Raw genomic sequence first — 113,336 nt, 5'->3', positions numbered from 1 at the left:
AGAAATTCCGTCAGGCGACGGCCGAGATCCGGCTCGAAGAAGCGTCGATCCGACGCCACCAGCATCGAGGTGAAGATCCGGAACGGGTTGATCGCCAGCTCGGCCGGATCGATCGGCCGGAAAGCTGTCGACACCACCGGAATCGAACTCGACGCAGTATCACGCAGATCGTAGAAACCCACCGGGTACATACCCATGGCACCGAATATCAGTGCCACCTGCGACATCTCACGTGCATTGCCGACGCGAATCGCGCCGTGCCGCTCCGCGGTGACGCGATCGATGGAGCCGAACCGTTCGGCATCGGCACCGCTGGTGCGCATCGTCTCGGCATTGATCGACGCGGTGACATCCAACAGCGTCGTGTACGCGGGAACCTCCCGCCCGTACAAAGTCGACAGACGAAGGGCGAACTGCGCTCGCAATTGCGTCGGTGTCACGTTCACCACCTCATACTGCGCCTTTCGGTGCCGGCACGGAACCCGTTCGGCTGTCTGCTGCCTTCTCGCGACTGTGCGCATCTACCGCACAATGTGTGCGCGATCACACAAGACCGGCACGTTCGGTCGGGCGCAGTCTGGACCAGACATGCGAGAGGTGCCTGCACACGGCACCGTGAAGGAGCGAAAACACATGACCGCAGTACAGGAATCGGCCGCACCGTCGCTGCCGACCGGCACCGCCACCGAGCTCTACATCGCGGGGCAGTGGCACGGTGCATCCGACGGAGGAACCTTCACCGACCTGAACCCGACCACCGAGCAACCCCTGGCGGAGATTGCTGCAGCCACCGCGTCGGATGTCGATGCGGCGGTGCGTGCGGCCCGTGCCCAGCTCGGTGGCGAGTGGGGCGCAACGCCCGGAGCGGTCCGGGGCCAGCTGCTCAATCGGGTGGCAGATCTGATCGAGCGGGACGGTGACCTTCTCGCTCGACTCGAAGCCCTCGACATCGGTAAGCCGGTAGGTCAGCCCGCGATGCTCGACATCCCCAATGCCGCAGCCACTTTCCGACACTTCGCGGGCTGGGCCGACAAGATCACCGGCAGTTCCATCCCTACCGCGGGCTACTTCGGGCAGCCGACGCACTCCTACACCGTTCGCGAACCCGTCGGCGTCATCGGCATGATCGTTCCCTGGAACACTCCGCTGATGATTGCGGCGTGGAAGCTTGCTCCCGCTCTGGCCGCGGGGAACACCGTCGTCGTCAAGCCGCCGGAGGACGCGCCATTGTCCATCCTGCATCTGGCTCGACTGATCGACGAGGCAGGCGTACCTGCCGGAGTGGTCAATGTTGTTCCAGGACTTGGCGAAGTGACGGGCGATGCATTGGTCGGCCATCCGGACGTCGACAAGATCAGCTTCACCGGCAGCCCTCGGGTCGGCAGAATCATCGCCAAGAAGGCAGCCGACACATTCAAGCGGACGACGCTCGAGCTCGGCGGCAAGTCCCCGCAGATCATCCTCGAGGATGCGGACCTGGAGGCGGCGATCAACGGAACCGCGATGGGACTGTTCTTCAATCAGGGCCAGGTGTGTGCCGCGGGGACGCGAGTGCTGGTGCACCGCTCGCTGTACTCGCAGGTGGTCGACGGATTGGCCGCAGCGGCGTCTGCTCAGGTCCTGGGAGATCCGTTCGATCCGTCGACGACCATGGGTGCCCTCGTCAACGCGAAGCAGCGAGACAGCGTGTTGGGGTACATCGAGGCCGGACGCGACGGTGGGGCCCGAGTCGCAGCCGGTGGCGGACGTCCCGACGGCGCCGGCTATTTCGTCCAGCCGACGATCTTCGCCGATGCCGACAACGGCATGAAGATCGCCCAGGAGGAGATTTTCGGACCGGTCGGAACGGTGATTCCGTTCGACACTGCCGACGAGGCCATCTCCATTGCCAACGACACCGTGTACGGGTTGGCCGCCTCGATCTGGACCCGCGACGTGTCGAGGGCGCACACCCTGGCCGCGCAGGTCCGTTCCGGCGCGGTATGGGTGAACGGCTGGGCTGCAATCGATCCCGCACTCCCGTGGGGCGGCATGAAGTCCAGTGGCACGGGACGTGAACTCGGGTGGGCCGGTATCGAGGCCAACACCGAAGAGAAGGTCGTCACCGTAGTTCTGTCGAGCTGACGCACGTGAGCGGAACTTCGACCCTGCTACGAGGTTCCGCTCACGTGGGTAACGCGGTGTTTACCGACGAGCGCGCGTTTCGTAACGAACAGGTCGCAAGATTTAGTTCAACGGACGTAGAACAACGTTCCGAGCGAATCGGAAGGCGATGATGACGATGCCCGAACCCTAGGTCCTAGCAGGGAGCCGCTACCGTAGGGCTGTGCCGAAGCTCGTGGATCACGACGAACGCCGCCGCGCAATCACCGCGGCAACCTGGCGCTTGATCGCTGCCAAGGGGATCGATGCCGCGAACATGCGGGACATCGCGACCGAGGCGGGATACACGAACGGTGCGCTGAGCCACTACTTCGCGGGCAAAGACGAGATTCTCCGAACCGCATTCGAGCACGTCTTCGAGGCAACGAACCGCCGTATCGACGAAGCTCTCGGCGGCGCAACGGGATTCGATGCGCTCCGTATCTTCTGCCGGGAAGTGATGCCGACAACCGAAGAGACTCTGCTCGAGGCGAGAATTGCAGTGTCACTGTGGCAGCGCGCGATGTACGACGAGCACATGGACGACACGAACAATCGATCCCTGGTGTCGTGGCGGGCCCGGATGGCGGAGTTTCTCGAGCAGGCTCGCGCGGAAGGCGACGCCGGCGATTTCGATGTCGATCTTGCCGTCGAAATGTTGCTCAACATGATGATGGGTATGCAGATTCTCGGCGTGCTCACCCCCGATGACACCACTGCCGACCGGCAGTTCGAGATGCTCGACCGGTTCATAGCTCAGCTGTAACCATCCTGTGTGCGGGCGACCCGCGTCTTTCCGCATGCGTTCGTTATTCAACGACTGTAGAACCAAACCCCGACCACGAGGAACACCCATGCCAACCCTCACGCCCCACGCAATCGACCATGCCTTGTCGTTGCCCACCGAAGACGAGATCGCGCAGGTTCGAGACATCGTCGACGCCGCCGGATTCGTCACGGCTGCAACCAGGTTCGTCTACGTCGGACTGGACGAACCGGAGAAGGCCGAGCTGTACGTCGCCGAACCGACCACCCGGCGCACCTTCCGGGTGCTGTTGCACGACATCTCGACACCCGATGCCGTCGACCTTCTCGTCTCCCTCGACGAGCGTCAGGTGATCGGCTTCACCCGCCTCGATGCCATCCGAGACGGCCAGATGCCGGTGCTCGACGAAGAATTCGAGCTCGTCGAGAGTGTGCTCTCCACCGACCCGGACTGGCTCGCCGCGCTGGCCGCCCGTGGACTGGACGTCGCCGACGTTCGAGTGGCGCCGTTGTCTGCCGGGGTGTTCGACTACCCGGGTGAGCATGGTCGACGCATACTGCGTGGCTTGGCTTTTCGGCAGGACTATCCCGCCGATCACGCGTGGGCGCACCCCATCGACGGGTTGGTCGCCTTCGTGGACGTGATGAATCGCACGGTGGACAAGGTCGTCGACCTGGGTGCGGTTCCGATCCCTGAGGAGTCGGGCAACTTCGACGATCTGTCCGTCACCGGTCCGCTGCGCACCACACAGAAGCCGATCGAGATCACCCAACCCGACGGTCCGAGCTTCACGGTGCGCGGCAATCGCGTCGACTGGGAGAAATGGTCGTTTCGCGTAGGCTTCGATGTGCGCGAAGGTTTGGTGCTGCACCAGATCGGCTTCGAGGACGGAGGTGCCGTCCGGCCGATCATTCACCGCGCGTCGATCGCGGAAATGGTTGTTCCCTACGGCGATCCGTCACCGGTACGGTCGTGGCAGAACTACTTCGACACCGGTGAATATCTCGTGGGACGGTTCGCGAACTCGCTGGAACTCGGCTGCGACTGCGTCGGAGACATCACGTACTTCGACGCCGTGATCGCCGACGAATTCGGCAATCCGAAAACGCTGACGAATGCCGTGTGCATGCACGAGGAAGACTTCGGGGTGCTGTGGAAGCACACCGATCTGTGGTCGGGCTCGCAGGAGACCCGCCGCCAGCGCCGACTCGTGATCTCCTTCTTCACCACCATCGGTAACTACGACTACGGATTCTTCTGGTACCTCTACCTCGACGGCACCATCGAATTCGAGGTCAAGGCAACCGGAATCGTGTTCACTTCCGGGCATCCCGGTGGTGACTACCCGTACGCAACCGAGATCGCCCCAGGACTCGGAGCGCCGTGCCACCAACACCTGTTCAGTGCGCGACTGGACATGATGGTCGACGGCATCGGCAACTCCGTCGAGGAGATCGAGACCCGGCGGGTACCGATGGGACCGGACAACCTGCACGGCAATGCTTTTGCTCTGCACCACACCCCGCTCGACACGGAATCCGAGGCGCAACGCATCGCCGACGGAACGGTGGGCCGCGTCTGGCACGTCACCAATCCGACCTCGCTGAGCCGGCTCGGCAAGCCCGTCGGATACACGCTGCACCCCGAGGGGCAGCCGCTGCTTCTCGCCGACGACAACTCGTCGATCGCGCGGCGCGCCACGTTCGCCACCAAGCATCTCTGGGTGACTCAGTTCGATCGCAAGGAGCGTTATGCTGCAGGCGATTTCGTGAACCAGCATCATGGGGGTGCGGGTCTGCCTGCATTCGTCGCCTCGGACCGCAGCCTCGTCGACGAGGATATCGTGCTGTGGCACACCTTCGGGCTCACCCACTTCCCGAGACCGGAGGACTGGCCGATCATGCCGGTGGACTACACCGGCTTCAAGCTCAAGCCCTCTGGGTTCTTCGACCGAAACCCCACCCTGGATGTGCCGAGAACGACTTCCGCGCACTGCGCCGCCTCCAGCTGCGAGAGCGGTGAGCAGAATGTCTGATACACAGTCCAATTCGCCGGCCGGCGCACTGCGCGGTTCCATCGGCGTCGTCGGGATCGTGTTCCTGGTCATCGCCGCTGCAGCGCCGCTGACCGCCATCGGTGGAGCCCTGCCGGTCATGATCGCGACAGGCAACGGTGCAGGTGCTCCGCTCGCCTACATCGTCGCGGCCCTCGTGCTGCTGATCTTCAGCGTCGGCTACGCGGCCATGAGCCGACACATGGTGGACACCGGCGCGTTCTATGCCTACGTGGAGAAGGGGCTCGGGAGAACCATGGGCCTCGGCGCCGCGGGTCTGGCGCTGCTGACGTACACCGCCATTCAAGCGGGCATCTACGGGCTCGCCGCATCGACCGTCGACAGCCTCGTCGTGAAGTACGGCGGGCCCGACCTGCCGTGGTGGTTGTGGGCACTCGGTCTCGTCGCGATCGTGGCGTTACTCGGTTACCGCAGCATCGATCTCGGGGCCAAGGTGCTCGGGGTACTGCTGGTGCTCGAGATCGGCATCATCGTGGTCCTGTCGATCGCGGTGTTCGCCAAGGGTGGTGCCGCGGGCATCGACGTCGAATCGTTCACTCCGTCGGCCTTCTTCAGCGGATCGCCGGGAATCGCCCTGATGTTCGCCATCGCGTCGTTCATCGGCTTCGAGGCCACCGCGATCTACGGCGAGGAGGCGCGTAACCCGACGCGGACCGTTCCGATCGCGACCTACGCCGCTGTCGTCACCATCGGGCTGGTGTACGCGGTGTCGAGTTGGGCCGTCGTGCTCGCCTTCGGCAGTGCATCCGTCGCGCAGGCCGCTGCCGACGACACGGCGGGATTGACTTTCGCCGCTGCCGCCCAGTACTTGGGCCCGATGTCGGCGGACATCATGGAAATCATGCTGGTCACCAGTCTTTTCGCCGCCCTGCTTGCGTTCCACAACGCAATCGGACGGTACGTATTCGCGCTCGCCCGCAAGGGAGTCGCCCCGTCGATATTGGCACGCACCCATTCTCGGCATGGCTCCCCGCACATGGGATCGCTGTTCCAGACCGCCTCGGCAACAGTGATTCTCGTGGTGTTCGCGGCAGCAGGCGCAGACCCGGTGCTGCAATTGTTCACCTGGATGTCCGGACTGGCCACCGTGAGCATCCTGGTTCTGATGATCCTCACGGGCGGCGCGATCATCGCGTTCTTCCGTCGATCGACCGTGGATACGCGCACCTGGCATACCGTCGTCGCCCCGGCACTCGGAACCGTGGGGCTGATGGCAATCCTCGCGCTCGTGCTGGACAACTTCACGTTGCTCATCGGTGGTTCGGGAGTGCTCGCCGCGTTGCTGTTGATCGTCGTCGCGTTGTTCTTCGGCGGTGGGCTCCTCGTAGCTCGGCGGGGTGGATCTCGCGCTCGAGACCTCGAGCCGACGGGCTGACCCCGATGGTCATGACGGTGCTGATGGCGCTCGGTGCAGTGGGTGCTGTTCTTCCGCTGCTCGGAGGTGGCACGCACACGGGACGGGTGCGGTGGGCGCACCTGTGCATGGGTACCGTCATGGCTGCCATGGTGGTCCTCGGGACGGACCCATCCGTGGCGCTGATATCGATACTCGCTCTTGTCGCGGCTGCCGTCCACGTCACCGCAGACCGGCCGAACAGAACCCGATCGATTCCCTGCGCGGTGGACCTGACGTGCATGGCCGTGCTGCTGATGATGTTGCCGCCCATGCACTCCCACGCGGACCCTCAGGCGTCGTCGCGGCACCGGCACGGAGTCGAGGCGGATCCGAGAATCATCGCCGCGCTGCTTCTGGTGGGATGGATGGCCGTGACGATCCACCTGCTGCGCACCAATACGCCCGGGCGACGAGTGACAGCAGGTTCCGTGCTGATGATCCTGGGAATGGCACCGATGGCCTTCTGAACGAGGGCGCATCTGACCCAGAATGTGTGCGCGCAGTGACATGTTTGTGCGTGCGGATTCGGTCACTGTTGTGTCGACGGTCACAACAGGAAGAGGCAGCGCATGTCGACGGATTACATCGTAGTGGGAGCAGGATCAGCCGGAAGCGTCATCGCCAGAAGGCTCCTCGACGCGGGACACACCGTCCACGTGATCGAGGCCGGTCCCGTGGACACCGATCCGGCGATCCACTCACCGCAGGGCTGGCCGACGCTGTTGGGTGGCTCGCAGGACTGGGGACTGTTCACCACCCCGCAGAAGCACGCCAACGATCGGCAAATCTTCTGGCCACGCGGACGCGTCCTCGGTGGCAGCTCGTCCCTCAACGGAATGATATACGTACGTGGGCATTCCAGCGATTACGACGGGTGGGCATCGGCCAGCGGTGACGCCGGATGGTCGTGGGAGAACGTGCTGCCGCTGTTCAAGCGTTCGGAGTCACACGAGCTCGGTGCCAACGAGTTCCACGGCGGTGACGGCCCACTGCCGGTGTCCATCATGGGTACCCCGCATCCGCTGGCGGCAGCCTTCGTCGACGCGGCCGTCGAGCACGGGCACAAGCTCATCGACGACTTCAACGCCGACGAGATGGTCGGTGCCGGCTACAACCACACCACCACGCGCGACGGTGAGCGGATGAGCGCCTGGAAGAGTTTCGTCGGCCCGGTGCTCGACTATCCCGACCTGACGTTGACCACCGGCGCTCTCGTGCACCGTGTGGTGCTCGAGAACGGCCGAGCGGTGGGCATCGAATACAGCCGCGGAGATGGCGAGCTGGAGCGAGCGTTCGCCGATCACGAGGTCATCCTGTGCGGCGGAGCCCTCGGCTCTCCGAAGACCCTGCTGCTCAGTGGAATCGGCCCGTCCAGACATTTGGCTGAACTGGGAATCGACACCGTCGTCGACCTGCCGGGGGTAGGCGAGAACCTGCACGATCACCTGCTGCTGAGCAACATCTACGAGTCCCTCGAGCCGCTCGCAGCCGGTACGAACAACCTGCTCGAAGCGCAGCTGTACGCCCGCAGTACCGGATGGGCCGGTGCCGCACCCGATCTGCAGCCCCTGTTCATGCACATTCCCTACCCCGCTGACGGATACCCGGTGCCGGAGAACGGCTACACGATCGCTCCGGGAATCGTGGCTCCGCGCTCGCGTGGCACGCTGCGACTGGCGTCCTCGGATCCGAATGAACTGCCGCTGGCGGATCCGAACATCCTGGCCGATCCGTACGACCTCGAAGCGATGGTCGACGCGGTAGAGATCTGCCGGGAGATCGGTGCCTCCGATGCCTTCGCGCCGTGGCGTAAGGCGGAGGTGGTTCCGGGACCGAGCGCCCGCACCCGCGACGACCTGCGGGCGTACGTCCGACAAACTGCCGGTACGTACCACCACCAGGTCGGTACCTGCAAGATGGGAGCCGAGTCGGACTCCGATGCCGTTGTGGGAGCGGACCTTCGGGTCCGCGGGGTCGAGGGATTGCGCGTGGCGGACGCGTCGATCATGCCCACGGTGCCGTCGGGCAACACCAACGCGCCGTCCATCATGGTCGGTGAGCGGGCCTCGGATCTGATCCTCGGAAAGTAGTTCGTGGTCGGGTGAGGGCGGCGTGCGCTCTCACCCGGCGCGATACTCCCGCGGCGACATACCGTATGTCTCCTTGAACAGCTTCGAGAAGTTCGAGGAATCGATCAAACCGTGGCGCGCGCAGATGGTTCCGATGCTGTCTGCGGCGAAACGAGGGTCACGTAGGTCGCGGTGGCACCGATCCAGTCGCCTGGATCTGATCCAGCCGGCCACCGTGCGACCGTCCTGCTCGAAGAGCTTCTGCAAGTAGCGCGTCGAAATATGCAGTCGCGCAGCGATGGACGCCGTGGACAGCGTGGGATCGGACAGGTCCGATTCGACGAGACTCTTGGCCTCGATCAGGAGTGTGGATCCCGGCGCGTCGTGGGGAGCCGCGTCGTCGAGGGCGGCGCAGAGCAGATCGAGGACGGCGTTCTCGAGCATCGGTGTCGTCGGCAGGGTTCCGTCGGCGGCGTTGCGGCGCAAATTGAACAGGAACGGCGAAACCAGCGCGCCGACGCCGTGATCGCCCTCGATGCGACGCGCGGCGACGGTCGTCAAGTCACGGGAATCGATGCGGAGTGCGTCGCGTGAAAACATCACCACGAACATCTCGAAGTCCCCGGCGAAGTGCAGATCGTAAGGGGCGCTGGTGTCGTAGACCGCGAAGTCGCCAGGATGGAGCACGGCCTCGCGCTCGTTCTGGACGATCGTGCCGCACCCCGTCAGCTGCAGACCCACCTTGATCGATCCGGGGTCGGACCGCCGGATGGTCGCGCGTGTGCGCCTGACATCGACCTCCCGGCCGGTCACCTCGCTCAGTTGCAGCGCCCCGAGCGTCGACGACACCAGGGTGCCCTGGAACGACGACGGCCCGGTGGACACAGCGTCGAGCGGCACGAACGCCGTCGAGACGTTCTCGCGCCATTGCTCGAAATCCTGTGCCACCGGGCTCATGTCATACGGTCGGACGGTTGTCGATCAGACGGCGGGCCTTACCGATGGAACGCTCGAGGGCCGCCGGTGCGACGACGTCGACCGCGACGCTGACGCCGATCCGGTCCTTGACCAGCTTTTTCAGCGTTGCTGCGGCAATCGGATGCGTGTCGAGCGAGGCCTCGGGTCGGGCTTCGACGAGGACGGTCAGTGAGTCCATGCGTCCGGCACGCTCGAGCACACACTGGAACTGGGGTGCCAGAACGGGAACCGTCAGGATCAATTCCTCGATCTGCGTCGGGAAGAGATTGACTCCGCGCAGAATGATCATGTCGTCGGTGCGGCCGGTGACCTTCTGCATCCGACGCATCGTGCGAGCCGTGCCCGGCAGCAGACGCGTCAGATCGCGGGTGCGGTAACGAATGATCGGCATCGCTTCCTTCGACAAGGACGTGAACACCAATTCACCCTCCTCGCCGTCGGGCAGAACCTCGCCGGTCACCGGGTCGATGACCTCCGGGTAGAAATGATCCTCCCAAATATGGAGCCCGTCCTTGGTTTCGACGCATTCCATCGCGACGCCCGGTCCCATGACCTCGGACAGGCCGTAGATGTCGACGGCGTCCATGTCGAGAGTCTTCTCGATCTCCTTGCGCATCTCCTCGGTCCAGGGCTCCGCGCCGAAGACGCCGGTTTTCAGCGAGGTCTTCGCCGGATCGATGCCCTTCTTGACCATCGCGTCGACGATCGTGAGCATGTACGACGGCGTGACCATGATGGCGTCGGGCTCGAAGTCCTCGATGAGCTGGATCTGACGATCGGTCATGCCGCCGGACATCGGAATGACGGTGCAGCCCAGACGTTCTGCGCCGTAGTGCGCGCCGAGTCCGCCGGTGAAGAGGCCGTACCCGTAGGCCACGTGCACCTTGTCCGACGGCTTGACGCCACCGGCGCGGAGGCTGCGGGCGATGAGGTCGGCCCAGTTGCTGATGTCGTTCGCGGTGTAACCGACGACAGTGGGACGGCCGGTGGTGCCCGAGGACGCGTGAATGCGCGAGACCTTGTCCTGCGGAACCGCGAACATCCCGAAGGGGTAGTTCTCCCGCAGATCCTTCTTGGCGGTGAACGGGAACTTCGCCAGATCCGACAGGTCCTTCAGATCGGTCGGGTGCACCCCGGCGTCGTCGAAGGCCTTCGTGTAGTGCGGAACGTTGTCGTACGCGTGCTGCAGCGACCATCGCAGGCGCTCCAACTGCAGCGTGGAAATGCGGTCCCGAGAGGCGAACTCGATGTCCGGTGTGTCGGTGGGGGTAGACAAGACGCTGGTCATGGCAGTCTCCGGGGGATCAGGCGTCGAAGTCGACGGTGACGGTGTCGCTGAGTGGGAAGGTCTGGCAGGTGAGCACGAAGCCGGCGTCGACTTCGTTGTCTTCGAGCGCGTAGTTGCGACGCATGTCGACCTCACCGAAGGTCACCTTCGCGCGGCACGTGCCACACACTCCGCCCTTGCATGCGAAAGGGAGATCCGAGCGCAGCTGCTCGGCCGAATCGAGTATCGACTCGTTCTGCGGCAGTGCACCTTTCACTTCGCGGCCATCGAGGATGATCGTGACCTCACTGCTCGGGCCGGTGATACCCGGCTCGCGGTGCTGCTCCTGAGGCGGGGGGACATCGTCGACGTAGAACAGTTCGTGGTGAATGCTGCTCTTCGCGACGCCGAGTTCCTTCAGAACGTCCTGCGCGTCGTTGACCATCCCGAACGGACCGCACAACCAGAAGTGGTCGATGTCCGGGGTTGCGACGACGGTGTCGAGTATCTCGCGTAGCCGGTCGGCATCGAGCCTGCCGCTGAACAATTCGACTTCCCGTGGCTCGCGAGACAGTACGTGAATGACGTCGAATCGACTGCCGTACTGATCCTTCAGGTCGGCGATCTCCTCGGCGAACATCACCGTTCGCGTCCGGCGATTGCCGTACAGCAGAACCACTTCGGAGTCGGGATTCGCCAGAACGGACGCCGCAATCGACAACATCGGGGTGATACCGGAACCGGCGGCGATGAGCACGTGCCTGCCGGCCTGGGCCGGATCGGCGTGGAAGGTGCCGCTCGGGCCCTGCACGTCGATGCGGTCGCCTGCTCTGACGTCGTGAACGAGCCAGGAGGAGAACAGACCGTCGGACACCTCGCGGACACCGACGCGGGGACGCGCACCGGCCGGGGCGCAGATGGAGTAAGAGCGGCGGTGCTCGACGCCGTCTATCGTGCGGCTGAGCATCAGCGACTGGCCCGGCCGGAAGTCGAACTCTTCGCGCAATTCTTCCGGGACGTCGAAGGTGACAGCAACGGCGTCGTCGCAGAGGGATTCCACGTCGGCAACGGTCAGTGAATGAAAAGGCTTGTTGCGCAGATTCTTCTGAACGGGTTCGGCGGTGACGGTCATCAGATTTCCTTCACGTGGTCGAAGGGTTCGAGGCAGTCGTCGCACCGGTACTGGGCCTTGCACAGGGTTGCGCCGAATTCGGATGTGAGCCGAGTGTTGATGGAACTGCACTGCGGGCAGGTGAGCTGACGGGGTTTGACAGTGAGGGTCAGCGCAACCGGGCCGGAAGTACGCTCCGGGGCCGGACCTGGAGTCGAGTAACCGGATTCGCGAAGCTTGCGCAGGCCGTCCTCGGAGATCCAGTCGGTACTCCACGCGGGGGAGAGGCTGGTGACGATCTCGACATTCGCGTACCCGTGATCCTGGAGCTTGTGGGCAATGTCGTCGCGCATCGTCGCCATGGCGGGACATCCGGAGTACGTCGGAGTGATCGTGACGAGCACACTGCCGTTCTCGCGTACCTCGACGTCGCGCAGAACCCCAAGGTCGTCGAGGGTAAGCAGTGGCATCTCGGGATCCATGACGGTGGCTGCGATGTCGCGAGCCGAAAGTTCCATCGTTGTCACCAGACCCCCTCCGGATGCGCTCTCGCCACGACCTGCATCTCGGCGATCAGGGGTCCGAACGCCTCGGTGTGGATGCCGCGACGACCACCTCGGCCGCCGATGGTGCCCACGGACTTTCCCTCGGGTGCGTCGAGTTCCGCGGCATGTAGAACCTGCGCAAGAACGGAATCGAACTCCTCGCGAACATCCCGGGGGTCGACGCCGACGCCGACCTCTGCCAGTGCTATCTCCTCGTCCGTCGGGATGAACAATTCCGAGACGTACGGCCAGATTCTGGTCACGGCGTCGCGGACGCGTCGCTTCGATTCGTCCGTGCCACAGCCCAGGGTGACGACCCAGCGGGCAGCGTAGTCGCGGTGATAGGTCAACTCTTTGACGCCCTTGTTCGCGACCGCGGCGAGAACAGGATCGCGGGATTCCTGCAGGCGAGTGAAGACGGCGAGCCGCCACGTCGAGAACACCAGCAGGCGAACCTGCGACTTCGCGAAATCGCCGTTGTCGAGCTCTGTGAGCCGAACGTTGCGGAAGTCTGCCTCGTCGCGGAAGAACGCCAGCGCATCTTCCGAGGGTGCGGGCGAGGTGTCCGAGATGAACGGCACCACCGTCGGATCGGCTTTGGCGGCGCGGGCCAGCAGCAGCCGGGCCTGGCCGAGGAGGTCGAGGCCGACGTTCGCCAGCGCCACCTCTTCTTCCAGTTCCGGTGCCCGAGTGCTCCATTCGGCGAGGCGCTGGGAGCTGATCAGCGCATCGTCACCGAGCATGAGGCAGTACGCGGCAAGGGCTTTCAGGTCGACGTCGTCGGGAACGGTGGTATCGACTCCGGCGAGCGGGTCGTCGAAACTCGTCCCGAATGCCCACTGCCCGTGCGAATCCTCGTCGACGAGGCCCTCGTAGGCGCTGTCGTGATCGGTCATGAGTGCTTGTCCTCTTGAAGTATGGGTCTCACATGTGGGGGACGTTGTCGGGGATCTCGTAGAACGTCGGGTGGCGGTAGACCTTGTCACCACTCGGCGCGAAGAACGGATCCTTCTCCGACGGCGACGATGCGACGATCGAGTTGGACGGAACCACCCAGATGCTGACGCCTTCGTTGCGGCGGGTGTAGACGTCGCGAGCATGCCGCAGGGCCATGTGGTCGTCGGCAGCGTGGAGCGATCCGACATGCACGTGGTTCAGGCCGCGCTTGCCGCGCAGGAACACCTCGTACAGCGGCCAATCAGCCTTGACTGCTTCCCGTTTCGGCTCGACCGGAACACCCTCGGTGGGCACTGCTCCGTGGCCGCCCTCGGCGGTGAACTCGGTCATGATGCTGCGTTCCTTTCGGCGAATGCGGTTGCGGCCTCACGGACCCAGGCACCGCCGTCGTGCGCTGCTCGTCGGTTCGCGATGCGCTCGACGTTGGAGGCACCATTGCCCTTGATCACCTGCATGAACTCGGACCAGTCGGGCTCGCCGAAATCGTGTGACTTGCGCTCCTCGTTCCACTTCAGATCCGGGTCCGGGAACGTGACGCCCAGCGCCTTCGCCTGCGGGATCGACATGTCGACGAAGCGTTGGCGCAGTTCGTCATTGGTGTGGCGCTTGATGCCCCACTTCATGGACTGCTCGGTGTTGGGGGACTCGTCGTCCGGCGGGCCGAACATCATCAGTGCCGGCCACCACCAGCGGTTCACCGATTCCTGAACCATGGCGCGCTGTTCGTCGGTGCCGCCCATCATGGTTGCCAGCAATTCGTAGCCCTGGCGCTGGTGGAAGGATTCTTCCTTGCAGACGCGGATCATCGCGCGCGCGTACGGCCCGAAGCTGCTGCGACACAGGGGAACCTGGTTGCAGATCGCTGCGCCGTCGACGAGCCAGCCGATGGTGCCCACGTCGGCGTACGTGAGGGTGGGGTAGTTGAAGATCGAGGAGTACTTCTGCTTGCCCTCGATGAGCTTGACCGTCAGGTCGGCACGATCCGCTCCGAGCGTCTCCGCTGCGGAGTACAGGTAGAGGCCGTGGCCGGCTTCGTCCTGGACCTTGGCCATCAGGATCGCTTTGCGGCGTAGCGACGGCGCACGGGTGAGCCAGTTGCCCTCCGGCTGCATACCGATGATCTCGGAGTGCGCGTGCTGAGCGATCTGGCGGATGAGCGATTTGCGGTAGCCGTCAGGCATCCAGTCGCGGGGCTCGACGCGCTGTTCACGGGCGACGGTGTCGTCGAACCCGTCCTGCAGCGTCTCGGCGGACAAGGTGTTTGACGTGGTCATAAGTCCTACTTTCATTACCGAATGATCGGTTGGTAACCAGTATGCCTGGAAGTGACCCCGCGCACAAGAGCGGCGAGAGCGGCTTCGCCGCACGTGCGCGGAAGTTCGTAGCAGGGGTCGAGTTTCCACTCACATGCCGACGAAGGAGGCTTTCTTCTTCGCCAGGAAGGCATCGACGGCGGCCTTATGGTCGGCGGTCTGGCCCAGAGCGGTTTGCGCCTGGGCCTCGCGGTCCAGTGCGTCGGATAGTCCGGACTGCGCGATCAACGACTTGACCTGCTTGTACGCCAGGGTGGGTCCCGCAGCGAGCGTTGTGGCCAGCGTGCGCGCGGTCTCGAGAACGTCGGCATCGTCGACGACGCGATGCACCAGGCCCCAGTCGAGGGCCTGCGCGGCGGTGACCTTGTCTCCGAGCAGCATCAATCCGGCGGCCCGGCTCGACCCCAGTGCCTCCACCAACGAGTAGCTCAATCCCGAGTCGCTGGCCAGGGCGATGCCGGTGAACGCCGTTGCGAACGACGACTTGGTGCCGGCGACCCGGATATCTCCGGCGAGCGAGATCCCCAGACCTGCCCCGACGCATGCGCCGGGGATGGCGACGACGATCGGCACCGCGAGCGCTGCGAGTCCTCGGATAACCGGGTTGTAGTGCTCACCGACGGTGTCCATCGCCGTCGCCGGGTCGGCTTCGAGCGCGGTGACGTGCTCGCCCAGATCCTGGCCGACGCAGAAGTTCTTGCCCTCGGCGGTGATGAGCACAGCACGCACCTCGGGTGCGGCCGCGTTCTGGACGGCCTCGGTCAGCGCGACCTTCGTCGCGACGTCGAGGGCGTTGTGTGCCTCGGAGCGCGCGAGGGTGATGGTCGCCAGGCCGTCGGTGACGTCGAACCGTACCGTCATGCGTTCGTCCAATCGTGAAAGCCGCGACCGGACTTGCGTCCGATGTCGCCGCGAGCAACCATGTCTCGCAACAACTGCGGGGGAGTGAACCTGTCGCCGAGGGTCGACGCCAGGTGTTCTGCGATGGCGAGCCGAACGTCCAACCCGACGAGGTCGGTCGACCGCAACGGGCCCATCGGGTGTTTGTAGCCGAGTTCCATGGCGCGGTCGATCGATTCGGCGTCGGCGACGCCTTCCTCCAGCATCCGGATGGCTTCGAGCCCGAGGCAGACCCCGAGCCGGGAGGTCGCGAAGCCGGGGGAGTCGTTGACGAGCACCTCGGTTTTGCCCAGGAGCGACACCCACTGCTGTACTCGCTGCACTACGTCTGCGGAAGTGGCCGGAGCGCGCACGATCTCGACGAGAGTCGACGCCGGAACCGGGTTGAAGAAGTGCATCCCGATGAAGCGGCTCGGATCGCTCAGTGCTGCGCCGAGTTCCGCGATAGAGATCGAGCTCGTGTTCGACGCGATGACCGTGTCGGGCCCGGCGATCTTGTCGACGAGAGCCAGTACCTCGACCTTGAGCGACGGGATCTCGGGAACTGCTTCGACAACCAGGTCCAGGTCGGCAGGAAGATCGCCGGGGCCGGCGACGGTGGAGACCCGGGCGAGAATCGCAGCGGGGTCCTCGCTGAGCTTGCCGCGCTCGTGCGCCCGGTCCAGCCCGGTCGAGACTCGTCCGAGGGCTGCAGTCTGGTCGGCTGCTTCGGCGATGACGACGCTCGAGCCGAGGGCCGCGAACACCTGGGCGATACCCGCACCCATGCGGCCGCCACCGACAACAGCTACTTTCACGGGAACTGTCATTTCTTCTTCTCCAGAAATGCCGTCATTCGGCGTTGTTTGTCTTCGGTCTCGAACAGCACGGCCTGCGCGATGTCGTCGGCCCACGGGTGTGAACCGGGTGCATCGAGAATCTTTTTCGTCAGCTTCAGGGCCAGTGGTGCCTGTCTCGCAATGCGATCCGCGAGGGAATGCGCTGCAGTCAACGGCTCGTCGACGACGTCCAGCACCAGGCCGCACCGAAGTGCCACCTGTGCGTCGAGCGTCCGGCCACCGAGAAGCACCTGCTTCGCGACGGAGACGCCCACCAGCGTCGGCAGCCGGTAGCTGGCTCCGGCGGCAGCCATGATGCCCAGTCCCGGTTCGGGATTGCCGAACACGGCAGTCGACGACGCGATGCGAATGTCGCAGGCATAGGACAGTTCGGCTCCGCCGCCGAGCGCGTATCCGCGGACGGCTGCGATCGTCGGCAGGGGCAATGCTGCAATGCGATCGAACAGGTTTCGGTTGATGCCGCGCAGTGCGTCGTCGCGAGTGCGGGCCCGCAACTGGTTGATGTCGGCACCGCCGGCAAAATGCTCGCCTGCTCCGGTCAGGATCACGATCTTGGGATCCTGCTCCACGAGCGCGCACACCTCGTGCAGCTCGCTGATCATGTCGGAATCGATTGCATTGCGCTGCTTCTCGCGACTCAGGGTGACGACAACGCGGTCCGTCGACTCCTCGACGATGAGAGTGTTCACGGTGCCTCGATCAACATCGACACGCCTTGCCCGACGCCGACGCACAGTGTCGCAAGGCCACGTGAGGCCTTCTCGCGTTCCATGCGGCCCAACAGCGTCAACAGAATTCGTGCACCCGACGAGCCGAGAGGGTGGCCGAGTGCGATGGCCCCGCCGTCGGCGTTGACGAGGTTCTCATCGAGCTTCAGCTGGCGGATGACGCCGAGCGACTGGGCCGCGAAGGCCTCGTTGAGCTCGACGGCTCCGAGGTCCTCGGTTGACCATCCTGCGCGGGCGAGTGCCTTCTGTGTGGAGGGCACCGGCCCGAGCCCCATGATGTGCGGCGCGATGCCGGCGCTGGCGCTGGTGACGATGCGGCCGCGAACCTCGAGGCCGTACGTGTTCACGGCTTCTTCCGACGCCACCACCAACGCCGATGCTCCGTCGGTGAACGGTGACGACGTTCCGGCGGTGACGATTCCGCCCTTGCGGAACACGGTCTTCAGGGTGCCGAGCTTGTCCAACGTGGTTCCGCGCCGTGGCGTCTCGTCCTCGGTGACCTCGCCGTTCTTGGTCGTGACGGGCACGATCTCGTCGGCGAAGCGCCCGGCATCCTGGGCGGCGATGGCACGCTGCTGACTGCGGAAGGCGAAGGCGTCGGACTCTTCACGGGTGATGCCTTCGCTGAGCGCGACCTCTTCGGCGGTCTCGCCCATCGACAGGGTGATCTTGGGGTCGGTACCCGCGTCGTGCGAGGCGAAGGTCGGGTTGGTGAATCGCCAGCCGAGGGAGGTATCGAAGATGTCGCCGGGCTTGGCCCACGCCGTCCCGGGCTTGGCCATGACCCACGGCGCGCGCGTCATGGACTCGACGCCACCGGCGACGATGATGTCGGCCTCACCGCTGCGAATGGTGCTCGCGGCGTTGGCTACTGCGGTCAGTCCGCTCGCGCACAGGCGATTGACGGTATATCCCGGCACCGACTGGGGCAGACCTGCGAGCAGAACCGCCATTCTGGCCACATCGCGATTGTCCTCGCCTGCCTGGTTGGCCGCACCCAGAATCACCTCGTCGATTCGATCGACGGGTACTCCCGCTCTGCGGACCGCTTCGGCCACGACCAGCCCGGCGAGATCGTCGGGGCGCACCGAGGCCAGGGCACCGCCGTAGCGCCCGTGCGGGGTACGTGCGCCGGCCACGAGAAATACTTCGCCCACTTCGAAACTCCTTCGTCGGTTGCGTCATTAATAACCGAACATTCGGTCGTTTGGCAAGGTCTGCTGCCCGTGGTGCTGTGGAATCGTCCGCCGACTGCGAAGATGTGGCAATGACAACCGCACGCGCGCCGCGCAAGACCGGACAGCCAGGGCGGCCGGGATACGACCTGGATTCCCTCTTGGCCGTGGCGGTCAAGGTCTTCAACGACCGTGGGTACGACGGCACCAGCATGGAGATTCTGGCGAAGCGGCTCGGTATCACCAAGTCGTCGATCTACCACCACGTATCGGGCAAGTCCGAGTTGCTCGAACTCGCGCTGTCGCGGGCTCTCAACGCACTGTTCGCCGTGACGACCGAGGATCGGGCGACCACTGGGCGGTACATCGACCGGCTCGAATACCTGGTGCGTCGCAGCGTCGACATCCTGTGTGCGGAGTTGCCCTACGTGACGTTGCTGCTGCGCGTACGCGGCAATACCGACGTCGAGCGGCGCGCCCTCGCCCGCAGGCGTGAATTCGACACGTTCGTCACCGGGCTCGTCGTGGCTGCGGCCGAGGAGGGCGACCTGCGTCCCGGTGTCGACCCGGCTCTGGCGTCCAAGCTCGTCTTCGGCACGGTCAACTCGCTCATAGAGTGGTACCGCCCGCGCACCGGGGGATCCGTCGAGGAATTGGCCGACGCCGTGGTCGCGCTGACCTTCGACGGCCTGCGTCGCACGTAGCAACGCAAGTCTTGACTTCTCGGCGTTGGGCGGCGATGGTAATTACCGACCGAACGTACGGTGAGATGGAGGCGTTGTGAGCAGACTTCTGGAAAGCTATGCCCAGGGCACGTGGTATTCCGCGACCGACGAGGGAACGCCGCTGCTGAGCGCCGTCGACGGCAGTGAGATCGCCCGTGTGTCATCCAGCGGTCTCGACGTCGCAGGCATGATCGATTACGCCCGCACAGTCGGCGGCCCCGCGCTCGCAGCCCTGACGTTCCACGAGCGTGCAGCCCTGCTCAAGCAACTTGGTCTGACGCTGCTTGCAGGCAAAGAGGAGTTCTACCAACTCTCCCGGCACACCGGAGCCACCACCCGCGATTCCGGCGTCGACATCGACGGCGGTTTCGGAACTGTGCTGAGCTATGCGAGCAAGGCTCGACGCGAACTCCCCAACGAGACGGTCTACCTCGACGGCGCCATCGAGCAGCTCGGCAAGAAGGGCACCTTCCTCGGTCAGCACATCTACACCTCCCGGCGTGGCGTCGCCGTGCAGATCAACGCGTACAACTTCCCCGTCTGGGGCTTCCTCGAAAAGCTGGCACCCGCGTTCATTGCGGGCGTGCCCTCGATCGTCAAGCCCGCCAGTCAAACTGCGTACCTGACCGAGCTTGTCTTTCGTCGGATCATCGAGTCGGGGTTGCTGCCCGAGGGTTCAATTCAGTTGCTGTGCGGCAGTGCCCGCGGTGTCCTCGACCACCTCGGCGGCCAGGACTCGGTGGCCTTCACCGGATCGGCCGATACCGCTGCGACCCTGCGCTCCCACCCCAACGTCGTCGGCGAGGGACTCCATTTCACCGCAGAAGCCGATTCTCTCAACGCCTCCATCCTGGGTTCCGATGTGGCACAGAGTGATCCGGAGTTCGATCTGTTCGTCAAAGGTGTCTTCACCGAGATGACATCCAAAGCCGGCCAGAAGTGCACGGCCATCCGCCGCGTGCTGGTGCCGCAGGACTCGGTCGAACCCGTCATCGAGGCGCTGAAGGCCAAGCTCGACAAGGTCGTCGTCGGTGACCCGCAGGACGACGGCGTCACCATGGGTGCGCTCGCCAGCATCGACCAGCGCGACGAGGTCCTCAAATCCATTCGTGGACTGATCAAGTCGGCCACCGTCGTCTTCGGTGATCCCGAGACCGTGGATTCACGGCCCGGTGCCTTCATGGCACCGGTCCTGTTGAAGGCCGGCGACAAGAGCGCACCCGAACCGCACGAGATCGAGGCATTCGGGCCCGTCTCCACCGTCATCGGTTACGACAGCACCGCAGACCTGCTCGACCTCGTCGCGCGCGGAAAGGGCTCTCTGGTCGCATCTCTGGTGACCAAGAATTCGGCCATCGCGCGCGAGATCGTGCTGGGCACCGCTCCGTATCACGGGCGCATCCTGGTCCTGAATTCCGAGGACGCCAAGGAATCGACCGGTCACGGTTCGCCGCTACCGGTACTGGTGCACGGCGGACCCGGCCGAGCAGGCGGTGGTGAAGAACTCGGCGGTATCCGCGGCGTCCTGCACCACATGCAGCGCACAGCAATTCAGGGAACCCCGGACGTCCTGACGGCCATCGGTAACAAGTGGGTCACCGGAGCGAAGCAGACGACAGGGGACGTTCACCCGTTCCGCAAGAACCTCGGCGAACTGCGACTGGGTGACACCATCGTCGGTGGCCCACGACAGGTCACCCGCGCCGACATCGATCACTTCGCCGAATTCACCGGCGACACGTTCTACGCGCACACCGATCCCGAAGCGGCAGCGGCAAATCCGTTGTTCGGCGGCATCGTGGCGCACGGATACCTGGTGGTCTCGCTGGCCGCAGGGCTGTTCGTCGACCCGGCACCGGGCCCAGTCCTGGCGAACTTCGGCGTCGACAGCCTGCGCTTCCTGACGCCGGTCAAGGCCGAGGATTCGCTGACGGTCACGTTGACGGCCAAGCTCATCACCCCGCGTCAGAGTGCCGATTACGGCGAGGTGCGTTGGGATGCAGTGGTCGTCAACCAGGACGGTGACCCTGTCGCGACCTACGACGTACTCACTCTCGTCGCGAAGCCCGAGGCCGCGTCATGAGCGTGCGAGTAACCGTCTGTTACGGAATGCCCGAGGACCCTGCCGCCTTCGATCGGCACTACGCCGAGGTGCACGTGCCCCTCGCTCGGGCAGTTCCCGGCCTGGTCGACTTCACCTGGGGCACGCTCGACTCGCTCGACGAGTCCCCGCCGCCCTACTACGCAATCGCAAGTCTGTACTTCGCGGACGAGGCATCGCTGAAGGCAGGATTGGCTTCGCTTGAAATGAAAGCGGCAGGCAAGGATCTGCGCAACTTCGCGACCGGTGGCGTCACGATGTTCACCCAGAACGAGCGTTCGGTGCTGCAGCCGTGAGCGATTCGCCTATTGCGCGGGAGATGTTCGAGGTCGATGCCGCGTCCCGCAAGCTCGGTATCGAACTGATCGAGCTGTCACCCGGTCACGCGAGAATGTCGATGGTCGTGACCGAGGACATGGTCAACGGTTACGCCATCACTCACGGCGGATACGTCTTCCTGCTTGCGGATACGACGTTCGCTATGGCCTGCAACTCGCACGAGGATTCGGCCGTCGCTGCCCGATGCGACATCCGGTACCTCCGTCCGACGAAGGTCGGTGACGTCCTCGTCGCCGACGCCGTCGAGCGTGCGAGGTTCGGCCGCAACGGTATCTACGACGTATCGGTGACGTGCCGAGACGAGCTGATCGCCGAATTCCGAGGCGACAGTCGCACGATAGCGCGCTAGCGATCCGGCGCGTGGAAGTACTGTGAGTCGGTGACCACTGCAGACCTGTCGGCGCTGGCAGACGCCACCGCCACTGCGGTGGGTGGTGCTGTGTCGGTGATGGATCCGCAGGGCTATGTGGTGGCGTATTCGTCGGAGCCGGGGCAGCCGATCGACGACGTGCGACGCGACGGAATTCTCGGCAAGCAGGTGCCGGCCGAGTACATGGCGCACCATACCGACGAGGAATTCCGGCGCAGTTCCGCTGTGCGGGTCGTCGCCGTAGTCGGCGTGCTGCCTCGCCTGGCCGTACCGGTAACCGGTGGCGACGAGTATCTCGGTTCTATCTGGTGCATTGTCCCCACCGCGGGGGTGTCGCCGCCCGAGCCGACCGCTGTGGCCGCATTGCAACGGGCAGCAGCTGATGCAGCGTCGTTGTTGAGCCAGCGAGCGCAGGCTGCCGGCATCGAACGCCCCAGGGCGCGTGAGTTACTGACCGACCCAGCTGCGGTCACACCCCATGGGCAGCTGTACACGGTGGTGGCGGCCAGGACGGCGTCGGATCGGCCGGAAGCCGCCGCGTCACGACTGCGAGGGATGCTCGAGCTGACATTCGGGCAGCAGCAGGACTCGGGTGCTGTCGTGATCGACGGCGCCGTGTACCTCGTGATGAGGTCCGAAAGCGCCGTCACAGTAGGCGAATTGGAGCATCTTCGACTCCGGGCCGTGTCGTCCCTCGGTATTCCGGTGATGTTCGCAATCGGTGGACCGGATGAGCGCCCGTCGACTGCACGAGTGCATGCGCAGTGGGCGCTCGACGCCTGCGAAGACGGTTCTCCGACCGTTCTGTTCGATGACGTCCGAGTCCACGCCACGCTGCGTAGGGCAGGGGCAGCTCTGTCGGAGGTGTCGTTGGCGTTGCCTGCCGTCGAACGCATGCTCGCCTGCGATGCCACGGAAGGCACCGACTACGCCGCGACGGTGCTGGCTCTGTTGGCACACGAATCCAATGTCGCTGCCGCATCGGCATCGCTGTATTTGCATCCCAACACCTTCCGCTACCGGCTGCGGCGTACCAAGGAGTTGTTCGGTCTCGATCTCGACGAGGCGGACACGCGGTTGCTGGTGTGGGTGTCGCTCAGGCTCGGGGGCGAGCGGTGAGCACCTTGCCTGGATTGAGCAGATAGTGCGGGTCCAGCAATTCCTTGATGCCGCGCTGCAGTTCCGCTGCAACCGGATCGAGTTCGGTCTCGAGTAGATCGCGCTTGAGCAGGCCGACCCCGTGCTCACCGGTGATGGTTCCGCCGAGTGAGAGAGCGAATGCTGCGATCTCGTCGAATGCTCGGTGCGCCTTGACCAATGACGCGGGATCGAGGGGGTCGACGATCACCGTCGGATGGATGTTCCCGTCTCCGGCGTGGCCGACGACGCCGATGACGATGCCCAGCCGGTCCGCAACCAGGCCCACCTCGTCGATCATCGCGGCGAGGTGTGAAATGGGAACGGACACATCGTCGACCAACGGTGAACCGAGACGCTCGAGCGCCGGGTACGCCAGACGACGGGCCTGCACGAGTTGCTCGGATTCGACCTCGTCCTCGGCGACGGCCACGTCGGTCGCACCGGATTCGGTGCACAGTGCGGCAATCGCCTCGAGCTCCTCCACAGCGCCTGCACCGATGTCGGATTGGGCGATCAACACTGCTGCTGCGTCGGTGCCGAAGTCCATCCGCGCGTAGGCGTCGATGGCGGCGATGGTGGTGCGGTCCAACAACTCGAACAGGCTCGGAGTGATACCAGCGGCACGTATACGTGACACCGCCTCTCCCGCCGCGACGGTGGACGGGAAGGTCGCTGCCATGGTCAAAGGGGTCGCAGCGGGAAAGTCGAGGCCGACGGTCGCCTCGGTGATGATGCCGAGTGTGCCCTCGGATCCGACGAACAGCTCCGCCAGAGAGAGACCGGCCACGCCCTTGACGGTGCGTCGACCGACGAACGTCGCCCGGCCGTCGGCGAGTACGACTCGCAGGCCACGGACGAATCGTGCTGTGACGCCGTACTTCACGCAGCACAGGCCGCCGGCGTTGGTGGCGATGTTGCCCCCGATCGTCGAGGCCTCCCAACTGGATGGATCGGGGAGGTACGTCAGTCCTTGTTGTAGGGCGGCATCTTTCAACTCTTTGTTGGTGACGCCGGGTTGCACGACGGCAGTGCGGTTGACGACGTCCAATTCGACGATCGCGTTCATGCGCCGGGTGTTGAGGGCGATGACCCCGACGCCGGCATTCGCCGCTCCCGCCAGACCGGTCAACGCTCCCTGTGGCACCACGGGAATGCGATGTGCCGAAGCGATTCTCATGATTGCCTGCACGTGCGCTTCCGTGCTCGGCAGTACCGCTGCCAGCGGAAGGGCTGATTCGCAGAGGGCGGCTGCGTCGTGTCGAAAGCTCTCGAGGATATCCGGGTCGGTGACCACCGCATCCGTACCCAGAGCGCGCATCAGGTCGTCGATGATCGGAGAGTGATGAAAGAAAGTCGACGTGGGTGCGGCCATGAGTTCGAGTATGACCGGCGTCACTGTCGATGTCTGCGTCGTTCCGGACGAAGCGAGGGGCTCGGATCGGTAATTCCCCACGAAGTGGGTCGATTGTGCTGTAGAGAACGCGACCACCTTGACAAACTACGGTGGTGCCGGTCACAGTAATTACCGACCGAATGGACGGTGAGTTTTATCCGGTTCGTCGGTTGCCGAGTCCGCCGCTGTTCCTACCCCACGACACTCCGAACTGCCGCTTCCTCTCACGAGCGCCGGAGCCCGAACGAAACGAGACAAGTCGATGTCAACACAGGTCGAGACGCCTACCGGGGTGTCGCGTGAGCATCGCCGCGCCGCGATGGCCAGCATGGTCGGTACCACCGTCGAGTGGTACGACTTCTTCATCTACGCGCAGGCAGCGTCTTTGATTTTCGCCAACCTGTTCTTCGCACCGATGGGGACCGCGGGCCAGCTGGTTGCCTACGTCACCATCGGCATCAGCTTCATCTTCCGGCCTCTCGGTGCCATCGTGGCGGGCTACTTCGGTGACAAGATCGGCCGCAAAAAGGTGCTCATCGCCACCCTGACGCTGATGGGTGCCGCCACCGTCGGTATGGGACTGCTGCCCACCTACGCGACCATCGGCATCTGGGCTCCGATCATCCTGATCTTGCTGCGCATCCTCCAGGGCTTCTCCACCGGCGGTGAATGGGGCGGCGCTGCGCTGATGGCCGTCGAGCATGCGCCGAAGGGCAAGCGCGGAATCTACGGTGCGGCAACTCAGATGGGTGTTCCGCTCGGCATGCTCATCGCGGTCGGCACCTTGGCACTGTGCACCGGCTTGCTGAGCGAAGAGCAGTTCGAGGCCTGGGGCTGGCGCATTCCGTTCCTCATCAGCTTCGTGCTGATTCTCGTCGGCTTCTACATCCGGCGCCGAGTCGAGGAGACTCCGGTGTTCAAGGAGCTCGCAGAACGCAAGGAGCGCAACCACACTCCGGTTCGTGCACTGTGGCGCACCAACAAGAAGCAGGTCATGCTGGCCGCGCTGTCGTTCATCGGCACCAACGGCAACGGGTACATCATCGTTGGCGGTTTCATCGTGGCGTACTCGACGCGTGAACACGGACTCGCTCGGGTGGACGTGTTGGTGGCCAGCCTGTTCGCGGCCATAGTCTGGGGAATATTCACCCTCCTCGGTGCGTATCTGTCCGATCGCTACGCTCGCACCACCATCATGAACGTCGGAAACGCGGCAATGGTGTTGTGCGCCATCCCGTTCTTCCTGCTGGTCGACACCGGTGAGTTGCACTGGATCTACGTGGCCCTCGGTCTCTTCGCAGTCGGACTCGGACTCTCCTACGGTCCGCAGCCGGCTCTGTACGCCGAGATGTTCCCCGCAGCAGTCCGATTCAGTGGAGCATCGATCGGCTACGCCATCGGCACCGTGCTCGGTGGAGCCTTCGTCCCAACGATCTCAGAGGCTTTGTTCAAGGGCACGGGTACCTCGATGTCCATCTCGATCTACCTGATGATTCTGGCGGCCGTCTCCTTCATTGCGACCTCACGGATCAAAAACCGTCGAGACGAGGATTTGAACGTCTGACACTCGTACGACGAAAGCCCCGAAACGATAGTGGTTCGGGGCTTTCGTCAAATGTATGCACGTCCGATTGCGACGGGTTCGGTGTGTGAGACGACATCGAGCACCGCATGGACGTCTGTTGACCGATCGAGAAGTGCGCACGCCGCATAGGTCGGAGATGCCCTTAGGCGCGCTCGACTGTCGATGGAACCAAACAACATGCGGCGAGAGACTGTTGTGCAGACCCGGGCAACGTTTCAAGCGTCGATGTCCCCAACGGCCTGGACGCGGTGTTTCCATCCAAGCTATGCCCCGTCGCTGAGGACATAGCTGAGAGCGGCAGGGGAGGTTCGGCTCGAAAGTAGAGCAGCGCTTCACGAGCGAATAGCAACTGTCCAGAAGCTGTGTTCGGCGCGACAGGAATGCGGCTACGCAGAGCAGCCAATCAACCCTGGGCGCAGAAGTATTGAATCGTGAGTCGCATCGATGAAATTGTCGAGCAAGTCATCAGCGGCGACATGTCCGCTGACGCTGCAGCCCTGGCGATTCGCGATGATCCGCCGGCACGTCGAGACATTGGCCGAAGCAATGCAGTCCCCTGCCCGAGCACGCAGCTCAGTGGTTCGACGTATGGGTGAGCAGCTCCCACTGGTGCAGGACGATGCCCTCACTCGCAATATCACTGCTGGTCGGTGTAGACGAGCGCGCTGCGGTCACCTGACCCGCCAGTCGGCAACGAGAAGCTCTATTGCCGCGATATCTTTTGTCAGGGAGTGACAAAAGGAAAGTAGGTGCGTAGATGGTTCGGGCACGCGAAACTGTGGCGCTACGTGTCGAACGCGAACTGTCCTCGGTCGTCGGTGAGGCGGTGTTGGCGATCAGGGCGGCGATCCCGGCCTACCGGGACCTGCACGGTCCCCAGCTGGCCGACGTGGAAGGTATCGCATACTGGTCGCTACGAAGGCTCATGCAGATATGGAACGCGGACACCGCGGAACTCGACGATCGCGACCGGGCGCGGTTCCGCGCCATCGGTGTGGCTCGCGCCTCGGACGGGCGCCCACTCAGCGACGTGCTGCGCGCCTACCGGGTGGCGTCGAGTGTGTTCATCCGCCACATTGCCTCCGTTCACCTCGCCGACCTCGACCCGGCCGACATCGCAGAACTGAGCATCGCCGCGTTGGACGGAATCGATGCCATCTCCGAGGAAATCATCGGTGCATACACCGCGGCACGAGAACGACTGGCCTCTGACGGTGAGCACGCCCGGTCGGCGCTGCTCGACGATCTCCTGGCCGGCCGCCAGAACTCGCCCGGCGCGCTCGCCGACAGATCGCGAGAGCTCGCCCTCACCCTGCCCACCCATCCGACGGTTCTCGTCGTCGGCCGTGCCGACTCGACGGACACCGTCCGTCACGAGGACCTCGACAACGTCTTGGGTGCGCTCGGCGGCGACCGCGCAACGGAAGACGCGCAGTTGGCCACGCGCCGCGATCACCGCTCGGTGTTCCTGCTGCCTGCCGCCGTCGACCTCGCGGACGTCGACGCGGTGTGCGCGGAGCGGTATCTGCGGGGCTCTGCGGTGGCACGTCGTCCGATCACGGAGGTCAGCGCCAGCTACCGACTGGCCGCCGACGGACTCGGCGCAGCACCCGAGCACGCGTTCGATGACCGTGCCGTTCTCGACGAAGGCGACAATCAGTTGCTGGCCCTGCTCACCGCCCGGCCGTACGCGGACACGAACGCCGTCGTCGCCGCCGTTCTCGGCACGCTCACCGAACCCGCCCACAACCACCTACTGGCAGGACTGTCCGCGTTCATCGCCACCGGAACCGCCACCGAAGCCGCCGCCGCCCTGCACGTACACCCTCAGACACTGAGATACCGGCTCCGACGGGCACGGGAGGTGACCGGACGTGACCCGCGCCGTGCGTGGCATCGGCTCGCACTCGACACCGCACTACAGCTACGTCAGCTGCAGCGACCCACGTGATCCGATATCGGTGCCCTGGCAAACTACGGCTTCTTACCGGGCTGTGACGTCGAGGTAAGTGTTCTCAGGGGCGGCGCGCCCCTCCGGTCTCGACTGCCGAATCGTCGGTGTCGCGGTCGGTGGTGGTGGTTCCTGAGACGGTTCCTGCGAGGGTGGGGATTGTCTGGTCCTGGGGGTGGTACGTGGCTGCTGGTGTGTCGAGCAGAAACCAGCCGCCGAGCGGGGGACCTTTTGGCGATGAATCGCGTCCGTTTCACCCATACCCCTGCTCGTCCCCGGTACCACTGCTCGTCCCCAGTACCCCCGCTCGTCGAGTGAAGTGGCGGCGCGTCGCGTGAGCGCCGACTGTGATCTGGGTATTCCGCCGGAGCAATAGCGTTGGACCGCCCTGCGTAGGGCGTTCATCACCTGGTGACAAAGCAGGGGTGACATCCGGGTGACCGGTGCTAACTTACCGACCGGAAAGTTTTGTGACCTACGACATACGTCCGGCCGTGGGCACCCCCCCGACCCGACACATAACAGACAGGTGACACCGTGCTCCGCAGAAGTCGTTCGCTCTTGATCGTCGGCCTTGCCGCCGCCGCCATCCTCACCCACGGAGCAGCGGCGGTGTCCGCGCAGCCGGTCGACGACCCCTTCTTCCGCTACACCGGCACGGCCGCCCTGGAGAGTTACGCACCCGGATCCGTTCTCGGTGTGCGCACCGTCCCCTATCACCTGCTCAATGTGGCGACCCCACTCGACGCCGTGCAGATCCTGTACCGATCGACCGATGCGCAGGGACGACCGTCTGCCAACGTCACCTCGGTGCTGCGGCCCCCGAACGCGCAACCGGACAAGGTCATCTCCTACCAATCGGCGTACGACTCGCTTAACCCCGACGACGGCCCGTCCCGAGCCATCGCCGGTAACACACCCTTGCTGTCGCTGACACCGAGCGGACGAAACGTCGGTGTCGGAGGCTCCGCTGTATCCGGAGAAGGCACGGTCATCGCCCCGTTCCTGGCTCTGGGCTACACCGTCGTCCTCGCCGACACACAGGGGCCCACCGCGGACTTCGCCGCCGGCCCCGAGTACGGAATGATGACCCTGGACTCGCTGCGCGCGGCACAACAGGTACCGGAAAGCGGCGTTACCGGCACGTCCCGCATCGGTCTGCTCGGATACTCCGGCGGTGCCATCGCTACCAACTGGGCGTCGATCATGGCGGCCGACTACGCACCCGACATTGCAGACAATCTCATCGGCGCAGCCCAGGGCGGCTTGCTGGTCAACCCGGCGAACAACCTCCGCTACGCCAGCGGCAGCATCACCTGGGGCGGAGTGGTCGGAATGGCCATCATCGGCATCGGACGCGCGTACGGAATCGACTTCGACCCCTACATCAACGACTACGGCCGCGAAATTCTGGCACGGCTGAACGATGCGTCCATCCTCAACGTCCTCCTTCAATATCCCGGATTGCGGTGGACCGATCTGGTCGAGCCGCAATACGCGGACCCGAACACCGTCCCCGAGTACGTCGAGGTAGTGAACAAGATCAACATGGGGCAAGCCCCCGTCCCGACCGTCCCGATGTTCGTCGCGCAGGCCTCCAACGGGATTCTCGAGGGCACCCAGCCGGGCCCGATCGGTACCGGCCGCGGTGACGGCATCATGGTCGCCGGCGACGTCCGCGCACTGATGAACAGGTACTGCGACGCAGGTGTGGCCGTGCAATACGACGAATACGACACCATCAGCCACATTCCCGGAGCCGCTCTGTGGTTCCCGGGTGCGGTCGGGTGGCTCATCGACCGCTTCGACAACAAGCCGGTACCGACGAACTGCGGTCGCATCGCGCCCGGGAATTCACTCGCACCGCAGCAACATTCGCGCTGACGGCCTTACGCGACCTATGCCCGTGTCTTCCCACAGGTGTGTCGCGGTGGGCCACCCCGAGCGCACGCCCCCCGGTAGACGTCGAACGGCATTTTGGCCTCTAGCTCCCTCGGAGGACGCAACCGACGTCACCCGCCGAATTGAAGGTCGCGGTCCGACACGAAAGAGCGCTCGACGTCGCAGACACCTGGAACCGGAGTACACGAATTGCATCGATTGCACGACAAAAAGAGGGTTTCGGGAGTGTCATCGGACAATGTTGTGCGAGTAACCGACTCGTGGATCGGCGCGGCGTCGGGAATCGAACTCGCCGAAGCGATTCGGTCTGGGCGAACGACTTCCCGCCGGGTGGTCGCACTGCACATCGCTACCCTTCTCCGACGGGCCGGGGACGGTGCCATCGCGCGGGACCGGTTCGCTGCCGCCCTCGACGAAGCCGGCCACGTCGACGCAGGCCCTCCCACCACTGCGGCAGATCGCCCCTTGGCTGGGGTGCCGTGCACGATCAAAGAGTCCATTCCAGTGGCAGGGATGCCCCATACCGCCGGCCTCGCCAGTCGCGCAGGTGTGGTAGCCGAGTCCGATGCGCTTGTCGTGCAACGACTCAGGAACGCGGGAGCGATCATCGTCGGTGTCACGAACACCTCCGAGATGTGCCTGGGCATCGAAAGCACAAACAGTGTCTACGGACGGACTTCGAACCCGTACGATCGCCGTCGCGTGTCGGGTGGTTCCTCCGGCGGCGAGGGGGCCGCGATCGGCGGCGGCGGCAGCCCTTTCGGTGTGGGCGGCGACACCGGTGGCTCGATCCGTATCCCCTCGTTCTTCTGCGGCGTCTTCGGCCACAAACCATCGCCCGGGCTGGTGCCCGCACACGAGCAGATCCCGTCGGTGTCCAGGACCGGCGAGTCGAGTCGTCTGGAAACCTTGGGTCCGATGACCCGCCGCGCCTCTGATCTGATGCCGCTGTTGAGAATTCTCGCCGATGACGACGGATCACGTTGCAAATCAACGGAATCGGTCGACTTGAACGGTTTGCGCGTCGTGATCCCGACCGGGTCGACGTATCTGCGGCCGATGGACCGCTCGCTGCGCGACGCCCGCGATGCCGCTGGCATGGCACTTGCCGAACTGGGCGCAGACGTGCAGTGGCAACCGATGCCCGCCATGCGACGGCTCATGTCGAGCTACCTGGCCGAGCTCCGACGCCACGCCCCGTCGCCGGTTACGACAATGTTCGATTCGTTCGACGTCTCCGGAGCTGCACACCGAACTCCAGCGTTGTTGCGCGCCAGTAGTCTTCAACTTCGATTGGCGATGGTGGGTGACCACCTTCTCGGTTCGGCACCGAAGATGGTCGGTCGTCGGCTCGACTCGATCGCATCGGACCTGGCCGACGAGGTAGCAGAAGTCGTGGGCGAGGGGGTGATGATGCATCCGCCGCTACCGCGCCCGGCACCGCTGCACAATGCAACATTGGGCCGACCATGGCTTTTCGGTGGTGCCGCTCTGTTCAACTTGCTCGGCATGACCGCCACCGAAGTACCACTCGGGCTGAACAAACGCGGCCTGCCGGTCGGCGTTCAGGTGGCTGCCGCAGCTGGCAATGACCACGTGACGATTGCTGTCGCTACGGCTCTCGAGAGTCATTTCGGTGGATGGGTATCACCGTGAACTCGCAGCCGTCCGCGAGTGTGATCGATAACCTGTGCGTCGAACCCGGGACACTCGAGACCTGGGAGTTAGGCCCGTCGCGCGGAAAATGGGCGAAGAAGCCAGAACTTCCTTCAGTCATTGATATCTCGAAAGAAGTGCACAGTGAGATCGAGGTTTGCGCGGCGGCGGTTCAGGAGGCCCGAGTTGAGGGCGGAGCCCGGAGCTAGGTTTACCTGAACAATCCGGAACGGTTACTCGAAATGTATTCAGCTGTGCGCGTGCAACGGCCGTCCCGACAGCGCCATCATCGCCTCACCGAGAGCCTCGTTCTGGGTGGGGTGAGCATGCACGAAGCTCCCGACCTCCGACGGCAATGCTTCCCATGCCACCGCGAGTTGGGCCTCACCGATCAATTCACCAACACGGTCACCGACGAGGTGGACGCCGACAATCGGACCGTCATCGCGAGCCCGGATCACCTTCACCCCACCCGCGGTGGCGAGGATGCGGCTCTTGCCATTGCCACCGAGGTCGTAGACCACGGCCGTCACGGTGCCGTACTTTTGTTCCGCGGCCTTCTCGGTGAGCCCGACCGATGCCACCTCGGGATGCGAATAGGTCACGCGTGGAACCAGATCGCCGTCGATGCGTGCGGGCGAAAGACCGGCGATGTGCTCGGCGACGAACATACCGTGCTGAAAGCCGCGATGAGCCAACTGATATCCCGCTACGATGTCGCCGACGGCATATACGCCGTCTGCGGTCGTGAGGAGGTTGTCGTCGACAGTGACGAAGCCGCGTTCGGTAGCGACGCCCTGCTCGGCCAGACCGAGACCGTCGGTGCGGGGGCCGCGTCCGACGGATATCAGGACGACATCGGCTGAGAGGGTGTCTCCGGATGACAGCGCCACTGCGACGTCGTCGGAAGATTCGGTCACGGTCTCGACCTTGGTGCCGGTACGAATGTCGATGCCGCGTTTGCGCAATGCCTTGGTCAGCTGCTTCGAGGACCATTCGTCCTCACCGGGAACGATGCGATCGAGGGCTTCGACGACGGTGACCTTGGCTCCGAAAGAGGCCCAGATGCTGGCGAATTCGATGCCGATGACCCCGCCGCCCAGTACGACGACGGACTCCGGTACTCGGTCGAGCGCCAAGGCACCGTCGCTGGTGAGTACGCGAGGTCCCACTTCGATACCGGGGATGGTGCGCGAATACGACCCGGTGGCGAGAACCAGTGAAGCCCCGGTGATGCGTCGCCCATCGACTTCGAGGGTGCGAGGACCGACCACCTGACCACGGCCCGATACGATCTCGATTCCCGGACGTTTCAACAAGCCTTGCAGTCCGGAGTGCAAGCCTGCGACCACACTGCGCTGATAGCCCAGTGCCGCAGGCATATCCACACCTGTGAGCGATGCCGTGACGCCGACATGCGCCGCACTGCGCACCGCGTCGGCCACCTCGGCGGTATGCAGCAGTGCCTTGGTGGGGATACATCCACGGTGTAGGCAGGTGCCGCCGAGCTTGTCCTCCTCGATCAATGCGACCGTCAGGCCGAGTTGATCGGCGCGCAGGGCGCAGGAGTACCCGCCGGATCCGCCACCGAGGATGAGGACGTCCACGTCGCTCATCGGACGGATCCCAATGCAACGACGGGGTTCTCGACGAAATCGGCCACGGTGCGCAAGAAACCGCCGGCCACTCCGCCGTCGCACACGCGGTGATCGAACGCCAATGACAGCTGCGCAACCTTGCGGACGGCCAATTGGCCGTCGACCACCCACGGGCGGTCGATGATGCGTCCGATGCCCAGGATCGCGGCTTCGGGATGGTTGATGATCGCGGCCGAGCCGTCGACCCCGAAAACTCCGTAGTTGTTCAGCGTGAATGTTCCACCGCTCAGCCGGGCTGCGGGCAGGGAGCCGGTTCGCGCGAGCTCGGTCAGCTCGGCCAACCGCTCGGAGAGCTCCTTCAGATCGGCCTTGTCGGCCTGCGGCACAACAGGAACCATGAGTCCACGATCGGTCTGCGCGGCAATGCCGAGTCCGACGTTCTCGTATCGCAGGATCTCGCCGGCTGCGGTGTCGACGGTGCTGTTGAGCTCCGGGAACTTGGCCAGCGCGATCATCGTCAGCTTCGCCAACACCGCCAGCAGTGTCACCTTCACGCCGTCGATGGAGGCGTCGAGGTCACGTCGGGCCTGCAGCAGAGCCGTCGCGTCGACGTCCACCCAGACGGTCGCCTCGGGAATCTCTGCGCGACTGCGAGAGAGCTTGTCTGCAATGGTCTTACGGATCCCGGTGATGGGTATTCGCGTGACGCCCTCCGACGAGGAAGCAACGGGCGAACCGGCCAAGGCTCGCTCGACGTCCGCGCGGGTGATCACGCCGTGGCCGCCGGCTGTCTCGATAGACGCCAGATCCAGTCCGCCCTGCAGTGCCATGCTCCGAACGATGGGGGAGAGCACCTTCGGTGCATGTGAGTGGAAATTCGTAGTCTGGGTCGAGTTTCCACTCACGTGCGAAGCTCTTTTTCGACGGCCGGTCGGGCCGTGTCCCGTCCCGTAGCCGATCAGCACATTTCCCGAACCGGCGCGTTCTTCTTCGCGGTATCGCTCGTGGGCCGCAGGGGTATCGGCGACGGCACCGCCGGTGATACTGATCAGCGGCGCACCGACAGCCAGCGAGGTGCCCTCGGCCGCATGCAGTTCACCGACAACACCCTCGAAGGGGCAGGGCACCTCCACGGACGCTTTCGCTGTCTCCACTTCGACGACGACCTGATCGATGGTGACGGTGTCGCCGGGCTTGACCTTCCACTCGACGATCTCGGCCTCGGTCAATCCTTCACCGAGATCGGGGAGCAGGAATACCTGCATGCTCATACCGTGACCGCCTTGCTGAGGTCGGGAGCATCGTTCCACTGCAGTCGGTCCATGGCATCGAGCACACGGTCGGCGGACGGCAGGTGGAAGTGTTCGAGCTTCGGTGCAGGGTAGGGAATGTCGAGTCCGGTCACCCGCAGTACCGGAGCGTGCAGGTGATGGAAGCAGCGCTCGGATACGCGCGATGCGATCTCCGCCGCGACACCAGAAAAGCCCTGTGCTTCCTGAATCACGATGCAGCGTCCGGTCTTACGTACCGAGGCTGCGACGGTCTCGTCGTCGAACGGATTGAGCGACCGCAGATCGATCACCTCGACGCTCCGGCCGTCCTCGGCCGCGAACTCTGCGGCCTGCATGGCAACCGACACGGTGGGGCCGTAGGCGAGAAGAGTGACGTCGGTACCGGCACGACGCACGACGGCGGTGCCGATCGGCTCGGTCTTGGCCAGCTCGATGTCGTCCTTGGAGAAGTACAGCCGCTTCGGTTCGAGGAAGATCACCGGATCGGGATCGGCGATGGCGTCACGCATCAGCGAGTACGCGTCGGCGACGGTGGACGGGGAGACAACCTTCAGGCCCGGGGTGTGGGCGTAGTAGGCCTCGGACGAGTCGCAGTGATGTTCGACGCCGCCGATACCTCCCGCGAACGGGATGCGGATGACCATCGGCGCGGTGAGTGATCCGCGAGTCCTGTTGCGCAGCTTGGCAACATGGGACACGATCTGCTCGAAAGCCGGGTAGGCAAAGGCGTCGAACTGCATCTCGACGACGGGCTTGTATCCCGACATCGCCATTCCGATCGCGAATCCCACGATGCCCGACTCCGCGAGCGGGGTGTCGAAGCAGCGATCGTCACCGAAGTCTCGGGTCAGTCCGTCGGTGACGCGGAAGACGCCACCGAGCGTGCCGACATCCTCGCCGAAGACGACGACCTTCTCGTCCTCGGTCAACGCGTCGCGCAGGGCGGCGTTGAGGGCTCCGGCCATGGTCATCGTGGTCATGACAGTTCTCCTGCTGCGATCTCGGCGGCGACCTGATTTCGCTGTTCGATCAGGCCGGGGGTGGGGGAGGAGTAGACGAACCGGAACAGATCTTCGGGGTCGACGTGCTGCTCGACGTTCATGCCCGCGCGAAGTGCCGCGGCATCGGCGTCGGCAGATACCGTCATCTGCTCGCGCAGTTTGTCGGTGAGCAGACCCTGGGCTTCGAGGTAAGAATCGAGGCGCGAGAGCGGATCTCGGGCCAACCACCCTTCCACCTCGTCGGCTTTGCGGTAGCGCGTGGCGTCGTCGGCATTGGTGTGGGCGTCCATGCGGTAGGTGTGCGCCTCGACGACCACCGGTCCTTTGCCTGCTCGGACGTACTTCACTGCCTCGTCCATCACGGCCATCATCGCGATCGGGTCGTTGCCGTCGACCTGCTCGCTGCCGATGCCGTAGCCGACACCCTTGTGCGACAACGACGGAGCTGCAGTCTGACGCGCGAGGGGAACGCTGATGGCGAATCCGTTGTTCTGTACCAGGAAGATCACCGGGGCACGGAACACCGCGGCGAAGTTCAGGGCCTCGTGGAAGTCGCCCTCACTGGTCGCTCCGTCACCGCAGAACGCGAGGGCGATGGTGTCTCGTCCCTGCTTGGCCTCGGCGTATGCGAAACCGGTCGCGTGCAGCAATTGTGTTGCCAGAGGAGTGCATTGGGGAGCGACCTTGTAGGCGGTGGGATCGTAGCCGCAGTGCCAGTACCCGGCGAGCATGCCGAGCAGCTCCACCTGGTCGACGCCACGCGCTGCGAGAGCCATCGAGTCGCGGTACGTGGGGAACATCCAGTCCTGCTCACCCAGGCAGAGGGCGGCGGCGATCTGGCACGCCTCCTGTCCGCGCGAGGACGGATAGACCGCGAGCCGGCCTTGCTTGGTCAATGCCGTTGCCTGCTGGTCGAATCGGCGACCGTGCACCATCGAGCGGTACATCTCGAGCAGGCGTTCGTTCGACGGGTGTGCGTACCGGGCGGCACTGTCCACGCCGGTCCCGTCGGGTGCGAGGTACTGCACGGGACGGTCGGCAGGCATGAACTGTTGGTAGGACTGTGCCGGAACCTTCTCGACGGTCGTCATGGGGCATTCTCCTGAGATTGGCTTGTACGGTGATTCTGGCCGAATCGGTGAGGAAGAAGTCCTATGGTCGTAGGATTGCAGACATATTGCTGACATTTCCGACCCGAACTGACTATCCGTCGGATCTACGTAACGAACCACCAGCTAGGAGCGGACGAATGGACGACGTCTCGAAACGTGTAGAACTGGACGACACGGATCGTCGCATCCTCGCCGAGCTGACTGCCGACGGCCGGGTCTCGATGCGGGTGCTGGCCGATCGTTTGAATCTCTCTCGTGCACATACCTATACGCGCGTCGACCGACTGAAGGATTCCGGTGTCATCGAGCGATTCACCGTTCAGGTCGACCACGGGGCGTCCGGGCTCGGGACCTCCGCGTTCATCGCGTTGTCCATCCGTCAGGATTCGTGGCGCAGTGTGTCCGAGGGGTTGCGGTCGATGGAGTTCGTCGACCACTTCAGTTTGCTCGGTGGCGATTTCGACGTGCTCGTACTCATCAGGACTCCCGACAACGAGAGTTTGCGGCAAGTGGTGCTGGAGGGGCTGCAATCGCTCGACGGCGTTCGAGCGACCCGCACGTGGCTGATCTTCGACGAGGACCGAGGCGGTCTGCGGCGTTCGACGCCGCCCACCGAACGCTGACAGTGGGCGGCGTCGAACAGATCACGAGTCAGAAGTTCCCGCGAGCGTCCTGCTCACGCTCGATGGCCTCGAACAGTGCCTTGAAGTTGCCGATGCCGAACCCGAGCGAGCCGTGGCGTTCGATCATCTCGAAGAACACCGTCGGGCGATCGACCAACGGCTTGGTGAAGATCTGCAGCAGGTAGCCGTCCTCGTCTCGATCGACCAGAATGCCGCGCTTCTGCAGCTCTTCGATCGGCACTCGGACGTTACCGATACGGGCTCGCAGGGCTGGATCCTCGTAGTACGAATCAGGAGTGGCGAGAAATTCGACGCCCGCCGCGCGGAGCGCATCGACCGAAGACAGGATGTCGTTGGTCGCGAGCGCCAGATGCTGGGCGCCGGGGCCGCGGTAGAAATCGAGGTACTCGTCGATCTGTGAGCGCTTCTTGGCGATGGCCGGCTCGTTCAGCGGGAACTTCACCCGATGATTGCCGTTGGAGACGACCTTGCTCATCAAGGCCGAATAGTCGGTGGCGATATCGGCCCCGACGAATTCGGCCATGTTCGTGAAGCCCATGACGCGGTGATAGAAGTCGACCCACTCGTCCATCTTGCCCAGCTCGACATTGCCGACCACGTGATCGAGAGCCTGGAAGATGCGCTTGGGAGCGCCTTCCGGTCGCTGCAACGTGGACGTGCGCGGCACATAACCGGGCAGGTAGGCACCGGTGTAACGCGAGCGGTCGACCAACGTGTGCCGGGTGTCGCCGTAGGTCGCGATGGCCGCGGTGCGGACCGTGCCGTGCTCGTCGGACATGTCGGTCGGCTCTTGCAGTACTCGCGCGCCCTGGGCTCGCGCATGCTCGATGCAGCGGTCCACATCCGGCACGGCGAGCGAAATGTCGATGACGCCGTCACCGTGGCGCGTGTGGTGTGCCACCAGATCACTGTCGGGGTCGACGGCTCCCTTGATGACGAAACGCACTGCACCGGATTTGAGTACGTAGGCGTGGTGGTCACGTTGGCCGGTCGTCGGACCCGAGTACGCGACGAGCTCCATGCCGAACGCGGACTGGAAGAAGTGCGCGGTCTGCGTCGCGTTGCCGACCACCCACACGATGGCGTCCCAGCCACTGACGGGAAAAGGATCTCGCTTGTCGTCGTACTCCACGAGTCCGACGAGCTGTCGAAGCTGATCGGCGTCGAGATCGGCCAGTCTTTCGTCGTCGTTGAGGATGTTGTCGAGGCTCATGAAGTCTCCCGTTGGATACGCGTGGGGCGAACTGGTGCGCTCAGCCCAACAGTGCGGCGCCGGAGTGTCAATCGACCACTACTTGGCTAGCTTGGCTGTACAGATAAGACAGGAAATTGCTGGTATTGCTATACGATTCGTATAGAAAATAGGAGGCGCAGAGTGGAATCCAGCTTGGACGAATTGGACCGCGCAATGCTGGCGGCGCTGCACGACAATTCGAGGATCGGCGTGCTGGAGCTGTCGCGAACGCTCGGTGTGGCACGCGCGACGGTATCGGCCCGGTTGCAGCGCCTCGAAGACATCGGAGTCATTACCGGCTATCAGCCTCGAATCGGTTTGGCTGCAGCAGGTTACGGTGTTCAAGCATTCGTCACGTTGGAAATTGCTCAAGGCGCTCTCGGCGATGTGGTCACGGTTCTGGAGCAGATACCCGGGGTGTTGGAGGCTTTCGCGACAACCGGAGCCGGAGATGTGCTGTGCCGGGTCGCCGCTGCCTCGCACGACGACCTGCAGCGAACTCTCATAGCGCTCAACCAGTCTCGGACCATCGCGCGGTCTACCAGTGTGGTCGTACTCTCGGAGTTGGTCGAGTTCAGAGCGATGCCGTTGCTGAACACCGCCGAGCCCGAGCGAGCGCCGAAGGCACCTGCCTACCGGCGATCGCGCGACTGAACACGGCGGTAACGAAGGGGAAGGGCCCGACGACATGGTGTGCACGGGCAGCTTCGACAAGCCCCTACAGCTTGGAGGACTCAATGCTCATACGTATCCGACGCTTGGCTCCGCTGTGCGGTGTAGTTGCCCTCACGGCTGCTGTGGCGGGCTGCTCCACGGACTCGCCCACAGCTGCCCCCGCGACCTCCACCAACACGGTCGCTGTCACCTCATCGGCTCCAGCCAGCGCATCGCCAGCCGAGCCAGGTACCGGTGCAGCCGACCCGACCGCGGATCAGCAGACGACGGAACCCGACGTCGGCACGTTGCCGATCTCCGCATTCGGAGAGGAGGCGGGATACTCGTTCGGTACCCCTAGCGGCCAAATTCAGTGTCGGGTGACCAGCTCGACGCTGGGCTGCCAAACACGTGGTCACCCGCATACGGTGACCACCGACAGCCTGTGCAAGATCTATCTCGGCCAAGAGCAGAGCAGGGCGGATCTGTTCGGGTACCTGGAAGGCGGAATGCTTCCCTGTGCGACCGTCACGCAGGGTGAGGCGTACCAGTCACCGCACACACTGCAGTACGGCCGGCAAGTGACTTTCCCACTCGACCAAGGCATTTCGGTCACCTGTGGATCGGAGATCGACGGGCTCACCTGTACCGACACCGACCGGTCCAACGGTGCCGGGTTCTTTCTGTCAGTCGATTCGTTTACCCAACTGTGAGCTCGCCGGCCGGCTCGATGCAGCCCCGAACGTCGCCGAATCCGATGCGCGATCCGTTCGGCCCCGGCGCACTTGCGGCGATGACAACCTCGTCGCCGTCTTCGAGGAACGTGCGGGTGTCCGCGCCGAGTGACACCGGTTCCTTTCCGCCCCAGGTCAACTCGATGAAAGCGCCGCGTTGGTTCTTCTCGGGTCCCGAGATGGTGCCCGAGGCGAACAGATCACCGGTTCGCGACGTGGCACCGTTGCTGGTCTCGTGCGCCAGCATCTGGGCAGGCGACCAGTACATCGAACTGTACGGCGGACGGGATACGACGTGACCGTTCCACGCGACCGTCAGGTCGATGTCCAAAGCCCAAGAACGAGATTCGCGGAGATGTTCGAGCGGCTCGGGATCCTGCACCGGCGTCGACACCCGCGCCTGTTCCAACGCGAGCAAGGGGACCACCCAGGGTGAGATGGATGTCGCGAAACTCTTGCCGAGGTTCGGTCCGAGTGGCACGTACTCCCAGGCCTGGATGTCACGAGCCGACCAATCGTTGACGATGACGGCACCGAACACATGCTCGGAGAACCGATCCGGCGAGATGGGACCATCCGCCGGAACGCCGACGATGAATCCCATCTCTGCCTCGATGTCCAGTCGCCGAGACGGGCCGAAGGTGGGCGACCCCTCGTCGGGTGCCTTACGTTGACCACGAGGCCGGGTGATGTCGGTGCCGGACACGACCACCGTTCCGGCCCGTCCGTGATACGCGACGGGCAGGTGCTTCCAATTCGGTAGTAGCGGTTCGGCATCGGGCCGGAAGAGTCGGCCGATATTGGACGCGTGATGCTCGGAGGCGTAGAAGTCGACGTAGTCCGCAACTTCGAACGGCAGATGCATCGTGACATCGGAAACGGACACGATTGCTTCCGCGGGGGTCGTGCCACTGACGAGCATGTTTGTGACGGACGAGCGCACCTCTACCCACCGATTGCGTCCGCGGGCCATGAACGCATTGAGGCTCGGTAAGGAAAAGTCTGGATCGCCCAGAGCTACGGCTAGATCGATTACGTTGTCGCCATAGCGGACTCCGACACGAGCGTCCATACCCGGAGTGCTGAAGACGCCGTAGGGCAGGTTGTCGACTCCGAATTCCGAGTTGGCCGGAATGTCGATGTGCGTCATGAACGCCGCTCCTTCGTCACTGGGGCGGGACGAGGCCCAGGCCGACGAGATCGTCGAGGGGTTCGCGGATGCTGCACGCGCCGAACGAGGCGAAGACACGTTGACCCTCGATCCCGGCGACGAGACCGGCGAGGACGTCGGCGTCCCGGATCGCCAGGATCTTCTGGAGCTCACCGACGCGAGCGCCGCTGTGCGCGGCCTGCGCCGCGAGGATCACGTTCAGAAACCCGTGGTGCTCGAAACCGCTGTGAGGATCGGTGTTACGGGCCGCCTGATGCGAGCTCGCGGTGGCCTTGAAATGAACCTCGCGCTGTGCGGCCTCGTAGATGGACGCGGCGAGTTCCTGCTCGCTGGGGTACAGGTCCGCGGTGTCGCCGCCGGTCCTGAATGTGGCGCGATACCCGAATTCGTCGACGGCGTCGAAGATGTCGTCGCGTCGGGAGTCTCGGGGAATTTCGACATAGATGTCGATGTCCTGAGTGATGTTGCGCAAGGCGTCGATGCTGGTGCCCTCGGGTACGGCCACGTCGACGGCAACGACCGTGACCCCGGCGGTGCGGTCGGCGACCCGCAGGCCTGCCTCTACGCTGCCCGGGCCCGCAGGTGCAGTCAACGCCACCTCCATCCGTGCACCCAGGACGAGTTCGTGCACCCGATCCATCGGAACGACCAACGGGCCGACGAGGTCTGCGAAAGAACTCGCCCGGTACTCGAGATGTTGTGCTGCAGCAACATCGAGTGGTGCATTGCCGGGAGGGAAGGCAGCGGCGTCGTCGCACAAGCGATGGAAGAACTTCGGGATCATCGGTTCGGCCCCCGGCCTGCCCACGTCCACGCATACCCGGTGTCCTCGCACGCGAGCGCTCCTTCGCCGAGTTCGAGCGGGCGGAAGGTATCGACCATGACGGCCAGTTCGTCGAAGAACTCGGCACCGATACTGCGTTCGTATGCACCGGGTTGCGGGCCGTGAGCATGACCGCCCGGATGCACCGAGATCGATCCCTGGCCGATTCCGGAACCCTTGCGGGCCTCGTAGTCGCCGCCGACGTAGAACATGATCTCGTCCGAGTCGACGTTGGAGTGGTAGTACGGCACCGGAATTGCCAGCGGGTGGTAGTCGACCTTGCGCGGAACGAAATTACAGATCACGAAATTGGCCCCCTCGAATGCCTGGTGTGCAGGCGGCGGTTGATGCACACGTCCGGTGATCGGTTCGTAGTCGGAAATGTTGAACGTGTACGGGTACAGGCAGCCGTCCCACCCCACCACGTCGAACGGGTGCTGCGGGTAGACGAACCGGGTTCCGACGATACCCGTCGAACCACGGTGTTTGACAAGTACTTCGACGTCGTCGCCGTCGATCAGTAGAGGCTCGGTGGGGCCGTGGAGATCGCGTTCGCAGTAGGGAGCGTTCTCGAGCAGCTGTCCGTACTTCGACAGGAACCGCTTCGGTGGCGCGATGTGACTGTTGGCTTCGATTGCGTACGCGCGCAGGGGACCGTGGGGAATCCAACGGTGCGTCGTCGCGCGCGGAATGAGCACGTAGTCGCCCTGGTGTGCCTGAAGAGTGCCGAACACCGTTTCGACAGTGGCAGAACCGGATTCGATGTACATCATCTCGTCACCGATCGAATTGCGATACAGTGGTGACGTTTTCGAGGCGACGACGTAGGAGAGCCGAACATCGGCGTTGCCCAGAACGAGGCGTCGTCCGGTGACCACGTCGGTGTCTGCGACGACGGACTCCGGGAACAGCTCGTGCAATTTCAGATGTCGGGGCTTCAGCGGGTGATTGGGCGTCGTCGATTGATCGGGGAGGTCCCAGACCGTGGCATCGACGATGGCCGACGGTATGTGGCGGTGATAGAGCAGAGACGAGTCCGAGGAGAAGCCCTCTTCGCCCATCAGCTCCTCGTAGTAGAGGTTGCCGTCGGGAGTTCGGTGCTGGGTGTGCCGCTTCGGCGGAACAGACCCGAGCTGCCGGTAGTGAGCCACGCATCCTCCCGTTCAATGCTGTTCGACTCGTCGACGTACGGGCGAGCATCAGGGGCAACTCTAGTCACGAGTGATCCGGTCGATACCTGGATCGAAGTCCACACCGCGCGGCTCGGTCCATCCGGGTGTGGGCCATGATGGACGCATGAGCTCGAAGAACCTGTTCGGTGGCCCCCGCACCCTGCTGATCGTGGCAGCAGTGGTCATCGTGATCGCACTCGTCGCTGCCGCTGCGACGCTGATCGTCCGAGCCGTGCTCGGACCGCCCGAGGGCGAGAACAAGTTCGAGATTCAGGGCTACCCGGTTGTGCAGGTCGATCCCCAGGTCATCGCCCTCGCGCTCGCCACAAGCTAGCCGACTCTGCACCGACCTGCGGGTCGTGTGTCTGCTGAAAGTTCCGCCCGCCGCGCGCGAATGTACGCAGCGTCGCAGCGGGTACCTCGAGTTCTGGAACGGGCTCGCCGATCCACGCGCAGTCCCGTACGAAGGTCATGTTCGATGCCACCGCGTCGGCGCTGTGATCCTCCCGCAGTGGGCCGGAAATTCGGCCGAGGAAGTACTCGCCGTGCTCGGTTCGCGTCCAGACGAGAGATCCGTCCGCGACCCGCTCGAAACGCTCGACCCGTCGTAGCGATCGTTCGTCGTTCGCCGTCATCCCGCAGAGTCCGTGGGTGAGGGCGCGCTCGACGCCGTCCGACATCGGTGCGCGATAGACATCCGGCATACAGCCGAGCCTAGAACCCGAGGGGTTTACATACCATCTGGTCCGTTGCACGATGTTCTCGAACAGCCGACGAATTCGACGAAATGGGGAGCATCGTGTTTTCGAGAAAAAGAGTCATTTACCTCGTGGCGGCACCGTTGGTGGCGGGAGCCCTGGCGCTGGGGTCGACGGGTATCGCGTCGGCCGCAACCACCACGGAGCTCAGGCCGGTACAGGCATTCGTCTTCTTCCAACACGGCGTCAGCTTCGGGTCAGGGCAGGTCGAGGCCACGGCGACGGTGGGCGCCGAGGCGGGGGAAGTCACCGTCATGACCGCAAGCAAAATTTCGGGGGCGGGTGACATGGGCTCGTCCGCGGTGAGCCTGCTGCCGGTTCCCGTGACCGTGGTGTGGACGAACATCGACAACGGCCGAGCCGGTTCGGCGGGCGGGATGTCGACCGAGCCGATCGCTCTCGCTACCGGTGCGGGCCGTGTCGATCTCACGATCACGACGGACACTCCCAACCTTCCCGGTGGTGGCCGCGTCGTTGTGGAGTAGCCAAGCATGCGGAGCGCGCCCGTGTCTTCGGCGTGGACGTTGGGTGTAGCGGCAGCAACCTCGCGGACGTCGTGGACCGCATCGTCGGTACGGTGCGTCGACGCCGTACGGCACTGACGTGAGCGTCCACAATTCGCTCCCACAAACGGGAAAAGGTGTTTCAGCGCCAATATTGGACGCTCAGGTCACCCCCAGTGGGGTTCGGTCCCGACCGGCTGGTCCGATGTTGTCGTGATCGAACTCGGGTGGTAGGTTGAAGGTTCAACTTAAGCACTCGAAGGACCGATCATGACATCTGTCGTCAACCCGCCGATCGCGGGAGCAGCGTTCGACGCGTTTCTCGCCGATACCGCACCCGCGAGCCGGTCGCAGCAGGTGTGGACCCCGCACGACGGGCCGATGCCCGCGCTGTACATCAGTCACGGCGCGCCCCCGGTGTTCGACGACGCACTCTGGATGGACCAGCTGTTCACCTGGTCGCAGTCGATGCCCAAGCCGAAGGCGATCCTGATCGTCAGCGCGCACTGGGAAGAGGCACCGTTGAGCCTGTCCGCGACGGCTGCGGCCACACCGCTCGTCTACGACTTCGGCGGATTCGCGCAGCGCTACTACTCGATGGAATATCGGACACCCGACGCCGAGGTCTTGGCCGCGCGAGTGGCCGCGGCCATTCCGGCGTCCGAGAACCTGCATCGGTACACCGCGCGCGGACTCGATCACGGTGCCTGGGTGCCGCTGAAGGTCATGTATCCCTACGCCGATGTCCCGGTTCTGCAATTGAGCCTGCCGACGCACGCCCCCGATCGGCTGATGGCGATAGGCGCTGCGCTGAAGGAACTTCGGGCCGAAGGTGTGTTGGTCATCGGTTCCGGCTTCATGACCCACGGACTGCCGTTCCTGTCCCGGGAGAATTTCGCGACCAACACCGTGCCGACGTGGTCCGAGGACTTCGATCTTTGGGCGGCCGAGGCGTTGGCGCGTGGTGACGTCAACACACTTGCGGACTTCCGCAGCGCCGCACCGGGAATGCCGTACGCGCACCCCACCGTCGAGCACTTCACGCCTCTGTTCGTCACCCTCGGTGCCGCCGAGAAACCGGAAGCTCCGGTGACCACGGCCATCACCGGCTTCCAGTTCGGCTTGGCGAAGAGGTCTTTCGCAGTGGCTTGAGGCACAGGGCCTTACAGTGGACCGATGACACCTGCCACCGGTCCACTCGCAGGCCTCGTCGTCGCGGACTTCTCTCGCGTACTCGCCGGGCCGTACGCGACGATGATGCTCGGTGACATGGGTGCCGACGTGATCAAGATCGAGCGACCGGGAACCGGTGACGACACCCGAGCATGGGGCCCGCCCTACGATTCTGCCGGTACCGCAACGTATTTCAACTCCGTCAATCGGAACAAGACGTCACGGTGCATCGACCTGCAGTCCGAGAGCGGCGTGGCCGAGGCCCGTGAGATCGTCTCGGGTGCAGACATCGTGATCGAGAACTTCCGAGCCGGAACGATGGACCGGCTGGGTCTCGGCTATTGGGCTGTGTCGCAGACGAACCCTGGTCTGATCTACTGCTCGATCACCGGCTTCGGTACCGGCGGCGGCGCTGCTCTCCCTGGATACGATCTGGTGGTCCAAGCTGTCGGCGGGCTCATGAGCGTCACCGGACCCGACGCCTCGTCGCCGACGAAAGTGGGAGTGGCGATGGTCGATATCGTCACCGGTCTGCATGCGCTCAGCGGAATCCTTGCCGCACTGCATCATCGATCGCAGACCGGTGCGGGTCAGCAGGTACACACCTCGCTGATGGCGTCGGTACTGTCGGCACTCAGCAATCAGTCGGCGGCATATCTCGGGGCGGGCACCGTGCCGGTTCCGATGGGCAACAAGCATCCTTCGTTGGTGCCGTACGAGGTGTTCGAGACAGCCGATCGACCGCTCGCGTTGGCCGTCGGCAACGATCGGCAGTTCCAGGCGTTGGTCGACGCGCTGGGTACCCCGGATGTGGCTGCGGATCAACGCTTCTCGTCCAATTCTGCTCGCGTCGAACATCGAGATCAGCTGGTCGACATCCTGAACTCGGCGTTGCGGACGCGTACTGCGGACGAATGGTATCGAGAACTGATGGCGCGGCACGTTCCCGCCGGGCCGGTCAATTCCATCGAGGAGGCCTTCGCGTTCGCGGAATTACTCGGGCTCGAACCACGCGTCGAGGTCCCCGGAGCAGCGGCCGAGGGGGTCCGCAATCCGGTGGATTTCTCGGCGACCCCGGTGAACTACCGGCTGCCGCCCCCCGCGCTCGCGTAGTCGACCTGCAACTCGTGCTCCACTCCGGGGCCCGGATCGGGGAATCCCCGGTCTGCGACCCCGGAATGGAGCATCCGTTGCACTTCGCTCCGCTAGTTCAACGCCCACTTCACGGCCACGGACACGCTCACGGTTTGCTGTCCCGGTTCGATGGGCACTGCCGTGTCGAACGACGCGGAGTCGCGAAAGCTCGTCGGCTGCTCCTGACCGGTGATCGACTCCGTGATCGACAGAACATCACCGAGTTCGCCGCCTGCGAGCGACGCGTACTGCTCGGCGCGATCGCGGGCGTCGGCGAATGCCCTGGACCGGGCATCGGCGATCAGCTCGGAATCGTCGTCGATCTTGAACGAGACCCCGGAGATTCGGGTCGCGTTGCCACCGGCGGAGGTGGCGTCGCCCAGGACTGCGGACGCCTTCGACAGATCGCGAACCGTGACCTGCAACGTGTTGGTGGCCTGATATCCGGAGATGTCCGAGGTGCCGCCCGGCAGTGCGCCGGAGTACTGCGGATCGATCGACACCTGCTGCGTCTGAATGTCCTCGCGTGCGACGCCGGCAGCAACCACTGCGTCGGTCACCTCGGTAACCGCAGCATTGGCCTGTTCGATGGCGGCAGTGACGTCCTCGGCTGTGGCCTGAACGCCGATCTGGGTCGTCAACGTGTCCGGTGCACCCTGGACTTCGCCGACTCCGTTGACGTTCACTCCGGGAGGTCCGTCCGTGGACGTGGTCGCCGGACTGCTGCAGCCTGCGGTCAGGGCCACGGCCAACGCCAGGGCCGATGCGCACGATCCGATCGTCCATCGATTTCGGTTCACCGCCGTAGTGTCCACCATTGCAGGTGAATTGGGAAGGCTCAGGGCTTGCGATACTCGGCGTCGAACGTCACGGTCACGTCGTCCGCCACCTTCATGGCTCCGAACATCTGCGAATACGGCGTGATCTTGTAATCCGTTTGACGCACAGTAGTTTCGGAACCGATCTGCCATCTGCCGCCGGAGTCGGTGACGTCCACGTCCACGGCGATCTCTCTCGACACGCCGTGTATCTCGACTGTTCCGGCCAACCGATATCCGGAGGCGACGGCAGTGATCTCCTCCGACCGAAATCGAATTGTCGGATACCGGTTGGCATCGAAGGTCTTGAGCGCGTTGGCTTTTGCCACGATCTTCTCCGGCCCGATCAGCGGTGTCAGTCCGCCCTCGCCGTGGATCACCTCGAGTGAACTCACCTCGGCTGTCAGCGACACCGCCGTGGGGGCGTCCCCGGACCACTCGACTGTCGCGGTCCAGGAGGTCACCGCAATCGTGAGTCGATGCCCCATCTTGGATGCCCTTCCGGTGACATCCGTCCGAACAGCCAATTGCCCGCCGTGCGATGCGTCGAAAGCCCAGGTCTCGGTGGTCATCTTCGCGACTGTAGACGCGCGGCGGCCCGGCAGCTCACCGAAGCCGACAATGGGGGGCTTACTGTGGAGGAATGTTCTCCAATTCTCCTCGAACATTCGTCGCCGACGCTCTCCGCGGCTTCGTGGCCGCCACCGACGACGTCACCTGGCATGCCGATCCCGGATTTCTCACCCGTCGCTACCGCATCTCCGACGGCCAAGTCGCGCTGCTGTCCGGTGGGGGATCGGGCCACGAGCCGATGCATGCCGGATTCATCGGACGCGGCATGCTCACCGGCGCGTGCCCCGGCATGGTGTTCACGTCACCGAACGCCCTCCAAGTGCACGAGGCATCCAAGGCCGTGGACTCCGGCGGCGGAGTGGTGCACATCGTGAAGAACTACACCGGCGACGTGATGAACTTCAAGATCGCCCGAGAGTTATTGCAGGAAGACGGTATTGTCGCCGACGTCATTCTCGTCGACGACGACGTGGCCAGTGAGAGCGAGGACGGCCCGGGTCGTCGCGGTACCGCAGCGACCATCGTCGTCGAAAAGGTGTGCGGCGCAGCGGCAGAACGCGGCGACAGCCTGCAGGCGGTGGTCGCGCTGGGGCGTCGAACAGCGGAGAACGCACGCAGCATGGCGGTCGCGCTGAACCCGCCGACGTTACCGGGTGCCGACGGCCCGTCGTTCGAATTGCCCACGGAGGAAATCGAACTCGGCATCGGTATCCACGGCGAGCGCGGTACCGACCGGGTGCCCCGGCTGCCTGCTCAGGAGGTCGTGGAGAAGCTGACCGAGCCCATCGTGAGCTCGCTCGGATTGAACTCGGGCGAATCGGTGATCGCCATCGTCAACGGGCTCGGCGCAACGCACCCGCTCGAACTGCATCTGCTGTTCGGGGAACTCTCGGAGTACCTCGCGGGCAAGGGTATCGAGATAACCCGCTCACTCGTCGGAAGTTTCGTCACCGCGTTGAACATGGGCGGTGCGTCCATCACGCTGGTGCGCGCCGACGACGAGATGCTCGAACTCTGGGACGCCCCCACCGATGCGCCCGGTTGGCCCAACGCGCAGAGCCAAGGCGCGAAACCGGTGGCCGAGCGCGGCGCATTCGGGCCGACGTTCTCACCGTCCGACGCCGGGGAGAAGTCGGCATTCGTCTCTGAGTGGATCGGGTCGTGGGCGCAGCGGGTACTCGACGAGGAGCCCGCTCTGACCGAATTGGATCGCAAGGCCGGCGACGGCGACTTCGGAACCAACATGGTGGCCGCACTCGAACAACTCGATCTGGACGCGGTCAAGGAAACCTATTCGGCAGCAACGGTATTCGAAGCCGTGAGCGAGGCCTACCTCGGCCACGCTGGCGGTACGTCCGGCGCGCTGTTCGGCATCTGGTTCCGGCAGTTCTACCGAACGATGCTCGACACCGACCCATCTGCTGCGGCTGTCGCAGCGGCCGCGCGGGCCGGACTGGACAGCATCACCGAACTCGGTGGAGCCCGGGTGGGCGACAAGACGATGGTCGACGCCATCGCCCCGGCCGTCGAGGCGCTCGAGAAAGACGGCGGCACCCTGCAGGACGCTGCCGACGCCGCCAAGACCGGAGCCGAATCGACGAAGGACATCACCGCCAACCGGGGTCGCGCCAGCTATGTCGGTGAGGCGGCGCGAGGCGTCGTCGACCCCGGTGCGTTGGTCATGGCCTGGTTCTTCGAGGCAGCGAGCTCCTCTAGCTGAGCGAGCTGAGGAACACCGCCGCGATCGCTTCGAGGCCGGCCTGATCGTCGGCGTCGAAGCGATCGGGTACAGGGCTGTCCAGGTCGAAGACGCCGATCAGCTTCTCGCCCTGGTGCAGCGGAACGACGACCTCGGAGCGAGTGTTGGCATCGCAGGCGATGTGGCCGGGAAAGGCATGAACGTCGGCCACTCGCTGTGTCTCGCGGGTGGTCGCGGCAGCGCCGCAGACCCCCTTGCTCAGCGCGATGCGGACACAGGCAGGCTGGCCCTGGAACGGACCGACTACCAGTTCGGTGCCGTCGAACAGGTAGAAGCCGACCCAATTGACCTCGGGCAGAGCGTGATAGACCAACGCAGAGAGATTGGCGGCGTTGGCGATCAGGTTCGATTCCTCGTAGACGAGGCCCCTGGCCTGCTCGGCGAGCTGCTGGTACTGCTCGACCTTGGACCCGTTCAGTGCTGTCGCGGTGAAGGACATGCGCCGAGTCTAAGCGCACACCCCAGCACCACCAGATACGCCGACATCCCGCCCACCTGCACCCGCTGGGCGATGCCGAGGCCGTGATCGCCGGGAAGGTTGTCGGCGATCAACAGCCACGCCGTTGCCAGGGCCGTGACGGCCAGCACCGCAACACCGAGCGTCCGAAGCAGGGGATAGGACCCGTAGCGGAATGCCGCCAGCGTGAACGCGATCATGACCGTGAAGATCGCGAACACCGCGATGGTGCTCGTCAGAGCATGAAGATGATGAAGCTGTGGGAACAACCCGCTGGGCTCGATCGGACAGCTCGGATCATCGGCGGCCACACACTCGAGGGGCAGTTTCGCGTCGGCGATGGTGGCGACACCGAAGATGCCCGACGCCACCCAGCCGGTGACGACGAGCCGTCGACGAGGGCTGACGAGGAAACCGAGTACGGCGGCGAGGATCATCAGCGAACCCGTGACCACGTCTGCAGTGGAGAAGAATTCACGGTACGGCTGATCGCGGGCATCGAGTTCGCTGAGGAACGACCGGGCCGGGTCGAGCCCGGTGTCGAGGAAGAATTCGGCCACCCACGCGGAGTACAGCAACCCGGCGAGGATCAGAAACACCACCGCGAGTACTCGGCGGATATCCACACCTTCGGTTTTCGAGCGCACCGACCAAGGCTAACCAGTGAGCTCGTCGGCAGCTGCCACCGCCAGCGCGACGGCGGAGTCGCAGTCGTCCGCCATGACGGACAGCGTGGGAACCGTGCGGGCGTAGCGCGCGGCCGAGTCGTCGTTACCGGGCAGGCCGAGCACGGGGTTGCCCAACACGATGTCGGCCGAGCACACCGAATCCGAGTCGCGTGTCTCGACGGTGTAATTGCCCTGCCGGATCTTCTCGCGATCTGTCGAGCGCAAGTCGCTGTCGTCGTAGGTGAGCGCGACGTCGAGCAGTACCAGGTTGTCCTCGAACGTCGCGGACGACGCCATGAAGTGGCAGCCGTACGGATCCGCGGCAGGATTCCATCGGTCCACCGTCCAGGTCTCGGGCAAATGCTCCAGAACGCTGCACGGATCCTTCGTGGCCAACGGCAGGTTGTACCGGGAATCGGCACGTAGTGGTGGATCGCTCACGAGGCCGAGTGCGGTCTCGGCGACGGATGTCGCTGCACTGCAAGCGTCCCCGTCAGCAAGATAGACGTCGATCGTGGCGAAGCTACGACCGGACTCGGTGAGGACATCGTCCATGGGCCCGGAGGTGGCACCGTCGAACTCGTCGCGAAGCGGGAAGCTGACGCGACACGTCCCTCGGGAGGCGTCGTCGAGGTACACCTGCTCGCCGCCGATCGTGAGTTGCTCGATGTCCGGGTCGGCCGGCGTCGGCTGGTATCCGTTGAGATCGATCGACACCGAGTCCGTGGCGCTCGACCGCCCCGGGTTCACCGCGGCCGAGCAGCTACTCAGTTCGCCGTCCGGTCGGAGCTGCACCACGGTGCCGAGGGCGGCGAGGTCGTCCTCGGTGAGGAAGCCGCAGGGATCGAGGCTGCGGACGAAGGCCGCCGAGTCGGCCAGATATCGGTCTGCCTCCGACATCTCGAATCCGTACCGGTTCTGCCCCGCCGGCGACGAACTGCCGGCGGGGAACGCGCTGCCGAGCAACACCACCGCGCACCCACTGGTCGAAACCGACATCGCCGCTGCCATCGCCGCAAGCACCCAACTTTTACGCACTGTCCTCATCCCCCGACTCGAATCGACCGATCATCGGGTTGGACGCGCGGGGAGTGCTGTGGGTTTCAGTTGGTCACTATCGGATCTGCAGCAAGATCATCGACGACGCGTTGGGCGGCGACGACCGGGTCCTCGTGTTCCCAGATCCGCACGACGCGCCAGCCTTCCTCGATCAGGCGGGTGTCGGTGTCGCGGTCGCGGGCCACGTTGGCAGCCAGCTTGTCGGCCCACCACTGGGCGTTGTTGCGGGGGTTCGTCGCGTGAATGGGGCAACTGTGCCAGAAGCAGCCGTCGACGTAGACCGCCACCTTGCGACGGGGGAACACCAGATCTGCTCGACGCCGCATGCCCTTCAGTGGGGCGCGGTCGACGAAGTAGCGCAGTCCTCGTCGGTGCAACTCGCGACGCAGCGCCACTTCCGGCTTGGTGTCGCGGCGGCGTTGCTTACTGAGCCGTGCACTGGTTTTCGCGTCGGTGACGGGGCGTTGCGCGCTCACACCGACACTCGTTCCGCGTACCCACCCATGCGCTCGAGGTGGGCGTCGAGGTCGTCGAGAAAGCCGTCGGCGAAGCGGAGGTTGCCGGCTCGTGCGCGCTTGAGAAACCCGGCCGTGGCTCGCGCCGACAGCAGGGTGGAGTCGTCCAGGAAGTCGATCAGGTCCTCGGGCGGTTCGTGCACCGGCATGGTCGAGACGGTCACCTTGAAACTCGCGCGGTCTCGGCCCCACGCGGCCGTCGGCCAGGCCTGACCGGGCAGCAATGCGGTGTCGCCTGCGACGTCGTAGGGCTTCGGGTCGTCGAGTGCACCGGCCACCCACGACGCCATCCGCACACTGACGGCATTGCCGACGAGCTTCCAGCGATGCCCGGTACGCACCCCGGCGCGCTCGACCGCGGGCAGCGTCCAGTCCGGATCGAACCCCTGCAGTCGCTCGGCCCCGATAATGCCGGGCGTGACGATCTCCCCGGACGGCAACCGCACGGCCGGCGGACTGGCGATGCCGAGGGAGGAACCGCCCTTGAGGGTGGGGACGGCGTTGACGGCCCAGCCCAGTCCGCGGGTGCCCTCGGTCCAGTAGAAGCCGCAGGGCTGAGTACTCGGATCGCCGTCGGGCAGCGGCCCGGCATCCTGCGAGAACAGCACCTCACGCGGATCGTCGGTGCGCGAGGCCAGCATCACCACGCGCTGTCGACGCTGCGGCAACCCGAAGGCACGGGCGTCGACGACGCGGTAGGCCCACATGTAGCCGAGGTCCTCGAGCGCGTCGGTGATGTGTCGCATGGCTGCGCCACGTCCGAGCTGCAGCATGAACGGCACGTTCTCCATCAACAGCCACCGCGGGCCGCGGCGACGTGAGACCAGCCGGAACACCTCGTCGACCAGCCCGGAGCGAGCACCGGTGATGCCCGCGGTCCGTCCGGCCTGGGAGAGATCCTGGCAGGGGAAGCCGGCGGCAACGAGTTCGGTGCCGGTGGGCAGGCTGCGCAGCGTGGTGACGTCGGTGTGCAGCGGAACGTTCGGCATCCGCGCCGACAGCACCGCGCCGGCACCCGGATCGATTTCGCACAACAGCTGAGTCGTCCACCCTGCCTCGGCCAACCCCAGCTCGAGCCCGCCGATCCCGGCGAACAACCCGACCATCGACCGTGTGCTCACGTGTGCCCTTCTCTCGCCCGACGGGTTCACGTTACTCGAGACTCGGTGTGCTGAGCGTCGGTCGAACTTGACCTCGACCGTGCTCGAGGTTCCACACTGGAATGCAGGCCGCCGAAAATCGGTTGGAAACTGAGCCTGAGCAATGAAATCATTCGGGCACCGCAATAAGGAGAACAACACGTGTCCACGGGTGTGCTCGACCCCGAAGCCCCAACCGTCGTTGAGTCGAACCCGAATGCTGCGCGGACACCCACGTCGCTGCAGCGTTTCGCGCCGTTCCTGGCCCCGTACAAGTGGTTCTACATCGGCTCCATCGTGGTCTCGCTCATCGCGACCCTCACCGGCCTCGTCATTCCGCTGGTGATGCAACGCGTCATCGACGGGCCCATCGCCGACCGCAACTTTTCCGCGGTGTGGTGGCCCGCGGCTTTGATCCTGCTGCTCGGCACCATCGACGCGGCCGGCATCTGGGTGCGTCGATACCTGGTGTCCCGCCCGTCGAGCCAGTTCGAGATCAGTGCTCGGGCAACGGTATTCGACAAGCTGCAACGGCTGTCGGTCGCGGCGCACGAGAGCTGGGAGTCGGGTCAGCTACTCTCCCGTGCCATCGCCGATCTCGGGTCGCTGCGCCGGTTCATGGCGTTCATCGGCCCGTTCATCATCATCAATGCCGTCACACTCGTTGTGGGTATCGGTGTATTGCTCGTTCAGGCATGGCAATTGGGTCTGATCATGCTGGTGACATCGGTTCCGCTGGTGATCGCCTGCACCAGATTCGAGACGCTGTACCGCGTCGTCGCGCGTGATGCTCAGGACCAAGCGGGCGATGTGACGACGACGGTCGAGGAGTCCATCCAGGGCATCCGTGTTCTGAAGGCGTTCGGGCGAAGTGCGCACCTGGGCAAGCAGTTTCTGCGTCAGGCTCGCACTCTTCGCGGCACCGAGCTGAAGAAGGTGCGTTATCTCGCGATCATCTGGGCGGTGATCGTCGGACTGCAACCGATCACCATCGGCGCGATTCTGGCCGTGGGGACCTACTCGATCGTGCAGGGCACGATGACGGTCGGCACGCTCGTCGCTGCCATCGCCATCGTCACGTTCCTGCTGTGGCCGATCGAATCTTTCGGATACCTGCTCGCCGAACTGAACAACGCGCGTACCGCAGCCGATCGGTACTGGGAGATCATCGACACCCCCGAAACCGTGACAGACCCGGACAACCCCGTCGAACTGCCCGACAACATCCGTGGCCGAGTGCAGTTCGACCGCGTCGGATTCACCTTTCCCGACGCGTCCTCGCCGCTGCTCACCGATGTCAGTTTCGTCGTCGAGCCGGGGGAGACCGTCGCGCTGGTCGGCAACACCGGCAGCGGAAAGACGGCACTGACCAACCTTGTTCCTCGCTTGTTCGACGCCACCGAGGGCACCATTTCGATCGACGGTATCGACGTGGCGTCGATGCGCCTGGCCGATCTGCGCTCGATCGTGTCGGTGGCGTTCGAGGATCCGGTGCTGTTCTCGGCCAGTGCGCGAGAGAACATCGCGCTCGGCTCTCCCGGTGCATCCGATGCCGAGGTCACCGAGGCGCTGGAGATCGCGCACGCAACGGAATTCGTCGACCGGCTGCCGTGGGGCCTGGCTACGCGCATCGGTGAGCAGGGCATGAGCTTGTCCGGCGGGCAGCGGCAGCGGCTCGCCCTGGCCCGCGCGGTGCTGGGCAAGCCCCGGGTACTGGTGCTCGACGACCCGCTCTCTGCACTCGACGTGGACACCGAGGCGAAAGTGCAGAAGGAACTACGTCGCGTGCTGGCCCATTCGACGACGTTGCTGGTGGCACACCGGCCGTCGACCGCAGCGTTGGCCGACCGGGTGCTGTATCTGGAGAACGGAAGAATTGTGGAGCAGGGAACGCACGAGGGACTGCTGGCGTCGTCGCCGCGGTACCGCGACGTGATGGGGTCGATCCATGGCTGAGCAGACCGCAACCGCAGACTGGCGGGGAGTGGGCGGCGAGGATTCCGAGGTCGACGCCACCGGAAACCTGGTGTTGGCCGGGCGTTCTCGGCGGTTGCTCGCCTCGCTGGTGCGCCCGTACAAGAAGCAGGCCCTGCTCTCTTTCGTCATCATCCTGATCGACAACATCACCTATGTGGCCGGACCGCTGTTCGTCGCCTATGCCCTCGACAACGGCGTCGGTGCTGCCGGACAGGGTGATTGGGGTCCGCTGCTGTGGGCCGTGGGCGGATACACCGGCTTCGGCCTCCTCGGAATGTTCACCACCTACGCGTTTCTCACCGTCTCGGGCCGACTCAGTCAGAACATTCTCTACGACCTGCGTGGACGCGTGTTCGACCACGCGCAGAAACTCAGTCTGTCGTTCCACGAGAAATACACGTCGGGGCGGTTGATCTCGCGGTTGACCAGTGACGTGGAGTCGTTGCAGACACTGCTCGAAAGTGCGCTCAACGATGCTTTGACGGCCATCCTGTCGATGGTCTCGATCGCCGTCATCCTCGTGTATCTCGATGTTCCGATGGCGATGATCGTGCTCGCCGGCTTCGTACCGCTGGTGCTCGTCACCCGGTGGTCACAGCGACGCCAACGCCAGGGATACCGTCGAACACGGGTGGCGATCGCGCGTGTGGTGGTCCATTTCGTGGAGTCGATGGGCGGAATCCGTGCCGTGCAGGTCTTTCGGCGTGAAGGTCGCAACGACGCGATCCTCGAGACCGAGGACTCGGAGTACCGAGACGCCACCACCGCGGCCTTGCGCGGCATGGCGAGCTACACCGGAATCGTTCGGTGGATCGGCAACGTCACTCTGGCGATCATCCTGGTGTTCGGTAGCTGGCGAGTGATCAACGGGCACATGGACGTCGGCGTGCTCGCCGCGTACGTGCTGTACCTTCGCCGGTTCTACGGCCCACTCGACGAGCTGGCGATGGTGTTCAACGCCTACCAGTCGGCCGCGGCTGCGCTGGAGAAGATCTCCGGCGTACTCGAGGAAGAGCCGTCGGTGGTTGCCCCGAAGAACCCGGTGTCGATCGGAACGGTGAAGGGAGACATCACGTTCGACGACGTGCACTTCTCCTACGGCACCGAGCGCGTCGTGCTGCCCGAGTTCTCGCTGCACGTGCCGGCGGGACAGGTGGTGGCCATGGTCGGCGCGACCGGAGCCGGAAAGTCGACGCTGGCAAAGCTGTTGGCACGCTTCTACGATCCGACCGCCGGATCCGTGCGACTCGACGGCATCGACATGCGCGACATCTCCGACGAGGACCTGCGCCGCAACGTCGTCATGGTGACACAGGAATCGTTCCTGTTCTCCGGCTCGGTGGCCGACAACATCCGCCTCGGACGTCCCGACGCGACGGACGCGGAGGTGCGCGCTGCCGCGGATGCCGTCGGACTGACCGAGTTCATCGCCTCGCTCCCGGAAGGGATCGATACCGACGTGCGTAAGCGCGGAGGCCGATTGTCCTCGGGCCAACGGCAATTGGTGGCCTTCGCGAGGGTGTTCCTCGCTGCTCCGTCGGTGATCGTGCTCGACGAGGCGACGTCGAGTCTCGACATCCCGAGCGAGCGATTGGTGCAGCGCGCACTCGAAACGATTCTGCAGGGCCGGACGGCGTTGATCATCGCGCACCGCCTGTCGACCGTGGCCATCGCGGACCGCGTCCTCGTCATGGCGGACGGCAACATCGTCGAGGACGGAACCCCGGCGGACCTCATCGCAGGAGAGGGCCGCTTCGCGCACCTGCACGAGGCGTGGGAGGACTCGCTCGTCTAGGTCCATGGGGTGATCGGCGGTTTGACCCACATGATCTTCTCGTCGGCGTGCTGGGGCGTCGCCCCGTCGTGACCCGGGTGCTCGGCCGCCCAGGCGGATTTGCGGTCGAGCAACTCGGCCACGATGGTCCACGTTTCCATCGTGCTCGGTGGATGCAGGTCGGCTGCGCGGGCCAGTTTTCGACGGGTGGCGTCGGTGAGATCGAGCAGTTCCGCGCCGCCGATGCCGCGCTCCCAGATGTAGCGCGCCAGTGCGGTGGCCTTGTCCTGTCGGCTCTTCGCGGCCTGCTCGGAATGCGCGAAATCGAACTGGCCGCCGCCGGGGTTCCCTGTCGTCACGGCCATCACCTTAGTAATCGTGAGCGAAATCGACAGGGCCCGGCCGCTGTAAGGCGTCGCACACGGTTACGGGCCAGAAGTCGACGTCGACGGGGTCGGCCGAGGCCGAATGCAGCATGAACGGCCGGGTCGGTGCAAAGAAAAGTCGCGTCCGCTTGTTCTACAGGGGGCCCTGTCGCATACCGTAGGACCTGTGATCACTCAAGCATCGGGTGCAGAGCACGTCTCCGTTCCCGCAACCGCCACCACCGACGCGAAATCCTGGCCCTCGATCCTGACGTGGCGAGCGCACGACGTTCCCCGCATGGAGTCCGTGCGCGTCCAGCTTTCCGGCAACCGCATCAAAGCTGCCGGACGCATCATCGGTGCCGCCTGCAGTGATCATCCCGCGTTCAGTGCGTCGTACGACCTGGTGACCGACGAATACGGCGTCACCAAGAGGCTCTCGGTGCGCACGTCGCTCGCGTCGGGTGACCGGCAGGCCTCGGTCAGCCGCGACGACGAGGGCTACTGGATGGTGGAGAACTCCGCCAACCACCAGCGCTCGACCTACAGCGGTGCCCTCGACGTCGACATGGTGCTCAGCCCGTTCTTCAACACCCTGCCGATCCGACGATTCGGTCTGCACACCCAGGTCCAGGACCTCGAGGTGCCGACGGTCTACGTCAATCTTCTCGATCTGAGCATCCAGGAAGCGACCTTGACCTACAGCAGCGGCGCGCACGGTATCCACGTCATCTCGCCGGTCTCGACATCGTCGGTGACGGTCGACGCCGACGGCTTCGTGGTCGACTACCCGGGACTCGCCGAGCGGATCTGACGCACGACGCCGCCGCGTCGCCCCGCGTCCTGCAGGTTCTCTCGCCACCCCGGCTCGCCCGGGGTGACGTCGGTGATGTCGAATCGCTGATGCTGCTCGTACTGCAGTCGCGCTGCGTGTCCGGCGTCGACCAGCGTTTCGGTCGAGTTCTCGTCCAATTTTTCGCGCGCTGCGGTGAGCGTATGCAGCGCCTCGTCGAGCGCGGTTCGTAGCGCGGTCGCGTTGCCCTCGGTCATCGCACGGACGAGATTGGGGGCCGAGGACGCCACCCGGGTGCCGTCGCGAAACGACCCCGCGGCGAGCCCGAGCGCCAACGGCCCGCCCGCGGCCCCCACGATCGCCAACGCCTCGGCCAGCAGATGCGGTAGGTGCGAGATGCGGGCGACGGCACTGTCGTGCTCGACGCTGCCGGCCGGAACGACCACCGAACCGCAGTCCAGGGCCAGCTGGGCCACCCGCATCCACACGTCCGCGTCGACCCCGGGGTCCGTGGACACGACCCAGACCGCGTCGGCGAACAGTGCCGGGTCCGTCGCCGACCAGCCCGAGTGGTTGGTACCCGCCATCGGATGGCCGCCGACGTACCGGGCCTGTAGTCCGCGAGCAGCGACGGCCGCGGCAACCTCGGCTTTGACGCTCACCACGTCGGTGATCGGGGCGATGGGTGCATGCTCGGCGATGGCCTGCAGTGCGGCGTCGACGGCAGGCATCGGAACGGCGATGACGATCAGCGCATCCTCTTCTGCAGCCCTGGTCAGAGCGGCTGTCAGATCGGTGCCGACGTCATAGCCATCGTCCGCAGCCCCGGCGATCGCGTCGGCCGATCGGTTCCAGCCCCACACCCGGCGACCGGCGTCATGCGTCGCCCGCAGAATCGACCCACCGATCAGTCCCAGACCGAGAACGCACACCGAAGAAGAAGTCACCCGATCAGATTGGCACAGGTGGGTGACTTCCAAGGGAGGTGGACTTCGAATACCGGCACCTACCGGACTACCGTTGCGCACATGGCCGCACAGCGCGCGAACAACAACCGTGCCTCCGCATCGGAGTACGACGACCTCGAAGGATTCGGCGTTGCAGTTGTCCGAGAGGACGGCAAGTGGACCGTGACGCCACTGTCCGACGACGCACTGACCAGCCTGTCGGCAGCAGAAACCGAATTGCGTGAACTACGCAGCTCGGGAGCGGTGTTCGGACTGCTCGACGTGGACGAGGAATTCTTCGTCATCCTGCGTCCCGCACCCAACGGCACCCGCCTACTGCTGTCCGACGCGGTCGCCGCCGTCGACTACGAAATCGCCGCCGACGTCCTCGACGCACTCAACATCGAGATCCCCGACGTCGACCCCGACGAACTCGACGACATCGAACCCTACGAGGAAGGCGACCTCGCTCTCCTCGCCGACCTGGGCCTGCCCGAGGCAGTCCTGGGCATCATCGTCGCCGAGACCGACGACTACCCGGACGAACAACTGCAATCCATCGCCGAGCGCCTGGGCTTCGAGGACGAATTCGCCGCAGCGGTGAACAAGCTGCGGCGGTAACCGATGCCGCTGCCCGACGCGGACATGATCCGCGCAGCGCTGTCGGCCGCAGCCGAGGCCTCGGACGCCGACGTCCCCGTCGGAGCCGTCGTGTACGACGCGTCGGGACGTGAGATCGCGCGGGCCTGTAATGCGCGGGAGGCGTCGGGCGACCCCACTGCGCACGCGGAAGTGCTCGCATTGCGTCGAGCAGCCGCCGTTCACGGAGACGGTTGGCGACTCGAAAACTGCACTCTTGCAGTCACTTTGGAGCCCTGCACGATGTGCGCCGGTGCCCTCGTCGCGGCCCGTGTGGGCACCGTGGTGTTCGGAGCCTGGGAACCGAAAACCGGGGCCGTCGGCTCGCTGTGGGACGTCGTCCGAGACCGTCGACTCACCCACCGCCCACAGGTGCGCGGGGGAGTGTTGGAAGCCGAATGCGCCGAAGTGCTGACCCAGTTCTTCGCCCGCCAGAGATAACGATCTCGTCACTCACTGGCCCCGAACTGCTTTTGCGGGGACTGTGGAGGGCAGAGCGCAACGCTGCGCTCCGAACTTGCGAAGGAGACACTCATGGGACTCGGCGACAAGATCTCGAACAAGACCGAAGACCTCGGCGGCAAGGCGAAAGAAGCCGCAGGTTCGGCAACCGGAAACAAGGACCTCGAAGCAGAGGGCAAGGGCGATCAGACCTCCGCCGCATTCAAAGACGGTGCCGAGAAAGTCAAGGACGCCGCCTCGAACATCAAGGACAAGCTCACCGGCAAGTAGGTTTCGTGCTCTGAGCAGGCGATTTAGCCTCAGGCGCTCATTCCGGTACAGTCTTCTGCGGTGGCGTGTCCGAGCGGCCTAAGGAGCACGCCTCGAAAGCGTGTGAGGGTTCACCCCCTCCGAGGGTTCAAATCCCTCCGCCACCGCCAAGAACTCCCCACCCGATCCGTCGGGTGGGGAGTTTTTTGTGCGCGGGGTGGGGTGCCGGCTGGGTGTTGCGCGGCAAACGCGTGCGCATTCGTCAGACGCGAGCGGATTCGCCACCGATTCGGGGTCTATTTTGCGCGCACCTGGCAAACGTGCGCGCGTTTGCGGGATCACCAGGGCCAGGGCGGGATCACCGGGCGGGTGTTGCGCGGCAAACGCGTGCGCATTCGTCAGACGCGTTCAGATTCGCCACCGATTCGCCGTCTATTTTGCGCGCACCTGGCAAACGCGCGCGCGTTTGCGGGATCACCATGGCACAGGATCGCCAGGGCCCGGGCATCGAACCCCCAGGGCTCAGACGCTCAGCATTGCCCCGCGCCCGCGGCGTCGAGTCCCCGCAGAATTTCGCCCTGATCGGCCTCGGGCACGGTGGACCAACTCGGCGCGGTGGTCATTTCGCTGCGCAAACCCTCGACGGATTTTGCGCGATCGGAGATTCCGGTTTGCTCCAGAGCATCGATGGACGGGAGGAATTGGGTGCAGGTCTGTTGATAGAGCGCCTCACCGGTGACGCCCCCTGTTTCTCCGGTGACCGCGGGGTCGGCTGGATCAGCGGCGGGCGGGGCCTCGGGAGCCGGGCTGTCAGCGGAGGCATCGGCCGTCGGCGTGGCAGCTGCGGTGGTCGCCTGCGTCGTCGTAGCCGGAGCTGACGTGGCTGGAGCTGACGTGGCTGGAGCTGACGTGGCCTGAACGGACGTGGTCGACGCGTCGTCGCCGCATCCGGCTATCGAGGTGGCCACGATCAGCCCGAGCAATCCGGTCGCGATCTTTCGTTTCATCGCCACTGTGTACCACCTACGGCTCAGAGCAGAGTCTGCGCGCGCCCGGTGATGGTGCTCAGTGCGGTGGACCAGGCGATGTGCTTGGGGTCCAGGAATGCTCCGTGTCCGGCTCCGGGTAGCACGACCAGCTCGGGGTCCGTGCTGCCCGCGCGGGTCGCCGCGTCGACGTAGACGCGGCTCTGGTTCACCGACACGGTCTGGTCCGCATCACCGTGCAGCGCGGTCAACGGGACGTCGAGCGGGAGGTATTCGATGGGGGAGGCGATCTTGTATCGACCGGGAACGTCGTTGGGCATGCCGCCGAGGAATGCGGGTACGAACTTGTCGTTGCCGATGTTCGCCGCTCGTTTCATGTCGAACACCCCGGCCATGATGGTGGCACTGCGTGGCCGGATTCTGGGGTCTGCTCCGGGTGCGTCGATCGGCATCAGGTGACGCGCAGCGACCCATGCGGCCAGCTGTCCGCCGGCCGAGTGTCCGGCGACGTGTACTCGATCGAGGTCGAGTCGACCATCGGCGGCGTTCTGCACGACGGTTGCCAGTGCCTCGGTGGCGTCGTCGACGTCGGTGAGGGTGTTGGCCCAGTTGTTCGGACCGCGCCGATACTCGACGTTCCACACGGCGATGCCCTGGTCTGCGATGGCTTTGGACATCTGCCGGAAGTACGAGAGGTCGAGGTTCTCTTGCCATCCACCGCCGTGGATCATCACCACCACAGGCAGTGACGTCGCAGTGTTGGCAGGCAGATACAGGTCTCCGATGTTGTCGGGTTGATACCCGTACTTCAGCCGGATGGGATCTCCGGTCGGTCCCGAAACGGGTTGCAGTGCAGCCGAATACGTCTCCGCTGTACTCGGTGAGGATTCGGTGTCCGTGGAACTGCAGCCGACCAGCGTGACCGCGAGCAGGCCGGACAGGAAGTGGCGACGATTCACGTGCCCTGAGCCGTCCAATCGAGCAGTTCGGAGAGCGACCAGGTATTGATGACGCGATCGGCGGGAACGCCCTGGGCTTCGGCGCGGACACAGCCGTAACCCTGCCAGTCGAGTTGGCCCGGTGCGTGCGCGTCGGTATCGATGGAGAAGAGGCAATCGCGCTCGAGGGCGATGTCGATCAGTCGATCGGGCGGATCCTGGCGTTCGGGCCTGGCGTTGATCTCCACTGCGGTGCCGAACTGTCGGCATCCCTCGAACACCACCGGTGCGTCGAACGTCGACTCGGGCCGCTTTCCCCGGCCGCCCTCGACCAGACGGCCGGTACAGTGACCGAGTACGTCGACGTGCGGATTCGCGATGGCGGTGACCATGCGCTTCGTCATCGCCACAGAATCGGCCCGCAGGTTCGAGTGCACGCTGGCCACCACCACGTCCAGTTCGGCGAGCAGTCCCTCGTCCTGATCCAGCGAACCGTCGTCGAGGATGTCCACTTCGATTCCGGTGAGGATGCGGAACGGCGCGAGTTGCTCGTTGAGCTCGGCGATGATGTCGAGTTGTTTTCGCAGACGCTCCGCGCTGAGTCCGTTGGCGACCTTGAGTCGCGGTGAATGATCGGTCAGTGCGCAGTACTCGTGCCCGAGATTCTTGGCGGTGCGCATCATCTCCTCGATGGGGCTGCCCCCGTCGGACCAATTGGAGTGAGTGTGCAGGTCGCCTTTGAGTGCGGCCCGTAGTGCGTTGTCGCCGATGGGTTCTGCGGCATCGCGTTGTTCGGCCAGATAGTCCGGAACATCCTGGGTCAGAGCCTGCCGGATGATCAGCGAGGTTTTGGCACCGATCCCGGCCAACGACGACCAGCTGTCCGCCTTCTCGTGCTCGGATCGTTGTGCGGGAGAAAGTGATTCGACGACATCGGCAGCTCGGCGGTACGCCTTGACGCGATGGGTGTCCGAGCGTGAACGCTCGAGCCAGAAACCGATCTCACGAAGTGCCTCCACCGGATCCATGAACTCCATTGTGCCTGGCACCACCGACACCTGCGCACGGGGTAATCGGGCAAAATTCTCAGTGAGTTGCCAGGTCGCTCACTCCCCATGGGCTTGAAGCTGCAACTATCATCGTCGGTCATGACCAAGAAATGGTGGACAGTCGGCGTCGTTGTCGTAGTGCTCGTGGCCCTCGGGCTGTATTTCGGCCCCAAGATCTACGCGTCCTTCCAGGAGGACGACGCTCCGGCGGCGACCGTCGACACCTCGGGTGCGCAGGCCGCCACCACCGACGATCTGAACGGCACCTGGACGGTGACAGCTGGCGATGCGTCGAACAAGACCGCGGCCGGCTACACCGTCGACGAGGTGCTCAACGGATCGGACGTGACCGTCGTCGGATCGACGCCCGAGGTCAGTGGCTCGGTGACCGTGGCGGACAACTCGTTGACCGCCGGTGAGGTTGTGGTGCAGACCAATTCGATCACCACCGACAGTGACCGTCGAGACGGTCAGTTCCGCGGCAACATCTTCGACACCGCGACGTACCCGACGGCGACGTTCACCATCGACCAGCCCGTCGACCTCTCGTCGTTGCCCAAGGACGGAACCACCCAAACCGTCACGGCGGAAGGAACATTGACGCTCAAGGATCAGACGCGCCCGGTGTCGGTCGAGATGGAGGTGCTGCAGTCCGGTGACACGCTCATTGCGTCGGGCGCAATTCCGACGACGTGGTCGGACTACGGCATCGAGCCGCCGTCGCTCGGATTCGTGACCGTCGAGGGTTCGGGAACGGTCGACTTCCTGATCAATCTGAGTCGGCAGTAGCCCGTTCTCGTGGGGCCGCCGGTGTCCATCCCGGCGGTCCGACGACGTATCCGACGCGTTCCTTCCACGACCTCGATGCCGCGACATCCCGTGCGATGTTGCGGTATTCGTGTGTTTGGAGCGTCCAGATGTTGAACGTGTCGACGGGCTTGGTCAGTCCGTAATTCGGTCGCTGCACTTCGTCGGCGTAGCTGCCGAACAAGCGGTCCCAGACGATGAGGATGCCGCCGTAGTTCTTGTCGAGGTACTGCGGATCGCGACCGTGATGAACGCGGTGGTGCGAGGGCGTGTTGAAGACGAACTCGAACGGCCGCGGCAACTTGTCGATCCGCTCGGTGTGTACCCAGAACTGGTAGACGAGATTGATCGAAAAGCCCACGAAGACCATCCACGGCGGCATCCCCAGCAGCGGCAAGGGCAGCCACATGATGATCTCGCCGCTGTTGTTCCACTTCTGCCGCAGTGCCGCGGCGAAGTTGAAGTACTCGCTCGAGTGGTGAGCCTGATGGGTGGCCCAGATCAGTCGAGTTCGGTGTGCGATGCGGTGGTAGCCGTAGAACAGCAGATCGACGCCGAGGATCAGGATGACCCACGTGTACCAGGCGTCGGCGGGTAGGTGCCACGGCGCGATGTAGACGTAGACGGCGGTGTAGCCGATCAGGGCCAGTGCTTTCCATGCCGTCGTGGTTGCGATCGAGACCAAGCCCATGGTCAGGCTCGCCCGTGCGTCGCGAGCCGAATACGCGCCGGGGGTTCCGTCTTCGAGTTTCTTCGCGGCGATCCACTCGATCGTCAGCAGCAGCGCGAACGCGGGGACGGCCAGGGCGACCGGATCCCGTAGTGGTTCGGGTAGCGAGTTCCACGCCGATGCGAGTTGATCCCTCATGCGAACGCCCTCCATGCGTGACACTGCTGGTCGAAGTGTAACGCCAGTATGGTGATCGTAGTCTCGAGACGTGAAAATTCGTAGCCGCCGTTCGGGGGACATGAAATCCTGCGTGACCGCACTGGCGACGGTGCACGAGGTCGACGGGTATCCGGCAGTGTGGCCAGAGGATCCGGCCGGCTGGTTGCACTCGGCAACGCAGGTCGCCGCATGGGTAGCGGAGTCGGATGACCGGATCGTCGGTCACCTGGCACTCGACCTGGTCGACGACGGGCTTGTGGTCTCGCGATTGTTCGTCCGTCCCGAGTTCCGGGGCACAGGCGCAGCCGCGGCCTTGTTGGACGCCGCAGTGGCGTATGCGGCGGAACGGTCGGTTGCTATCGAACTGCACGTGGAACAGGGCTCGGCTGCGGCGATCGCGTTCTACGAAAAGTCGGGCTGGGTCAAGACCGGTACCGCGCCCGCGGACTGGGTGTTGCCCGACGGGCGCGGTGCCGTCGAGCATCGGTACGTACTCGGTCGCTAATTCCCTATCGAAATGATAGGAATTCAAGTGTGCACATCACGGCGAAAGCGGACTATGCGGTGCGGACTCTCGTCGAGCTCGCCGCGGCAGGCGGCCGAGCACCCGCCAAGGCCGAGGCGCTGGCTGCCGCGCAAGGCATACCGCACAAGTTTCTCGAGTCGGTGCTCTCCGACCTGCGTCGCGCCGAGCTGGTGCGGAGTAGGAGGGGGCCCGACGGCGGCTACTGGCTAGCGCGGGAGGCGTCGAACATTTCCGTCGCGGACGTGATGCGGGCCGTCGAGGGGCCGCTCGCGTCGGTGCGCGGGCAACGGCCCGAGGATGCGCAGTACGCCGGTCCCGCAGAACCGTTGACGCGGGTCTGGCTGGCGGTTCGCGTCAATTTGCGCGCAGTTCTCGAATCGGTATCGCTGGCCGACATCGTCGACGACGATCTACCGGACTTCGTCGGAGAGCTGATCAGCGAGCCGACGGCATGGGCTCGTCGATGACCTGAGTCACACTCGGCCGCCGATGTGGTGCGGTCGTCAATATTGCACACCTCTGCAAACTTGCCGAGCTGTGCAACTTCCGTATGTTGGACAGGGTGACCACCCCGACCGGCCTTCGCGATCAGAAGAAGGCAGCCACCCGCGACGCCCTCGGCATTGCCGCAGTCCGTCTGGGAAAAGAACACGGACTCGATGCCGTGACAGCCGACGCCATCGCGCACGAAGCCGGAGTGTCGACCCGCACGTTCCACAACTACTTCTCCAACAAGGAAGAAGCGGTACTCCACAACATCGAGGCGTCGGCTCTGGAGTGGTTCGAGCTGCTTCGCGCCAGACCCGAGGCCGAACCCATCTGGGATTCGTTGCAGCACATCGCCGTCAACCTCGTCGCTGATCCCGGCCGCGACCTCGACGACACATTTGCCGCAGCACGACTCATCGAGGCCAACCCGGCGCTGATGGCACGCAAGCTCGAAATGCACCACTCCCTCACCCGCAAACTCGGCGAGGCAATCGCCGAACGCACCGGAACCGACATCGATTCCGACCTCTACCCCAACCTGCTGCAGATGGCAGTCGGCGGTGCCGTGACCGCCGCACTGACCCTGTGGATCAACGACCCCGGCGGAGAGAACACTCCGAAAGCGCTCGTGGAGAACGCATTCCAACAACTCCGCGCCGGAATCCCCGAGCCTGTGGGTCATTCCGCAGGCTCCCCTCCCGAGCCTGTGGGTCATTCCGCAGGCTCCACTCCCGAGCCTGTGGGTCATTCCGCAGGCTCCACTCCCGAGCCCGAATCTCGCCAGCACGTATCCGATAACAACCGAGGAGCCTGACAGTGGCCACCTATCTGTACCGAATCGGCAGATTCGCCTACCGCCGCAAGGGGGTCGTCCTCGGCCTCTGGCTCGTCATTCTGATCCTGGCCGGAGTGGGCGCAGCCACGCTGTCCGCGCCTACCGTCAACTCGTTCAGCATCCCCGGAACGCCCGCTCAGGCCGCATTGGATCTGCAGAAGGAACGATTCGGCGGAGCGGAGGATCCACTTCAGGCCGTCAACGCCGAGTACGTCTTCCAAGCACCCGACGGTCAGTCGCTCGACACCCCGCAGTACACCTCGGCCATCGACGCGACGATCGCCGCGATCGAGAAGGTCGATGCGGCCAAGCCGGCGGAAGGCGCTCCGCCGCTCGCCGACCCGGTCGAGGCCAACAAGGCCATCGTGCAGCAGTACACCGACGCGGCCGCCGAGGCAGGAACGCCGGCCGACAAGGTGGCAGCCGACGCGGCAGCCACGTCGCCGTTGAGCCCCAACGGCAACGTCGGCACCGTCACGGTTCCGATCAACGTCGAGCTGGCCGACGTCACCGACGCGATTCGCAGCGATCTCGATGCCGCAGCGCAACCCGCGCGTGACGCAGGGCTGACCGTCATCCTCGGTGGCACCGTCGCCCAGGAGAACCCGTCGCCCGGTGGAAGTTCGGAGATCGTCGGTCTGGCCGTCGCCGCCATCGTGCTTCTCATCATGTTCGGCTCGGCCGCCGCTGCCAGCCTGCCGCTGATCACCGCGATCGTCGGTATCGGAATTTCGAGTCTGGCCATCACGACGGCCTCCGGGTTCGCGAGCCTGTCCTCGTTCACCCCGATTCTCGCGATCATGATCGGTCTCGCCGTCGCGATCGACTATTCGCTGTTCATCCTGGCGCGCTACCGGCACGAGCTCACGCTCACCGACAACCGCGAAGAGGCAGTCGGGCGGGCGGTCGGTACCGCCGGATCGGCTGTGGTGTTCGCCGGCGCGACCGTGCTCATCGCCCTCGTCGCCCTGCGCGTCGTCGGCATCCCGTTCCTGTCGCAGATGGGTCTGGCAGCAGGCTTCGCAGTGTTCGTCGCAGTACTCATCGCCCTGACGTTCCTGCCCGCCATGCTCGGCGTCTACAAGGGCAAGGCCTTCGCAGGCAAGCTCAAGTTCGTCAACACCACCGACCCGGAGGACCCGAACGCAACCCCCACCAACGGTCTTCGGTGGGCACGGTTCCTGGTCAAGAAGCCGGTCCTCGGCCTCGTCGGAGGCATCGTGCTCCTCGGCGTCATCGCGGGCCCGACCACCGGGCTGTCGCTGGCACTCCCGTCGATCGCCACCTCGGACCCGTCCACGCCTGCCCGCCAGGCATACGACATCACCGAAGAGGCATTCGGGCCGGGACGTAACGGACCGCTGCTCGTCATCGCCGACGCGTCCGACGTCGCCGAGGCCGACCGCACCGCGTCCTTCGGCAAGGTCATCGAGACGATCACCGCGCAATCGGACGTCACGAACGCGCAGATCGTCGCCGTCAACCCGGCAGGTGACACCGCGCAGATACTCGTCACTCCGTCGAGCACACCCAACAGTGACCAGACGAAGGCGCTCGTGACCAACCTGCGCGATGCCGAGAGCGGATTGCAGGAAAGCTCGGGCGTGTCCTACGGAGTGACAGGCGAAACCGCGATCGGGATCGACATCTCCGAGCGGCTGCAGAGCGCGCTGATTCCGTACCTGGCCGTGGTCGTCGGACTCGCGTTCGTGCTTTTGATGCTGGTGTTCCGCTCGATTCTCGTGCCGCTGACGGCAACGCTCGGGTTCCTGCTCAGCGTGCTCGCCACCTTCGGTGCGACGGTCTTCATCTTCCAAGAGGGCGGGCTCGGCATCATTTCCAACCCGCAGCCGATCGTCAGCTTCATGCCGATCTTCCTCATCGGTGTCGTGTTCGGTCTCGCGATGGACTACCAGGTGTTCCTCGTCTCGCGCATGCGTGAGGAGTTCGTGCACGGCGCGGCCGCCAAGGACGCCGTCGTCAACGGCTTCAAATACGGCGCACGCGTGGTCACCTCGGCAGCGGTCATCATGATCTCGGTGTTCGCCGCGTTCATCGCCGAGCCGGACTCGTTCATCAAGTCCATCGGTTTCGCATTGGCCGCGGCCGTCTTCTTCGACGCGTTCGTCGTCCGTATGGTGCTGATTCCGTCGGTGATGGCGCTACTGGGCGACAAGGCCTGGTGGTTGCCGAAGTGGCTGGACAAGATCCTGCCCAACGTCGACATCGAAGGGGCCAACCTGAAGACGGCCCCGGAGAAGCGCGCGTAGCACTCGCGTCGCAGCTGAGAGGCCGAAGATTGCCCGTAATACTCGAAACGGAGAGACTGTTATCCATGTGTACGAGTAATCTTCGGTCATCATGCTGATCCCCCTTCTGCGTAGGTTTCTCGCCCCGTACAAGCTGCCGATTCTCTGCTTGGTGCTGCTGCAGCTGATCGCCACCCTCGCCGCGCTGTTCCTCCCGAGCCTCAACGCGGACATCATCGACAACGGTGTGACCGTCGGCGACACGGGTTACATCCTGTCCGCCGGCGGCGTCATGCTGTTGGTCTCGGCAGTGCAGATCATCAGCTCTGCCGCCGCGGTGTTCCTCGGTGCACGAACGGCCATGAGTGTCGGACGCGATCTCCGCGGAGCAATCCTCGAACGCGTCGGAACGTTCTCCGCCCGCGAGGTCGGAAAATTCGGTGCCCCGTCACTGATCACCCGCAACACCAACGACGTGCAGCAGGTGCAGTTGGTGATCATCATGGGATTCACCATCGTCGTGATGGCCCCCATCATGTGCATCGGCGGCATCGTGATGTCACTGCGTGAGGACATCGGCCTGTCGTGGATCCTGCTCATCGCCGTGCCTGGCCTCGCTCTCGCGATGAGCCTGATCATCGTGCGGATGGTGCCGGCCTTCCGCTCCATGCAGAAGCGCATCGACGCGGTCAATCGCGTACTACGCGAACAGATCACCGGCATTCGCGTCGTGCGGGCGTTCGTTCGCGAACAGTTCGAGGTCGACCGTTTCGGTGCAGCGAACACCTCGTTGACCGAGACGGCACTCAAGGTCGGTCGGCTGATGGCCTTGATGTTCCCGACCGTCATGCTCATCAGCAACGTCACCAGCGTCGCCGTCATCTGGTTCGGCGGTCACGCCATCGACAACGGCACGATGCAGATCGGTTCGCTCACTGCGCTTCTGAGCTACATCATGCTCATCCTGATGTCGGTGATGATGGCGTCGTTCATCGCGATGATGGTGCCGCGTGCATCGGTGTGCGCCGATCGCATCAGCGAGGTTCTGGCCACCGAATCCTCGGTGGTGCTGCCCGAGAATCCACGTACGTTCGTGTCCTCACCGGGCACGGTCGAGCTCGTCGGTGCCGAATTCTCTTATCCCGGGGCCGAATACCCGGTGCTGTGTGGGGTGAATCTGACTGCCGAGGCAGGCAAGGTCACCGCCATCATCGGCGGCACCGGATCGGGTAAGTCGACGCTCGTCAATCTGATTCCGCGGCTGATGGACGTCACCGGCGGTCAGGTGCGGGTCGGCGGCGTCGACATTCGCGAACTCGATCTGGACCTGCTGCGATCGGAGATCGGATTCGTGCCGCAGAAGCCGTACCTGTTCTCCGGCACCATCGCCAGTAACCTGCGGTACGGCAAGGCCGACGCCACCGACGCGGAACTGTGGGAGGCGCTCGAGATCGCCCAGGGAGCCGACTTCGTCCGCGCGATGCCCGATGGTCTGGAAACCGCCGTTGCGCAGGGCGGCACCACGGTGTCGGGAGGTCAACGTCAACGGCTCGCGATTGCCCGCGCACTCGTACGCAAACCCAAGATCTACCTGTTCGACGACTCCTTCTCCGCTCTCGACCTCACCACCGACGCGAAACTGCGTGCGGCGCTGCGGCCGGTGACGCGCGATGCATGCATGATCGTTGTGGCTCAACGGGTGTCGACCATCGTCGATGCCGACCAGATACTCGTGCTCGACGACGGAAAGCCGGTGGGCGTGGGTAACCACGAGCAACTGATGGCCACCTGCCCCACCTACGCCGAGATCGTCGACTCACAGCGGCAAGTAGCAGGTGCACTGTGACCGACACCGACACCACCAAGGATTCCGCGGCCAAGCCCTCTCTGGAGAAGAAGAAGGGCAGTCGCGTCGCGAAGGCACTGCCGGCGACGAAAGCCAAGAACTTCAAGGGCTCGTTCAAACGCGTCATCGGTTTGCTCGCTCCGGAACGGTTCCTGCTCAGCTTCATGCTCGTGCTGGGAATTGTCAGCGTTGTCCTCAGCGTGGCCGCTCCGACCGTTCTCGGGCATGCCACCAACCTCATCTTCAACGGAGTCGTCGGCGGAGATCTCGAACCGGGGCAGACGAAAGAGCAAGCGGTCGAAGGCCTGCGGGCCGCCGGTAACGATACCGTCGCCGACCTCGTCTCAGGTATGGACGTGACGCCCGGTGCGGGTATCGATTTCGGTGCCGTCGGAACTGTATTGCTCTGGGTGCTCGCACTCTATGTAGTGTCTGCGCTGCTGGCGTGGGCGCAGGGCTACATCCTCAACATCGCGCTGCAACGTCGAATTCTGTTGCTGCGCGGTAGCGTCGAGGCCAAGGTGCATCGCCTCCCGCTGCAGTACTTCGACAACAATGCCCGAGGCGAGACGCTCAGCCGCGTCACCAACGACATCGACAACGTCTCGACCAGCCTGCAGCAGACACTGAGCCAGCTGATCACCGGTATCTTGACCGTGCTCGGCATCCTCGGCGTGATGATCTGGATCTCGCCGTTGCTCGCTCTGGTTGCGCTGCTGACGATCCCGGCCTCGTTCCTGGTGACCGCGCTGATCGCCAAGAGATCGCAGCCGCACTTCGTGGCGCAGTGGCAGCACACCGGCAAGCTCAACGCGCAGATCGAAGAGACTTACACCGGCCACGAGATCGTCAAGGCGTTCGGCCGCCAGGCAGAGGTGGAACGCGAGTTCGGCGACCGCAACGAGAAGCTCTTCCAAGCAGGCTTCCGAGCGCAGTTCATCTCGGGCCTGATCATGCCGATCATCATGTTCCTCGGAAACATCAACTACGTCGTCGTCGCCGTCGTGGGCGGTCTTCGCGTGGCGTCGGGAACACTGAGCCTGGGCGAAGTACAGGCGTTCATTCAGTATTCGCGGCAGTTCACTCAGCCGCTCTCGCAGGTCGGCGCGATGATCAACCTGATCCAGTCCGGAGTCGCGTCCGCCGAACGCATCTTCGAGGTGCTCGACGCCGACGAGGAAGACCCGGACGTCGTGCCTGCGTCCAGCCCCACGGAGCGCCGCGGACGCGTCGTGTTCGACGATGTCTCGTTCAGCTACTCGCCGGAGCAGCCGCTCATCCAGAACCTGTCGCTCACCGCCGATCCAGGACACCTGGTGGCGATCGTCGGACCGACCGGTGCAGGCAAGACCACACTGGTCAACCTGATCATGCGGTTCTACGAGATCGATTCCGGCCGAATCACACTCGATGGCGTCGACACTCGCAAGATGACTCGCGACGAGCTGCGTTCACGAACCGGCATGGTGTTGCAGGACACGTGGTTGTTCGGCGGCACCATCCGAGACAACATCGCCTACGGTGACCCGACCGCCAGCGAGGAAGAGATCCTCGAGGCAGCTCGGGTGAGCTACGTCGACAAGTTCGTGCATTCGCTGCCCGACGGGTACGACACGATCATCGACGAGGAGGGCAACAACGTCAGCGCCGGTGAGAAGCAGCTCATCACCATCGCCCGTGCCTTCCTGGCCAAGCCGCTGATCCTGATCCTCGACGAGGCCACCAGCTCGGTGGACACGCGCACCGAACTGCTGGTGCAGAAGGCCACGGCAGCGCTGCGTAACGACCGCACCAGTTTCGTTATCGCGCATCGTCTCTCGACCATCCGTGATGCCGACACCATCGTCGTGATGGAAAACGGCAGCATCGTCGAGCAGGGCAATCACGAGGAATTGCTCGAGGCCAAGGGTGCGTATTACCGGCTCTACAGCAGTTAGGCGGCTGGTGCCGCACGTGAGTGGAAAATCGTAGTGGGCTACGAATTTCCACTCACAAGCGGCGAAGCCGCATACTGACGCGGTGAGTTCTTCCAATTTCGGATTCGATATCGGCACCCGGCTCGACGGTGAGCTCGGACGCACCGGCACCATCCACACCCCGCACGGCGATATCGCCACCCCCGCGTTCATTGCGGTGGGGACGAAGGCGACCGTCAAAGCGGTGCTGCCGGAGGCGATGAAGGAACTCGGCGCACAGGCGGTACTCGCCAACGCGTATCACCTGTACCTGCAGCCGGGCTCGGACATCGTCGACGAGGCCGGCGGGCTGGGCAAATTCATGAACTGGGACGGGCCGACGTTCACCGACAGCGGCGGCTTCCAGGTGATGTCCCTCGGTGTCGGGTTCAAGAAGGTCATCTCGATGGACGCCTCACGGGTGGAGTCCGACGACGTCATCGCCGAGGGCAAGGAGCGATTGGCCCACGTCGACGACGACGGCGTGACGTTCAAGTCCCATCTCGACGGCTCGAAGCATCGATTCACTCCCGAGGTGTCGATGCAGATTCAGCATCGGCTCGGCGCCGACATCATGTTCGCGTTCGACGAGCTGACCACGCTGATGAATACCCGCGGGTATCAGGAGAAGTCGGTCGACCGCACCCAGGCATGGGCGAAGCGATGCGTCCTCGAACACGAACGCCTCACCGTCGAGCGCGCCGACAAGCCGTACCAGGCGCTGTTCGGAGTGGTCCAGGGAGCGCAGTACGAGGACCTGCGACGCAAGGCCGCGCACGACCTCGAGACGATCACCGGTGAGACCGGCCGCGGCTTCGACGGCTACGGAATCGGCGGCGCACTCGAGAAGCAGAACCTGGGCACCATCACTCGGTGGGTGAACGAGGAACTGCCCGAACACAAGCCGCGCCACATGCTCGGGATCAGCGAGCCGGACGACTTCTTCGTCGCAATCGAGAACGGTGCCGACACCTTCGACTGCGTCAATCCCTCACGGGTGGCGCGCAATGCGGCGATCTATGTGCCCACGGGCCGCTTCAACATCAACACCGCGAAGCATCGGCGCGATTTCACCCCGATCGACGAGAACTGCGACTGCTACACCTGCGCGCACTACACCAAGGCCTACATCCATCACCTGTTCAAGGCGAAGGAGATGCTTGCCTCGACGCTGTGCACGATTCACAACGAGCGATTCACGGTCAAGCTGGTCGACGACATCCGTGCTTCGATCGAGCAGCAGCGATTCACCGAGTTCAAGACGGAGTATCTGGGCCGGTTCTATGCGCCGAAGACTGCCTGAGCTGATCCTCCAGCTCCGAAATACGCTGCAGTAGTTCGCTTTCCCGCTCGGCAGCTTTGCGCTGGTACACCTCGGACAGGTCCGCGAGGTAGGCCGCGTCGTAGCGAGGAATGATGCTGCGGGTGCAGTTCCAGTCGAAGGCCTCGACGTCGATGACGACGCTGCGCTCGCACGTGGCGGCGACGGCCAGGTCACCGATCTTTCTCAGTCGGTCCAGTAGTTCGGGATCATCCGCGGCCTCGACGGTCCGTGCTCGGCCGTAGAGCTTGAGGCGTTGCCGCAGAGGGTAATTCACGAGGAAGATCGCAACGCGATCGTCATGGTCCAGATTGGCTGCCGTCACGTACTGATGGTTGCCGGCGAAATCGGCGAAACCCAGTGTGTGATCGTCGAGGACCTGCAGGAACCCCTTCGGCCCACTTCGGTACTGAATGTAGGGCCAGCCGGTCTCGGCGACAGTGGCGATCTGGAACTGATCCAGCGCGCGGATCATCGCTTTCTCGCGATCGTCGAGCGGCATCGGGCCGTCGTCGGGTCGCTCGGTCTGCGAGCCGTAGGCGGTGTAACTGCCGTCGACCTGCTGCCGCGCAATCGCGGCAGGGCCGAACATCAAGTGGTGATAGTGGTTGTTCGGCGGCACGCACCGACGATACGACAAACAATGAAGTCCGGCGCTCAGCTACTACACGATGTGTAGTATGACCGGGGCGTGAGGTGCACGCGACTTCGAATCCAGCGGGAGAACGCATGTCCACCTTCAACGGCCTTCCAGCCCATATTCTGCTCGTTCACTTCATCGTGGTGCTGGCACCGTTGACCGCGTTGCTCGCCATTGCCGCCAGTATCTGGTCCGGTGTGCGCAGCAGGCTGGTGTGGCTCATCGCAGCCCTGGCGGTGTTCACGCTGGTGCTGACTCCGCTGACGACCGAGGCGGGCGAGTGGCTCGAGAAGCGCGTCCCCGAGACCGCGGCGGTCGAAAGGCACACCGAGATCGGCGATTGGATGATCTACTTCTCCGTCGGTCTGGTCGTCGTCGCCGCGGCACTCGTGTTCCTGCATCTGCGGGAGCGTCGCGGCAACGCGCCTGTGCGGTGGCAGTCGATTGCGGTGGTTGTCTTGGCAGTGGTGATCGGAGCGACCACAATCGTCCAGGTGTACAGAATCGGAGAGTCCGGCGCTCGCGCCGCGTGGGACGACGTATCGGCAACGGCCGTCGATGAGTGAGCCCGAGCCGAGCCTGCACGAGCACGAACCGCACGGAGATCTGTCCGGTCGGCTGAACTGGCTACGGGCCGGGGTGCTGGGTGCCAACGATGGCATCGTCTCCACCGCCGGCCTGGTCGTCGGTGTCGCGGCCGCCACCACAGACAGGGGATCGCTGCTCACCGCTGGTCTCGCGGGGCTCGTCGCCGGAGCTGTGTCCATGGCACTCGGGGAGTACGTGTCGGTGAGCACACAGCGTGATGCCGAGCGATCCTTGTTGATCAAGGAACGCCGGGAACTCGACGAGCAGCCCGAGCAGGAACTGGCCGAGCTCGCGGCACTGTACGAGGCGAAAGGTCTGTCGGCCGACACCGCACAGACCGTCGCTCGCGAACTCACCGAACACGATCCGTTTGCCGCCCACGTGGACATCGAGCTGGGAATCGACCCGGATGCGTTGACCAATCCGTGGCAGGCCGCCGGATCGTCGGCGGTCTCGTTCGTCAGCGGGGCACTGCTGCCGCTGTTGTCCATCCTGTTGTTGCCTGCGTCGCTGCGCATCCCGGTGACGTTCGTCGTGGTGCTGGTGGCTCTGGCCCTGACCGGCAGTATCAGCGCGCGTCTCGGCGGTGCGCCCGGTCGGCCGGCAATGACTCGAATTGTGATCGGTGGTGCGATCGCAATGGCCGTCACCTATGCGATCGGCCAACTCGCGGGCGTCGCGGGTATCTGAGATCAGCGGAAGATCGAGGTGGGAACTTCTCCGGCCTCGGGTGCCACCACATCTTGGACAACGTCGAACAACGCCACCGAGATGACGGTGAAGGCGAGGACGACGACCAGTCCGGCGGCAAGAATCCCGCGGTCGGGACGGTTCCGTGGCGGTTCGCTCAGTGCCTGCACGCGGCGCACGACGTCGCCGCCGGTACTGGCAAGAGTGCGGGTTTCATGGTCGAGATGGTTCCGAAGCAGAGCCGTTCTGGCAATGGCAGACAACGCATCTCGACGGCCGAGTGCCGCCGCGCTTTCGTCTGCTTGACGCTCCGCCGCGTGCCGCACCGTGGCGGTCAGAGGCCCGAGAATCGGATCGACTCGCGCTGCGATCTCGCACATCTGGATCCACACGCTGTGACGGTGCCGCAGATGAGCGCGCTCGTGTTCGATCACCGCTTGTAACTCGTTGTCCGACAGCGCTTCCGCCAGGCCCGTGGTGATCACGACGGCACCTCCGCCGGAGGGGACGGCGAAGGCGTCGGGAACATCGGAGTCGACCACGACGATCCCGCCTGTCGCCCGCGCCTCGTCACCGAATTCGGATGCGATGGACGTACTGGCGACGACGCGTCGAACATGGCGGGCCACCTCGACCGACCGCCAAATCATCCACGCGCAGATCACGATTCCGAGTGCCACCCACACGGCCTGACCCGTCGTCAGAAACACCGCGGCAAGCGCAGTCAGGGACGCGAGCACCGAGAACGCCGTGACCACAGACAGAATGGGCAGCAGTACGACGGCGGTCGAGGGGTTGAGACGACGGTCGATGTGGTCGGCTCCGAATCCCAGCAGCAGCGAGAGTGCCCACGGCAACACGGCGACGATCAGGAGCAGAGTCATCGATGGTGCTCGGCTGCGTCCGATTTGGCGAGCAACTCTCGCAGCGTGGCCTCGTCCTCGGGGTCGAGTGCGGCCACGAAGCTGGCCAGTACGTCGGCGCGCTCGGCTCGTGCGCCGAGTTCGGTGCGCATCCGCATCGCGGCCCGAAGCGCGGGGATCTCATCGACCGGGGCGTTGAGGGTGTAGACGAAGGAACGCCCTCGTCGCTCCCGATCGACAAGGCCTTTGCCATGCAAGCGCACCAATGCCGTCATGACGGTGGTGTGCGCGAGATCCGAGCCCAGATGCTCGCGGGCCTGGGCCACCGAGAGTTCCGTGTGCTCGCCGAGCAAATCGAGGATCGACTCCTCCAACTGTCCGGACGCTCTACGCACTGCGATTCCTCACTCGATTCGGCTATCTCGAGGATAGGCCAGTTCGAGGTCCCGCCACTATCCCGCAGCCTCGAGAATATCGGTCAACGCGTCGATCAGGGCCACGATTCGGGCCGACGGCGGCCTACCGCGCATCGTGTGGATTTCGGCCCGGCGCTGGGCGAACACCGGATGCACGAGGGGGATGTACGTCAGGCCCGATTTGCGGTCACCGCCCAGGTCACTGACGAGAGCGACGCCGTCGCTCGATCGTGCGAACTCGAGGATCGGAGCCAGCCGCTCGCACTGCAGACCGACGTGGGGTGAGAGCCCCTCCAGTCGGATTCCGGCGTCGAACAATTCGCGTTGACTCGATCCGGTGGTCGACAACGCGAGGGGATAGGAGCAGATGTCGGCCAGATCGACGCTGGCTCGGTCGGTCAGCGGGTGGCCGAGTGCGACGACGGCGCAGATGGGCACGGTGACGGAATGTTCGACCGTCACGTCGGTTCGGCGACCCAGCGAGAAGGTAACGGCGACGTCCGCGCGGGCATCGACCACCCGTCGGCTGGCCTCCTCCGGCCCGACCACGTCCAGGGTGAACGTGACCGACGGGTGAGTCCGATGGACCGACGCCATGGCCCGCGGGACGACGGACTGCGAGAAGCCTTCGGTGCAGGCCACGGTGACGCTGCCGTGTTCGGTGGCGTCGACGCTGCGTATTTCGGCGATGAGGGACGACGATTCCACTTCGTGTCTGCGCGCGTGGGCGAGGAGACGATGGCCCGCTTCGGTGAGCGTCATTCCCCGGGCATGTCGTGCGAAGAGTGGCACTCCGATGTCACGTTCGAGCTTGGCGATCTGTCTGCTGACCGCCGACGCGGCCAGATGTTGCGTTGCGGCCGCCTCGGTGACGGACCCGGTTCGCGCTACTTCGCAGAAGTACGTCAGCGCTGAGGGCATCAAATGCAACGACATCACCCCTTCTTTCACAACACGGTCACGGCGGTGACACGCGATTGTCATCGAGCCTCTGTCGGTCCGAGCGTTGCTTCTGAGGCAACGCAGGGAGCGTCAATCGGCAATGGTGTAGACGGTATCCGGCTCGCTACTGTCAGGCGAACACCAGGCCGACGTTGAGGGAGATTCGATGAAACGCGAGCATGTGATCGCGCAGGCCCAGGACTTCTACGATTCGGGTGAGTTCCATCGCGAACTGTCCGAGCTGGTGTCCGTTCCGTCGGAAAGCCAGTCGGCGGCCGGTCGGGTTGCGTTGTCGGCATATCTGCACGATCTTCTCGTGCCGAGGCTCGAGGCACTCGGGTGCGCGGTCGAGACCTATCCCAACCCGGTCGAGAAGGGTGGTCCTTTCCTGATCGCCACCCGTCACGAGAGCCCCGATCTGCCGACCGTGCTCTGTTACGGCCACGCCGATGTGGTTCTGGGCATGGCCGAAGACTGGTCGGACGGTTTGTCGCCCTGGACTCTCGTCGAACGGGACGGCCGGCTCTACGGGCGCGGAACAGCCGACAACAAGGGCCAGCATCTGGTGAACCTCGCGGCACTGCGGACGGTTCTCGAGGCCCGCGGATCGTTCGGATTCAATCTGACGCTGCTGTTCGAGACCGGCGAGGAGATCGGCTCACCCGGACTCGAACAATTCGTGTCCGACCACCGTGAACAACTCACCGCCGACGTGCTGATCGCCTCGGACGGACCACGTCTCGATGCCCAGACTCCGACACTGTTTCTCGGTGCCCGTGGCGGCGTGGACTTCGACCTCGTCGTCGACCTGCGTGAGCGCGGCTACCACTCGGGCAACTGGGGTGGACTGCTCCGCAACCCCGCGACCACCCTGGCCGGTGCCATCGGGACACTGGTCGACGGTCACGGCCGGATTCTGCTCGACAGCCTCGTTCCCGAGCACATTCCCGAGTCCGTCGTCGATGCACTCAGAGCTATCGAGGTCGGACGCACCCCGGGCGACCCGGTGGTCGATTCCGGCTGGTCGGCCACCGAATTGTCGGCCGCCGAGCGGGTTTTCGGGTGGAACACACTCGAGGTGATCGCCATGAGTGCAGGCAACATCGTCGAACCGGTCAATGCGATCCCCGGCCAGGCGCGAGCGCGGTTGCAGCTGAGGTACGTCGTCGGTACCGACCTCGACGATCTCGGCGCACGGCTACGACGACACCTCGATGCGCACGGGTACTCGATGGTCGACGTCGAACTCGGCATCTCGTTTCCTGCGAGCCGAACGGACCCGAACGACCCCTGGGTTCGCACGGTCGCCCAGTCGGTCGAGCGCACAGTCGGTTACCCAGTCACCGTGCTGCCCAACATCGGTGGGTCCCTGCCCAATCACGTGTTCACCGACACCCTCGGAATTCCGACGGTCTGGATGCCGCACTCCTACCCGGGATGCCGTCAACATGCACCCGACGAACACATGCTGGCTTCCATCGCTCGTGAAGGTCTCGCGATGGCCGCCGGCCTGTTCTACGACATCGGCAATGTCGCCGGTGGTCATGACGCACCGCTCGAATCCGCCAGCGCCTCGCGCTCCTGAACACCACCGGAGAATCCGACATGTCCACTGCACACGTTCATCGAACTCCCGATCGTGACGGCGCGGGTGAAGCCGTTGTGTCCGTCAAGAATCCGGTCCGCGCCATCGCTGCCGCCACCATCGGCAACGCTCTCGAGTGGTTCGACATCGCCATCTATGCGCTGTTCGCCATATACATCGGGCAGAACTTCTTTCCCTCGGCCGACCCCGGCGTGCAACTGGTGCAGACATTCGCGGTCTTCGGAGTCTCGTATCTGATCCGTCCCCTCGGCGGACTGATCCTCGGCTCCTACGCAGACCGGAAAGGGCGAAAGAAGGCTCTGGTGATGAGCATTCGCTTGATGGTGCTCGGCACCGCGTTGATCGCCTTCATGCCCAACTACGACGACATCGGCATCCTCGCCCCCATCGGAATCATCGTGGCGCGCCTGATTCAGGGTTTCGCTGCCGGTGGCGAATTCGGTGCGGCCACATCCTTTCTCGTCGAACAGAACGGCAAGCGCCGCGGATTCTTCGGTAGCTTCCAGTTCGCCAGCCAGGGATTGGCCACGCTGATGGCGGCCTCGTTCGCAGCCGGACTGACCGCGGTGTTGTCCGAGGCCAGCATGGTCGACTGGGGCTGGCGTGTGCCGTTCGTCTTCGGGCTGCTGGTAGGCCCAGTGGGATGGTTCATCCGCCGTCACGTCGACGAATCGCCGGCTATCGTCGCCGCGTCGGACACGCCGAAATCGCCTGTGCGCGATCTGTTCAAGAACCAGTGGGGCGGAATCCTCATTGCCGGCGGTGTGCTGGTGGTGTCCACCGCGCTGAATTTCATTCTGCAGTACCTGCCGACCTTCGGTATCAAGCAACTGGGACTGAACAACTCGCTGTCGTTCGTCGCACTGATGATCACCGGCGTGATTCTGACCGTGGTGACGCCGTTCGTCGGTCAGTTGTCCGACAAGGTAGGCCGCATCAAGATCATGTTGCCGTCGGCGATCGCGATCGGCGTCAGCGTCGTTCCGCTGTTCATGTGGCTCATCGCGGTGCCGTCGTTCCTCACGCTCGCTCTCGTCATGACCATTCTGGGTTTGTTGAAAGCGCTCTACTTCGGCGCGCTGCCGTCGGTGATGTCCGACGCGTTCCCGGTGCATTCGCGGGCCACCGGACTGTCGTTCGGATACAACGTCACCACGGCGATCTTCGGTGGATTCACTCCGACCATCGCGGCCGCTCTGGTGGCTGCGACCGGCCAAGCGGTGTCCCCGGGCTACTACATCCTGGCGGTGTCCCTGGTCAGCATTGCTGCGCTGATCGGTGCCGTACGGATCCGCGGCATTCGCTAGCTTACGAATATCTAGCGGTCGACACGTATGTGTAATACGCTGGATTCATCAGCCCACCACCTCGAGGACGATCCATGAGCGTCGAAGCGAACACCCGGAAGATCGAGAAGAGCGTCGTCACCGACTTCAGTGACCGCATGAGCTACGGGTCTTACCTCGACCTCGATACGCTGCTCAGCGCTCAGAAACCGGTGAGCACCCCCGAGCATCACGACGAACTGCTGTTCATCATCCAGCACCAGACCACCGAGCTGTGGCTCAAGCTGGTGCTGCACGAGACACTTGCTGCGCGAGCCGCATTCGATGCCGACGACATCGGTACCGCACTCAAATGCGTGGCCCGGGTCAAGCACATTCAGAAGACACTGACCGAGCAGTGGTCTGTGCTCGCCACACTCACCCCGACGGAGTACTCCCAGTTCCGCGACTTCCTCGGCAACTCCTCGGGCTTCCAGTCGTATCAGTACCGGGCGGTGGAGTTCGTTCTGGGAAACAAGAATGCGGGCATGCTGACGGTCTTCGAGTCCGATCCTGTTGCTTATGAGCTGCTTTCGACGCTGCTGCACCAGCCGAGCCTGTACGACGCGTTCTGGCAGTCGTTGGCGCGGCAGGGGTACGACGTACCGGCATCGGCCCTCGATCGTGACGTCACCGCGGCATACACGTTCAACGAGGACCTGATGCCGCTGATCAAGTTCGTCTACGAGAACCACACCGAACATTGGGCGGTGTACGAGGCATTCGAGGAGCTCGTCGACTTGGAGGAGAACTTCCAGCTCTGGCGCTTCCGTCACATGCGCACGGTGCTGCGCACCATCGGAATGAAGAGCGGGACGGGAGGGTCGAGCGGCGTCGGGTTCTTGCAGAAAGCGCTCGAACTCACCTTCTTCCCCGAATTGCTCGCTGTGAGAACGGACATCGGCCGATGATGGAACGCGCTCTCGAACTCGACGACAATGACCCGCTCCGGAGCTTTCGCGACAAGTTCCTCGGTAGTGACGACCCGTCGATCACCGCATATCTCGACGGCAACTCGCTGGGCCGGCCCACCAAAGCCAGCGTCGAACGCATCAACACCTTCATGACCGACGCCTGGGGTGGACGCCTCATCCGGGGCTGGGACGAGCAGTGGTTCGACCTCCCCGTCACCATCGGCGACGCCCTGGCCGACGCCACCCTCGGGGCAGCGTCCGGGCAGACCACGATCGGCGATTCGACGACGGTACTGCTGTACAAGCTGGCACGGGCGGCGATCGCCATGCGGCCTGGCCGCACCGAGATCGTCATCGACCGGGACAACTTCCCGACCGATCGCTATCTGCTCGAAGGCATTGCAGCAGAACTGAATATGACTCTCCGATGGATCGAGACGGACCGCCGCGGTGGCATCACGCCGGAACAACTCGCCGAGGTGGTGGGGGAGAACACCGCCTTGGTGGTGATCACCCACGTCGCCTACCGATCCGGCTTCCTCGTCGACGTGGCCGAGGCGACGCGCATCACGCACGAGGCCGGCGCTCTGATGCTGTTGGACGTGTGCCATTCCGTCGGTTCGGTGCCGCTCGAATTCGATTCGTGGGGAGTGGATCTGGCCGTCGGGTGTACCTACAAGTACCTCAACGGCGGTCCGGGTTCGCCGGCCTTCGCGTACGTGCGCAGTGATCTTCTGGCCGACTTCGTGCAGCCGATCTGGGGTTGGATGGGCCGGGCCGATCCGTTCGAGATGGCGCAGGGTTACGCTCCGGCACAGGGTATTCGACGCATCATCAGTGGTACGCCGTCGGTGTTCGGGATGATCGCGATGCAGGACACCATCGAGATGATCGCCGAGGTGGGTATGGATGCGATCCGTGCCAAGTCCGTTGCGCTCACCGAGTACGCCCTCGAGCTCGTCCGCGAGATGCTGGTACCGCTCGGAGTGGAGATCGCCTCACCCGAGGACTCGAATCGACGCGGTGGTCACGTCACCATCGACCATCCGGAATTCAAGGCCATCACTGCTCGGCTGTGGGAGCAGGGTGTCATCCCGGATTACCGCGCGCCACACGGTATTCGGCTGGGGTTGAGCCCACTGAGTACCTCGTATCGCGAGGTGTACCTGGGTATCGTGGCGATTCGTGACGAACTCCACGCCTAGCACCGCCGGGGCCATCCTCGACGACTTCGAGTCTCGTCCAGGTAGCGCCACCTCGTTGGTGCGCACGGTGCTCGGAGCCTACGTTCGGCCTCTCGGCGGGTGGTTTGCCATTGCCGATTTCGTCGTCTGGATGGACACGCTGGGAGTGCCACCGGAGAGCACGCGCATTGCGGTGACGAGGTTGAAGAAGAAGGGCGTCGTCGAATCCGCTAATCGTGAGGGTCGCACCGGCTATCGGATCACCGAGCAGGCCGACGCAATGTTCGCTCGGGGAGACGGTCGCATCTTCGGCTTCCGGCGGATGGCCGACGGCGATCCATTTCGGTTGATCTCGTTCACCATTCCCGAGACGCAACGCGCGGCTCGGCACCAGCTGAGGCGTCGGCTCACGTCGATAGGTTGCGGGACCGTCTCACCAGGATTGTGGATCGCGCCCGAATATCTGGCGGCGGAGGCTGTTGCCATAGTCGACGCGTTGGAGTTGTCGCAGTACGTCACGACGTTCGTCGCGTCCGAGGTCGCGCCTCCCGGCACGCTGCGCGAAAGTGCCGAGCAGTGGTGGGATCTGGCCGGCATCGCCGATCGACATCGGGCATTTCTCGACGCTTTCGACGGCGGGCCGCCCGCGCGGAACCCGCGCGACGCGTTCGTCACATTCGTGCCGTTGCTCGACGAATGGCGCGTCGTTCCCTACGTCGACCCTGGTCTTCCGCCGTCGATGACGCCGGTGGACTGGCCGGGCACCCGGGCCGTCGCCACGTTCGAGACGGCCCGGGAGCGTTTGTACGACCTCAGTGTGGAATGGGTCGCGTCCTAGCGATCCTGGTACGAGGGCTCGCGCTTCTTGATGTACGAGATGACGCGGTACGTGATGGGCATGACGATGACCTCGGCCAGCGTCTTCCACAAAAATCCGACGATGACGTAGTTGATGAAGTCGGTCCACGTGGTGATGCCGATGACTCCGGCGGCGATGGAGCAGAAGATCAGGGTGTCGAAGAATTCGCCGACGATGGTCGAGCCGATCAGTCGCGCCCACAGGTGCTTTTCCTTGGTGCGTTCCTTGATCTTGACCAGGACGACGGAGTTGAGGAGCTGCCCGACGGTGTAGCCGGCGAGACCGGCGAGGACCAGCCGGGGAACGACGCCGACGACGCTCTCGAGGGCGGCCTGGTTCTCGTAGAACGAGGCGGCGGGGAGTTCGATGGCGATCCAGAAGCACACCGAGGTGAGCAGCAGGGAGCCGAAACCGAGGTAGATCGCGCGGCGCGTGGCTTTGAAGCCGTAGACCTCGCTGAGTACGTCGCCGAGGATGTAGGCGAGGGGGAACAGAAAGAATGCGCCGTCGGTATTGATCGGCAGGATCTGGAACGGTCCGAGCATGACGTCGGACGAGGCGAAGAAGGCGACACCTTTGCTGGCGGCCACATTCGAGATCAGCAGCGTCGCGACGAACAACGCGACAATGGTGGGGTAGTAGCCCCGGCTGATGTGAGCGAACGTGGCCTGCCCAGACTCGGCGCCGCCGTCGGGGGCGGTGTGTTGGGTAGTAGTCACCTGACGATCCAAGCACCGAGACGGTAATGGGCGCGAATCCCCGGGGTAGGGGATGCGCGCCCATCGAGGCGGATTACAGGTCAGGCGACGTTGCCACGCACCGTGACGCGGTAAGCGTAGGTACCGGCGATGATCGTGATCGGAATGCTCGCCAGCAGGCCGATGCCGAGGAGGAGACCGCCGACGATATTGATGCCGACCAGGGCGAGCGCGAGGACGAAGAGGGTCCCGCCGTTCGACGCGATCGCCTGCGCGCTGGCCTTGATGGCGGGAATCGGCTCGTCACCGCGGTCGATGACGAACTGGAAGGTCCACCATGTGAAGAACGTGATGACGATGCCGGGGATGATCAGCAGGACGAAGCCGATGCTGGTTGCAATGCCGACGAGGATGCCGGCGATGACGACGGCGGCAACATTGCCGAACTGGAAGAAGGACCCGAACGCGGGCTTGACCCCGTCCACCTCATGCAGAGCGCCGCGAACGAGTGCCGCCTGGATGAGGAGTGAGACGACACCGATGATGACGCTGAAGATCAAGCTGAAGACGATGTTGTTGGAGCTCAACACGTAGTTCAGTACCACCTGGATGACCGCGGCGATCAGGACGATGCCGACCCAGACGAGTGCGTTCTGCTTGAACTTCTCGAATCCGTAGCCGATGGCTGTTCCCACGGATAGCTGCGTCGCCATCGGTGAGTTACCGAACGACGGAGGCGGCGGGTAGTTGCCCTGTGGGGGCGGTGGGTAGCCGCCGGGTGGCGGGTAGCCGCCGGGTGGCGGGTAGCCGCCTTGCTGGGGGTAATCGCCGGGAGGTGGCGGGTAATTCCCGGGCGGCGGGTAGTTGCCCTGCGCGGGTGGTGGGTAGTTGCCGGGTGGTGGGTAGCCGCCGCCCTGCGGCGGGGGATAACCACCGGGGTTCTGTGGATCCTTGTCGGGGTCGTAGCCGCCTGAGGTCATTGTGTCCTTCTCCCTCGGGATAAGTTTGTCGCGGTCACTGTACGTCCGATTCGTGCGCAGTTGGGTTCTGTCGCGTTGCGACGTGATCTCGATTTTGTCAGGGCGTTCAGGCATTCGAGGGGTCGAACACCCACGGTTCGCGCGGCACCAGCCTCGGCTTCCACCGCTCGAGCAGTTCCTCGGCGTTCTTCACGTCCGGCATGCCGAGGGATGCTGTGATGAGCGTCCACGCATCGGGTCGTTCGCGCAGTGTGACGGCACCGTCGCGCTTGGCAAGGCGCTTACCCTCGACGTTCAGTGCGAGGGGGACGTGGACGTACGTCGCGGGGGTCAGGCCCAAGAGTTGAGCGAGGTAGCCCTGCCGCGGCGCGGACGTGAGCAGGTCGTCGCCGCGCACGATCTGGTCGACGCCTTGCGCGCCATCATCGACGACGACGGCGAGGTTGTAGGCGGGTACACCGTCGGATCGACGCAGGACGAAGTCGTCCACCTGGCCTCGGAAGAGACCGTGCAGCTGATCGACGACGGTGAATTCGGTTGTCTGCGAGCGCAATCGGATGGCAGGTGGTCGGTCTTTGGCTGCTTTCTCGTCAGCGGTCAGATTTCTGCAGGTCCCCGGGTATGCGCCGTCGGGTGCATGCGGAGCCGACGCGGCCTGCAGGATTTCCCGACGCGTGCAGAAGCATTCGTACGTCAGTCCGGCGGCGGTGAGCGTGCGAATCGTGGCGTCGTAGATTTCCCGACGCTCGGATTGCCGCATGATCGGCCCGTCCCAGTCGATGCCGATTGCCGCGAGGTCGTCGAGTTGACGTTGCTCTGAGCCGGCTTTCACGCGATCGAGGTCTTCGACGCGCATCACGAAACGCCGTTCGGTGGAGCGGGCGAAGAGCCAGGCCAGCAGTCCTGTGCGGAGATTGCCGAGATGGAGATCGCCGGAGGGACTGGGAGCGAAGCGTCCGGCGGGCATGGGAACAGCTTAGTTTCAGGGTGTTCATAACTGACCGACCGATAGCGGTATTGGGGTATCGCAGCGAGTTTCGGCCGCGAAGACTTCGGTAGGTGCGGGGCGGCAGTGGCTGACGGGCCCAGGTCGGCTGGGTTGGACCCATTGTCGCGTCCTGCCGGATCCGCGCTTCTTTCGGTGGCCTTGGTTCGGGTAGGGCGTCGTCTTCGGCGTCGACCGATTGTATTGTGCCGGTTGCTTTTTGTCTGCCCCGGATCAAGTAGCGGTACACGTATGCAGTGTTGCAACCTTGACAACCGTGACCGAGCGTCGGATGATGCGGAAGTCGATCGACAACGACAATCATGTTCAACAATGGAAGAAGGTATGCGTAATGTCCAACTTCACCGCAACCGATATCGCCGGCGCTCCCACGACGAGCGCACTGCAGGGTCCGACCACGAACTCGATCGTGCACAATCCGTTCGCCTTCGAGGAGATCGAGTCGTCGGCTGCGCAGAGCGCCCCGCAGAGCCCGACCACCAATTCGATCGTGCACAATCCGTTCGCCTTCGAGGACTGACACACGTTCGTGGACAACTGAACTGACACCGAACTACTCACGCCTGTGATCGCGGGCCCACTCTGACGGAGCTTGTCATGCCAAGTATTGCCGCCGGACATCATCTGTATCCGGCTGTCGACGGCACCTGGTTGTGCTCGAGACCGGGAGATCGCTTCGTTCGCCTCAGCGGGCCACCTCATGTGGTGAAACTCCTGCAGGAGTCGGCTCACATGGGGAGGGAAATCGATATCGACTCGCTCGGCGACGATGCCGACCTGACTCGGCAGCTCATCGCACTACTGGATGAGCGCGGCATTCTTGCGGAGGAGTCGACAGCTTCATCTGTATCGACGGCGTCGTCTGTTCTCGTCGACGGAGACACTCCGATCGCCGAGGCGGTGGCTTCTCTGCTCGAGGACTGCGGCGATGTGACGGTGGGGATTGCAGACGAGGGCTCGGTGTCGACGGCGGACGTCGTGGTCAGCTGCGCTACATGGCTGCCCGACGCCCGCTGGTCGCAATTGCAGAACTGGTGCACTGCCCACCGAACGGCATGGCACCGCTGCCACGCCGAAGGCGAACGCTTCTTCATCGGTCCGCTGTGGTCACCGGCATCGAACAATGCCGACTACCACGACGTCCGGGGTCGCCGTCTCGCCGCGTCCGGTGTCGCCGACCAACTCCTCGATCATTGGCGCTACCTCGACGATCCCCGCTCGATCCTGCCTCCCGTTCGGTGGCCCCACCGCAGCGGTATCGCCGTCGTCGCCGGTGTCATCGCCGCCGAGGTGCGCGCATACCTCGCAACGGGCGACACTGCGATCGGCTCGGTGCAACTCGACGTCGACCCGGCATCGGCGCACATCGTTCATCATCCCGTTCTGCCCATCCCGTTTCGGCGCGGCACCGCTACGCTGTGACGAACAGTCCACGCTCGCAGCACAACCTGCGCGTGTCGAACGGCGACGGAACGTGTTGCGTCGCAGACATCTACCTTCCCGAGCCAGGATGTTTCCCGGCCACCGCTGTCATCACACGCACGATGTACGGACGATCGCACCACCGCTCCGAAGGCCTCGGCTGGGCGCGCAACGGCTTCGCCTACATCGTCGCCGACGTACGCGGACGGTACGACTCCGACGGAACTTTCACCCCCTACCGCTCGGAACGAGACGACGGCGCAGCACTGGTCGACTTCGTATGCGGTCAACCATGGTCGAACGGCGGCGTCGTCGCATACGGCGGCTCTTACTCCGCCTACACCGCATGGGCGATGGCCGTAGAACGCCCGATCGCGGTCCGGGCGGTGGTGAGCCTGTGTCCCTCGATGGAACTCGCTCGCACCAAATTCGACCCGTCCGGCATTCTGCGCCTGTACGAGCACCTGGGGTGGTGGTTGCAGCACGGCGACGCCCGGGTGAGCCGGACGGACATGCCGGGCAATGCTCTACCCGGCCTCGCGTCGTATCTCGCGCTTCCGGTCACCCAACTACCCGACACCACCGGGGTGCAGCTCCCGACGTGGGGCGGGGTGCTCGATCGAGGCCCGGACCATCTCGACGATCAACGCATCACCGACAACGAACTGGCCGAATTGACGGTGCCTTCGTTTCACGTCGGAGGGTGGTACGACCTGGTGACCGAGACGTCAGTCGCCCATTCCGACCTTGTCGGTTCCAACGTCGAACCGCGCCCGGCCCGGCGGCTGATGATCGGGCCGTGGACCCACGAGCTGTTCGTCGATCCGACCGGCCGCCACGGCCCGGTCGCGTCGATCGAGTGGGGGAAGATATGCGTGCAGTGGCTGCATTCGGTCCTCGGGCACCGCGCCGCCGAATCCAGATCGGCGTCCGTGTCGATCTTTCACCGGGGGGTCGATACGTGGATCGACAACGAGACACGCGCAGAACCGGAATCGTCGATCCTGCTGTACGCACACGACCGTCGCCGGCTCGAACCCGCGCCCCAGTCCGGCTCAGCCGCACTGTCTTTCGAGTACAACCCCGCCGACCCGTACCCCACCATCCCCGCCCACCACGACCGCAGTGCTGTCGTCCGCAGTGACTTCGTCGACTTCACGACCGGCCCGCTGGCAGCCGACCTGCACATCGACGGCATCCCAGAAGCACACCTGACCGCATCGACCACAGCGCCGGAAGCCGACTGGATCGTGCGGCTGCTCCACCGCAGCGCCGGCGGTTCGCTGCACCAAATCGGCTACGCCGTCGCGGTGACCGGTGCCAGCGCCGACGCCGTGCGCGTTCCTCTCTCTCGCACGGCTGTACATCTCGAACGCGGGTCGGAGCTGATCCTGCACATCACCGGCAGCGACTTCCCCGCCCTCACGCGGAACTTGAACAGCGGCAACCGCTACATCGGCACGACAATCGAAAAGGCAACGCAAACAGTGCATGTCGGTGCCACCCGTACCCTCGTCCGTCTCCCTATCCGACAGGAAAAGCAATGAGCGTTCACGGATCGAGCCTTCATGGATCCCGGCTCGGCGTCCTCACCGGTGTGGGTCCGCTCGAACGAGATGTCGAGCTGCCCAGTGCGTGGGTGGGCTACCGCGCCCATGTCGCATGCATGGATCGTGTCGTCGACTGGGTCGCCGACCCGATCGGCTTCGGTGCCTCGTTCGGAGATCACGGAGCGGCACGTGGTGCCGCGATAGGGGAAGCCGTCGAACGGTATTGCGGCAATGCTGTTCCCCCGCATCTCGACCGTGCGAGCTACCGCGAACTGCGCGCCCGCGGAATCGACGCGCTCGATCCCGGCACCTTCGCGTTGTACTCACCCGAGCAATACGCAAGCCGTGGTTTCCCGTTCGTACCGTTCACGGCCGATACCCCTGTCGAATGGGTCGAAGGCGTTGACATGCACGACGGCCGGGCCGTACGAGCCCCGGCAGGATCGGTCTATCTCAACTACATTCGTGGCTCCCGCACGTCGGAGCCGCCGCTGCACTCGTTGATGTACTCCGGTATCGCCACCGGTACGAGCCGGCAGCGGGCCGAGCAATCCGCCATCGAGGAGCTGCTCGAGCGCGATGCCACAACGATCTGGTGGGCCAGCGGTACCGACGCTCACCGACTCGACGACGGGGGACGGGTCTTAGGCCAGATGGGCTGCCCCGCCGAAGGATTCGACCTCGACGTGACTTTGATTCACATCCCGTCGCAATTCGGTGTACCCGTCGTCGGGGCACTGGTCCGCGACCGTGCCCGCGAACTCGTCGCCTTCGGCAGCGCCTGCCGCGCCACCCCGCATGCCGCTGCGACGAAAGCGCTCGTCGAAGCGCTGGGGTCGCTGCAACTCTCCCGTCAACTCGCCGACCCGGACAGCGAGACCTGGCAGTCCGTCCGTACCGGCGCGATGCCAGACCACGTCTTCCTTCCGTACCGCGCGGATCGCAACTACCTCGACGCGGCCGGAAAGAACTTCCGCAACCTGGTCGACCTCCCCGCCGTCGCACAGCTCTACCAGGACCGGCGCATGCAGGCCGGCACCGCGCTCCTTCGCCTCGAACCTCGCGACCGGGTCGCGATGGACGAGATCCCCGCGGTCACGGGCTCGGTGCGGGAAACCTACCTCGCTGCGCTCGCACGCCACGGTATCGACGCGGTCGTCGTCGATCTCACCACCGACGACATCGCGCAATCCGGTCTGACGGTGGTTCGAGTGCTGACACCCCAACTGGTCGGCAACGGCCCGCCGGCATTCCCGCTCCACGGGTCACCGCGTCTACTCGAGGTACCCACCGCCCTCGGGTGGAAAATGCACCCGCGCAACAGCTCTGACCTGGTCAGAGTCCCCCTGCCGCTTGCCTAGTATTGCTTGCCCTGTGACCGACTGCAACGAGAAGGAAGACATGTACGACGCGTTGGTCGACCCCCGGTTCGGAGTTCTCACCCGACTGGACCCCCGCTGCATTCCCGAGCACTTTCCCTCCTCCTTCGCCCTGACCCATTCCCGTATCAGCGACATCAGCCGATTCAGCGACTGGCCGGCGGACAATTCCGGAGCCGGCTACGGCTTCGGCTCCCCGGACCGCGTGCTGGGCGCAGCAATCGGCGAAGGCGTCGAACGGTACTGCGGCAACCTTGTTCCGGACGGTCTCCGCCGCGGCAGCTACCTCTCTCTGACCGCCGAGGGTGTCGACGCTCTCGACCCCGCCACGGTGTGCCTGTACTCCGCCGAACAGCATGCGGCACCGCGCTTCCCTGCGTCCGAGTTCACCGGATGCCTCGACGTCGAATGGATCGACGGCACCGACCTCTCGACCGGGAGCTCGGTGTGGGTGCCGGCGTCACTGGTGTGGCCCTCGTACTTCGGATCGCACACACGCCCGGTGGGCGAGGACCGCCCGCTGACGAACCCGATCGTCCAGGCAGGTCTCGCCGCGGGCCCCAGCAGTGAATTCGCCTGCTGGGGCGCACTATGCGAAATACTCGAACGTGATGCGATGACACTGTCCTGGTACGGCGGGCAAGGCGTTCACGAAGTGTCCGTACCGACGTGGCTACGCCAGTTCGCGAGGGGGCCACAGGGGCGACTCGACACTCGTTTCTATTCGTTCACCACCGAATTCGGCATTCCGGTACTCGGGTCTTTGGTGCATGACCGCTCGACGGGATATCTGACGCTCGGGATGGGTGTGGGAACAGACGCGGTGCGCGCTGCGGAAAAGGCATACGCCGAAGCCCTGCAACTCCAACTGTTCGTCTCCGAATACGACGACCCGACCTCGGCTTATATGCAGGCCGCGCAGTCACCGACCAGCCCGCTCAAACCCTGGCGCGCGGACCGCGCCTACGGAATGTCCTATCGAAGCGATCGGCGCGATCTGGTCGACTACGTCTGCCACCTCCAGATACACCTCGATCCCGAAGTGCAAGAACAGTTCCGTCGTGAACTTGCCGCCGCCACACTCGGTTCGGTCGACCTGTCGGACCTCGACACGGCCGACGCCGCACCGACAACCGACCGAATCGCGGCATTGGTCAAGGTCTTGAACAGCGCTGGGCACCGTGTCGTCGAAGTCGATGTCACCACCGCGGACGTGAGAGCGGCCGGACTACAAGTAGTTCGGGTCGTTGCCACCGGGCTGTATTCGAGCTCGCCGATCGGCCTTCCGTTCCTCGGCGGGAGCCGTATGCCCGCTGCTGTCGCCGCCGCAGCCGCCGCGGGAGCCACGCTGCCGACTACGCCCCTCCCACACTGAGACCAACTCCTACACCGACGATTCTTCCAGCCCGGTGATGCGCGGCGGCCCAACAGCCACCAGCATCGTCACTATCGCCGCAGCATCGAGTCCGAGCACCGATTCCGCCGCCGGATCGGAAAAACCCGAGACTGCGCAGCACGCCATGCCCATCGCTGTAGCGGTCAAATACAGATTCTGGACCCCGATGCCGGCATCGACGTGCACCGTGCGGTAGTGGCGCGGTGGGTATTTGGCCAGCGCGACATCCAGCCTTGCAGTCAGAGCGAGGCTCGCCGCCGGCAACGCCGCGAACTCGCTCTGGGCGTACAGCTCGGCCAGTGCAACGGCAGGGTCCACCGCGGACACGAGCTGCAAAGAGTGATCGGCCATGTCGTATCGGTAGATTCCCGGCCGGATGCCGGCGATGCGGGTTGCGAACAGGAACGTGTCGCGGGTGCGGAGGCCGCCTGCGGTCGGTGCCACGCTCAGCGGGTATTCGCGGTCGCCGTAGGCCTCGACCCGGCGTCCGAGTCCGAGCGCGGTGCCGAGCAGGGTTCCGACCGAATCCACGCTCAGTTCGCCACTCGGGTCGAAGTCGTACCGCGAACGCCGGGCGTGGACCAGCGCTGTGAACGGCGAGTCGAGTGTGCGTGGCTTCGGGAGGTGAATCCAGGCACCGTTTCGATTCATGGGTCTCTGAGTCGGCGCAGGATCGACTGCGCCGTTGAGCCGATCGTGAATCTCCCTGAGAGAGGCGATCTCCGTGTGCATCAGGGTCGGCTCCTTCACCAGTACGCACAGCCCGAGGTGTCGTCTCCGCACAGTGTTCGCTACTGTATCGACACTGATTGTCATTAACAACTAGCTGTCGGGATGTGGACCTGATGAAACGATCGCCGGCCACTGCGGTGCGCGGCACGGGCGCACCGCCCTTCGCCTCGCCCCAACGCTTTCGCTTGTTGCTGGCGATCTCGGGCTTCGCCATCGTGGTCATCGCGGTGGCGTCGGTCAGCATCGGCGCTGTCACCATCGGACTCGGAGACATCTGGGGTTCGGTCGCCCAACACCTCGGCATGGCGGGCACGCACACCTCGACACCGGTCAACGATCAGATCGTCTGGCAGGTCCGCGTCCCGCGCACCATTCTCGCCATCGTCGTCGGCGCGGGTCTGGCGATAGCGGGCGTGGTCATCCAAGTCGTTGTACGTAACCCGTTGGGCGACCCCTACCTGATCGGGATCGTGCCGGGCGCGAGCCTGGGCGCAGTTATCGTCATCGTCTTCGGCGCCGGGGTACTCGGCGGCGTATCGCTGTCCGCGGCAGCCTTCATCGGCGGCCTCCTGGCGTTCGCGCTGGTGTTCGTCCTCGCCCGCCGCGGAGGGCAATGGCCACCGACCCGGCTCGTGCTGGCAGGGGTCGCCGTCGGGTACCTCGTCTCCTCGTTCACGTTCTTCTTTCAAACCATCGCCACTCCCAATCAATCTCAGCGCGTGCTGTTCTGGAGTCTCGGTTCGATCGCCGGAGCATCGTGGGCGAGCCTGCTGCTGCCCGCGGTCGTCATTGCGGCGGCCACGACGTGGCTGATGTGGAACAGTGCCCGCCTGAACGCCCTGGCTTCCGGCACCGACCTCGGCTACTCCCTCGGCATCGACGTCGCGCGATTCCAAATGACGCTGATGGTGGTGGTGTCGGTCCTGACCGGCGTCATCGTTGCCGAAGTAGGCGGTATCGGGTTCGTCGGCCTGGTCATCCCGCACATAGCGCGACTGCTCGTCGGTGCCGATCACCGCCGCGTCGTCGTCACCGCAACACTGCTCGGCGCATGCTTCCTACCGCTCTCGGATATCGCCGCCCGCGTGCTCCGCGCCCCCGCCGAACTTCCGATCGGGGTGGTCACCTCGGCCATCGGCGCTCCGTTCTTCCTGTACCTGCTGGTCTCCTCCGGGCGGACGGCGAGGGCTCGATGAAACTCGGCGCACAGGGTGTCGCCGTCGCCATCGACGGTGCCAAGATTCTCACCGACGGGGTCATACACGCCGAATCAGGCTCGGTTGTAGGACTTCTCGGACCGAACGGCAGCGGAAAGTCGACGCTGCTGCGCACGCTCTACCGGGCCCTCATACCCTCAGGCGGAACGATCGTACTGGGCGAGGACGACCTTCGCCGCCTCAGCGCTCGTGAATCGGCGACCAGGACTGCGGTTGTCCTGCAGGACGATTCACCGGAATTCGAGTTCACCGCACGGGAGATCATCGAACTCGGACGCATCCCGCACAACACCGGTCTGCGACGCTTCGGCGCGGTCGATGTCGCCGCAGTGGACGCCGCCGTGATGGCCGCCGGGATCGCGCACCTCGTCGGCCGTCAGATCTCGACCCTGTCCGGTGGCGAGCGGCAACGAGTCTTCGTAGCTCGGGCCCTCGCGCAACAAGCTCCGATACTGATCCTCGACGAACCCACCAATCACCTCGACATCTCGGCGCAGCTCGACCTCCTCGAACTGCTCACCGCAACCGAAGCCACCGTCGTTGTCGCACTACACGACATCGACCTCGCTGCCGCCTACTGCGACAGCCTGTTCGTCATGAAATCCGGTGCCCTCGTCGCCCACGGAACTCCCGCCGACGTCTTGACAACGGACATGCTTCGCGAGGTCTACGGCGTCGACTCGGTCATCGCCGTCAACCCGATCACCGGCCGACCCTGCGTCCATTTCGGACCCGCCACCTCGCACCGCCCATCCACCGCGAGCTGCACCGCTACTCAACCCAATTTCGACACCCGCACCGAAAGCAGCCAACCATGAAGATCGCCGTACGAACTGGAACTTGCTTCGCCGCAACCATTCTCCTACTGTCCGCCTGCTCGAGCGGACAGGCCGAACCCACTGCCGCAGGCACCGAGACCGACAGCGGCACCTCGGCATACCCGGTGACCGTGGCCAGTTGCGGCGTCGACTACACCTACGACGCCCCACCTGAGCGGGTACTCCTCGGAGCTCCGGGAGTTATCGCCACGCTCGATGCACTCGGCGTCGCCGACAGCGCGATCGGATACACCAACGGCAGTTACGCATTCGACGGACTCGACCGATTCTCGGGCCTGACCTCCAACACCGACGACTATGCACCCTCACGCGAATTCCTTATCGGGGCCTCACCGGATCTGTTCCTGTCCAACGACCAAGGGCAACTCGGCGGCCAAGGATCGGCAAGCTCCGATGACCTGACCGCTGCAGGCGGCAACCTCTACGTCCTCGGCGAATACTGCCAGAACACGCCCGCGCCCACGACAATCGACGCGGTCTACACCGACGTGGACAACCTCGGCACCATCTACGGCGTCCCGGACAAAGCAGCAGAGGTCGTGACCTCGCTGCGCGATCGCGTCACCGCAGCACGAGCGAAGAACACCGACAGTGCGCCGCTGTCGGCAGCGGTTGTCCAGAGCTTCGACGGCAAGCTCTACGCCTTGAGTGGGTCTTACTACAGCGCAGTGGTCGACGCACTCGGCATGACCAACGAATTCGCCGACATCGACGGCAATTTCGCCGAAATCACCCCCGAAGCAGCCTTGAGCGCTGCACCCGACGTCGTCCTGGTGCAATACGCCGGATCGGAAGCGGACGCCGCGACCGCCGTGACAGATATATCGGCTCTGCTCGCGAACTCACCAGCGGTGCGGAACTCCCGGGTGTACCCGCAGAACGAAGCCGACTTCCAGGCTGCCGGAGTCCGCATCGTCGACGCCATCGAGAACACCGCGGACAACGTGTTCGGCAAGTGAGCTCGACGAACGCTCCGACGCCGCTGGGGTCCGCGTTCCGGTTGATGGTGCTCGCGCGCACCGTCGCCTGGTTCGGAACTGCCGTCGCGTTGGTAGCCTTCCCGCTCGTCATCTACCGCACCACCGGAAGTGCCGCGGCCACTGCGCTTCTCACCGCTGTCGAATCGGCACCGTACCTGCTGTTCGGGCTGTTCGCCGGTGCCGTTGCCGACCGCTGGCGGCGTCGCCCGACGATGGTCGTCACCGCGCTCGCCGCATGCGCTGCAACGGCATCCATACCGGCTGCGTATTGGATGGCGACTCTGTCGACGGCGCACGTGTTCGTTGCAGCGTTCGTCAGCGCCGCCGCTATGGTGTTCTTCGACGCCGCCGGCTTCGGTTTGCTGCCCTCACTGGTGCCACGCGCTCGACTGGCCGACGCCGTCGGGCGACAAACTGCGATGGCAACGGTCATCACTATGGCCGGGCCCGCACTGGGTGGTGTGCTAATTGCCGCATCCTCGCCGTTCGCCGCGCTGGCCCTCAACGCGGCCACGTTCGCAGTGACCGCGATCCTACTGCTGTGGGTACGTGAACCCACATCCGCGCCGCGGACGGAACAACCCCATTTGTGGCGCGATATCGGCAACGGGGTGCGCTTCATCTACGGTCACCCACTTGTCCGCCTGCTCACCCTGATCGGGACCGGCAACAGTGTTGCCGGCGGCATCATGACCGGCCTCCTCGTCGTCACCGCCGTCGAGCGGTACGGTGTCGACGAGGACGGCGGCGAGCTGGGTCTGTTCTTCGCAGCCCTCGGGGTTGGAACCCTGATCTCGACAGCATTACTGCCGCGCCTGTCCCGAAAGTTCACAGCTGGGACGATCGCCATCGCCGGTTTGCTCGTACAAGCAGGCGCGATCAGCGTGTGGATTCTGGCCACCGTACCGGTGCTGGGAGTGTGTGCGTTGGTCGTCTTCCAAACAGCAGCATCGACGGTGATCATCAACGGCATCACCGTCCGCCACTTGGTGACCCCGGACGAACTTCAGGGCCGCGTCAACACCACGGCCCGCATGCTGGCGTGGGGCGGACAACCCATCGGTGCCGGCCTCGCCGGAGCCCTCGTGGGTCCGATCGGCCTGCCCGCAACGCTGTCGCTGGCAGTCGGCGTCATTGCGGCCAACGCCCTGTTCGCGTACCTGTCCTCGCTACGAGCCGTCAGCTCACAACTCCACTCGAACAGCCGTTGAGGATCGGACAGGCGGAAAGACGGCTGTGAGAACGGTCAGACCTCGATCGCGAGCCTTGACGACCGACATCGAAGACCCGGCCTGCGACACGTCGGATCGAACACCACAAGGGTAGCTATTTCACCTTACGGCGACCGGTACGCCCGATCTGCGAACCGTCTCAGCGGTATGGGGACTTCGGCCGGCCCCGGAGTGCGAGAACTGCGAACAGCCACATCTTCGACCTCAACCCGTGACAAACCTCGCCCCACCCGGAATCTGCAATCCCACGGCGTCCCCGACCCGCACAGCAGATCCCGCTGCCAACTCCACTTTCACGGTCGTCGCGCCCACGGTGACGTCCGCAATGCTGCGAAAACCGGTGGGCCGTATACCCGACACGACCCCACGAATCCCGTTGTCATCCAGAGTGATCAACTCATGTCGAAGCAGTAACACGGCAGGCCCAGCCGGCAAAGAAGCTCCTTCGACCTCCAGCTCCCCGAGCTCGGAGCGATGCACCCCAACCCCGTTCCACTGACCCGCGATTTCGTTCATCCCACCCATCAGTCGCGACACTGCCAACGTGCTCGGACGCGTGTAGGCCGTTGCGATATCGGAGTGATGCTCCAATCGACCGTCGATGAGCACCGCCACCGAATCGGCGAGCACCGCCGCTTCCTGCTGATCGTGGGTGACGAGCAGCAGAGTCTGATCCAACGTCGAACGCAATTCGCGCACCAGGTCGTGCATCTCGGTGCGCAACACAGGGTCCAGCGCACTGAAGGGCTCGTCCAGCAACAACACTCGCGGTGAGCCTGCGAGTGAGCGCGCCAACGCCACCCGCTGGGCCTGCCCGCCCGACACCTCGGACACCGCTCGGCCCCCGATGTCGCCGAGATGCACCAGTTCGAGGTACTCCCGGGCCCGCTCGCGCGAACGCTTGCGACTCTCCCCGGCAGCGCGGTAGGCGAAGCCGATGTTGTCGAGTACCGACATGTGCGGGAACAACATCGGACGCTGGAACACCATCCCGACGCCGCGGTTCTCTGCCGCAACGCCGTTCACCTGGCGTCCGTCGATCTGCACCGTGCCGGCAGTGGGTGAATCCAGTCCCGCGATGATCCGCAGTGCAGTGCTCTTGCCCGAACCCGACGGCCCCAGAATCGCCGTGCAGGATCCTGGCGGCACGGTGAGATCCAACGAATCCAGAGCCGCAACCGACTGACCGGCATGGACTTTCGTGAGTCCGTGAACGGACAGTTCGACGCTCATCGCGCACTCCTACGACGTAGCCGAGCGAGCATGAGCACCAACAACAACGGCGGCACCACGGCAGCTACCGACAGTGCAGCCACCACCGAATCGTTACCGGTCCCGGCAGCGAACGAAGCGACGAGTATCGGCACGGTGACCAGTCTGCCTCCACCGATCAGCAGCGTGATCACGTAGTCGCTCCACGCCACGAGGAACGCGAGCAACGCCGCCCCCGCCAACGCCGGAGCCAGCAGGGGAATGCGAATACGCCGCAGCACCATGGCATTCGACGCACCAAGCGTGCGAGCCTCCTCCTCGTAGCCGATGTCGTACGCGCCGAACGCCACTCGCATCAGATACGTCGTGTACGGAATGGCCGCGACGGTCAGCAACGCGATCACCGCCACCGTGCTCGGAATGCGCGAGCGCAGCACCAGAACATCGAGTCCCAACGCCACGGCAAACGGGGGCAGGGCCAGCGGAGCGAAGAGAACCCCGGCCACGACAGCGGGGAAACGCACGGAACCGTTCACGAGTGCGCGAGCGGCCAACGCGCCCAATGGCGTTGCGATGACTGCGACGGCGAGAGCGAGCAGGGTAGACCGCACAAAAGCATCGACGCCCCCGGCATCGAGGGCGCTGCGGACGCCGTCGAATCCCCATTCCTGGGGAACCGATCCGGGAAACGACCAGCGATTGCTGATGGCCCACAAGACAACCGGAATCAGCGGCAACAGGAACCACAGGACCAGAACGGACCTGCCGACAGATGGGAGGACCTTGTTCATTTCCACCTTGTTCATTTCCACGCTGCCGATCTGCGCAGATAGCGCAGGGCCGCGGCGGCCACGACCACCGTCAGCGCGGTGGCGATCGTCGCGGCAGCGGCGGCCTGCGGACGCGCCTCGAGATCGATCGAGGTGAACAGTCGAATGGCCATCACCGACAACGGCTCCGGATACGGGCGACCCAGAATGCGGGCCACCTCGTACGAGCCGACCGTGTAGGCGAACGCGATGGCCGCCGATGCGATCAGCGCGGGCCGAGCCAACGGCAGCGTGACCAGCCGGAGCCGAGCCCACCGTCCGGCACCCAAGGTCGCGGCCGTCTCGTCGAATGCCGCTACTCGGGTGGCGAGCGTCCCGGCCACGACGACGGCTACGAAAGCCGATTCCTTCCAGGCGTATTCGGCGACAACGACGATCCACCACCTCCCACCGACCAACTCCGGCCAGCCGCCGTCGGTCATGCCGAGAATACGGGGCAGCATCCCTGAATCTGCCAACAGCAATGCCATCGCCGCTGCGCCGATCAGATGCGGCACCGTGACGGTCAACCCGGCAGTGACCAGCGCGGCGCGTCCACCCGACAAGGCCGTCAGTGCCGCGGCAAGCCCGATCACCGTGGCCAACGCCGTCGAGACAACGGCAATCGACAGCGTCAGCACCACCGAGCGCCACAGGTCGCCGCCCAGAGCGGAGTACGCGTCGACCGATAGCTGGGGGGTTCCGACCAACGGCATCAACCCCAGGCTCTGCAGCACCACGGTTCCGAGACCGCCGCCGACGACGAGAACAACCAAGACGACGGCTGGGAGTACCGCCGCCGTGCCGCGAAAGCTCTTCGTGGACGCGCTCACTGACCGGCGAGCACGCTTCGACGCCATCCCTCGTCGAGCGGGGTGACCCACTCCGCGGACAGCTCCGGGTGTGCGTCCGCCGAGATCACCTCGTACGAAGGAACTACCGGCGAGGACGGGAGCTGCTCGAACTGCGCCCGCTCCTCCGGGGTCAGACGCGCGATGTCCAACGCAGTGAACTGGCCCCACACGTCCGGCGTCGCCTTTGCGAGTTGTTGCTCGGGCGACAACGCGAGATTGGCAACCACCTGCGCCGCGGCCGACTTCCCCGACGACGACGGAATGGCAAGGAAACTCGCATTCCCGACGGTTCCCTCGTCGAGAGTCAGGACGCGGGTCTCCGCCGGGAAGGTGCCGTCGGCGACGAGTTTCGGGAGGGTCGCGGGGCCGTACGTCATGGTCATGTCGACCTGACCGCCGGCGTAGAGGGCGTCGAGCTCGGAGGAAGACTGTGGATACGTCGTGCCCTCGCGCCACAGTGACGGGGCGAGCTCGTTCAATCGATCGAACAATGCTGGGGCTAGGCGATCGTAGGAGTCTCGATCGAACTGAGCGGGAACCTCGTCGACGCCACCGGAGGCGTTGATCAAGGCTTCACGCACGAATACCGAACCGGTGAAGTCCGGGGGAGCGGGGTAGGTGAAGCGGCCCGGGTTCGCGCGAGCCCAGTCGAGCACGCCGTCGAAGGTCGTCGGCGGATCGGGGATGGCTGCTGCGTTGTAGACCAGTGTGAATTGAGCTTTGTGCCAGGGTGATTCGCAGTTCTCGACCGGTGTGCCGAAGTCGTCGAGCAGTAGCGGATCCTCGGGATCGGTCAGTTCCATGTTCGGCAGACTCTGTGTCCAACCGCACAGCCATGCGCCGGCCTGCTTACCGGTGCCGAAGTTCGCGCCGTTGACCCACACCAGGTCCACCTCGCCATCGGTGACCCCGGCCTGCCGTTCGGACAGGATGCGGTTGACGGCATCGGTCGTCGATTCCACCGGCACGCGACGCAATGTGACGCCTTCCTCGGCGGCCGCGGGGGTGAGCACGTCGTCGACGTAGGCGTTGCCCTGCTCGTCGCCGCCGTACATCCACAGCGAGACGGTCTGTCCTTGCGCCTGCTGTTCGATCTCGCTCCACGACTGCGCCTCGGCAATCGGTGCTTCCGAATCCGGCGCAGCACAGGAGGTAAGCAACAGCCCTGCGCTCGCCGCAATCGCCACTGCGCACCGTACTGAACGAATCACCCGGGGGCCTCCAGATCAACCGAAGCAGCCGTCGTCGACGCTGCCCTCACCACCGTAATCGGTCGAATGCGACGACCGCTGAACACGCGGGCAGACCGGCCGTGTGCACAATGGATCGTGAACCGTCGGACGAGAGGCACACACCGTGACGCAGGACCGCCCGACGCGTAGTCGCCGCGGCACGACCCTGAAGTTGCTCGCGGCTGCCGTGGTCGTCATCGCCGTGGTGATCGTGCTCGGCACCGTCGACCTGCCTGATCCGTCGTTCATTCGTGACCGAGTGGCGTCGGCCGGGCCGTGGGGCATTGCGTTGTTCGTCGTGCTTTACGCCGTCCTGTCGGCCACTCCTTTCCCCGCCAGCACGTTGACCATCGCGTCGGGGCTGCTGTTCGGGTTGGCGGTGGGCGCGACTGTCGTGGTGTTCGCCGCCACCGCGGGGGCATATCTCGGGTACTGGGGAGCGCGGGCGCTCGGCCGTGGACAGGTGGCCCGCACCGAATGGGACAGGCTTCGCCGACTCGACGCCATGCTCGGACGACGCGGATTGTTGTCGGTGCTGCTCGTGCGTTTGGTCCCGCTGCCGTTCTCGTTGGTCAACTACGCGGCCGGAGTCAGCGCCGTGGGGCAACGTGACTACGTGGTGGGCACCATGATCGGCATCGTGCCCGCGACCGTCGCCTACACCGCGCTCGGGGCCTACGGAACCTCACCGCTCTCATGGCCGTTCGCCATCGCATTGCTCGCGGTCCTGGCGATCGCGGCCGGATCGGCCTTGTTGGCACGCCGCCTGGGACTCACCGGTACAGCCGAATGATCGACAGCTTTCTGCGCCGAAACCTCGAAGGCCCGCTCGATCGTTGTGCACGCGCGCTCGACCGTCCCTCGATCACCCCGGATCGGATCACCGCCGCGGGACTCGTGCTGGGCCTGGGGAGCGCACTGGCGGCGGGGCTGCAATTCTGGTGGCTCGCGTTGGCATTGTGGATTGTCTCCCGAATCGCCGACGGTCTGGACGGGCCTCTCGCGCGTAGGCGTTCCACTACGGGCGGTGCCGGCGGATTCTTCGACATCACCGCCGATTTCGTGGTGTACGGAACCACGGTGGTGGGCGTCGCGGTGGGTGCCTCGGCCGGATACGACGCTCCGTGGTGGCCGTTCCTGCTGGTGTTGTTGGCGTACTACATCAACGGAACCGCGTTTCTTGCGTTCTCCTCGATTGCCGAGCGCACCGGTCGCACCATCGACGACGGCCGCTCGCTGTCGTTCCTCGGGGGATTGGCCGAAGGTGCGGAAACGATTGCGGTACATTGCCTCTGGCTACTGTTGCCGGGTATCTCGTGCCAGATCGCGGTGGTGTGGGCGGCCGTGGTCGCGGTGAGCTCCGGTCAGCGGATCATCGCCGGCTATCGCGCTCTTTCCTGACGATCCAGGTGCTACGGACTTTGGCCAGCACGCGCAACCCTCGGGAGATCACCGGAGAACCCAACTGCGCCTTCACGTCTGCGATCGCCGCGTTCCACGGCCCGTCGTTGTACGTCGGATACGGGTGCGTGGCCCCGGCGAGGTCACGGGTACGCAGACGCTGCGCGATGGCGATGATCAGCTCCCCGATCGTCTCGCCCGCTCGCGGTCCCACCACGCAGGCCCCGACGATGCGACGCTTGGCGTCGAGCACGAGCGTCGTCGATCCGTTCGTTGCACTCTCGGTCACGGCGCGATCGACGTGGTGGTGCTCGAGTGTCTGCAGCCGCAACCCACGCTGACGCGCAGTCCGCACATCGATTCCGGCCGAGGCGATCTCGGGATCGGTGAACGTCACCCGCGGCATCCCCGTCGTACTCACTTTCCGGTTCAGGCCCAGTGCCGCGTTGCTCGCGGCCAGACTGCCGTGCACACCGGCAGTGTGCGTGAACTGCGGATGACCGGTGAGATCTCCCGCCGCCCAGATGCGGGGATTGGTGGTCCGCAGATGCTCGTCGACCCGAACGAATCCGTTGTCGCCCAACGACACTCCGGCGATGTCCAACCCGAGGGACGCGGTACGCGGAGTTCGTCCGGTGGCGACAAGTACCCGATCGAACTCGAGATCGACGCCCGTGTCGGTGGTGGCAGAACCGTCGTCGATGCGCACGACGGCAGTAGAGGTCAGCACACGTACGCCCTCGTCGGTCAGGGCCTGCGTCAGTATCGACGAGGCCTCAGGGTGCTCGCGGGGAAGGATCGTCGCTGACCGTCCGACAAGGGTGACGTCGGATCCGAGACGCGAGAATGCTTGCGCCATTTCGCAACCCACCGATCCGGCTCCGACGATGAGCAGCCGCTCGGGCAGGGTCGTCAGATCCCATAGAGTGTCGCTGGTCAGGTAGTCGACGCTATCGATACCGTCGATCGCCGGCACTGTGGGATGCGCGCCGGTGGTCACGATCGCCTGACCGAAATGCAGTATCCGCGTACCGACGGAAACGGTGTTCGGACCGGTGAAGACTGCGTCGCCGTGGATCACATGTACTCCGGCCTCAGTAAGGGCCTCCGGTGAATCGATCGGCGCGATCTCGGCGATCGAACTGTGCACGTGCTGCATCACGCGCGCAAAATCCGCGCGCGGTGGCTCGGCGACGATGCCGAACCGGGACGCGGATCGAACCGTCTCAGCGACCGAAGCCGCCGCGAGCAGGGCCTTCGACGGCACGCATCCGGTCCACAGGCAGTCGCCGCCGGTGCGGTCCCGCTCGATCAACACGACGCGAACGCCGAAGCCCGCCGCGGTCTTCGCTGCCACGATGCCGGCGGTGCCGCCGCCCACCACGACCACGTCGGCGCGGCTCTCGGGCACACTCGAAGACGAACGACGAATTCCCATACCTCCCACTATGCCCGCGCCTTGGAGAGACCCGAGATGAGACGACCGACCAAGTACACCTTCTCGGCGCGCCTGTACGACGTGATCTCCGCCGAATGGCCGGTGTATCGAGCCGGACGGGAGGCGGCGTTCGAGTTGCTGAATCTGCCTGCGGGAAGCCATGTTCTGGACCTCGGCTGCGGGACGGGGCTGAACTTCGCCGGGTTGCAGCGGATGATCGGCCCGACCGGCTCGATCACCGGAATCGACGCCAGCCCGCAGATGCTCGAACAGGCGCGACTTCGAGCTGCCCGCGCGGGGTGGATGAATGTCACATTGATCCCCGCCGACGCCACCGCCCTGACGTCCGCCGATCTGGGGGAGCAGGCCCCGTTCGATGCGGCCCTGAGCACCTACGCGCTGTCGTTGATGACGCCATGGCAGGCGGCGCTCGAATCGATGATCTCGGCTACGCGGGTGGGCGGCGTCGTGGCCGTCGTCGACATGCAGCGGCCCGTCGGACGAGCAACTGCGTGGACGCCGCTCGCGAAGCTTGCGTGTCGACTGGGAGGGGCGGATATCGAGGCGCATCCATGGACGGCGATGACGCCACTGCTGCAAAATCTTTCGGCCCGCACTGTCCGCGGAGGCCATATCCAGATTCGCGTCGGGACTGTCGGTGCCCGCCCCGGGGAGCGGAAATCCTGAGCGGTGCTCGCCTGCGTTGCCTTCAGTTGGGTAGCTGACGCAGGCTGCGCTACAGCTCGGACCGTGCTCATGGCCGACGACCCGGGCTGCGGCCGAAGGGTGGGAATGTTCCCGCGACGAAGTGCTCGAAGCTACGCGGCGCTCTGCCGGCGATGCGTGCGACGACATCGGTGACGCGATCCTCGGAGCCCGTTGCGATGGCCGCATCCAGCGCCGCCAGGATCGGCGCGTACTCGGGAGGGAGGCCGCCGTCGATGTGTAGCTGTGCCAACTCGTCGACGGAGATCGATCTGTGGCGCAGAGGTTTTCCGGTGTGGTTGGCGATGATTCGCGCCGCGTCGGAGTAACTGAGCGCCTCGGGTCCAGTGATGATGTGGTCGGTGTTGTGCGACTGCTCGTCCAGCAGTGCGTGCACGGCGACGGCGGCGATGTCGCCCGCATCGACGAAGCCGATCCGTCCGTCCCCGGTTGCGGATACGGTCTCGCCCGCACTGACTCCTGCCGCGAGAGCGCTGCTGCCGCGGAAGTTCTGCATGAACCAGCTCGGTCGGAGGACTGCCCATTCGGGTATCTCGGTCGCCACCGCGTCGTGAATCTTGCCGAGTCCGGGCGCACCACGATCGAGTGCGGACGAGCTCAGCGCGACGACGCGTCGAACACCCTGTTGCAGAGCCTGTTTCAGGAATTGTCGAACGAGAGGTAGTGGATCGGCTACACCGACGGGCGCAACGAGATAGACCGCTCGGACGCCGTCCAATGCAGCTGCATGGGTACCGTGGTCGAGCCAGTCGAATTCGATCTGTTCTGCGGACGTGGGTGTACGAGACGCCGCTCGATACTGCGCCCCTCGCTCGTGGAGAAGCTGAGTAACCCGGCTTCCGGTCGTTCCCGTCGAGCCGAGAACCAGGACGTCGCTCATGCGCGGTCACCCGCGAAGGCCGCTGTGACGTCGTCGACCGAACCGAGGGCTTCCGCGGCGGCGAGTGGACTCCAATAGTCCTTGTACGTGGTGATTGCGCCGTCGCGCACGGTGATGACAGCGATGTATGCGAGTTCGTACGGCTTACCTGTCGCAGGAACGACGCCGGCAGCCTCGAACTCGACCACGACTACCTCCGCGTCGGCGGTTTCATGGATCGTCGGCGACGTGATTGTCCGTATGTCGAGAATTTCGGGATATCCACGCATGTATTCGTGAATTGCGGCGCGACCTTCTACGCGGCGCGGGTATCCCGCTGCTGCAAAAGGAAAGACGATGACGCCGTCGACCGCCCACAGGTCGGCGAACGCACTCATGTCGTGCGCCTGCAAGTGCTGCAACGCAGTGTGGACGACGTCGGTGGGTTTCATGGGTCTCCTTCAGTGGACGATACGGTTGCGTCTCATCCAAACGTACACTGGACGGTACCGTATCGTCCATTTGTTACAGTTGGTCGTATGAGTCCACGGAAGGCGACGGGTGCCGCGGTGTTTCAGCCGGATGTGACCCGTGCGATCACGGAAGCGGTGCTCGATGAATTCGCCGAACTCGGGTTCGGGCGACTGTCGATGGAAGGCGTCGCCAAGCGCGCGGGCGTCGGTAAGAGTGCGTTGTATAGACGTTGGCCGTCCAAAGTTGACATGGTGGTGTCGGTGTTATCCGAGTTCAGCGTCGACATTTCTCGGATTCCCGACACCGGCTCGCTGTACGGAGACCTGCGCGCGACGCTCGACAACCTGATGGAGTGGATAGGAGACCCGAGATTCGCCCGGATTTTTCCTGATCTCGTCGCAGAATCGGCACGGACTCCGAGGCTGGCACAGTTGCACATGGAGCTGATCGGAATTCCACGACGTGAGCGTGCGATCAGAGTGTTCGAGCGAGCGATCGACCGCGGGGAGATGGCGGCCGGGTTCGATCTCGAGCTGGCGCTCGATCTTCTTGCAGGCACTGTCTATTGGCGCTTTGCCGTGCGTGGAGTCGAGGTGGATTCGGCGTACCTCGACGAGGTGGCCACCGCGCTGATCGGCGCGTTCAGCAACGCATGATCCTGGGCTCCGGTGATTTTCTGGTCCCGGGCTCGCCCGAGTACCTGCAGCGTTTCCGAGACGGTCTGGAGAAGTTGAGACAGACGGGCACTGCGGTTCTCTACGACTAGGCGGTGAGTTTTCGCTCGTACCGGGGTCCACCCCAGCATGACGACACAGACAGTTTCCGTTCCCGGTGCAACCCTGATGTACGACGTGATCGGCGAACTCGAGCCCGGGGTCGCCCCGTTGGTACTCATCGGCTCACCGATGGATGCGAGCGGATTCGGGACGTTGGCATCGCATTTCCGCGACCGCGTGGTCGTCACGTACGACCCGAGCGGCCATGGGCCGGTCGATGTATTCGCCTCCAGCGGGGGTGCAGTCAATGCGCTGGTACTCGTCAGCAAATACCCGTCCGACGTTCGGATGTTGGTTGCCCACGAACCACCCGCCGGAGGCACTCTGCCGGATCGCGAGAACATCGCGACCGTGTGCGCAAACATGGTGGCCGCTTACGACGCTCACGGCCGCGGCCCGGCCATGGCCCAGTTCATGTCGTTGCTGATGCATGCAGGCCCCATCGGCGACGCGTTCTTCGCAAGGCCGGCACCGGACCCGGCGCAGTTCGGCCTCCCGACCGAGGACGACGGAACCCGCGACGATGCCCTGATGTCCAACATGCGCGGGGGAGGCGTCGACTTCGCACCGGACGTCGATGCGGTGCGTGCAGCACCCACCACCGTGGTGATCGGAGTAGGGGAAGAATCCGGCGGTTCCGAGGACGGTCACATCGCGGCTCGCGCAGCGTATTCGACTGCGGCGCTCCTCGGATCGGAGCCGATCGTTTTTCCCGGCGGCCACTCGGGCTTCCTCGGCGGCGAATTCGGTCAGATGGGAAAGCCGACCGAATTTGCCGAGACGCTACGGAAAGTATTGAGCTGAAGAAGCTTTCGTCCTACAGAACCAGGAGCAATCATGGGCCTCATCACGTTGGAGCTGTTCGCCACCCTCGACCTCGTCGCGCAATCACCCGGAAGCCCAGAGGAAGACCCCGAGAACTTTCCCTTCGGCGGCTGGCAGGCTCCTCTGCTCGACCAGGTTTCGGGGGCGCAGGTCGCCGCCGCTTACGAGGGCACGGATGCGCTCCTGCTCGGGCGGCGTACCTACGACATCTTCGCCGCGTACTGGCCGCATCAACACGATTCGTTCGCAACGTTGTTCAACACCATCCCGAAATACGTGGCCTCGCGCGGCACACCCGATCTGCTCTGGGACGGTTCGACTCAACTCGGGCCCGACCTGGCCGGAGCGGTGCGTGAGATCCGAGAGAGACACAACAACATCAAGGTCGTCGGAAGTCTCGATCTGGTGCAGACCCTGTTGCGCGAGAAGCTCTTCGATCGACTCGATCTATGGGTGCATCCCATTCTTCTCGGAGTCGGGAAGAGAGTGTTTGCCGACGGCACCGTGCCCAGCAACCTGACGCTGCTCGAGCCCCCGGCCGTCGACGGCAAGGGCACCGTCTACCTGCGGTACGGCCTCGACGCCGGAACCCCGGACGTCGGCAACATGGACGACCTACTGGCCGACTAGCTCGGAGGGCAGTTCACTTCTTCTGCCGTCGGCTCCCGCCGTGCCAATCCTGTTGCACGCCAACCTCGTCCTCCGTCACCCCCAGTGCCTTCAACTGGGGGAGTTCACGCATGCTGCGCTTCATCTCGGCGAAGCCGGGGAAGCGAGCGAGTCCGATCACGTTGTCCCACAGTGCTACTGCTTCCTCATCACTGGGAAGTCGGCTGATCACCGGACCGAAGAACGCGACACCGTCCGGCGGCTCGAAGGCGATGATGGGAGTTCCGACGTCCTTGCCGGTCAGCGACAGCGCATGATCGGTTTCGGCCCGGATCTCGTCGTCGATCGTGGAATTGTCCAGTGCTGCAGTGTGATGGGTGGGCAGCCCGACTTCTTCGAGGATCGGCCCGAGGAACGCGGCGGTGCCGCGATGTCCGTGGCTCGCTGCGTCGTCGGGCACGATCTCGGTATCGAAGATATGGGTGCCGAGTGCCTCGTACAGCGGCCCGACAGCGTCCGACCCATGCTCACGACGAACAGAGGCAGCGGCCCGTAGCAGTCGTAGACCTGCGGTGTGGCCGGCCTCGTACTCGGGTGGGAAATGGGCGTCGTAGTCGATATGGGAGTTGAGCAGGCGCAGTGAGATGAACCGCCAGTCGACGGTGTAGTCGCGTTGGGCCTGAACCTTGCGAACCCATTTGCTGGTCATCCACGCGAACGGGCATACCGGATCGAAATAGAAGTCGATATCGGACATCAGGCAACTCTCCTTATGTGGCGTAGGTTCCGTGCGATTCATTTCTCACCCAGCAGAGCCGAGCGTTGCTCGGTGACCACCGCGCGAATTGCGTCGATCACCGCGGACACTTCTGGTCGTCTGAGAGTTTCGGTGCGGGTGACGAGCCAGTAGGTCAGTGTCACGGCGATGGAGTCGGGCAGGATTCGTTGCAGGTCGGGGTGTCGGTCGGCCATGAAACACGGCAACAATCCGATGCCCGCCGAGGCTCGTGTGGCCTCGACATGGACGAATACATTGGTCGACGTCACCGATTCGCGCATCGTCGGAGTGAAGTTGGGGGCCAGATCCAGATCGTCGACGTGCAGCATCGAATCGATGAAATAGATGAACGGATGGGCGGCGAGATCGGCCGGCACATGCGGTGTGCCGTGCTCGTTCACATAGGTCTGCGACGCGTACAGACCCAAGACGTAATCGCCGAGCCGGATGGCCTCCGCGCGATGCACCTGTGGTTGTCCGACGACGATCTCGATGTCCAATCCGGATCGTTGCCTCGACGCGCGTCTGGTGGTCGCGACGATCTCCACCGACACCAGCGGATGGGTGCGTTGCACGCGAGCAGCCGCAGGAGCTGCGATGTAGGCACTGAAACCGTCCGTGGCCGAGATACGTACGACGCCCTTCAGCGCACCCGCGTCGCTCGAGACCAGCGTCTGCAGCGCGTTTTCGACGGCCTCGGCAGCGGCCAGTGCGCTGCGCCCCAGCTGGGTCAGTTCCCAGCCTCCGCCGGCCCGGGTGAGCACTCGCCCGCCGAGGGTGTCCTCGAGGGCGGCGATGCGTCGGGAGATGGTCGTGTGGTTGATGCCGAGGTCGTCGGCAGCGGAGCTGTAGCGACCGGTCCGACTGACGGCGAGCAGGACCAGCAGGTCGTCGGCACTGGGAACCTTCCCGTCGCCGCGTGTCATGTGTGCAGTTTTGCAGATCGAACCTGCGCCCATGCCTCTTGCGCAGAAAAACATCTGCACCAATACTCAGACCAACCCCGCTACATGTGTGGTCTGTCACAAACACGAGCACGCAGTGCCGAGCAACACAGGAGAAGCTATGAGCGTCGACCAACCGCTGGCAGAAAGGTCCGAGCCGGACCCCGATGCCACCCCCACCGGCCTGAAGAAGGTCGTCGGAGCATCGATGGCCGGCACCATCGTCGAATGGTACGAGTTCTTTCTCTACGGAACCGCCGCCACACTGGTGTTCAGCAAGATCTTCTTCGCGGCCGGAACCAGTGAGCTCGACGCCATCCTCGCGGCCTTCGTCACCTACGCCGTCGGCTTCGTCGCACGCCCCTTGGGCGGCATCGTCTTCGGACACTACGGCGACAAGTACGGCCGAAAGAAGCTGCTGCAGTTCAGCCTCGTCCTCGTCGGCGGAGCCACGTTCCTCATGGGCTGCCTACCGACATTCGAGGCCATCGGCTACTGGGCCCCGGCACTGCTGGTGACCCTGCGATTCATCCAGGGCTTCGCCGTCGGCGGCGAATGGGGCGGCGCGGTTCTTCTTGTCGCAGAACACAGTCCGAACAAGAGCCGCGGATTCTGGGCCAGCTGGCCGCAGGCAGGCGTGCCCGCCGGTAACCTCCTCGCCACCGTCGCACTGCTCGTCCTGACGACCACCCTGTCCGACGAAGCATTCCTCAGCTGGGGCTGGCGCGTGGCGTTCTGGCTCTCTGCCGTCATCGTTTTCGTCGGCTACTACATCCGCACCAAGGTCTCCGACGCCCCGATCTTCCTCGAGGCACACAAGCAGGCCGAGGTCATCAAGGCCGCGTCGTACGGCGTCTTCGAGGTCGTGAAGCGTTACCCGCGTGGCGTATTCACCGCGATGGGCCTGCGCTTCGGTGAGAACGTCATGTACTACCTGGTCGTCACCTTCTCCATCACCTACCTGAAGGTGGAAGTCGGCACCGACACCAGCACGATCCTGTGGTGGATGCTCATCGCGCACGCGATCCACTTCTGCACGATTCCGTTGGTGGGCAGGCTCGCCGACCGCATCGGTCGCCGTCCGGTGTACTTCGCCGGTGCCCTCACCGCGGCAACGTGGGGCTTCTTCGCCTTCCCGATGATGAACAGCGGCCACAACGTCGTGATCCTGCTGGCCATCATCATCGGCCTGATGTTCCACGCCTTCATGTACGCCACGCAGCCCGCCATCATGGCCGAGATGTTCCCGACGCGGATGCGGTATTCCGGTGTGTCCCTCGGCTATCAGGTCACCTCGATCGTCGCCGGCTCGCTGGCCCCGATCATCGCCGTGAAGCTGCTCGACATCTACGGCTCGTCCGTCCCGATCGCGGTGTACCTGGCCGTCGCCTGCGCCATCACCGTGGTCGCCGTCATCGTAGCCAGGGAGACAAAGGGATTGGCGCTCGAAAGTATCGACATCGCCGACGCCAAGAACCTGGCCACCGAGGCGGAGCTGGCCAAGGCCGGCCTGCTCGATCCGAGTGTAAAGCGGTGACCGACCTGACCGGACGCTCCGCCCTGATCACCGGGGGAGCGTCCGGCATCGGGGCCGCGTGCGCGCGCGAGCTCGCCGGCCGCGGTGCCCGCGTCACCATCGCCGACGTGAACGACGTCGCAGCAAAGGAATTGGCGGCCGAGCTCGAAGGCGAGGTGTGGTCGGTCGATCTGCTCGACACCGCCGCACTGGACGACCTTCGGCTCGACGTCGACATCCTGGTGAACAACGCGGGTATCCAAACGGTGGCACCGATCGTCGACTTCGACCCCGGCGCGTTCCGTCGAATTCAGACGCTGATGGTCGAAGCTCCGTTCCTGTTGATTCGTGCGGCGTTGCCTGGGATGTATGCCCGCCGGTTCGGCCGGGTCATCAACCTGTCGTCGGTACACGGACTGCGGGCATCGGAATTCAAGGTGGCCTACGTCACCGCCAAACACGCACTCGAAGGACTGTCGAAAGTGACGGCCCTCGAAGGTGCCGCGCACGGCGTGACGAGCAACTGCGTCAACCCGGGATACGTCCGCACACCGCTGGTCGAAAAACAGATCGCCGATCAGGCCAAGGCGCACGACATCCCCGAAGACGAAGTACTCGAGAAAGTCCTGCTGACCGAGGCGGCCATCAAGAGACTCGTCGAACCCGTCGAAGTCGCCTCACTGGTGGGATGGCTGACCTCCGAGAACGCCGGCATGGTCACCGGAGCGTCGTACACCATGGATGGTGGTTGGTCGGCTCGTTAGTTCGGTGCCGCCCGTTCCGCGTCAATGGTCCACTGCACACGTCTGGGCGCGTCAATGTGACATCGACGCGGAATGGTGAACTGCGTGAATGGACCCTTGCATTGCACTGGACCCCGTGGGTTGGACCGTTAATGCAAAGCCTAGGCCGCGAG

Annotated in this window: 112 protein-coding genes, 1 tRNA gene and 1 pseudogene (1 of these 114 running past the window's edge); 62 read left to right on the top strand and 52 right to left on the bottom strand. The window is 64.5% G+C overall.

The genetic code is table 11. The features are described 5' to 3' along the window. Window positions 1-449, bottom strand: partial view of a 2-oxoadipate dioxygenase/decarboxylase gene (gene hglS, locus QM588_RS20520; RefSeq protein ID WP_283316102.1) — the 5' end (the start) only. It extends 937 nt beyond the left edge of the window; the window shows 449 of its 1,386 coding nt (coding positions 1-449); it begins with the start codon at window positions 447-449; its stop codon lies off the left edge, out of view. A 184-nt stretch (window positions 450-633) separates the two neighbouring features. Between hglS and styD the strand changes: the two genes are divergently transcribed. From styD to QM588_RS20490, 6 genes are all read left to right on the top strand, one after another. Then, entirely contained in the window at window positions 634-2,124 is a 1,491-nt protein-coding gene (gene styD, locus QM588_RS20515) for a phenylacetaldehyde dehydrogenase StyD (RefSeq protein WP_283316101.1), read from the top strand. A gap of 214 nt (window positions 2,125-2,338) precedes the next feature. Next, the gene (locus QM588_RS20510; protein ID WP_283316226.1) at window positions 2,339-2,908 is read left to right on the top strand and encodes a TetR/AcrR family transcriptional regulator; all 570 of its coding nucleotides are present in this window, start codon (window positions 2,339-2,341) and stop codon (window positions 2,906-2,908) included. A gap of 88 nt (window positions 2,909-2,996) precedes the next feature. Then, the gene (locus QM588_RS20505; protein ID WP_283316099.1) at window positions 2,997-4,943 is read left to right on the top strand and encodes a primary-amine oxidase; all 1,947 of its coding nucleotides are present in this window, start codon (window positions 2,997-2,999) and stop codon (window positions 4,941-4,943) included. Continuing rightward, window positions 4,936-6,357: an APC family permease gene (locus QM588_RS20500; RefSeq protein WP_283316097.1), complete on the top strand. Its 1,422-nt coding sequence runs from the start codon at window positions 4,936-4,938 to the stop codon at window positions 6,355-6,357. Before QM588_RS20505 ends, QM588_RS20500 begins: the two co-directional genes overlap by 8 nt. Window positions 6,358-6,368: 11 nt before the next feature. Continuing rightward, complete coding sequence (locus QM588_RS20495) at window positions 6,369-6,845, top strand: DUF5134 domain-containing protein (protein ID WP_283316095.1); 477 nt, start codon at window positions 6,369-6,371, stop codon at window positions 6,843-6,845. Window positions 6,846-6,947: 102 nt separating this feature from the next. Next, on the top strand, window positions 6,948-8,468 hold the full coding sequence (locus QM588_RS20490) for a GMC family oxidoreductase (RefSeq protein ID WP_283316092.1): 1,521 nt from the start codon (window positions 6,948-6,950) through the stop codon (window positions 8,466-8,468). A 30-nt stretch (window positions 8,469-8,498) separates the two neighbouring features. Here QM588_RS20490 and QM588_RS20485 read toward each other — a convergent pair whose 3' ends face one another. The 11 genes from QM588_RS20485 to QM588_RS20435 all read right to left on the bottom strand — a co-directional run bounded on the left by QM588_RS20485 (window position 8,499) and on the right by QM588_RS20435 (window position 18,242). Beyond that, entirely contained in the window at window positions 8,499-9,404 is a 906-nt protein-coding gene (locus QM588_RS20485) for a helix-turn-helix domain-containing protein (protein ID WP_283316090.1), read from the bottom strand. A 1-nt stretch (window position 9,405) separates the two neighbouring features. After that, complete coding sequence (paaK, locus tag QM588_RS20480) at window positions 9,406-10,713, bottom strand: phenylacetate--CoA ligase PaaK (protein WP_283316088.1); 1,308 nt, start codon at window positions 10,711-10,713, stop codon at window positions 9,406-9,408. Window positions 10,714-10,729: 16 nt separating this feature from the next. Further along, window positions 10,730-11,824 carry a 1,2-phenylacetyl-CoA epoxidase subunit PaaE gene (paaE, locus tag QM588_RS20475; RefSeq protein WP_283316087.1) on the bottom strand — a complete coding sequence of 365 codons (1,095 nt, stop codon included), beginning with the start codon at window positions 11,822-11,824 and terminating at the stop codon, window positions 10,730-10,732. Beyond that, window positions 11,824-12,321: a 1,2-phenylacetyl-CoA epoxidase subunit PaaD gene (gene paaD / locus QM588_RS20470; protein ID WP_283316086.1), complete on the bottom strand. Its 498-nt coding sequence runs from the start codon at window positions 12,319-12,321 to the stop codon at window positions 11,824-11,826. Before paaD ends, paaE begins: the two co-directional genes overlap by 1 nt. Window positions 12,322-12,326: 5 nt before the next feature. Beyond that, window positions 12,327-13,244 carry a 1,2-phenylacetyl-CoA epoxidase subunit PaaC gene (gene paaC, locus QM588_RS20465; protein WP_283316083.1) on the bottom strand — a complete coding sequence of 306 codons (918 nt, stop codon included), beginning with the start codon at window positions 13,242-13,244 and terminating at the stop codon, window positions 12,327-12,329. Between the two features lie 28 nt (window positions 13,245-13,272). Further along, window positions 13,273-13,635 (bottom strand): 1,2-phenylacetyl-CoA epoxidase subunit PaaB, encoded by a 363-nt coding sequence (gene paaB / locus QM588_RS20460; protein ID WP_032404451.1) that lies wholly within the window; start codon window positions 13,633-13,635, stop codon window positions 13,273-13,275. Further along, window positions 13,632-14,579 (bottom strand): 1,2-phenylacetyl-CoA epoxidase subunit PaaA, encoded by a 948-nt coding sequence (gene paaA, locus QM588_RS20455; RefSeq protein ID WP_283316080.1) that lies wholly within the window; start codon window positions 14,577-14,579, stop codon window positions 13,632-13,634. The genes paaB and paaA overlap by 4 nt, the downstream gene beginning before the upstream one ends. Window positions 14,580-14,708: 129 nt before the next feature. Then, the gene (locus QM588_RS20450) at window positions 14,709-15,479 is read right to left on the bottom strand and encodes an enoyl-CoA hydratase/isomerase family protein (protein ID WP_283316079.1); all 771 of its coding nucleotides are present in this window, start codon (window positions 15,477-15,479) and stop codon (window positions 14,709-14,711) included. Next, complete coding sequence (locus QM588_RS20445; RefSeq protein WP_283316077.1) at window positions 15,476-16,327, bottom strand: 3-hydroxyacyl-CoA dehydrogenase family protein; 852 nt, start codon at window positions 16,325-16,327, stop codon at window positions 15,476-15,478. Before QM588_RS20445 ends, QM588_RS20450 begins: the two co-directional genes overlap by 4 nt. Next, window positions 16,324-17,046 carry an enoyl-CoA hydratase/isomerase family protein gene (locus tag QM588_RS20440; protein WP_032373300.1) on the bottom strand — a complete coding sequence of 241 codons (723 nt, stop codon included), beginning with the start codon at window positions 17,044-17,046 and terminating at the stop codon, window positions 16,324-16,326. The genes QM588_RS20445 and QM588_RS20440 overlap by 4 nt, the downstream gene beginning before the upstream one ends. Next, on the bottom strand, window positions 17,043-18,242 hold the full coding sequence (locus QM588_RS20435; protein ID WP_283316073.1) for a thiolase family protein: 1,200 nt from the start codon (window positions 18,240-18,242) through the stop codon (window positions 17,043-17,045). The genes QM588_RS20440 and QM588_RS20435 overlap by 4 nt, the downstream gene beginning before the upstream one ends. Window positions 18,243-18,352: 110 nt before the next feature. Between QM588_RS20435 and QM588_RS20430 the strand changes: the two genes are divergently transcribed. The 5 genes from QM588_RS20430 to QM588_RS20410 all read left to right on the top strand — a co-directional run bounded on the left by QM588_RS20430 (window position 18,353) and on the right by QM588_RS20410 (window position 22,914). Next, a complete protein-coding gene (locus tag QM588_RS20430; protein WP_027494651.1) occupies window positions 18,353-18,964 on the top strand; it encodes a TetR/AcrR family transcriptional regulator in 612 nt (203 codons plus the stop codon). Window positions 18,965-19,040: 76 nt separating this feature from the next. Then, window positions 19,041-21,068 (top strand): phenylacetic acid degradation bifunctional protein PaaZ, encoded by a 2,028-nt coding sequence (gene paaZ / locus QM588_RS20425; protein ID WP_283316068.1) that lies wholly within the window; start codon window positions 19,041-19,043, stop codon window positions 21,066-21,068. Further along, window positions 21,065-21,382, top strand: a complete 318-nt coding sequence (locus tag QM588_RS20420; protein ID WP_283316066.1) for an EthD family reductase — start codon at window positions 21,065-21,067, stop codon at window positions 21,380-21,382. The genes paaZ and QM588_RS20420 overlap by 4 nt, the downstream gene beginning before the upstream one ends. A gap of 23 nt (window positions 21,383-21,405) precedes the next feature. Then, entirely contained in the window at window positions 21,406-21,774 is a 369-nt protein-coding gene (paaI, locus tag QM588_RS20415; protein ID WP_045841663.1) for a hydroxyphenylacetyl-CoA thioesterase PaaI, read from the top strand. Window positions 21,775-21,804: 30 nt separating this feature from the next. After that, window positions 21,805-22,914 carry a PucR family transcriptional regulator gene (locus QM588_RS20410; RefSeq protein ID WP_283316065.1) on the top strand — a complete coding sequence of 370 codons (1,110 nt, stop codon included), beginning with the start codon at window positions 21,805-21,807 and terminating at the stop codon, window positions 22,912-22,914. Here the strand turns inward: QM588_RS20410 and QM588_RS20405 are convergent. Continuing rightward, complete coding sequence (locus tag QM588_RS20405; protein ID WP_283316063.1) at window positions 22,892-24,307, bottom strand: FAD-binding oxidoreductase; 1,416 nt, start codon at window positions 24,305-24,307, stop codon at window positions 22,892-22,894. The genes QM588_RS20410 and QM588_RS20405 overlap by 23 nt on opposite strands. A gap of 283 nt (window positions 24,308-24,590) precedes the next feature. Between QM588_RS20405 and QM588_RS20400 the strand changes: the two genes are divergently transcribed. From QM588_RS20400 to QM588_RS20385, 4 genes are all read left to right on the top strand, one after another. Further along, window positions 24,591-25,892 (top strand): MFS transporter, encoded by a 1,302-nt coding sequence (locus tag QM588_RS20400; RefSeq protein WP_283316061.1) that lies wholly within the window; start codon window positions 24,591-24,593, stop codon window positions 25,890-25,892. A 778-nt stretch (window positions 25,893-26,670) separates the two neighbouring features. Then, window positions 26,671-27,864, top strand: a complete 1,194-nt coding sequence (locus tag QM588_RS20395) for a PucR family transcriptional regulator (RefSeq protein ID WP_032400661.1) — start codon at window positions 26,671-26,673, stop codon at window positions 27,862-27,864. 537 nt (window positions 27,865-28,401) lie between these two features. Further along, window positions 28,402-29,748, top strand: coding sequence for a lipase family protein (locus tag QM588_RS20390; protein ID WP_032400662.1), 1,347 nt, complete (start codon window positions 28,402-28,404; stop codon window positions 29,746-29,748). Between the two features lie 261 nt (window positions 29,749-30,009). Further along, a complete protein-coding gene (locus QM588_RS20385; protein ID WP_222075867.1) occupies window positions 30,010-31,422 on the top strand; it encodes an amidase in 1,413 nt (470 codons plus the stop codon). Between the two features lie 248 nt (window positions 31,423-31,670). Here the strand turns inward: QM588_RS20385 and lpdA are convergent, their stop codons facing one another. The 4 genes from lpdA to pdhA are packed head-to-tail and all read right to left on the bottom strand — an operon-like array spanning window position 31,671 to window position 36,404. Beyond that, window positions 31,671-33,038, bottom strand: coding sequence for a dihydrolipoyl dehydrogenase (lpdA, locus tag QM588_RS20380; protein WP_283316059.1), 1,368 nt, complete (start codon window positions 33,036-33,038; stop codon window positions 31,671-31,673). Then, window positions 33,035-34,291, bottom strand: a complete 1,257-nt coding sequence (locus tag QM588_RS20375; RefSeq protein ID WP_283316057.1) for a dihydrolipoamide acetyltransferase family protein — start codon at window positions 34,289-34,291, stop codon at window positions 33,035-33,037. The genes lpdA and QM588_RS20375 overlap by 4 nt, the downstream gene beginning before the upstream one ends. Continuing rightward, entirely contained in the window at window positions 34,288-35,292 is a 1,005-nt protein-coding gene (locus QM588_RS20370; protein WP_269606052.1) for an alpha-ketoacid dehydrogenase subunit beta, read from the bottom strand. Before QM588_RS20370 ends, QM588_RS20375 begins: the two co-directional genes overlap by 4 nt. Further along, window positions 35,289-36,404 (bottom strand): pyruvate dehydrogenase (acetyl-transferring) E1 component subunit alpha, encoded by a 1,116-nt coding sequence (gene pdhA, locus QM588_RS20365; RefSeq protein WP_283316054.1) that lies wholly within the window; start codon window positions 36,402-36,404, stop codon window positions 35,289-35,291. The genes QM588_RS20370 and pdhA overlap by 4 nt, the downstream gene beginning before the upstream one ends. A gap of 158 nt (window positions 36,405-36,562) precedes the next feature. Here pdhA and QM588_RS20360 point away from each other — a divergent pair, with 158 nt between their 5' ends. Next, window positions 36,563-37,048 (top strand): Lrp/AsnC family transcriptional regulator, encoded by a 486-nt coding sequence (locus QM588_RS20360; RefSeq protein ID WP_283316053.1) that lies wholly within the window; start codon window positions 36,563-36,565, stop codon window positions 37,046-37,048. Window positions 37,049-37,076: 28 nt separating this feature from the next. On the opposite strand, the gene hppD is transcribed toward QM588_RS20360, so the two are convergent. Further along, window positions 37,077-38,282: a 4-hydroxyphenylpyruvate dioxygenase gene (gene hppD, locus QM588_RS20355; protein WP_283316050.1), complete on the bottom strand. Its 1,206-nt coding sequence runs from the start codon at window positions 38,280-38,282 to the stop codon at window positions 37,077-37,079. A gap of 162 nt (window positions 38,283-38,444) precedes the next feature. On the opposite strand from hppD, the gene QM588_RS20350 reads away from it, so the two are divergent. Together QM588_RS20350 and QM588_RS20345 are read left to right on the top strand one after the other, a co-directional pair. Next, window positions 38,445-38,957, top strand: a complete 513-nt coding sequence (locus tag QM588_RS20350; RefSeq protein ID WP_280634539.1) for an Lrp/AsnC family transcriptional regulator — start codon at window positions 38,445-38,447, stop codon at window positions 38,955-38,957. Between the two features lie 428 nt (window positions 38,958-39,385). Continuing rightward, window positions 39,386-39,670: a hypothetical protein gene (locus tag QM588_RS20345; RefSeq protein ID WP_283316037.1), complete on the top strand. Its 285-nt coding sequence runs from the start codon at window positions 39,386-39,388 to the stop codon at window positions 39,668-39,670. Here QM588_RS20345 and fahA read toward each other — a convergent pair. Genes fahA through QM588_RS20330 form a run of 3 tightly spaced genes read right to left on the bottom strand, consistent with a single transcriptional unit; the run spans window position 39,657 to window position 42,836 of the window. Next, window positions 39,657-40,841, bottom strand: coding sequence for a fumarylacetoacetase (gene fahA, locus QM588_RS20340; RefSeq protein ID WP_283316035.1), 1,185 nt, complete (start codon window positions 40,839-40,841; stop codon window positions 39,657-39,659). The genes QM588_RS20345 and fahA overlap by 14 nt on opposite strands. 16 nt (window positions 40,842-40,857) lie before the next feature. After that, window positions 40,858-41,697: a hypothetical protein gene (locus QM588_RS20335; protein WP_283316032.1), complete on the bottom strand. Its 840-nt coding sequence runs from the start codon at window positions 41,695-41,697 to the stop codon at window positions 40,858-40,860. Continuing rightward, a complete protein-coding gene (locus QM588_RS20330) occupies window positions 41,643-42,836 on the bottom strand; it encodes a homogentisate 1,2-dioxygenase (protein ID WP_283316030.1) in 1,194 nt (397 codons plus the stop codon). The genes QM588_RS20335 and QM588_RS20330 overlap by 55 nt, the downstream gene beginning before the upstream one ends. 145 nt (window positions 42,837-42,981) lie before the next feature. Between QM588_RS20330 and QM588_RS20325 the strand changes: the two genes are divergently transcribed. Beyond that, entirely contained in the window at window positions 42,982-43,191 is a 210-nt protein-coding gene (locus QM588_RS20325; protein WP_283316027.1) for a hypothetical protein, read from the top strand. On the opposite strand, the gene QM588_RS20320 is transcribed toward QM588_RS20325, so the two are convergent. Next, the gene (locus tag QM588_RS20320) at window positions 43,163-43,561 is read right to left on the bottom strand and encodes a GAF domain-containing protein (protein ID WP_283316025.1); all 399 of its coding nucleotides are present in this window, start codon (window positions 43,559-43,561) and stop codon (window positions 43,163-43,165) included. The genes QM588_RS20325 and QM588_RS20320 overlap by 29 nt on opposite strands. A 125-nt stretch (window positions 43,562-43,686) precedes the next feature. On the opposite strand from QM588_RS20320, the gene QM588_RS20315 reads away from it, so the two are divergent. The 3 genes from QM588_RS20315 to QM588_RS20305 all read left to right on the top strand — a co-directional run bounded on the left by QM588_RS20315 (window position 43,687) and on the right by QM588_RS20305 (window position 46,404). After that, on the top strand, window positions 43,687-44,100 hold the full coding sequence (locus QM588_RS20315; RefSeq protein ID WP_283316023.1) for a hypothetical protein: 414 nt from the start codon (window positions 43,687-43,689) through the stop codon (window positions 44,098-44,100). Window positions 44,101-44,388: 288 nt separating this feature from the next. Continuing rightward, complete coding sequence (locus tag QM588_RS20310; protein ID WP_283316021.1) at window positions 44,389-45,270, top strand: dioxygenase family protein; 882 nt, start codon at window positions 44,389-44,391, stop codon at window positions 45,268-45,270. A 24-nt stretch (window positions 45,271-45,294) separates the two neighbouring features. Continuing rightward, window positions 45,295-46,404, top strand: coding sequence for a CaiB/BaiF CoA transferase family protein (locus tag QM588_RS20305; RefSeq protein ID WP_283316020.1), 1,110 nt, complete (start codon window positions 45,295-45,297; stop codon window positions 46,402-46,404). Window positions 46,405-46,496: 92 nt separating this feature from the next. On the opposite strand, the gene QM588_RS20300 is transcribed toward QM588_RS20305, so the two are convergent. After that, a complete protein-coding gene (locus QM588_RS20300) occupies window positions 46,497-47,225 on the bottom strand; it encodes an SIMPL domain-containing protein (protein WP_283316018.1) in 729 nt (242 codons plus the stop codon). Between the two features lie 38 nt (window positions 47,226-47,263). Beyond that, window positions 47,264-47,815, bottom strand: a complete 552-nt coding sequence (locus QM588_RS20295; RefSeq protein WP_283316016.1) for a YceI family protein — start codon at window positions 47,813-47,815, stop codon at window positions 47,264-47,266. 71 nt (window positions 47,816-47,886) lie between these two features. Here QM588_RS20295 and dhaL point away from each other — a divergent pair, with 71 nt between their 5' ends. Then, the gene (dhaL, locus tag QM588_RS20290) at window positions 47,887-49,536 is read left to right on the top strand and encodes a dihydroxyacetone kinase subunit DhaL (RefSeq protein ID WP_283316015.1); all 1,650 of its coding nucleotides are present in this window, start codon (window positions 47,887-47,889) and stop codon (window positions 49,534-49,536) included. On the opposite strand, the gene QM588_RS20285 is transcribed toward dhaL, so the two are convergent. From QM588_RS20285 to QM588_RS20265, 5 genes are all read right to left on the bottom strand, one after another. Continuing rightward, on the bottom strand, window positions 49,529-50,014 hold the full coding sequence (locus tag QM588_RS20285; protein ID WP_283316014.1) for a GAF domain-containing protein: 486 nt from the start codon (window positions 50,012-50,014) through the stop codon (window positions 49,529-49,531). The two genes, dhaL and QM588_RS20285, sit on opposite strands and share 8 nt — an antisense overlap. Further along, entirely contained in the window at window positions 49,990-50,679 is a 690-nt protein-coding gene (locus tag QM588_RS20280; RefSeq protein ID WP_283316013.1) for a DUF998 domain-containing protein, read from the bottom strand. The genes QM588_RS20285 and QM588_RS20280 overlap by 25 nt, the downstream gene beginning before the upstream one ends. A 9-nt stretch (window positions 50,680-50,688) precedes the next feature. Further along, window positions 50,689-51,699, bottom strand: coding sequence for a hypothetical protein (locus tag QM588_RS20275; protein ID WP_283316011.1), 1,011 nt, complete (start codon window positions 51,697-51,699; stop codon window positions 50,689-50,691). A 104-nt stretch (window positions 51,700-51,803) separates the two neighbouring features. Beyond that, on the bottom strand, window positions 51,804-52,235 hold the full coding sequence (locus QM588_RS20270; protein WP_283316009.1) for a very short patch repair endonuclease: 432 nt from the start codon (window positions 52,233-52,235) through the stop codon (window positions 51,804-51,806). Then, complete coding sequence (locus tag QM588_RS20265) at window positions 52,232-53,380, bottom strand: DNA cytosine methyltransferase (protein ID WP_283316222.1); 1,149 nt, start codon at window positions 53,378-53,380, stop codon at window positions 52,232-52,234. The genes QM588_RS20270 and QM588_RS20265 overlap by 4 nt, the downstream gene beginning before the upstream one ends. Before the next feature lie 195 nt (window positions 53,381-53,575). Here QM588_RS20265 and QM588_RS20260 point away from each other — a divergent pair, with 195 nt between their 5' ends. Continuing rightward, window positions 53,576-55,369, top strand: coding sequence for an ABC transporter ATP-binding protein (locus QM588_RS20260; protein ID WP_283316008.1), 1,794 nt, complete (start codon window positions 53,576-53,578; stop codon window positions 55,367-55,369). Continuing rightward, window positions 55,362-57,185 (top strand): ABC transporter ATP-binding protein, encoded by a 1,824-nt coding sequence (locus tag QM588_RS20255; RefSeq protein ID WP_283316007.1) that lies wholly within the window; start codon window positions 55,362-55,364, stop codon window positions 57,183-57,185. The genes QM588_RS20260 and QM588_RS20255 overlap by 8 nt, the downstream gene beginning before the upstream one ends. Here QM588_RS20255 and QM588_RS20250 read toward each other — a convergent pair. Next, entirely contained in the window at window positions 57,182-57,529 is a 348-nt protein-coding gene (locus QM588_RS20250) for a hypothetical protein (protein ID WP_283316006.1), read from the bottom strand. The two genes, QM588_RS20255 and QM588_RS20250, sit on opposite strands and share 4 nt — an antisense overlap. Window positions 57,530-57,827: 298 nt before the next feature. Here QM588_RS20250 and QM588_RS20245 point away from each other — a divergent pair, with 298 nt between their 5' ends. Beyond that, window positions 57,828-58,343: a putative glycolipid-binding domain-containing protein gene (locus QM588_RS20245; protein WP_027494613.1), complete on the top strand. Its 516-nt coding sequence runs from the start codon at window positions 57,828-57,830 to the stop codon at window positions 58,341-58,343. Here QM588_RS20245 and QM588_RS20240 read toward each other — a convergent pair. Further along, window positions 58,316-59,287 (bottom strand): prephenate dehydrogenase, encoded by a 972-nt coding sequence (locus tag QM588_RS20240; RefSeq protein WP_442972955.1) that lies wholly within the window; start codon window positions 59,285-59,287, stop codon window positions 58,316-58,318. The genes QM588_RS20245 and QM588_RS20240 overlap by 28 nt on opposite strands. A 63-nt stretch (window positions 59,288-59,350) precedes the next feature. On the opposite strand from QM588_RS20240, the gene QM588_RS20235 reads away from it, so the two are divergent. The 4 genes from QM588_RS20235 (at window position 59,351) to QM588_RS20220 (ending at window position 60,789) form a co-directional block, all read left to right on the top strand. Further along, window positions 59,351-59,890 (top strand): tRNA adenosine deaminase-associated protein, encoded by a 540-nt coding sequence (locus tag QM588_RS20235; protein ID WP_027494611.1) that lies wholly within the window; start codon window positions 59,351-59,353, stop codon window positions 59,888-59,890. 3 nt (window positions 59,891-59,893) lie between these two features. Continuing rightward, the gene (locus QM588_RS20230) at window positions 59,894-60,349 is read left to right on the top strand and encodes a nucleoside deaminase (protein WP_027494610.1); all 456 of its coding nucleotides are present in this window, start codon (window positions 59,894-59,896) and stop codon (window positions 60,347-60,349) included. A 93-nt stretch (window positions 60,350-60,442) separates the two neighbouring features. Then, window positions 60,443-60,640: a CsbD family protein gene (locus tag QM588_RS20225; RefSeq protein WP_283316000.1), complete on the top strand. Its 198-nt coding sequence runs from the start codon at window positions 60,443-60,445 to the stop codon at window positions 60,638-60,640. 59 nt (window positions 60,641-60,699) lie between these two features. Beyond that, a tRNA-Ser gene (locus QM588_RS20220) sits at window positions 60,700-60,789 on the top strand. Window positions 60,790-61,149: 360 nt separating this feature from the next. Here QM588_RS20220 and QM588_RS20215 read toward each other — a convergent pair. Genes QM588_RS20215 through QM588_RS20205 form a run of 3 tightly spaced genes read right to left on the bottom strand, consistent with a single transcriptional unit; the run spans window position 61,150 to window position 63,571 of the window. Further along, window positions 61,150-61,626: a hypothetical protein gene (locus tag QM588_RS20215; protein ID WP_283315999.1), complete on the bottom strand. Its 477-nt coding sequence runs from the start codon at window positions 61,624-61,626 to the stop codon at window positions 61,150-61,152. A gap of 23 nt (window positions 61,627-61,649) precedes the next feature. Beyond that, window positions 61,650-62,564, bottom strand: coding sequence for an alpha/beta hydrolase family protein (locus QM588_RS20210; protein ID WP_283315998.1), 915 nt, complete (start codon window positions 62,562-62,564; stop codon window positions 61,650-61,652). Further along, a complete protein-coding gene (locus QM588_RS20205; protein WP_283315996.1) occupies window positions 62,561-63,571 on the bottom strand; it encodes a PHP domain-containing protein in 1,011 nt (336 codons plus the stop codon). The genes QM588_RS20210 and QM588_RS20205 overlap by 4 nt, the downstream gene beginning before the upstream one ends. A gap of 120 nt (window positions 63,572-63,691) precedes the next feature. On the opposite strand from QM588_RS20205, the gene QM588_RS20200 reads away from it, so the two are divergent. Then, window positions 63,692-64,381, top strand: a complete 690-nt coding sequence (locus tag QM588_RS20200) for a YceI family protein (RefSeq protein ID WP_032368648.1) — start codon at window positions 63,692-63,694, stop codon at window positions 64,379-64,381. Here the strand turns inward: QM588_RS20200 and QM588_RS20195 are convergent. Continuing rightward, window positions 64,362-65,267 (bottom strand): sterol desaturase family protein, encoded by a 906-nt coding sequence (locus tag QM588_RS20195; RefSeq protein ID WP_283315994.1) that lies wholly within the window; start codon window positions 65,265-65,267, stop codon window positions 64,362-64,364. The genes QM588_RS20200 and QM588_RS20195 overlap by 20 nt on opposite strands. Window positions 65,268-65,337: 70 nt before the next feature. On the opposite strand from QM588_RS20195, the gene QM588_RS20190 reads away from it, so the two are divergent. The 7 genes and pseudogenes from QM588_RS20190 to tgt all read left to right on the top strand — a co-directional run bounded on the left by QM588_RS20190 (window position 65,338) and on the right by tgt (window position 74,491). Then, window positions 65,338-65,793, top strand: coding sequence for a GNAT family N-acetyltransferase (locus tag QM588_RS20190; RefSeq protein WP_283315993.1), 456 nt, complete (start codon window positions 65,338-65,340; stop codon window positions 65,791-65,793). 29 nt (window positions 65,794-65,822) lie between these two features. Further along, window positions 65,823-66,281 carry an RrF2 family transcriptional regulator gene (locus QM588_RS20185; protein WP_283315991.1) on the top strand — a complete coding sequence of 153 codons (459 nt, stop codon included), beginning with the start codon at window positions 65,823-65,825 and terminating at the stop codon, window positions 66,279-66,281. An 83-nt stretch (window positions 66,282-66,364) separates the two neighbouring features. Then, window positions 66,365-66,976, top strand: a pseudogene (locus QM588_RS20180) (TetR/AcrR family transcriptional regulator); the annotation flags it as partial. Window positions 66,977-67,119: 143 nt separating this feature from the next. Further along, a complete protein-coding gene (locus QM588_RS20175; RefSeq protein ID WP_283315990.1) occupies window positions 67,120-69,408 on the top strand; it encodes an MMPL family transporter in 2,289 nt (762 codons plus the stop codon). 91 nt (window positions 69,409-69,499) lie between these two features. After that, window positions 69,500-71,233 (top strand): ABC transporter ATP-binding protein, encoded by a 1,734-nt coding sequence (locus tag QM588_RS20170; RefSeq protein ID WP_283315988.1) that lies wholly within the window; start codon window positions 69,500-69,502, stop codon window positions 71,231-71,233. A 41-nt stretch (window positions 71,234-71,274) separates the two neighbouring features. After that, window positions 71,275-73,170 carry an ABC transporter ATP-binding protein gene (locus QM588_RS20165; RefSeq protein ID WP_442972954.1) on the top strand — a complete coding sequence of 632 codons (1,896 nt, stop codon included), beginning with the start codon at window positions 71,275-71,277 and terminating at the stop codon, window positions 73,168-73,170. An 82-nt stretch (window positions 73,171-73,252) separates the two neighbouring features. Continuing rightward, entirely contained in the window at window positions 73,253-74,491 is a 1,239-nt protein-coding gene (gene tgt / locus QM588_RS20160) for a tRNA guanosine(34) transglycosylase Tgt (RefSeq protein ID WP_032384131.1), read from the top strand. Here tgt and QM588_RS20155 read toward each other — a convergent pair. After that, window positions 74,445-75,101, bottom strand: coding sequence for a pyridoxamine 5'-phosphate oxidase family protein (locus tag QM588_RS20155; RefSeq protein WP_442972953.1), 657 nt, complete (start codon window positions 75,099-75,101; stop codon window positions 74,445-74,447). The genes tgt and QM588_RS20155 overlap by 47 nt on opposite strands. Before the next feature lie 137 nt (window positions 75,102-75,238). Between QM588_RS20155 and QM588_RS20150 the strand changes: the two genes are divergently transcribed. Both QM588_RS20150 and QM588_RS20145 read left to right on the top strand, forming a co-directional pair. Continuing rightward, on the top strand, window positions 75,239-75,715 hold the full coding sequence (locus tag QM588_RS20150; protein WP_283315985.1) for a DUF2231 domain-containing protein: 477 nt from the start codon (window positions 75,239-75,241) through the stop codon (window positions 75,713-75,715). After that, on the top strand, window positions 75,708-76,427 hold the full coding sequence (locus QM588_RS20145; protein ID WP_283315983.1) for a VIT1/CCC1 transporter family protein: 720 nt from the start codon (window positions 75,708-75,710) through the stop codon (window positions 76,425-76,427). Before QM588_RS20150 ends, QM588_RS20145 begins: the two co-directional genes overlap by 8 nt. A 2-nt stretch (window positions 76,428-76,429) precedes the next feature. Here the strand turns inward: QM588_RS20145 and QM588_RS20140 are convergent, their stop codons facing one another. Genes QM588_RS20140 through QM588_RS20130 form a run of 3 tightly spaced genes read right to left on the bottom strand, consistent with a single transcriptional unit; the run spans window position 76,430 to window position 78,642 of the window. Then, window positions 76,430-77,311: a M56 family metallopeptidase gene (locus tag QM588_RS20140; RefSeq protein WP_283315982.1), complete on the bottom strand. Its 882-nt coding sequence runs from the start codon at window positions 77,309-77,311 to the stop codon at window positions 76,430-76,432. Continuing rightward, window positions 77,308-77,685, bottom strand: coding sequence for a BlaI/MecI/CopY family transcriptional regulator (locus QM588_RS20135; protein ID WP_283315981.1), 378 nt, complete (start codon window positions 77,683-77,685; stop codon window positions 77,308-77,310). The genes QM588_RS20140 and QM588_RS20135 overlap by 4 nt, the downstream gene beginning before the upstream one ends. A 57-nt stretch (window positions 77,686-77,742) precedes the next feature. Continuing rightward, on the bottom strand, window positions 77,743-78,642 hold the full coding sequence (locus QM588_RS20130; RefSeq protein ID WP_283315979.1) for a LysR family transcriptional regulator: 900 nt from the start codon (window positions 78,640-78,642) through the stop codon (window positions 77,743-77,745). Window positions 78,643-78,814: 172 nt separating this feature from the next. On the opposite strand from QM588_RS20130, the gene QM588_RS20125 reads away from it, so the two are divergent. The 5 genes from QM588_RS20125 to QM588_RS20105 all read left to right on the top strand — a co-directional run bounded on the left by QM588_RS20125 (window position 78,815) and on the right by QM588_RS20105 (window position 84,515). Next, on the top strand, window positions 78,815-80,233 hold the full coding sequence (locus QM588_RS20125) for a M20 family metallopeptidase (protein ID WP_283315976.1): 1,419 nt from the start codon (window positions 78,815-78,817) through the stop codon (window positions 80,231-80,233). A 20-nt stretch (window positions 80,234-80,253) separates the two neighbouring features. Continuing rightward, complete coding sequence (locus QM588_RS20120; RefSeq protein ID WP_283315975.1) at window positions 80,254-81,561, top strand: MFS transporter; 1,308 nt, start codon at window positions 80,254-80,256, stop codon at window positions 81,559-81,561. 74 nt (window positions 81,562-81,635) lie between these two features. Beyond that, the gene (locus tag QM588_RS20115; protein ID WP_283315973.1) at window positions 81,636-82,490 is read left to right on the top strand and encodes a tryptophan 2,3-dioxygenase; all 855 of its coding nucleotides are present in this window, start codon (window positions 81,636-81,638) and stop codon (window positions 82,488-82,490) included. After that, window positions 82,490-83,698, top strand: coding sequence for a kynureninase (kynU, locus tag QM588_RS20110; protein WP_283316219.1), 1,209 nt, complete (start codon window positions 82,490-82,492; stop codon window positions 83,696-83,698). The genes QM588_RS20115 and kynU overlap by 1 nt, the downstream gene beginning before the upstream one ends. Then, window positions 83,679-84,515, top strand: a complete 837-nt coding sequence (locus QM588_RS20105) for a PaaX family transcriptional regulator (RefSeq protein ID WP_283315972.1) — start codon at window positions 83,679-83,681, stop codon at window positions 84,513-84,515. Before kynU ends, QM588_RS20105 begins: the two co-directional genes overlap by 20 nt. On the opposite strand, the gene QM588_RS20100 is transcribed toward QM588_RS20105, so the two are convergent. The 3 genes from QM588_RS20100 to gluQRS form a co-directional block, all read right to left on the bottom strand. Then, complete coding sequence (locus QM588_RS20100; protein WP_027494587.1) at window positions 84,512-85,255, bottom strand: queuosine precursor transporter; 744 nt, start codon at window positions 85,253-85,255, stop codon at window positions 84,512-84,514. The two genes, QM588_RS20105 and QM588_RS20100, sit on opposite strands and share 4 nt — an antisense overlap. A gap of 80 nt (window positions 85,256-85,335) precedes the next feature. Continuing rightward, on the bottom strand, window positions 85,336-86,214 hold the full coding sequence (locus QM588_RS20095; protein ID WP_283315969.1) for a hypothetical protein: 879 nt from the start codon (window positions 86,212-86,214) through the stop codon (window positions 85,336-85,338). A 106-nt stretch (window positions 86,215-86,320) separates the two neighbouring features. Continuing rightward, window positions 86,321-87,181: a tRNA glutamyl-Q(34) synthetase GluQRS gene (gene gluQRS / locus QM588_RS20090; RefSeq protein WP_094716150.1), complete on the bottom strand. Its 861-nt coding sequence runs from the start codon at window positions 87,179-87,181 to the stop codon at window positions 86,321-86,323. Between the two features lie 370 nt (window positions 87,182-87,551). Here gluQRS and QM588_RS20085 point away from each other — a divergent pair, with 370 nt between their 5' ends. The 5 genes from QM588_RS20085 to QM588_RS20065 all read left to right on the top strand — a co-directional run bounded on the left by QM588_RS20085 (window position 87,552) and on the right by QM588_RS20065 (window position 92,946). Further along, the gene (locus tag QM588_RS20085) at window positions 87,552-87,740 is read left to right on the top strand and encodes a streptamidine-related RiPP repeat protein (RefSeq protein ID WP_222060860.1); all 189 of its coding nucleotides are present in this window, start codon (window positions 87,552-87,554) and stop codon (window positions 87,738-87,740) included. Between the two features lie 77 nt (window positions 87,741-87,817). After that, window positions 87,818-88,642: a hypothetical protein gene (locus QM588_RS20080; protein WP_283315965.1), complete on the top strand. Its 825-nt coding sequence runs from the start codon at window positions 87,818-87,820 to the stop codon at window positions 88,640-88,642. Then, the gene (locus QM588_RS20075) at window positions 88,639-90,189 is read left to right on the top strand and encodes a CocE/NonD family hydrolase (protein ID WP_283315963.1); all 1,551 of its coding nucleotides are present in this window, start codon (window positions 88,639-88,641) and stop codon (window positions 90,187-90,189) included. Before QM588_RS20080 ends, QM588_RS20075 begins: the two co-directional genes overlap by 4 nt. After that, window positions 90,186-91,553, top strand: coding sequence for a YcaO-like family protein (locus QM588_RS20070; RefSeq protein ID WP_283315962.1), 1,368 nt, complete (start codon window positions 90,186-90,188; stop codon window positions 91,551-91,553). The genes QM588_RS20075 and QM588_RS20070 overlap by 4 nt, the downstream gene beginning before the upstream one ends. 13 nt (window positions 91,554-91,566) lie before the next feature. Then, a complete protein-coding gene (locus QM588_RS20065) occupies window positions 91,567-92,946 on the top strand; it encodes a YcaO-like family protein (RefSeq protein WP_283315961.1) in 1,380 nt (459 codons plus the stop codon). 9 nt (window positions 92,947-92,955) lie between these two features. Here the strand turns inward: QM588_RS20065 and QM588_RS20060 are convergent, their stop codons facing one another. Beyond that, window positions 92,956-93,699, bottom strand: a complete 744-nt coding sequence (locus QM588_RS20060; protein WP_283315959.1) for a SagB family peptide dehydrogenase — start codon at window positions 93,697-93,699, stop codon at window positions 92,956-92,958. Between the two features lie 113 nt (window positions 93,700-93,812). Here QM588_RS20060 and QM588_RS20055 point away from each other — a divergent pair, with 113 nt between their 5' ends. The 4 genes from QM588_RS20055 to QM588_RS20040 are packed head-to-tail and all read left to right on the top strand — an operon-like array spanning window position 93,813 to window position 97,946. Next, window positions 93,813-94,895: a FecCD family ABC transporter permease gene (locus tag QM588_RS20055; protein ID WP_283315956.1), complete on the top strand. Its 1,083-nt coding sequence runs from the start codon at window positions 93,813-93,815 to the stop codon at window positions 94,893-94,895. Then, window positions 94,892-95,734 carry an ABC transporter ATP-binding protein gene (locus QM588_RS20050; RefSeq protein ID WP_283315953.1) on the top strand — a complete coding sequence of 281 codons (843 nt, stop codon included), beginning with the start codon at window positions 94,892-94,894 and terminating at the stop codon, window positions 95,732-95,734. The genes QM588_RS20055 and QM588_RS20050 overlap by 4 nt, the downstream gene beginning before the upstream one ends. Continuing rightward, entirely contained in the window at window positions 95,731-96,714 is a 984-nt protein-coding gene (locus QM588_RS20045) for an ABC transporter substrate-binding protein (protein WP_283315951.1), read from the top strand. Before QM588_RS20050 ends, QM588_RS20045 begins: the two co-directional genes overlap by 4 nt. After that, the gene (locus QM588_RS20040; RefSeq protein ID WP_283315950.1) at window positions 96,711-97,946 is read left to right on the top strand and encodes an MFS transporter; all 1,236 of its coding nucleotides are present in this window, start codon (window positions 96,711-96,713) and stop codon (window positions 97,944-97,946) included. Before QM588_RS20045 ends, QM588_RS20040 begins: the two co-directional genes overlap by 4 nt. A gap of 225 nt (window positions 97,947-98,171) precedes the next feature. On the opposite strand, the gene QM588_RS20035 is transcribed toward QM588_RS20040, so the two are convergent. Genes QM588_RS20035 through QM588_RS20020 form a run of 4 tightly spaced genes read right to left on the bottom strand, consistent with a single transcriptional unit; the run spans window position 98,172 to window position 102,053 of the window. Beyond that, on the bottom strand, window positions 98,172-99,200 hold the full coding sequence (locus tag QM588_RS20035) for an ABC transporter ATP-binding protein (protein ID WP_283315949.1): 1,029 nt from the start codon (window positions 99,198-99,200) through the stop codon (window positions 98,172-98,174). Then, window positions 99,197-99,970, bottom strand: coding sequence for an ABC transporter permease (locus tag QM588_RS20030; RefSeq protein WP_283315947.1), 774 nt, complete (start codon window positions 99,968-99,970; stop codon window positions 99,197-99,199). The genes QM588_RS20035 and QM588_RS20030 overlap by 4 nt, the downstream gene beginning before the upstream one ends. An 11-nt stretch (window positions 99,971-99,981) precedes the next feature. Next, window positions 99,982-100,821, bottom strand: a complete 840-nt coding sequence (locus QM588_RS20025; RefSeq protein WP_283315944.1) for an ABC transporter permease — start codon at window positions 100,819-100,821, stop codon at window positions 99,982-99,984. Continuing rightward, a complete protein-coding gene (locus tag QM588_RS20020) occupies window positions 100,818-102,053 on the bottom strand; it encodes an ABC transporter substrate-binding protein (RefSeq protein ID WP_283315943.1) in 1,236 nt (411 codons plus the stop codon). Before QM588_RS20020 ends, QM588_RS20025 begins: the two co-directional genes overlap by 4 nt. Window positions 102,054-102,198: 145 nt before the next feature. On the opposite strand from QM588_RS20020, the gene QM588_RS20015 reads away from it, so the two are divergent. Together QM588_RS20015 and QM588_RS20010 are read left to right on the top strand one after the other, a co-directional pair. Beyond that, the gene (locus tag QM588_RS20015) at window positions 102,199-102,867 is read left to right on the top strand and encodes a TVP38/TMEM64 family protein (RefSeq protein ID WP_283315942.1); all 669 of its coding nucleotides are present in this window, start codon (window positions 102,199-102,201) and stop codon (window positions 102,865-102,867) included. After that, window positions 102,864-103,475, top strand: a complete 612-nt coding sequence (locus tag QM588_RS20010) for a CDP-alcohol phosphatidyltransferase family protein (RefSeq protein ID WP_283315941.1) — start codon at window positions 102,864-102,866, stop codon at window positions 103,473-103,475. Before QM588_RS20015 ends, QM588_RS20010 begins: the two co-directional genes overlap by 4 nt. Here QM588_RS20010 and QM588_RS20005 read toward each other — a convergent pair. Beyond that, the gene (locus QM588_RS20005; RefSeq protein ID WP_283315939.1) at window positions 103,447-104,913 is read right to left on the bottom strand and encodes a dihydrolipoyl dehydrogenase family protein; all 1,467 of its coding nucleotides are present in this window, start codon (window positions 104,911-104,913) and stop codon (window positions 103,447-103,449) included. The genes QM588_RS20010 and QM588_RS20005 overlap by 29 nt on opposite strands. Window positions 104,914-104,949: 36 nt before the next feature. Here QM588_RS20005 and QM588_RS20000 point away from each other — a divergent pair, with 36 nt between their 5' ends. After that, a complete protein-coding gene (locus tag QM588_RS20000) occupies window positions 104,950-105,600 on the top strand; it encodes a class I SAM-dependent methyltransferase (RefSeq protein WP_283315938.1) in 651 nt (216 codons plus the stop codon). A 67-nt stretch (window positions 105,601-105,667) separates the two neighbouring features. On the opposite strand, the gene QM588_RS19995 is transcribed toward QM588_RS20000, so the two are convergent. Together QM588_RS19995 and QM588_RS19990 are read right to left on the bottom strand one after the other, a co-directional pair. Next, the gene (locus tag QM588_RS19995) at window positions 105,668-106,519 is read right to left on the bottom strand and encodes an NAD(P)H-binding protein (protein ID WP_201010579.1); all 852 of its coding nucleotides are present in this window, start codon (window positions 106,517-106,519) and stop codon (window positions 105,668-105,670) included. Then, a complete protein-coding gene (locus QM588_RS19990) occupies window positions 106,516-106,950 on the bottom strand; it encodes a nuclear transport factor 2 family protein (protein ID WP_048316833.1) in 435 nt (144 codons plus the stop codon). Before QM588_RS19990 ends, QM588_RS19995 begins: the two co-directional genes overlap by 4 nt. An 87-nt stretch (window positions 106,951-107,037) precedes the next feature. On the opposite strand from QM588_RS19990, the gene QM588_RS19985 reads away from it, so the two are divergent. The 3 genes from QM588_RS19985 to QM588_RS19975 all read left to right on the top strand — a co-directional run bounded on the left by QM588_RS19985 (window position 107,038) and on the right by QM588_RS19975 (window position 109,203). Then, entirely contained in the window at window positions 107,038-107,628 is a 591-nt protein-coding gene (locus tag QM588_RS19985) for a TetR/AcrR family transcriptional regulator (protein ID WP_201010580.1), read from the top strand. Window positions 107,629-107,775: 147 nt separating this feature from the next. After that, on the top strand, window positions 107,776-108,552 hold the full coding sequence (locus QM588_RS19980; RefSeq protein ID WP_283315935.1) for an alpha/beta fold hydrolase: 777 nt from the start codon (window positions 107,776-107,778) through the stop codon (window positions 108,550-108,552). 33 nt (window positions 108,553-108,585) lie between these two features. Continuing rightward, window positions 108,586-109,203 (top strand): dihydrofolate reductase family protein, encoded by a 618-nt coding sequence (locus QM588_RS19975; RefSeq protein WP_283315934.1) that lies wholly within the window; start codon window positions 108,586-108,588, stop codon window positions 109,201-109,203. 13 nt (window positions 109,204-109,216) lie between these two features. On the opposite strand, the gene QM588_RS19970 is transcribed toward QM588_RS19975, so the two are convergent. Continuing rightward, a complete protein-coding gene (locus tag QM588_RS19970) occupies window positions 109,217-109,939 on the bottom strand; it encodes a mycothiol-dependent nitroreductase Rv2466c family protein (protein WP_283315931.1) in 723 nt (240 codons plus the stop codon). A 38-nt stretch (window positions 109,940-109,977) separates the two neighbouring features. Further along, window positions 109,978-110,886, bottom strand: a complete 909-nt coding sequence (locus QM588_RS19965; RefSeq protein WP_283315929.1) for a LysR family transcriptional regulator — start codon at window positions 110,884-110,886, stop codon at window positions 109,978-109,980. Between the two features lie 139 nt (window positions 110,887-111,025). Here QM588_RS19965 and QM588_RS19960 point away from each other — a divergent pair, with 139 nt between their 5' ends. Next, complete coding sequence (locus tag QM588_RS19960) at window positions 111,026-112,441, top strand: MFS transporter (protein WP_283315926.1); 1,416 nt, start codon at window positions 111,026-111,028, stop codon at window positions 112,439-112,441. Then, window positions 112,438-113,184, top strand: coding sequence for a 3-hydroxybutyrate dehydrogenase (locus QM588_RS19955; RefSeq protein WP_283315924.1), 747 nt, complete (start codon window positions 112,438-112,440; stop codon window positions 113,182-113,184). The genes QM588_RS19960 and QM588_RS19955 overlap by 4 nt, the downstream gene beginning before the upstream one ends. The last annotated feature ends 152 nt before the right edge of the window (window positions 113,185-113,336 follow it).

This window comes from Rhodococcus sp. IEGM 1354, assembly GCF_030056855.1.
Classification (GTDB): domain Bacteria; phylum Actinomycetota; class Actinomycetes; order Mycobacteriales; family Mycobacteriaceae; genus Rhodococcoides.
This window is presented reverse-complemented; position numbering and strand designations above follow the sequence as displayed.

What these genes read in the sequence shown, in the direction of transcription:
- styD (WP_283316101.1), top strand. Translation starts at nt 634, where the DNA reads ATGACCGCAGTACAGGAATCGGCCGCACCGTCGCTGCCGACCGGCACC.
- QM588_RS20505 (WP_283316099.1), top strand. Translation starts at nt 2,997, where the DNA reads ATGCCAACCCTCACGCCCCACGCAATCGACCATGCCTTGTCGTTGCCC.
- QM588_RS20500 (WP_283316097.1), top strand. Translation starts at nt 4,936, where the DNA reads ATGTCTGATACACAGTCCAATTCGCCGGCCGGCGCACTGCGCGGTTCC.
- QM588_RS20495 (WP_283316095.1), top strand. Translation starts at nt 6,369, where the DNA reads ATGACGGTGCTGATGGCGCTCGGTGCAGTGGGTGCTGTTCTTCCGCTG.
- QM588_RS20490 (WP_283316092.1), top strand. Translation starts at nt 6,948, where the DNA reads ATGTCGACGGATTACATCGTAGTGGGAGCAGGATCAGCCGGAAGCGTC.
- QM588_RS20485 (WP_283316090.1), bottom strand. Translation starts at nt 9,404, where the DNA reads ATGAGCCCGGTGGCACAGGATTTCGAGCAATGGCGCGAGAACGTCTCG.
- paaK (WP_283316088.1), bottom strand. Translation starts at nt 10,713, where the DNA reads ATGACCAGCGTCTTGTCTACCCCCACCGACACACCGGACATCGAGTTC.
- paaE (WP_283316087.1), bottom strand. Translation starts at nt 11,824, where the DNA reads ATGACCGTCACCGCCGAACCCGTTCAGAAGAATCTGCGCAACAAGCCT.
- paaD (WP_283316086.1), bottom strand. Translation starts at nt 12,321, where the DNA reads ATGGAACTTTCGGCTCGCGACATCGCAGCCACCGTCATGGATCCCGAG.
- paaC (WP_283316083.1), bottom strand. Translation starts at nt 13,244, where the DNA reads ATGACCGATCACGACAGCGCCTACGAGGGCCTCGTCGACGAGGATTCG.
- paaB (WP_032404451.1), bottom strand. Translation starts at nt 13,635, where the DNA reads ATGACCGAGTTCACCGCCGAGGGCGGCCACGGAGCAGTGCCCACCGAG.
- paaA (WP_283316080.1), bottom strand. Translation starts at nt 14,579, where the DNA reads ATGACCACGTCAAACACCTTGTCCGCCGAGACGCTGCAGGACGGGTTC.
- QM588_RS20450 (WP_283316079.1), bottom strand. Translation starts at nt 15,479, where the DNA reads ATGACGGTACGGTTCGACGTCACCGACGGCCTGGCGACCATCACCCTC.
- QM588_RS20445 (WP_283316077.1), bottom strand. Translation starts at nt 16,327, where the DNA reads ATGACAGTTCCCGTGAAAGTAGCTGTTGTCGGTGGCGGCCGCATGGGT.
- QM588_RS20430 (WP_027494651.1), top strand. Translation starts at nt 18,353, where the DNA reads ATGACAACCGCACGCGCGCCGCGCAAGACCGGACAGCCAGGGCGGCCG.
- QM588_RS20420 (WP_283316066.1), top strand. Translation starts at nt 21,065, where the DNA reads ATGAGCGTGCGAGTAACCGTCTGTTACGGAATGCCCGAGGACCCTGCC.
- paaI (WP_045841663.1), top strand. Translation starts at nt 21,406, where the DNA reads ATGTTCGAGGTCGATGCCGCGTCCCGCAAGCTCGGTATCGAACTGATC.
- QM588_RS20405 (WP_283316063.1), bottom strand. Translation starts at nt 24,307, where the DNA reads ATGGCCGCACCCACGTCGACTTTCTTTCATCACTCTCCGATCATCGAC.
- QM588_RS20400 (WP_283316061.1), top strand. Translation starts at nt 24,591, where the DNA reads ATGTCAACACAGGTCGAGACGCCTACCGGGGTGTCGCGTGAGCATCGC.
- QM588_RS20395 (WP_032400661.1), top strand. Translation starts at nt 26,671, where the DNA reads ATGGTTCGGGCACGCGAAACTGTGGCGCTACGTGTCGAACGCGAACTG.
- lpdA (WP_283316059.1), bottom strand. Translation starts at nt 33,038, where the DNA reads ATGAGCGACGTGGACGTCCTCATCCTCGGTGGCGGATCCGGCGGGTAC.
- QM588_RS20375 (WP_283316057.1), bottom strand. Translation starts at nt 34,291, where the DNA reads ATGAGCATGCAGGTATTCCTGCTCCCCGATCTCGGTGAAGGATTGACC.
- QM588_RS20370 (WP_269606052.1), bottom strand. Translation starts at nt 35,292, where the DNA reads ATGACCACGATGACCATGGCCGGAGCCCTCAACGCCGCCCTGCGCGAC.
- pdhA (WP_283316054.1), bottom strand. Translation starts at nt 36,404, where the DNA reads ATGACGACCGTCGAGAAGGTTCCGGCACAGTCCTACCAACAGTTCATG.
- QM588_RS20360 (WP_283316053.1), top strand. Translation starts at nt 36,563, where the DNA reads ATGGACGACGTCTCGAAACGTGTAGAACTGGACGACACGGATCGTCGC.
- hppD (WP_283316050.1), bottom strand. Translation starts at nt 38,282, where the DNA reads ATGAGCCTCGACAACATCCTCAACGACGACGAAAGACTGGCCGATCTC.
- fahA (WP_283316035.1), bottom strand. Translation starts at nt 40,841, where the DNA reads ATGACGCACATCGACATTCCGGCCAACTCGGAATTCGGAGTCGACAAC.
- QM588_RS20325 (WP_283316027.1), top strand. Translation starts at nt 42,982, where the DNA reads ATGAGCTCGAAGAACCTGTTCGGTGGCCCCCGCACCCTGCTGATCGTG.
- QM588_RS20320 (WP_283316025.1), bottom strand. Translation starts at nt 43,561, where the DNA reads ATGCCGGATGTCTATCGCGCACCGATGTCGGACGGCGTCGAGCGCGCC.
- QM588_RS20310 (WP_283316021.1), top strand. Translation starts at nt 44,389, where the DNA reads ATGACATCTGTCGTCAACCCGCCGATCGCGGGAGCAGCGTTCGACGCG.
- QM588_RS20305 (WP_283316020.1), top strand. Translation starts at nt 45,295, where the DNA reads ATGACACCTGCCACCGGTCCACTCGCAGGCCTCGTCGTCGCGGACTTC.
- QM588_RS20295 (WP_283316016.1), bottom strand. Translation starts at nt 47,815, where the DNA reads ATGACCACCGAGACCTGGGCTTTCGACGCATCGCACGGCGGGCAATTG.
- dhaL (WP_283316015.1), top strand. Translation starts at nt 47,887, where the DNA reads ATGTTCTCCAATTCTCCTCGAACATTCGTCGCCGACGCTCTCCGCGGC.
- QM588_RS20285 (WP_283316014.1), bottom strand. Translation starts at nt 50,014, where the DNA reads ATGTCCTTCACCGCGACAGCACTGAACGGGTCCAAGGTCGAGCAGTAC.
- QM588_RS20275 (WP_283316011.1), bottom strand. Translation starts at nt 51,699, where the DNA reads ATGTCGGTTTCGACCAGTGGGTGCGCGGTGGTGTTGCTCGGCAGCGCG.
- QM588_RS20265 (WP_283316222.1), bottom strand. Translation starts at nt 53,380, where the DNA reads ATGGTCGGGTTGTTCGCCGGGATCGGCGGGCTCGAGCTGGGGTTGGCC.
- QM588_RS20255 (WP_283316007.1), top strand. Translation starts at nt 55,362, where the DNA reads ATGGCTGAGCAGACCGCAACCGCAGACTGGCGGGGAGTGGGCGGCGAG.
- QM588_RS20250 (WP_283316006.1), bottom strand. Translation starts at nt 57,529, where the DNA reads ATGGCCGTGACGACAGGGAACCCCGGCGGCGGCCAGTTCGATTTCGCG.
- QM588_RS20245 (WP_027494613.1), top strand. Translation starts at nt 57,828, where the DNA reads ATGGAGTCCGTGCGCGTCCAGCTTTCCGGCAACCGCATCAAAGCTGCC.
- QM588_RS20235 (WP_027494611.1), top strand. Translation starts at nt 59,351, where the DNA reads ATGGCCGCACAGCGCGCGAACAACAACCGTGCCTCCGCATCGGAGTAC.
- QM588_RS20230 (WP_027494610.1), top strand. Translation starts at nt 59,894, where the DNA reads ATGCCGCTGCCCGACGCGGACATGATCCGCGCAGCGCTGTCGGCCGCA.
- QM588_RS20225 (WP_283316000.1), top strand. Translation starts at nt 60,443, where the DNA reads ATGGGACTCGGCGACAAGATCTCGAACAAGACCGAAGACCTCGGCGGC.
- QM588_RS20215 (WP_283315999.1), bottom strand. Translation starts at nt 61,626, where the DNA reads ATGAAACGAAAGATCGCGACCGGATTGCTCGGGCTGATCGTGGCCACC.
- QM588_RS20205 (WP_283315996.1), bottom strand. Translation starts at nt 63,571, where the DNA reads ATGGATCCGGTGGAGGCACTTCGTGAGATCGGTTTCTGGCTCGAGCGT.
- QM588_RS20200 (WP_032368648.1), top strand. Translation starts at nt 63,692, where the DNA reads ATGACCAAGAAATGGTGGACAGTCGGCGTCGTTGTCGTAGTGCTCGTG.
- QM588_RS20195 (WP_283315994.1), bottom strand. Translation starts at nt 65,267, where the DNA reads ATGAGGGATCAACTCGCATCGGCGTGGAACTCGCTACCCGAACCACTA.
- QM588_RS20170 (WP_283315988.1), top strand. Translation starts at nt 69,500, where the DNA reads ATGCTGATCCCCCTTCTGCGTAGGTTTCTCGCCCCGTACAAGCTGCCG.
- QM588_RS20155 (WP_442972953.1), bottom strand. Translation starts at nt 75,101, where the DNA reads ATGTTCGGCCCTGCCGCGATTGCGCGGCAGCAGGTCGACGGCAGTTAC.
- QM588_RS20150 (WP_283315985.1), top strand. Translation starts at nt 75,239, where the DNA reads ATGTCCACCTTCAACGGCCTTCCAGCCCATATTCTGCTCGTTCACTTC.
- QM588_RS20145 (WP_283315983.1), top strand. Translation starts at nt 75,708, where the DNA reads ATGAGTGAGCCCGAGCCGAGCCTGCACGAGCACGAACCGCACGGAGAT.
- QM588_RS20140 (WP_283315982.1), bottom strand. Translation starts at nt 77,311, where the DNA reads ATGACTCTGCTCCTGATCGTCGCCGTGTTGCCGTGGGCACTCTCGCTG.
- QM588_RS20130 (WP_283315979.1), bottom strand. Translation starts at nt 78,642, where the DNA reads ATGTCGTTGCATTTGATGCCCTCAGCGCTGACGTACTTCTGCGAAGTA.
- QM588_RS20125 (WP_283315976.1), top strand. Translation starts at nt 78,815, where the DNA reads ATGAAACGCGAGCATGTGATCGCGCAGGCCCAGGACTTCTACGATTCG.
- QM588_RS20120 (WP_283315975.1), top strand. Translation starts at nt 80,254, where the DNA reads ATGTCCACTGCACACGTTCATCGAACTCCCGATCGTGACGGCGCGGGT.
- QM588_RS20115 (WP_283315973.1), top strand. Translation starts at nt 81,636, where the DNA reads ATGAGCGTCGAAGCGAACACCCGGAAGATCGAGAAGAGCGTCGTCACC.
- kynU (WP_283316219.1), top strand. Translation starts at nt 82,490, where the DNA reads ATGGAACGCGCTCTCGAACTCGACGACAATGACCCGCTCCGGAGCTTT.
- QM588_RS20095 (WP_283315969.1), bottom strand. Translation starts at nt 86,214, where the DNA reads ATGACCTCAGGCGGCTACGACCCCGACAAGGATCCACAGAACCCCGGT.
- gluQRS (WP_094716150.1), bottom strand. Translation starts at nt 87,181, where the DNA reads ATGCCCGCCGGACGCTTCGCTCCCAGTCCCTCCGGCGATCTCCATCTC.
- QM588_RS20085 (WP_222060860.1), top strand. Translation starts at nt 87,552, where the DNA reads ATGTCCAACTTCACCGCAACCGATATCGCCGGCGCTCCCACGACGAGC.
- QM588_RS20080 (WP_283315965.1), top strand. Translation starts at nt 87,818, where the DNA reads ATGCCAAGTATTGCCGCCGGACATCATCTGTATCCGGCTGTCGACGGC.
- QM588_RS20070 (WP_283315962.1), top strand. Translation starts at nt 90,186, where the DNA reads ATGAGCGTTCACGGATCGAGCCTTCATGGATCCCGGCTCGGCGTCCTC.
- QM588_RS20060 (WP_283315959.1), bottom strand. Translation starts at nt 93,699, where the DNA reads ATGCACACGGAGATCGCCTCTCTCAGGGAGATTCACGATCGGCTCAAC.
- QM588_RS20055 (WP_283315956.1), top strand. Translation starts at nt 93,813, where the DNA reads ATGAAACGATCGCCGGCCACTGCGGTGCGCGGCACGGGCGCACCGCCC.
- QM588_RS20050 (WP_283315953.1), top strand. Translation starts at nt 94,892, where the DNA reads ATGAAACTCGGCGCACAGGGTGTCGCCGTCGCCATCGACGGTGCCAAG.
- QM588_RS20045 (WP_283315951.1), top strand. Translation starts at nt 95,731, where the DNA reads ATGAAGATCGCCGTACGAACTGGAACTTGCTTCGCCGCAACCATTCTC.
- QM588_RS20035 (WP_283315949.1), bottom strand. Translation starts at nt 99,200, where the DNA reads ATGAGCGTCGAACTGTCCGTTCACGGACTCACGAAAGTCCATGCCGGT.
- QM588_RS20030 (WP_283315947.1), bottom strand. Translation starts at nt 99,970, where the DNA reads ATGAACAAGGTCCTCCCATCTGTCGGCAGGTCCGTTCTGGTCCTGTGG.
- QM588_RS20010 (WP_283315941.1), top strand. Translation starts at nt 102,864, where the DNA reads ATGATCGACAGCTTTCTGCGCCGAAACCTCGAAGGCCCGCTCGATCGT.
- QM588_RS20005 (WP_283315939.1), bottom strand. Translation starts at nt 104,913, where the DNA reads ATGGGAATTCGTCGTTCGTCTTCGAGTGTGCCCGAGAGCCGCGCCGAC.
- QM588_RS20000 (WP_283315938.1), top strand. Translation starts at nt 104,950, where the DNA reads ATGAGACGACCGACCAAGTACACCTTCTCGGCGCGCCTGTACGACGTG.
- QM588_RS19995 (WP_201010579.1), bottom strand. Translation starts at nt 106,519, where the DNA reads ATGAGCGACGTCCTGGTTCTCGGCTCGACGGGAACGACCGGAAGCCGG.
- QM588_RS19990 (WP_048316833.1), bottom strand. Translation starts at nt 106,950, where the DNA reads ATGAAACCCACCGACGTCGTCCACACTGCGTTGCAGCACTTGCAGGCG.
- QM588_RS19985 (WP_201010580.1), top strand. Translation starts at nt 107,038, where the DNA reads ATGAGTCCACGGAAGGCGACGGGTGCCGCGGTGTTTCAGCCGGATGTG.
- QM588_RS19980 (WP_283315935.1), top strand. Translation starts at nt 107,776, where the DNA reads ATGACGACACAGACAGTTTCCGTTCCCGGTGCAACCCTGATGTACGAC.
- QM588_RS19975 (WP_283315934.1), top strand. Translation starts at nt 108,586, where the DNA reads ATGGGCCTCATCACGTTGGAGCTGTTCGCCACCCTCGACCTCGTCGCG.
- QM588_RS19970 (WP_283315931.1), bottom strand. Translation starts at nt 109,939, where the DNA reads ATGTCCGATATCGACTTCTATTTCGATCCGGTATGCCCGTTCGCGTGG.
- QM588_RS19965 (WP_283315929.1), bottom strand. Translation starts at nt 110,886, where the DNA reads ATGACACGCGGCGACGGGAAGGTTCCCAGTGCCGACGACCTGCTGGTC.
- QM588_RS19960 (WP_283315926.1), top strand. Translation starts at nt 111,026, where the DNA reads ATGAGCGTCGACCAACCGCTGGCAGAAAGGTCCGAGCCGGACCCCGAT.